The organism is Thermomonas aquatica (assembly GCF_006337105.1).
GTDB lineage: Bacteria > Pseudomonadota > Gammaproteobacteria > Xanthomonadales > Xanthomonadaceae > Thermomonas > Thermomonas aquatica.
This window is the reverse complement of record NZ_CP040871.1, coordinates 2017501-2130361: the sequence shown is the minus strand read 5'-3', so window position 1 is coordinate 2130361 and position 112861 is coordinate 2017501. Positions and strand designations below refer to the sequence as shown.

The 112861-nt window shown below is 68.5% G+C and carries 97 protein-coding genes, 2 rRNA genes and 2 pseudogenes (2 of these 101 running past the window's edge); 49 read left to right on the top strand and 52 right to left on the bottom strand.

What is annotated here, in order from left to right:
• Together FHQ07_RS10050 and FHQ07_RS10045 are read left to right on the top strand one after the other, a co-directional pair.
• On the top strand, nucleotides 1–247 hold the 3' portion of the coding sequence (locus FHQ07_RS10050; RefSeq protein WP_139716674.1) for a DUF3297 family protein. The gene continues 26 nt to the left of window position 1, outside the view; only the last 247 of its 273 coding nucleotides appear in the window; its start codon lies beyond the left edge, outside the window; it ends in the stop codon at nucleotides 245–247.
• Between the two features lie 73 nt (nucleotides 248–320).
• Entirely contained in the window at nucleotides 321–878 is a 558-nt protein-coding gene (locus FHQ07_RS10045; protein WP_139716673.1) for a DUF3016 domain-containing protein, read from the top strand.
• A gap of 49 nt (nucleotides 879–927) precedes the next feature.
• On the opposite strand, the gene FHQ07_RS10040 is transcribed toward FHQ07_RS10045, so the two are convergent.
• The 4 genes from FHQ07_RS10040 to FHQ07_RS10025 all read right to left on the bottom strand — a co-directional run bounded on the left by FHQ07_RS10040 (nucleotide 928) and on the right by FHQ07_RS10025 (nucleotide 3652).
• A complete protein-coding gene (locus tag FHQ07_RS10040) occupies nucleotides 928–2196 on the bottom strand; it encodes an RNA polymerase sigma factor (protein ID WP_139716672.1) in 1269 nt (422 codons plus the stop codon).
• 48 nt (nucleotides 2197–2244) lie between these two features.
• Nucleotides 2245–2652 carry a VOC family protein gene (locus tag FHQ07_RS10035; protein ID WP_139716671.1) on the bottom strand — a complete coding sequence of 136 codons (408 nt, stop codon included), beginning with the start codon at nucleotides 2650–2652 and terminating at the stop codon, nucleotides 2245–2247.
• A 114-nt stretch (nucleotides 2653–2766) separates the two neighbouring features.
• Nucleotides 2767–3207 (bottom strand): VOC family protein, encoded by a 441-nt coding sequence (locus tag FHQ07_RS10030; protein ID WP_139716670.1) that lies wholly within the window; start codon nucleotides 3205–3207, stop codon nucleotides 2767–2769.
• Nucleotides 3208–3232: 25 nt separating this feature from the next.
• Nucleotides 3233–3652, bottom strand: a complete 420-nt coding sequence (locus tag FHQ07_RS10025; protein WP_139716669.1) for a YciI family protein — start codon at nucleotides 3650–3652, stop codon at nucleotides 3233–3235.
• A 174-nt stretch (nucleotides 3653–3826) separates the two neighbouring features.
• Here FHQ07_RS10025 and FHQ07_RS10020 point away from each other — a divergent pair, with 174 nt between their 5' ends.
• Both FHQ07_RS10020 and FHQ07_RS10015 read left to right on the top strand, forming a co-directional pair.
• Nucleotides 3827–4204, top strand: coding sequence for a YciI family protein (locus FHQ07_RS10020; RefSeq protein WP_139716668.1), 378 nt, complete (start codon nucleotides 3827–3829; stop codon nucleotides 4202–4204).
• Between the two features lie 101 nt (nucleotides 4205–4305).
• A complete protein-coding gene (locus tag FHQ07_RS10015) occupies nucleotides 4306–5163 on the top strand; it encodes a DNA ligase (RefSeq protein ID WP_139716667.1) in 858 nt (285 codons plus the stop codon).
• 41 nt (nucleotides 5164–5204) lie between these two features.
• Here FHQ07_RS10015 and FHQ07_RS10010 read toward each other — a convergent pair whose 3' ends face one another.
• The 3 genes from FHQ07_RS10010 to FHQ07_RS10000 form a co-directional block, all read right to left on the bottom strand.
• Entirely contained in the window at nucleotides 5205–6167 is a 963-nt protein-coding gene (locus FHQ07_RS10010; protein WP_139716666.1) for a polysaccharide deacetylase family protein, read from the bottom strand.
• A 17-nt stretch (nucleotides 6168–6184) separates the two neighbouring features.
• Nucleotides 6185–6946: a class I SAM-dependent methyltransferase gene (locus FHQ07_RS10005; protein ID WP_139716665.1), complete on the bottom strand. Its 762-nt coding sequence runs from the start codon at nucleotides 6944–6946 to the stop codon at nucleotides 6185–6187.
• A 68-nt stretch (nucleotides 6947–7014) separates the two neighbouring features.
• Nucleotides 7015–8127, bottom strand: coding sequence for a sensor domain-containing diguanylate cyclase (locus FHQ07_RS10000; RefSeq protein ID WP_139716664.1), 1113 nt, complete (start codon nucleotides 8125–8127; stop codon nucleotides 7015–7017).
• Between the two features lie 147 nt (nucleotides 8128–8274).
• Between FHQ07_RS10000 and FHQ07_RS09995 the strand changes: the two genes are divergently transcribed.
• The 5 genes from FHQ07_RS09995 to FHQ07_RS09975 all read left to right on the top strand — a co-directional run bounded on the left by FHQ07_RS09995 (nucleotide 8275) and on the right by FHQ07_RS09975 (nucleotide 13451).
• The gene (locus tag FHQ07_RS09995) at nucleotides 8275–9543 is read left to right on the top strand and encodes a sensor histidine kinase (protein ID WP_139716663.1); all 1269 of its coding nucleotides are present in this window, start codon (nucleotides 8275–8277) and stop codon (nucleotides 9541–9543) included.
• A complete protein-coding gene (locus tag FHQ07_RS09990; RefSeq protein ID WP_139716662.1) occupies nucleotides 9536–10309 on the top strand; it encodes a LytR/AlgR family response regulator transcription factor in 774 nt (257 codons plus the stop codon). The genes FHQ07_RS09995 and FHQ07_RS09990 overlap by 8 nt, the downstream gene beginning before the upstream one ends.
• A 70-nt stretch (nucleotides 10310–10379) precedes the next feature.
• Entirely contained in the window at nucleotides 10380–10763 is a 384-nt protein-coding gene (locus tag FHQ07_RS09985) for a hypothetical protein (RefSeq protein WP_139716661.1), read from the top strand.
• Between the two features lie 85 nt (nucleotides 10764–10848).
• Nucleotides 10849–11436 (top strand): acyl carrier protein phosphodiesterase, encoded by a 588-nt coding sequence (locus FHQ07_RS09980; RefSeq protein ID WP_139716660.1) that lies wholly within the window; start codon nucleotides 10849–10851, stop codon nucleotides 11434–11436.
• 35 nt (nucleotides 11437–11471) lie between these two features.
• The gene (locus FHQ07_RS09975) at nucleotides 11472–13451 is read left to right on the top strand and encodes an alpha/beta hydrolase family protein (RefSeq protein WP_139716659.1); all 1980 of its coding nucleotides are present in this window, start codon (nucleotides 11472–11474) and stop codon (nucleotides 13449–13451) included.
• Nucleotides 13452–13507: 56 nt separating this feature from the next.
• Here FHQ07_RS09975 and FHQ07_RS09970 read toward each other — a convergent pair whose 3' ends face one another.
• Together FHQ07_RS09970 and FHQ07_RS09965 are read right to left on the bottom strand one after the other, a co-directional pair.
• The gene (locus FHQ07_RS09970) at nucleotides 13508–14731 is read right to left on the bottom strand and encodes an MFS transporter (RefSeq protein ID WP_139716658.1); all 1224 of its coding nucleotides are present in this window, start codon (nucleotides 14729–14731) and stop codon (nucleotides 13508–13510) included.
• A 268-nt stretch (nucleotides 14732–14999) separates the two neighbouring features.
• On the bottom strand, nucleotides 15000–15194 hold the full coding sequence (locus FHQ07_RS09965) for a hypothetical protein (RefSeq protein ID WP_139716657.1): 195 nt from the start codon (nucleotides 15192–15194) through the stop codon (nucleotides 15000–15002).
• 131 nt (nucleotides 15195–15325) lie between these two features.
• Between FHQ07_RS09965 and FHQ07_RS09960 the strand changes: the two genes are divergently transcribed.
• The 3 genes from FHQ07_RS09960 to FHQ07_RS09950 all read left to right on the top strand — a co-directional run bounded on the left by FHQ07_RS09960 (nucleotide 15326) and on the right by FHQ07_RS09950 (nucleotide 18067).
• Nucleotides 15326–15940 (top strand): DNA-3-methyladenine glycosylase I, encoded by a 615-nt coding sequence (locus FHQ07_RS09960; RefSeq protein ID WP_139716656.1) that lies wholly within the window; start codon nucleotides 15326–15328, stop codon nucleotides 15938–15940.
• Between the two features lie 63 nt (nucleotides 15941–16003).
• Nucleotides 16004–16780 carry a hypothetical protein gene (locus tag FHQ07_RS09955; RefSeq protein WP_139716655.1) on the top strand — a complete coding sequence of 259 codons (777 nt, stop codon included), beginning with the start codon at nucleotides 16004–16006 and terminating at the stop codon, nucleotides 16778–16780.
• 72 nt (nucleotides 16781–16852) lie between these two features.
• Nucleotides 16853–18067: a serine hydrolase domain-containing protein gene (locus FHQ07_RS09950; RefSeq protein WP_139716654.1), complete on the top strand. Its 1215-nt coding sequence runs from the start codon at nucleotides 16853–16855 to the stop codon at nucleotides 18065–18067.
• On the opposite strand, the gene FHQ07_RS09945 is transcribed toward FHQ07_RS09950, so the two are convergent.
• Complete coding sequence (locus FHQ07_RS09945; protein ID WP_139716653.1) at nucleotides 18030–18440, bottom strand: hypothetical protein; 411 nt, start codon at nucleotides 18438–18440, stop codon at nucleotides 18030–18032. The two genes, FHQ07_RS09950 and FHQ07_RS09945, sit on opposite strands and share 38 nt — an antisense overlap.
• A gap of 153 nt (nucleotides 18441–18593) precedes the next feature.
• Between FHQ07_RS09945 and FHQ07_RS09940 the strand changes: the two genes are divergently transcribed.
• On the top strand, nucleotides 18594–20609 hold the full coding sequence (locus tag FHQ07_RS09940; RefSeq protein WP_139716652.1) for a DUF2075 domain-containing protein: 2016 nt from the start codon (nucleotides 18594–18596) through the stop codon (nucleotides 20607–20609).
• Nucleotides 20610–20656: 47 nt separating this feature from the next.
• On the opposite strand, the gene aceE is transcribed toward FHQ07_RS09940, so the two are convergent.
• Nucleotides 20657–23347, bottom strand: a complete 2691-nt coding sequence (aceE, locus tag FHQ07_RS09935) for a pyruvate dehydrogenase (acetyl-transferring), homodimeric type (protein WP_139716651.1) — start codon at nucleotides 23345–23347, stop codon at nucleotides 20657–20659.
• Between the two features lie 90 nt (nucleotides 23348–23437).
• Nucleotides 23438–25747, bottom strand: coding sequence for an NADP-dependent malic enzyme (locus tag FHQ07_RS09930; RefSeq protein ID WP_139716650.1), 2310 nt, complete (start codon nucleotides 25745–25747; stop codon nucleotides 23438–23440).
• Nucleotides 25748–25830: 83 nt separating this feature from the next.
• On the opposite strand from FHQ07_RS09930, the gene gltS reads away from it, so the two are divergent.
• Entirely contained in the window at nucleotides 25831–27024 is a 1194-nt protein-coding gene (gltS, locus tag FHQ07_RS09925) for a sodium/glutamate symporter (protein WP_139716649.1), read from the top strand.
• Nucleotides 27025–27039: 15 nt separating this feature from the next.
• On the opposite strand, the gene FHQ07_RS09920 is transcribed toward gltS, so the two are convergent.
• The 3 genes from FHQ07_RS09920 to rsgA are packed head-to-tail and all read right to left on the bottom strand — an operon-like array spanning nucleotide 27040 to nucleotide 30763.
• On the bottom strand, nucleotides 27040–28389 hold the full coding sequence (locus FHQ07_RS09920; RefSeq protein ID WP_139716648.1) for a dicarboxylate/amino acid:cation symporter: 1350 nt from the start codon (nucleotides 28387–28389) through the stop codon (nucleotides 27040–27042).
• A 15-nt stretch (nucleotides 28390–28404) separates the two neighbouring features.
• On the bottom strand, nucleotides 28405–29670 hold the full coding sequence (locus tag FHQ07_RS09915) for a flavohemoglobin expression-modulating QEGLA motif protein (RefSeq protein ID WP_139716647.1): 1266 nt from the start codon (nucleotides 29668–29670) through the stop codon (nucleotides 28405–28407).
• A gap of 1 nt (nucleotide 29671) precedes the next feature.
• Nucleotides 29672–30763 (bottom strand): ribosome small subunit-dependent GTPase A, encoded by a 1092-nt coding sequence (gene rsgA / locus FHQ07_RS09910; protein ID WP_139716646.1) that lies wholly within the window; start codon nucleotides 30761–30763, stop codon nucleotides 29672–29674.
• Between the two features lie 238 nt (nucleotides 30764–31001).
• On the opposite strand from rsgA, the gene FHQ07_RS09905 reads away from it, so the two are divergent.
• From FHQ07_RS09905 to grxD, 3 genes are read left to right on the top strand one after another with little or no spacing between them, the layout of a single operon-like run.
• Entirely contained in the window at nucleotides 31002–32258 is a 1257-nt protein-coding gene (locus FHQ07_RS09905; protein ID WP_139716645.1) for an aminotransferase class I/II-fold pyridoxal phosphate-dependent enzyme, read from the top strand.
• Nucleotides 32255–32890: an SGNH/GDSL hydrolase family protein gene (locus tag FHQ07_RS09900; protein WP_139716644.1), complete on the top strand. Its 636-nt coding sequence runs from the start codon at nucleotides 32255–32257 to the stop codon at nucleotides 32888–32890. Before FHQ07_RS09905 ends, FHQ07_RS09900 begins: the two co-directional genes overlap by 4 nt.
• A 29-nt stretch (nucleotides 32891–32919) precedes the next feature.
• The gene (grxD, locus tag FHQ07_RS09895; RefSeq protein ID WP_139716643.1) at nucleotides 32920–33843 is read left to right on the top strand and encodes a Grx4 family monothiol glutaredoxin; all 924 of its coding nucleotides are present in this window, start codon (nucleotides 32920–32922) and stop codon (nucleotides 33841–33843) included.
• Here grxD and FHQ07_RS09890 read toward each other — a convergent pair whose 3' ends face one another.
• Together FHQ07_RS09890 and FHQ07_RS09885 are read right to left on the bottom strand one after the other, a co-directional pair.
• On the bottom strand, nucleotides 33844–34383 hold the full coding sequence (locus FHQ07_RS09890) for a DUF924 family protein (protein ID WP_139716642.1): 540 nt from the start codon (nucleotides 34381–34383) through the stop codon (nucleotides 33844–33846).
• The gene (locus FHQ07_RS09885; protein WP_139716641.1) at nucleotides 34380–35156 is read right to left on the bottom strand and encodes an AMP nucleosidase; all 777 of its coding nucleotides are present in this window, start codon (nucleotides 35154–35156) and stop codon (nucleotides 34380–34382) included. Before FHQ07_RS09885 ends, FHQ07_RS09890 begins: the two co-directional genes overlap by 4 nt.
• Nucleotides 35157–35279: 123 nt before the next feature.
• Here FHQ07_RS09885 and FHQ07_RS09880 point away from each other — a divergent pair, with 123 nt between their 5' ends.
• From FHQ07_RS09880 to FHQ07_RS09855, 6 genes are all read left to right on the top strand, one after another.
• Nucleotides 35280–36692, top strand: coding sequence for an amidohydrolase (locus tag FHQ07_RS09880; protein WP_139716640.1), 1413 nt, complete (start codon nucleotides 35280–35282; stop codon nucleotides 36690–36692).
• A complete protein-coding gene (locus tag FHQ07_RS09875; protein ID WP_139716639.1) occupies nucleotides 36689–37966 on the top strand; it encodes an amidohydrolase family protein in 1278 nt (425 codons plus the stop codon). Before FHQ07_RS09880 ends, FHQ07_RS09875 begins: the two co-directional genes overlap by 4 nt.
• 12 nt (nucleotides 37967–37978) lie before the next feature.
• Complete coding sequence (locus FHQ07_RS09870; RefSeq protein ID WP_139716638.1) at nucleotides 37979–38386, top strand: DUF1761 domain-containing protein; 408 nt, start codon at nucleotides 37979–37981, stop codon at nucleotides 38384–38386.
• A 143-nt stretch (nucleotides 38387–38529) separates the two neighbouring features.
• Nucleotides 38530–39471, top strand: coding sequence for a DegV family protein (locus FHQ07_RS09865; RefSeq protein WP_139716637.1), 942 nt, complete (start codon nucleotides 38530–38532; stop codon nucleotides 39469–39471).
• Between the two features lie 67 nt (nucleotides 39472–39538).
• Nucleotides 39539–39883 carry a hypothetical protein gene (locus FHQ07_RS09860; protein ID WP_139716636.1) on the top strand — a complete coding sequence of 115 codons (345 nt, stop codon included), beginning with the start codon at nucleotides 39539–39541 and terminating at the stop codon, nucleotides 39881–39883.
• A 14-nt stretch (nucleotides 39884–39897) separates the two neighbouring features.
• A complete protein-coding gene (locus tag FHQ07_RS09855) occupies nucleotides 39898–40575 on the top strand; it encodes an adenine nucleotide alpha hydrolase (protein WP_139716635.1) in 678 nt (225 codons plus the stop codon).
• A 4-nt stretch (nucleotides 40576–40579) separates the two neighbouring features.
• On the opposite strand, the gene fghA is transcribed toward FHQ07_RS09855, so the two are convergent.
• Genes fghA through ppc form a run of 4 tightly spaced genes read right to left on the bottom strand, consistent with a single transcriptional unit; the run spans nucleotide 40580 to nucleotide 45618 of the window.
• Nucleotides 40580–41413 (bottom strand): S-formylglutathione hydrolase, encoded by an 834-nt coding sequence (gene fghA / locus FHQ07_RS09850; protein WP_139716634.1) that lies wholly within the window; start codon nucleotides 41411–41413, stop codon nucleotides 40580–40582.
• Entirely contained in the window at nucleotides 41413–42522 is a 1110-nt protein-coding gene (locus FHQ07_RS09845) for an S-(hydroxymethyl)glutathione dehydrogenase/class III alcohol dehydrogenase (protein ID WP_139716633.1), read from the bottom strand. The genes fghA and FHQ07_RS09845 overlap by 1 nt, the downstream gene beginning before the upstream one ends.
• Before the next feature lie 34 nt (nucleotides 42523–42556).
• Nucleotides 42557–42841, bottom strand: a complete 285-nt coding sequence (frmR, locus tag FHQ07_RS09840) for a formaldehyde-responsive transcriptional repressor FrmR (RefSeq protein WP_139716632.1) — start codon at nucleotides 42839–42841, stop codon at nucleotides 42557–42559.
• Nucleotides 42842–42900: 59 nt separating this feature from the next.
• On the bottom strand, nucleotides 42901–45618 hold the full coding sequence (gene ppc / locus FHQ07_RS09835) for a phosphoenolpyruvate carboxylase (RefSeq protein ID WP_139716631.1): 2718 nt from the start codon (nucleotides 45616–45618) through the stop codon (nucleotides 42901–42903).
• A gap of 305 nt (nucleotides 45619–45923) precedes the next feature.
• Between ppc and FHQ07_RS09830 the strand changes: the two genes are divergently transcribed.
• Nucleotides 45924–46313 (top strand): nuclear transport factor 2 family protein, encoded by a 390-nt coding sequence (locus tag FHQ07_RS09830; RefSeq protein WP_139716630.1) that lies wholly within the window; start codon nucleotides 45924–45926, stop codon nucleotides 46311–46313.
• Nucleotides 46314–46328: 15 nt separating this feature from the next.
• On the opposite strand, the gene FHQ07_RS09825 is transcribed toward FHQ07_RS09830, so the two are convergent.
• Nucleotides 46329–47708: a glutamate--cysteine ligase gene (locus FHQ07_RS09825; protein ID WP_139716629.1), complete on the bottom strand. Its 1380-nt coding sequence runs from the start codon at nucleotides 47706–47708 to the stop codon at nucleotides 46329–46331.
• Nucleotides 47709–47875: 167 nt separating this feature from the next.
• Here FHQ07_RS09825 and FHQ07_RS09820 point away from each other — a divergent pair, with 167 nt between their 5' ends.
• A complete protein-coding gene (locus tag FHQ07_RS09820) occupies nucleotides 47876–49729 on the top strand; it encodes a glycoside hydrolase family 13 protein (RefSeq protein WP_139716628.1) in 1854 nt (617 codons plus the stop codon).
• Nucleotides 49730–49732: 3 nt separating this feature from the next.
• On the opposite strand, the gene yihA is transcribed toward FHQ07_RS09820, so the two are convergent.
• On the bottom strand, nucleotides 49733–50344 hold the full coding sequence (gene yihA, locus FHQ07_RS09815) for a ribosome biogenesis GTP-binding protein YihA/YsxC (RefSeq protein WP_425476905.1): 612 nt from the start codon (nucleotides 50342–50344) through the stop codon (nucleotides 49733–49735).
• A 125-nt stretch (nucleotides 50345–50469) separates the two neighbouring features.
• Here yihA and FHQ07_RS09810 point away from each other — a divergent pair, with 125 nt between their 5' ends.
• From FHQ07_RS09810 to FHQ07_RS09795, 4 genes and pseudogenes are all read left to right on the top strand, one after another.
• Entirely contained in the window at nucleotides 50470–51240 is a 771-nt protein-coding gene (locus FHQ07_RS09810) for a c-type cytochrome (RefSeq protein ID WP_139716626.1), read from the top strand.
• A 78-nt stretch (nucleotides 51241–51318) separates the two neighbouring features.
• On the top strand, nucleotides 51319–52020 hold the full coding sequence (locus FHQ07_RS09805; RefSeq protein WP_168191535.1) for a thiol:disulfide interchange protein DsbA/DsbL: 702 nt from the start codon (nucleotides 51319–51321) through the stop codon (nucleotides 52018–52020).
• A 24-nt stretch (nucleotides 52021–52044) separates the two neighbouring features.
• A pseudogene (locus FHQ07_RS09800) lies at nucleotides 52045–52821 on the top strand (thiol:disulfide interchange protein DsbA/DsbL); the annotation flags it as partial.
• Between the two features lie 103 nt (nucleotides 52822–52924).
• Nucleotides 52925–53683, top strand: a complete 759-nt coding sequence (locus tag FHQ07_RS09795) for an endonuclease/exonuclease/phosphatase family protein (RefSeq protein WP_139716623.1) — start codon at nucleotides 52925–52927, stop codon at nucleotides 53681–53683.
• A gap of 18 nt (nucleotides 53684–53701) precedes the next feature.
• Here FHQ07_RS09795 and FHQ07_RS09790 read toward each other — a convergent pair whose 3' ends face one another.
• Complete coding sequence (locus FHQ07_RS09790; RefSeq protein ID WP_240703463.1) at nucleotides 53702–54508, bottom strand: sulfite exporter TauE/SafE family protein; 807 nt, start codon at nucleotides 54506–54508, stop codon at nucleotides 53702–53704.
• Between the two features lie 50 nt (nucleotides 54509–54558).
• Between FHQ07_RS09790 and FHQ07_RS09785 the strand changes: the two genes are divergently transcribed.
• The 3 genes from FHQ07_RS09785 (at nucleotide 54559) to FHQ07_RS09775 (ending at nucleotide 61009) form a co-directional block, all read left to right on the top strand.
• Nucleotides 54559–56613, top strand: a complete 2055-nt coding sequence (locus FHQ07_RS09785; protein ID WP_139716622.1) for a lytic transglycosylase domain-containing protein — start codon at nucleotides 54559–54561, stop codon at nucleotides 56611–56613.
• Nucleotides 56614–56674: 61 nt separating this feature from the next.
• Complete coding sequence (locus FHQ07_RS09780) at nucleotides 56675–59599, top strand: bifunctional diguanylate cyclase/phosphodiesterase (protein ID WP_206202316.1); 2925 nt, start codon at nucleotides 56675–56677, stop codon at nucleotides 59597–59599.
• 78 nt (nucleotides 59600–59677) lie between these two features.
• Nucleotides 59678–61009 (top strand): multifunctional CCA addition/repair protein, encoded by a 1332-nt coding sequence (locus tag FHQ07_RS09775; RefSeq protein WP_139716620.1) that lies wholly within the window; start codon nucleotides 59678–59680, stop codon nucleotides 61007–61009.
• Here FHQ07_RS09775 and FHQ07_RS09770 read toward each other — a convergent pair.
• From FHQ07_RS09770 to FHQ07_RS09750, 5 genes are read right to left on the bottom strand one after another with little or no spacing between them, the layout of a single operon-like run.
• The gene (locus FHQ07_RS09770) at nucleotides 60923–61999 is read right to left on the bottom strand and encodes an acyltransferase family protein (RefSeq protein ID WP_139716619.1); all 1077 of its coding nucleotides are present in this window, start codon (nucleotides 61997–61999) and stop codon (nucleotides 60923–60925) included. The two genes, FHQ07_RS09775 and FHQ07_RS09770, sit on opposite strands and share 87 nt — an antisense overlap.
• Nucleotides 61996–63144 (bottom strand): N-acetylglucosamine-6-phosphate deacetylase, encoded by a 1149-nt coding sequence (nagA, locus tag FHQ07_RS09765; protein WP_139716618.1) that lies wholly within the window; start codon nucleotides 63142–63144, stop codon nucleotides 61996–61998. Before nagA ends, FHQ07_RS09770 begins: the two co-directional genes overlap by 4 nt.
• Nucleotides 63144–64193, bottom strand: coding sequence for an SIS domain-containing protein (locus tag FHQ07_RS09760; RefSeq protein WP_240703604.1), 1050 nt, complete (start codon nucleotides 64191–64193; stop codon nucleotides 63144–63146). The genes nagA and FHQ07_RS09760 overlap by 1 nt, the downstream gene beginning before the upstream one ends.
• 8 nt (nucleotides 64194–64201) lie before the next feature.
• Complete coding sequence (locus tag FHQ07_RS09755; protein ID WP_139716617.1) at nucleotides 64202–65275, bottom strand: LacI family DNA-binding transcriptional regulator; 1074 nt, start codon at nucleotides 65273–65275, stop codon at nucleotides 64202–64204.
• Nucleotides 65276–65294: 19 nt separating this feature from the next.
• Nucleotides 65295–66578, bottom strand: coding sequence for a sugar MFS transporter (locus FHQ07_RS09750; RefSeq protein ID WP_139716616.1), 1284 nt, complete (start codon nucleotides 66576–66578; stop codon nucleotides 65295–65297).
• Between the two features lie 393 nt (nucleotides 66579–66971).
• Here FHQ07_RS09750 and FHQ07_RS09745 point away from each other — a divergent pair, with 393 nt between their 5' ends.
• The 3 genes from FHQ07_RS09745 (at nucleotide 66972) to FHQ07_RS09735 (ending at nucleotide 73349) form a co-directional block, all read left to right on the top strand.
• Nucleotides 66972–68000, top strand: a complete 1029-nt coding sequence (locus tag FHQ07_RS09745) for a glucokinase (protein WP_240703603.1) — start codon at nucleotides 66972–66974, stop codon at nucleotides 67998–68000.
• 112 nt (nucleotides 68001–68112) lie between these two features.
• Nucleotides 68113–70890, top strand: a complete 2778-nt coding sequence (locus tag FHQ07_RS09740) for a TonB-dependent receptor (RefSeq protein ID WP_139716614.1) — start codon at nucleotides 68113–68115, stop codon at nucleotides 70888–70890.
• A 158-nt stretch (nucleotides 70891–71048) separates the two neighbouring features.
• A complete protein-coding gene (locus tag FHQ07_RS09735; RefSeq protein WP_139716613.1) occupies nucleotides 71049–73349 on the top strand; it encodes a beta-N-acetylhexosaminidase in 2301 nt (766 codons plus the stop codon).
• A 15-nt stretch (nucleotides 73350–73364) separates the two neighbouring features.
• On the opposite strand, the gene FHQ07_RS09730 is transcribed toward FHQ07_RS09735, so the two are convergent.
• Both FHQ07_RS09730 and FHQ07_RS09725 read right to left on the bottom strand, forming a co-directional pair.
• Entirely contained in the window at nucleotides 73365–73775 is a 411-nt protein-coding gene (locus FHQ07_RS09730) for a VanZ family protein (RefSeq protein ID WP_139716612.1), read from the bottom strand.
• Nucleotides 73772–74956: a class I SAM-dependent methyltransferase gene (locus FHQ07_RS09725; RefSeq protein WP_139716611.1), complete on the bottom strand. Its 1185-nt coding sequence runs from the start codon at nucleotides 74954–74956 to the stop codon at nucleotides 73772–73774. The genes FHQ07_RS09730 and FHQ07_RS09725 overlap by 4 nt, the downstream gene beginning before the upstream one ends.
• A gap of 38 nt (nucleotides 74957–74994) precedes the next feature.
• Between FHQ07_RS09725 and FHQ07_RS09720 the strand changes: the two genes are divergently transcribed.
• The gene (locus FHQ07_RS09720) at nucleotides 74995–75753 is read left to right on the top strand and encodes a pteridine reductase (RefSeq protein WP_139716610.1); all 759 of its coding nucleotides are present in this window, start codon (nucleotides 74995–74997) and stop codon (nucleotides 75751–75753) included.
• Nucleotides 75754–75756: 3 nt separating this feature from the next.
• Here the strand turns inward: FHQ07_RS09720 and folK are convergent, their stop codons facing one another.
• Genes folK through tsaD form a run of 3 tightly spaced genes read right to left on the bottom strand, consistent with a single transcriptional unit; the run spans nucleotide 75757 to nucleotide 77649 of the window.
• Nucleotides 75757–76242 carry a 2-amino-4-hydroxy-6-hydroxymethyldihydropteridine diphosphokinase gene (gene folK / locus FHQ07_RS09715; protein ID WP_139716609.1) on the bottom strand — a complete coding sequence of 162 codons (486 nt, stop codon included), beginning with the start codon at nucleotides 76240–76242 and terminating at the stop codon, nucleotides 75757–75759.
• The gene (folB, locus tag FHQ07_RS09710; RefSeq protein ID WP_139716608.1) at nucleotides 76242–76598 is read right to left on the bottom strand and encodes a dihydroneopterin aldolase; all 357 of its coding nucleotides are present in this window, start codon (nucleotides 76596–76598) and stop codon (nucleotides 76242–76244) included. Before folB ends, folK begins: the two co-directional genes overlap by 1 nt.
• A gap of 25 nt (nucleotides 76599–76623) precedes the next feature.
• Nucleotides 76624–77649 carry a tRNA (adenosine(37)-N6)-threonylcarbamoyltransferase complex transferase subunit TsaD gene (gene tsaD / locus FHQ07_RS09705; RefSeq protein ID WP_139716607.1) on the bottom strand — a complete coding sequence of 342 codons (1026 nt, stop codon included), beginning with the start codon at nucleotides 77647–77649 and terminating at the stop codon, nucleotides 76624–76626.
• A gap of 89 nt (nucleotides 77650–77738) precedes the next feature.
• Here tsaD and rpsU point away from each other — a divergent pair, with 89 nt between their 5' ends.
• From rpsU to FHQ07_RS09680, 5 genes are all read left to right on the top strand, one after another.
• Nucleotides 77739–77954 carry a 30S ribosomal protein S21 gene (rpsU, locus tag FHQ07_RS09700; RefSeq protein WP_139716606.1) on the top strand — a complete coding sequence of 72 codons (216 nt, stop codon included), beginning with the start codon at nucleotides 77739–77741 and terminating at the stop codon, nucleotides 77952–77954.
• A gap of 91 nt (nucleotides 77955–78045) precedes the next feature.
• The gene (locus FHQ07_RS09695; protein WP_139716605.1) at nucleotides 78046–78489 is read left to right on the top strand and encodes a GatB/YqeY domain-containing protein; all 444 of its coding nucleotides are present in this window, start codon (nucleotides 78046–78048) and stop codon (nucleotides 78487–78489) included.
• 3 nt (nucleotides 78490–78492) lie between these two features.
• Nucleotides 78493–78993 carry a GNAT family N-acetyltransferase gene (locus FHQ07_RS09690; RefSeq protein ID WP_206202315.1) on the top strand — a complete coding sequence of 167 codons (501 nt, stop codon included), beginning with the start codon at nucleotides 78493–78495 and terminating at the stop codon, nucleotides 78991–78993.
• A 36-nt stretch (nucleotides 78994–79029) separates the two neighbouring features.
• Nucleotides 79030–80742, top strand: coding sequence for a DNA primase (dnaG, locus tag FHQ07_RS09685; RefSeq protein ID WP_139716604.1), 1713 nt, complete (start codon nucleotides 79030–79032; stop codon nucleotides 80740–80742).
• A gap of 76 nt (nucleotides 80743–80818) precedes the next feature.
• Nucleotides 80819–82813, top strand: coding sequence for a S9 family peptidase (locus FHQ07_RS09680; protein ID WP_139716603.1), 1995 nt, complete (start codon nucleotides 80819–80821; stop codon nucleotides 82811–82813).
• 15 nt (nucleotides 82814–82828) lie between these two features.
• On the opposite strand, the gene FHQ07_RS09675 is transcribed toward FHQ07_RS09680, so the two are convergent.
• From FHQ07_RS09675 to FHQ07_RS09645, 7 genes are all read right to left on the bottom strand, one after another.
• A complete protein-coding gene (locus FHQ07_RS09675; protein WP_139716602.1) occupies nucleotides 82829–84703 on the bottom strand; it encodes a chloride channel protein in 1875 nt (624 codons plus the stop codon).
• Between the two features lie 70 nt (nucleotides 84704–84773).
• On the bottom strand, nucleotides 84774–85643 hold the full coding sequence (gene ada / locus FHQ07_RS09670; protein WP_206202314.1) for a bifunctional DNA-binding transcriptional regulator/O6-methylguanine-DNA methyltransferase Ada: 870 nt from the start codon (nucleotides 85641–85643) through the stop codon (nucleotides 84774–84776).
• An 86-nt stretch (nucleotides 85644–85729) separates the two neighbouring features.
• A complete protein-coding gene (alkB, locus tag FHQ07_RS09665) occupies nucleotides 85730–86389 on the bottom strand; it encodes a DNA oxidative demethylase AlkB (protein WP_240703462.1) in 660 nt (219 codons plus the stop codon).
• Nucleotides 86386–87324, bottom strand: coding sequence for a heme o synthase (cyoE, locus tag FHQ07_RS09660; protein ID WP_139716600.1), 939 nt, complete (start codon nucleotides 87322–87324; stop codon nucleotides 86386–86388). The genes alkB and cyoE overlap by 4 nt, the downstream gene beginning before the upstream one ends.
• Nucleotides 87321–88469, bottom strand: coding sequence for a COX15/CtaA family protein (locus FHQ07_RS09655; RefSeq protein WP_139716599.1), 1149 nt, complete (start codon nucleotides 88467–88469; stop codon nucleotides 87321–87323). The genes cyoE and FHQ07_RS09655 overlap by 4 nt, the downstream gene beginning before the upstream one ends.
• A 4-nt stretch (nucleotides 88470–88473) precedes the next feature.
• The gene (locus FHQ07_RS09650; protein ID WP_139716598.1) at nucleotides 88474–89055 is read right to left on the bottom strand and encodes a hypothetical protein; all 582 of its coding nucleotides are present in this window, start codon (nucleotides 89053–89055) and stop codon (nucleotides 88474–88476) included.
• On the bottom strand, nucleotides 89052–89828 hold the full coding sequence (locus FHQ07_RS09645) for an SURF1 family cytochrome oxidase biogenesis protein (protein WP_139716597.1): 777 nt from the start codon (nucleotides 89826–89828) through the stop codon (nucleotides 89052–89054). Before FHQ07_RS09645 ends, FHQ07_RS09650 begins: the two co-directional genes overlap by 4 nt.
• 51 nt (nucleotides 89829–89879) lie before the next feature.
• On the opposite strand from FHQ07_RS09645, the gene FHQ07_RS09640 reads away from it, so the two are divergent.
• Nucleotides 89880–90107 (top strand): twin transmembrane helix small protein, encoded by a 228-nt coding sequence (locus FHQ07_RS09640; RefSeq protein WP_139716596.1) that lies wholly within the window; start codon nucleotides 89880–89882, stop codon nucleotides 90105–90107.
• Between the two features lie 81 nt (nucleotides 90108–90188).
• Here FHQ07_RS09640 and FHQ07_RS09635 read toward each other — a convergent pair whose 3' ends face one another.
• From FHQ07_RS09635 to coxB, 5 genes are read right to left on the bottom strand one after another with little or no spacing between them, the layout of a single operon-like run.
• A complete protein-coding gene (locus FHQ07_RS09635) occupies nucleotides 90189–91085 on the bottom strand; it encodes a cytochrome c oxidase subunit 3 (RefSeq protein ID WP_139716595.1) in 897 nt (298 codons plus the stop codon).
• A gap of 29 nt (nucleotides 91086–91114) precedes the next feature.
• Nucleotides 91115–91693, bottom strand: a complete 579-nt coding sequence (locus FHQ07_RS09630) for a cytochrome c oxidase assembly protein (RefSeq protein WP_277871789.1) — start codon at nucleotides 91691–91693, stop codon at nucleotides 91115–91117.
• Nucleotides 91690–91830, bottom strand: a complete 141-nt coding sequence (locus FHQ07_RS14395; protein WP_168191405.1) for a hypothetical protein — start codon at nucleotides 91828–91830, stop codon at nucleotides 91690–91692. Before FHQ07_RS14395 ends, FHQ07_RS09630 begins: the two co-directional genes overlap by 4 nt.
• 8 nt (nucleotides 91831–91838) lie before the next feature.
• On the bottom strand, nucleotides 91839–93437 hold the full coding sequence (gene ctaD, locus FHQ07_RS09625) for a cytochrome c oxidase subunit I (RefSeq protein ID WP_139716594.1): 1599 nt from the start codon (nucleotides 93435–93437) through the stop codon (nucleotides 91839–91841).
• 33 nt (nucleotides 93438–93470) lie between these two features.
• Nucleotides 93471–94427 (bottom strand): cytochrome c oxidase subunit II, encoded by a 957-nt coding sequence (gene coxB / locus FHQ07_RS09620; RefSeq protein WP_240703461.1) that lies wholly within the window; start codon nucleotides 94425–94427, stop codon nucleotides 93471–93473.
• Nucleotides 94428–94686: 259 nt separating this feature from the next.
• Here coxB and putA point away from each other — a divergent pair, with 259 nt between their 5' ends.
• Nucleotides 94687–97887, top strand: coding sequence for a bifunctional proline dehydrogenase/L-glutamate gamma-semialdehyde dehydrogenase PutA (gene putA / locus FHQ07_RS09615; RefSeq protein WP_139716592.1), 3201 nt, complete (start codon nucleotides 94687–94689; stop codon nucleotides 97885–97887).
• 95 nt (nucleotides 97888–97982) lie between these two features.
• On the opposite strand, the gene FHQ07_RS09610 is transcribed toward putA, so the two are convergent.
• Nucleotides 97983–99377: an OmpP1/FadL family transporter gene (locus FHQ07_RS09610; RefSeq protein ID WP_139716591.1), complete on the bottom strand. Its 1395-nt coding sequence runs from the start codon at nucleotides 99375–99377 to the stop codon at nucleotides 97983–97985.
• Between the two features lie 200 nt (nucleotides 99378–99577).
• On the opposite strand from FHQ07_RS09610, the gene FHQ07_RS09605 reads away from it, so the two are divergent.
• Complete coding sequence (locus tag FHQ07_RS09605) at nucleotides 99578–100270, top strand: rhomboid family intramembrane serine protease (protein ID WP_139716590.1); 693 nt, start codon at nucleotides 99578–99580, stop codon at nucleotides 100268–100270.
• On the opposite strand, the pseudogene FHQ07_RS09600 reads toward FHQ07_RS09605, so the two are convergent.
• The 3 genes and pseudogenes from FHQ07_RS09600 to gpmI all read right to left on the bottom strand — a co-directional run.
• A pseudogene (locus FHQ07_RS09600) lies at nucleotides 100267–101622 on the bottom strand (S41 family peptidase); the annotation flags it as partial. The gene FHQ07_RS09605 and the pseudogene FHQ07_RS09600 sit on opposite strands and share 4 nt — an antisense overlap.
• 96 nt (nucleotides 101623–101718) lie before the next feature.
• Nucleotides 101719–102924, bottom strand: a complete 1206-nt coding sequence (locus FHQ07_RS09595; RefSeq protein ID WP_139716588.1) for a murein hydrolase activator EnvC family protein — start codon at nucleotides 102922–102924, stop codon at nucleotides 101719–101721.
• Nucleotides 102924–104504, bottom strand: a complete 1581-nt coding sequence (gpmI, locus tag FHQ07_RS09590) for a 2,3-bisphosphoglycerate-independent phosphoglycerate mutase (protein WP_168191533.1) — start codon at nucleotides 104502–104504, stop codon at nucleotides 102924–102926. Before gpmI ends, FHQ07_RS09595 begins: the two co-directional genes overlap by 1 nt.
• 75 nt (nucleotides 104505–104579) lie before the next feature.
• Here gpmI and FHQ07_RS09585 point away from each other — a divergent pair, with 75 nt between their 5' ends.
• The 5 genes from FHQ07_RS09585 (at nucleotide 104580) to FHQ07_RS09565 (ending at nucleotide 109661) form a co-directional block, all read left to right on the top strand.
• Nucleotides 104580–105266, top strand: a complete 687-nt coding sequence (locus FHQ07_RS09585; RefSeq protein ID WP_139716587.1) for a DUF4097 family beta strand repeat-containing protein — start codon at nucleotides 104580–104582, stop codon at nucleotides 105264–105266.
• Between the two features lie 73 nt (nucleotides 105267–105339).
• Nucleotides 105340–107052, top strand: a complete 1713-nt coding sequence (locus tag FHQ07_RS09580) for a M28 family metallopeptidase (protein ID WP_139716586.1) — start codon at nucleotides 105340–105342, stop codon at nucleotides 107050–107052.
• A gap of 96 nt (nucleotides 107053–107148) precedes the next feature.
• Nucleotides 107149–107535 (top strand): MAPEG family protein, encoded by a 387-nt coding sequence (locus tag FHQ07_RS09575; protein WP_139716585.1) that lies wholly within the window; start codon nucleotides 107149–107151, stop codon nucleotides 107533–107535.
• A gap of 78 nt (nucleotides 107536–107613) precedes the next feature.
• Nucleotides 107614–107985, top strand: coding sequence for an HU family DNA-binding protein (locus FHQ07_RS09570; RefSeq protein WP_139716584.1), 372 nt, complete (start codon nucleotides 107614–107616; stop codon nucleotides 107983–107985).
• A gap of 131 nt (nucleotides 107986–108116) precedes the next feature.
• A complete protein-coding gene (locus tag FHQ07_RS09565; RefSeq protein WP_139716583.1) occupies nucleotides 108117–109661 on the top strand; it encodes a M28 family peptidase in 1545 nt (514 codons plus the stop codon).
• A gap of 192 nt (nucleotides 109662–109853) precedes the next feature.
• Here FHQ07_RS09565 and rrf read toward each other — a convergent pair.
• Both rrf and FHQ07_RS09555 read right to left on the bottom strand, forming a co-directional pair.
• Nucleotides 109854–109968, bottom strand: a 5S ribosomal RNA gene (rrf, locus tag FHQ07_RS09560).
• A 142-nt stretch (nucleotides 109969–110110) separates the two neighbouring features.
• A 23S ribosomal RNA gene (locus tag FHQ07_RS09555) occupies nucleotides 110111–112861 on the bottom strand (it continues 113 nt past the right edge of the window).

Below are 112861 nucleotides of genomic sequence, written 5' to 3'. Positions count from 1 at the left end.
CCACCTGTCCAACGACCCGCGCAGCAAGTTCCACGACCCGGCCATGCTGGAACGTGGCATCGGCATCCGCTTCAATGGCGTGGAACGCCACAACGTCGACGAGTACTGCATCAGCGAAGGCTGGGTGCGCCTGCCGGTCGGCAAGTCGCTGGACCGCCGCGGCCAGCCGATGACGATGAAGGTCAAGGGCACGGTCGAGGCCTGGTTCCTCGATGCCGCCGGCCAAGACGAAACGCCTGCTGACTGAGTTTCCCCGCCCCACTCCCGCGGACGCAGGCGCAGGCGCACACTGGCCCCACGCCCATCGCTGGAGCAGTGCCATGAACCTCAAGACCCTCGCGCTTCCGCTCGCACTGGCGCTGGCCGTGGCCGGCTGCGCGTCCGGCAGCGGCAAGGACATGCTGGCCGCCGACGCGCCGCGCGCCCTGCCCGCATCCGGGCCGGTCAGCGTGCAATGGAACGACCCGGCCACCTTCGCCGAGCTGCGCTACAGCCGCAACCGCTGGGATGCCGAACGCGGCAGCTGGCTGACCGATCTCGCCCAGTACCTGCGCAAGCGCGCCGAAACCCAACTGCCCGCAGGCGAGCGCCTGGAGCTGACCATCACCGACGTCGACCGCGCCGGCGATTACGAGCCCTGGCACGGCGTGCAGCACCAGGACGTCCGCATCATCCGCGACATCTATCCGCCGCGCATGACCCTGCAGGTGCGCCATTTCGACGCCAGCGGCGCTCTGGTCTCCGAGGGCGAGCGCAAGCTCAGCGACATGGCGTTCCTGATCGGCCCGACGCCGCTGAACGATTCCGATCCGCTGCGCTACGAGAAGCGGATGATCGACAGCTGGCTGCGCCGCGAGCTGGATACCGCCGCGCGCTGAATCCGGCGACCCGCGTCCGGCGAAGCCGCCCACGGGCGGCTTCGTCGTTTCAGGCCGGGCTGCAGGCCGCCGCGCGAGCCGCCAACACTTCGCGTTCGCGCGCATTGCCAGTCAGCTCCGCGGCACGGGAAAACTCGGCGCGCGCCTCGTCGTTCCGTCCGAGTTGCTGCAGCAGGTCGCCGCGCACCGCATGCAGGGGTGCGTAACCCCGCAAGGACGGCACATCGCGCAACGCATCGGCGATCGCCAGGCCGGCCTCGGCGCCGAACGCCTTGCCGACCGCGACCGCGCGGTTGAGCTCCACCACCGGCGACGGCATCGCACGCGCCAGCAGCGCATACAAGCCGGCGATGCGGGTCCAATCGGTGTCTTCGGCACGCAAGGCGCGCGCATGGCAGGCGGCGATCGCGGCCTGCAGCGCGTACGGCCCTTGCGCACCTCCAAGCCGCTGCGCGCGCTCCAGCGCATTGAACCCGCGCCGGATCTGCAGCCGGTCCCAGCGCGCGCGGTTCTGCTCCGGCAGCAGGATCGGCGTGCCGTCCGCCTGCGTGCGCGCCGGCATGCGCGACGCCTGCAGTTCCATCAACGCGAGCAGGCCGAGCGCCTCGGGCTCGTTCGGCAACAGGCCGACTAGTACGCGCGTCAACCGCAACGCTTCCTCGCACAACGCCGGCCGCATCCAGTCCTCGCCGCTGGTCGCGGCATAGCCTTCGTTGAACACCAGGTAGAGGACTTCCAGCACCGCATCCACGCGCTCCGGCAAATCCGCCTTGCGCGGCACCTCGAACGGCACCTGCTTCTCGGCCAGGGTGCGCTTGGCGCGGACGATGCGCTGCGCCACCGTCGTTTCCTGCTGCAGGAAGGCGCGGGCGATCTCCGGCGTGCTCAGGCCGCCGAGCATGCGCAAGGTCAGCGCCACCCGCGACTCCATCGGCAACACCGGGTGGCAGCTGACGAACAGCAGCCGCAGCAGGTCGTCGCCGATGTCGTCGTCCGCCAACCGTTGCGCATCGTCGCCCTGCATGTCGGCCCCGTGCAATTCCAGTTCGATGCCGTATTCGCCTTGCTTGCGCGCGTGCAGCTGGCGCTGGCGGACGTGGTCGATGGCGCGGTGCTTGGCCGCGGTCATCAGCCACGCCGCCGGGTTGTCCGGCACGCCCTCGCGCGGCCAGCGTTCCAGCGCGCCGACCAGCACGTCCTGCGCCAGTTCCTCGGCGGTGTCGATGTTGCCGGTGATGCGGGTGAGCCGCGCCAGCAACTTCGGCGATTCCATCCGCCACAAGGCGTCGAGGCGGCGATGGACGGCGGCATCATTCATGCCGCCGATCACACCATCGCCCGCCGCCACGACGCAAGCCTCGAACGTCTACTGCGACGGGAACTGCGCTTCGTCCATGTAGAACACTTCCCACTGGTGTCCGTCCAGGTCGGCGATGCCGCGCTGGTACATGAAGCCGAAGTCCCTGGGCTCCGCGTATTCGACCGCGCCCTTGGCCAGCGCCTTGCCGACGAAGTCGTCGACCTCCGCACGGCTGTCCACCGAGATCGCCAACAGGGTTTCGGTGACGGCCTTCGCGTCGGACACCGGCTTCTTGGTGAACGTGGCGAAGTAGGGTTCGACCAGCAGCATCACGCTGGTGCTGTCGTTGACGATCATGCAGGTGGCGTTTTCGTCGGTGAACTTGGGGTTGAACGCGAAACCGAGCGCGGCGAAGAAATCGACGGTGCGCTCGAGGTCTTTCACCGGCAGGTTGACGTAGAGGTTGCGGGGCATGACGAAGTCTCCGTCGAAAAGGATTCGTGTGATGGCGCCTGTCGCCGGGTGTTCGCGCAGCGGCATTCCGCGCCGTGCAGCGAATGCCCGGCGGCAGATGCCCTCATGCCGGGATCACGGCATCGGCTTGTTGCAATTGACCATCCACGGCTTGCCGTAGCGGTCCTCGAACATGCCGAAGCGATGCGACCAGAAGGTTTCGGTCAGCGGCATCTGCACGTTGCCGCCGGCCGACAGCGCGGCGAACACACGCTCGGCCTCCTCGATGGTCTCCACCTCGATGTTGACCGTGGTGTCGTTGCGGCCGTCGATCTTCTCGCTGCCGTTGCAGCCCATGATCGAATCGCCGCCCATGATCGAGGCGCCGCCGGCCACCAGGTTCACGTGCGCGATCTGCGACTTGGCCTCCTCCGGCAGCGGCGGCTGGTCCGGCGACGACGGCATGTCGCCGTAGGTGATCGATGCGACGATCTCGCCGCCCAATGCCCCGGCGTAGAAATCGAACGCGGCGCGGCAGTCGCCGTTGAAGAACATCAGGTACGGGATCAGCTTCATGGTGTCGCTCCTGGTGGTCGTGGTTTCAGTTGCCGAGGCGTTCGCGCAGGGCTTCTTCCTGCGCGCGCAGCTCGGGGGTGAATTCGGCGCCGAAGTCCTCGGCCTCGAAGATCGGGCGGATTTCCAGTTCGGACGGGCCCGGCATCGGGTTCGGGCAACGCTTGGCCCATTCGATCGCCTCGTCCATCGAGCGTACCTGCCACAGCCAGAAGCCGGCGACCAACTCGCGGGTTTCGGCGAACGGGCCGTCGATCACCCGCCGTTGCGGGCCGTCGAAGGCGACGCGCGCGCCGCGCGCGCTCGGGTGCAGGCCCTCGCCGGCCAGCATCACCCCCGCATTGACCAGCTCTTCGTTGAACTTGCCCATCGCTTCCAGCAGTTCGGTGCTCGGCATCGCGCCGGCTTCGGAATCGGCCGTGGCCTTGACCATCACCATCACTTTCATGTCGTGCTCCTTGGTGGCATCGGGTCGGCGTGTCCGCCCTTCAAGCAGTACGACGGACGACAACGGCACGGATCGACACGCCATCGAAAAATCTTTTCGCATTCAGGTTGTAGCCCGCTGCCGAGGCCGGCATGATCCGCGCTCGACCCGCCGTGCCACGATCCGGAGCCTGCGATGCAATTCCTGACCCTGATCCATACCGACCCGGAACGCCTGGCCGAGTTGCCCGCGGGGGAATTCGACCGCCTGATGCGCGGCTGCTTCGAGAAGGCCGATGCATTGCGCGAAGCCGGCTGCCTGCTCGGCTCGCAGCAGCTTGAAAGCCACGAAACCGCGCGCACCCTGCGCGTCCGCGATGGCGTGGCGCGGATCACCGACGGTCCGTTCGCCGAGACCCGCGAGTTCCTGGCCGGCTTCAACCTGATCGAGGCCGCCGACATCGACGAGGCGATGCGGATCGCGCAGCAGTTCCCGTGGGCGCGCTTCGGCAGCATCGAGGTGCGCCCGGTGCGCGACATGGGCGCGGTGCGCGAACGGGTCGGCGCCGCCTAGGCGAACGACGCGGGAAACCCCGACGCCGGAAACCGGCACTCACTGAATGCCGCACGGGCCTGCCGTGGCGATGCTGGATGCATCGCCCACGGAGAACCGCGATGGACCTGCGCACCGCCCTGCTGCTCGCCCTGTTGTTGCCCGCCATCGGCATGCCGCTGCCGGCCGCCAGCGCGGGCCCGCAGGTACCGGCGCCGATGCTGGCGACCCGCTTCGGCACCGGCATCGGCGACCTTGCCGGCTACCTGGTCAGCGAGAAACTGGATGGCGTGCGCGCCCGCTGGGACGGCAAGCGCCTGCTGACCCGCAATGGCGATGCCATCGACGCGCCCGCCTGGTTCACCGCGGACTGGCCGGCGCAACCGATGGATGGCGAGTTGTGGTGCGGTCGCGGCGAGTTCCAGCGCATCAGCGACCTGGTGCGCGCACTGCAGCGCGACGATGCGCAGTGGCGGCGGGTGCGCTTCATGGCCTTCGACCTGCCGGCCGACGGCGGCGGCTTCGGCCGGCGCAGCGCGCGCCTGCGTTCGCTGGTGTTGGCCGCCGATGCGCCGACGCTGGCCGTGATCGCGCAGACGCCGATCCGCGGTCGTGCGGCGCTGGATGCGCGGCTGCAGGCGGTGGTCGCCGGCGGCGGCGAAGGCCTGGTGCTGCATCGCGCCGATGCGCGTTACCGCGCCGGGCGCAGCGACGACCTGCTCAAGTTCAAGCCGTCCGACGATGCCGAAGCGCGGGTGGTCGGCTATCGCCCGGGCAAGGGCAAGTACGCCGGCCTGGTCGGCGCGCTGCTGGTGCAGGATGCGCACGGCCGCCGTTTCGCGCTGGGCAGCGGCTTGCGCGATGCCGACCGCGCCCATCCGCCGCGGATCGGCGCGCAGGTCACGTTCCGCTACAACGGCCTCACCGCGAAAGGCACGCCGCGCTTCGCCCGCTACCTGCGGGTGCGCCCCGATCGCTGATCGCCGGACCAGGCCGGGCGCCGCGATGCAGCGCCCGCGCGCTATTCGGCGTCCACCCCGGCCAGGTCCAGCACCCACTGCGGCACCGCCGGCTCGCCGGCATAGAAGTCTTTCGCCTTCTTTTCGGCCATCGCCCAGCGATGCAGCCAACTCGGGCCGTAGCGGCCCTCATAGCCGTCGGCGCGGGTATACGCCGGATCGCGCAGCGCCTGGTCGAGGCCGATCGTGGTGTAGCCGCGGCGGCGCACGCCCGCGACCAGTTCCGCATAGGTCGCCGCGTTCAGTGCATTGGCATGCATCAGCCACACCTGCGGCAAGGCGTAGCCGAGCAGCGCCTGCGATTGCCGCTCGTAGTAGTCGACCTTGTTCAGCATGTACGGGACGTAGCCTTCGCGCAGGCGGCGCAAGGTGTCGGCGCGCAGCGGCGTGTCCGGCTGGCCGTCGAGCACGTTCTCGTAGGCGAAGGCCCAGACCCACTCGCCGTTGTCGACCGTCACCGGCGCGATCCGGTAGCCGTGCCGCGCCAGGAAATCGCGCACCGCGGCCTTGTCCGCCTGGGTCCTGCCGGCGCGCAGGTAGGGATGGCGGAACCAGCGCGGCCGCATGCCGCGCTCGGCCAGCAGCGGACGCAACCGGCGCTCGCCTTCCAGGATCGCCTTCTCGTAGGCGGGGATGCCGACCTCGTGCAGGTCGACGTGCCCGTAGGTGTGGTTGCCGAGTTCGGCGCCGGCCTCCAGCCCGTCGCGCAGCATCGCCACCCGCGCCGGCTGCACCACGCCATCGACTTCCAGCTTGTCCTCGTTTACGAAGCCGACCACCGGCGCCTTCGCCTGCTTCAACTGCGCGATCAGCTGGGCGTGGCGCGAACGCAGGTCGGCCTCGGCGGTCTTGCCGATGCGCTGCCACGGCAGGTCGTCGATGGTGATGGCGATGCGCCGGTCGGGCGCCTGCGCCGCCGCCAGCGAACAGCACAACGCGAGCAGCGCGGCCAGCGTGCCGCGCATCGCCGATCCGGCGGGCGTCACGGCTTGCGATAGAGGTGCACGAAGCGGTCGGTCTTGCCGCGGATCGCCGGATCGAACACGTTCTTGCTGCGGTCGTCGTCCGCATTGCGCAGCACCGGGATCGCCGCTTCCCATTGCAGGCCGTGCCTGCGGAAATCGGCGATGGCGAACTGCTCGTCGATGCGGTGCAGGTCCTGCGCGGCGGCGCTGCCGGTGCCTTGCTTCGCGCTGTGGTCGACCACCAGCAGCACGCCGCCCGGCTTCAGCGCGCGCACGACCTGGTCGAGGAACCGGCCGGCATCGACCTTCGGCCAGCCCATCTTGTCGTCGACCCAGTACAGGTCGTGGTAGGACATCACGATCACCGCGCCGTCGAGCACGCCTTCGCCGATGCCCAGCGCATCGCTGGGGCCGACCACATGGGTCACGTTCGGCAGGCGGTTGTTGGCCAGGCGCTCGGTATAGCCCTTCTTGCCGAAGGCGTCGTAGCCGGGGTTGTTGACCAGCAGCACCTTGCCGTCCGGGCCGACGATGCCGGACAGGATCTCGCTGTAGTAACCGCCGCCGGCAAGGATGTCGGCCACGGTGTCGCCGCGCTTGAACTTCGCCAGCGCCAGCACTTCGGCCGGCTTGTCGCGGGCGTCGCGCTGCCTGTCGTCCGCCGAACGCGACGGACTGGCCAGCACCGCAGCGATGTCGGAAGAGGAGGCGCCGCCCATGCTGGCGCAACCGGAAAGCGAGGCGAGGGCGATGCAGGAAGCGAGCAACAGGCGACGCATGGCGGGCTCCGGTCGGCGGGCGATCCGCGCATGATGCGCCTTCCGTCCGCGCGCACGCGGGCCGGAGGTCATGGATTGGCAAGCTCGGCACACACCCGGTTGCGGCCGCGCCGCTTGGCCGCGTACATGGCGCGGTCGGCGGTGGCGATCAGCCGTTCCGGCGGCCATGGCACCGCGGGAAGGGCGGTGGCCACGCCCACGCTCACGGTGACGTGCGCCGCCACCGGCGAGGCCGGATGCGGCATCGCCTTGGTTTCCACCGCGACGCGCAGGGCCTCGGCGATCGCGGTCGCGGCCGCCAGGTCGCGGCCCGGCAGCAGCAGCACCAGTTCCTCGCCGCCGAAGCGGGCGACCAGGTCGCCTTCGCCCTGCACGAACTCGCCGCAGATGCGCGCGAGCTCGCGCAGGCATTCGTCGCCATGCAGGTGCCCGCAGGCGTCGTTGAGCGGCTTGAACGCATCGGCATCGACCATCAGCAGCGACAGCGGCCGGCCCTCGGCGGCCATCCGCCGCCAGCCCATGTCCAGCTCGCGGTCGAAGCAGCGCCGGTTGGCGATGCCGGTCAGGCCGTCGATCATCGACAGCTGTTCCAGCCTGTGGTTCACCTGCTGCAGTTCGTTGGCCATGCGCGCGAAATGGATCGCGCCGGCGACCAGGTCGGCGACCGCATCGAACACCGCGCAGGCCTCCGCATCGAAAAAATCGGTGCGCGTGCTCTCGATGTTGAGCACGCCGTGCATGCGCTGGCGATGGCGGATCGGCACCAGGTATTCGCTGCGCACCAGGTCGTTGCCGGCCACGTAGTCGGGATCGACCCTCACGTCGGCGATCAGCTGCGGCGTGCCCAGCCGCGCGCAACGGCCGGCGCAGCCGCGGCTGACCGGCCAGTCGCCGGTGGCCTCCAGCGGCGACAGCGTCCACTCGCCGGCCCAGACCTCGTGCACGAAGTACGCGTGGGCCTCGTCGAGCAGGATCACGCTGGCGATCGCCACCGGCAGCTCCGCCACCAGGCAGGCGCAGGTGCCCTGCATCATGGCCTCGAGGTCGGCGCCCTGCAGGGCCTCGCGCGCGATCCGCACCAGGATCCGGGTCAGGGTGGCATTGCGCGCGGGCGCGTCGCGCCCGTCCCAGGGCGCAGCCGGGAGTTCCGCGGTCGAGTTGTCGGCGGCGTCGTTGGCCATGTGCTCCCCCCGTCGCCGGCAGTCTACGCCTGCGCGGGCGCTGTTCGTCGGCCGATCCCGGGCTTCGTCGCGCGCAGCCTTCCGCCGGCGGTCGGCCTCGCTATGCTCCGTGCTCGTCTCCAGACACGCACCGGCCAGGCCGCCCGCATGCTCAAGTCCCTGTTCAAGCAGTTGTTCTTCGTCCTGCGCATCGCCATCGCCTGGGGCCTGGCGGTGATGCTGGTCGTCAGCCTGTACTCCAGCATCCCGTTGATCGGCCGATTCGATCTGCCGGCGGTGCTGTTCTCGATGGCGACGATGGCGCTGGTGGTGACCGGCGCGTTCTCGCACCTGCACCGGGTGCGCCTGATCGCCGGCCGCACCGATGCCGACGCGCTCAGCAACCGCCAGAAGCGGCTGGTCGAGATACCGCTGGAACCCGGCGAGGCCTTCGACCTGCTGGACGCCGCGATCCGCGAACTGCCCGGCATCGAACAGGTGCAGAGCGCCCGCGACAGCCTGCAGCTCAAGGCCAAGGTGGCGCGCCCGCGCACCTACGGCGAGCACCCGCTGCGGCGCTGGAACCCGCTGCTGTGGTTCGGCCTGCCGCGCAACCAGCTGCAGGCCACGGTCACCCCGGGCGAGGACAGCGGCCGCGTCACCCTGATCTGCGAGCCGGAAAACCCGGCATGGAGCGACTGGTTCCTGGTCGACGACGGCACCAACTACGAGAACGCCGAGGCGATCGTGCGCGCGATCACCCGCCGCATCGGCGCGCTGCGCCGCGGCGAACAGGCCAGCGCCGCGCAGACCGCAACCCAGAAGGAACTGACCGAGGCCAAGCTGCACCTGCTGCACGCGCAGGTCGAGCCGCACTTCCTCTACAACACCCTGGCCAGCGCGCAGCTGCTGACCCGCAGCGACCCGGCCCGCGCCGAATCCATGCTCGGCCACCTCATCCAGTACCTGCGCCGTTCGCTGCCGAACGCCGAGGACGAGATGTCGACGCTGGGCGCGGAACTGGAACGCGCGCTGGCCTACCTCGAGATCCTCAAGATCCGCATGGGCGACCGCCTCGACGTGCAGGTCGACGTCCCCGAAGCGCTGCGCGCCACCCCGCTGCCGGCGATGATGCTGCAGACCCTGGTCGAGAACGCGATCAAGCACGGCCTGGAGCCGCGCACCGGCGGCGGCACCGTGTGGCTGCGCGCGCGCCGCGACGAAGGCGGCGTGGCGGTCACCGTGGCCGACAACGGCGAAGGCTTCAACACCAAGACCAGCGGTACCGGGATCGGCCTGAAGAACGTGCGCGAACGCCTGCGCCTGCGCTACAACGGCGACGCCAACCTGAGCGTGATCGCCAATTTCCCGGCCGGCGTGGCGGCGACGATCACCGTCCCCGCGACCGCGCCGCAGCGGAGCAGCCGCCATGACTGACGCGCGCACCTGCATCGTCGCCGAGGACGAAGCGATCCTGCGCCATTCGCTGGTCGCCGAGCTCAGGCGCGCATGGCCGGCATTGCAGGTCGTCGCCGAATGCGAGGACGGCGCCAGCGCGGTGGAAGCGCTGGCCGAGCACACCCCGGACGTCGCCTTCCTCGACATCCGCATGCCCGGCCTGACCGGCCTGGAAGTCGCCGCCCTCGCCGCCGAAGCCAGCCCGCGCACGAAGATCGTGTTCGTCACCGCATACGACCAGTACGCGATCGACGCCTTCGAGCGCGGCGCGATCGACTACCTGCTGAAGCCGGTGAAGCCGGAACGGCTGGACGCCAGCGTCGCCCGCCTGCAGGCGCAGGACGCGTTGCCGGATGCGGCGATGCTGGCGACGCTGCTGGACAAGCTCGGCGCATTGCCGAACTCGGCCGGCGCGGTGGAACCGCTGACCTGGCTGACCGCCAGCGCGGGCCGCGAGACGCGGCTGATCCTGGTCGACGACGTGGCCTATTTCCAGGCCGACCACAAGTACACCACCGTGGTCACCGCCGAGGGCGAGGCGCTGCTGCGCACGCCGCTGCGCGAGTTGCTGCCGCGGCTGGACGCCAATAGCTTCAAGCAGATCCACCGCTCCACCATCGTCAACCTGAGGGCGATCGCCGGCATCGTCCGCGACGACAGCGGCCGCGGCACCGTGCGCCTGCGGCATCGCCCGGAAACGCTCACCGTCAGCCAGCCGTTCATGGCCCTGTTCAAGCACATGTAGCGCCGGCGGCATGCCGTGCCGGCATGCGCCTGACGCCACTCCCCCGCGCCGCCCCACCACGAGGTGCAACATGCCCAGGTTCATCGTCCTCGCTCGATTCCTGCTTTCGCCGCTGCTGGTGATCCTCTCCGCCTGCGGGATCGGCGGCACCAGCTACAGCAACCGCATCGGCGACAACGGCCACGACACCCTGTACAGCAAGGCGCGCGTGGAAGACGGCGTAGCGCGCTTCCATTGCCTGGAAAGCGACAGCGGCAGCTGCCATTACACGCTCTACCCGGCGGCCTGCGCCGGCAAGGCGGACTGCGCGCTCGCCCCGCTGCAGCGCTTCACGGTGGCGCGTGGCGAGGACCGCCAGATCGCCGGCCTGCACGACTTCCGCGTGTGCGTCGCCATCGACGACAAGGCGCTCGGCGCGGATTGCGAACCCGCGGCGGCCAGCAAGCCGTTCTGAGCTTGCTGCGCCGCTGCACGGCCAGATGCCGGTGCCCGCCATCGACGCGACGCAACGCCGAAGCGCGTGCGGCTACCATCGGGCGATGAACTACCTCGCCCACGCATGGCTGGCCCGGCATGCGGACGACGCGATCCTCGGCGCGCTGCTCGGCGACTTCGTGTTCGGCCAATCCGCGCTGCAGGACTGGCCGCCGCCGATCCGCGCCGAGATCGTCCGCCATCGCCGCATCGACCGTTACACCGACGAGCATCCGGCGGTGGTCGAAGCACGCGGCCTGTTCGATGCCGCCGGCCTGCGCCGCTATGCCGGCATCGTGCTCGACGTGTATTTCGACCATTGCCTGGCGCGCGATTGGATGCGCTGGAACGACATGCCGCTCGAGGCGTTCACCGCGCGCGTCTACCGCGTGCTGCGCGAACATGGCGAGGAACTGCCGCCGCGCCTGCACGCCATCGCCCCGCGGATGGCCGCGCACGACTGGCTGGGTTCCTACGCGCGCCGCGGCAACGTCGACCATGCCGTGCACGGCATCGCCACCCGGCTGTCGCACAATGGCGATCGCCTGGTCGAATGCCTCGACGTGCTGCGTGCGAACGAAGCGGCGGCGGATGCCGCGTTCGAGGGGTTCTTCCCGGACCTGATCGACGCGGCGGCACGGATGCGCCTATAAACTCCGACGCGATGCGACGCGCCAGGAGGGCGCCCATGCGAACCTGGTTGATCGCCGCGCTTGCCGCGCTGCTGCTGACATTCCTTCCCGCGCAGGCGCAGGTACGGCTGGATCGCTACCTCAAGCAGGACAGCTACGGCCGCATCAAGATCTCGCCCGACGGCCAGTACTACGCGGCGACCGTGCAACTGGAGGATCGCGTCGGCCTGGCCATCCTGCGGCGTTCCGACAAGAAACTGGTGACCGGCGCTTCCGGGGCGAAGGATTCGGTGATCGACGATTTCTGGTGGGCCAGCGACGACCGGGTGGTGATCGCCATGGCCGAGCGCCTCGGCAGCCGCGACCAGCCCTTCAGCACCGGACAGCTCTACGGCCTCGGCCTGGACGGCAAGCGGATCAAGGTGCTGGTCGGGCGCGAGGACAACCCCGGGCTGGTGGCCACCATCTCGATCAACCCGCAATGGGAGATGGCCACGCTGATCGACCCATTGCCCGACGACCCGCGCAACGTGCTGATCTCGGCATGGAAGCTCGGGCCCGAGCCGTTGACCGTGGTCGACAAGCTGGACGTGTACAGCGGCCGCCGCGCGCGGGTGGCGACCGCGCCGGTCAACCGGGCGGTCTTCCTCAGCGACGCCAACGGCCGGGTCCGCTTCGCGCGCGGCGCGAAGAACGACAACTACAGCAAGCTGTACTACCGCAATGGCGACGGCGACGACTGGCGGCTGGTCAACGACCAAGCCGAGAGCGGGCGCGTCGAATCGGCGCTCGGGTTCTCCGCGGACGGCCACATCGCCTACCTCGAGGTCACCCAGGACACCGGCCCGGACGCCATCGTCGCCTGGGACACGCGGACCGGCGAGCGCAAGCAGGCGCTGCGCGACCCGTCCGTCGATCCATACGCGGTGATCCTGGACCGCGACGGCCATACCCTGCTCGGCGTGCAGTACATGGACGGCCGCGTGCATGCCCGCCTGCTCGAAGGCGGCGGCGAAGGCGCGCGCCTGTACCGTGCGCTGGAGCAGGCATTCCCCGATGCCGCGGTCAACGTCACCTCCTACACCCGCGACGGCCTCGCGCTGGTGCAGGTCTGGAACGACCGCACGCCGGGCGACACCTACCTGTTCGACCCGGCCACCATGAACGTCAACGGCGTGTTCGTGGCACGCGAATGGTTCGACCCGGCCAAGCTGCCGAAGATGCGGCCGGTTTCCGTCCGCGCGCGCGACGGCCTCGCGCTGCAGGGCTACCTGACCCTGCCGGCCGGTGCCGCGGAAGCTGCGCCCTTGCCGATGGTGGTGATGCCGCATGGCGGGCCCTACGGCATCTTCGACGAGTGGGCCTTCGACGACGACACCCAGATGCTGGCCGAAGCCGGCTATGCGGTGCTGCGCATCAATTTCCGCGGCTCCGGCAACTACGGCCAGCGCTTCCGGCAGGCGGGCGCGCGCCAATGGGGCGGCGCCATGCAGGACGATCTCACCGATGCCACCCGCTGGGCGATCGAACAGCGCATCGCCGATCCCGCGCGGATCTGCATCTACGGCGCCAGCTACGGCGGTTATGCCGCGTTGATGGGCGCGGCCAGGGAACCCGACCTCTACCGTTGCGCGGTGGGTTATGTGGGCGTGTACGACCTCGAGGAAATGCACCGCCGGGATTCCGCCGCCAGCCGCTCGATGCGCAACTGGGTCGACGATTGGGTCGGCGAGCGCGACGGCCTCGCGTTGCGCTCGCCCGTCGGCATGGCCGCGCGGATCAAGGCGCAGGTCCTGCTGGTCGCGGGCGGCGCCGACCAGATCGCGCCGATCGTGCACAGCAAGCGGATGGCGAATGCACTGGCCAAGGCCGGCAACCCGGCGCAAACCTTGTTCTTCGATACCGAAGGACACGGCTTCTACACCACCGCCCACCGCCGCGAGTTCTACCAGACGCTGCTGGACTTCCTCGCGCGCAACCTGGGCGGCGCGCAGGCCGCGAAGGGCGAAGCGGAGGGTGCGGCGGGCGGCGGCTGAGCGTAGCGGCGCCGGCCGCGGCGGGACCGGCGACACCGCCGCCGCATCGAGATCGATCAGCCTGCCGCAGCCTCGGCCGCGGCGTCGCGCCCGCGCAGGTCGCGCCGCGCCAGCGCGTACACCAGCAAGCCGCCGATCGCGGTGGCGGCACCGACATACCCGGTCGAAGTCCAGCCGTAGCCGGCGGTGATCGCCATCCCGCCCAGCCACGGGCCCAGCGCATTGGCGGCGTTGAACGCCGCGTGGTGGGAGGCGGCGGCCAGCGTCTGCGCATCGCGGGCCACGTCCATCAGGTGCGATTGCAGCACCGGCCCCAGCGCGCCCATCGTCGCCACCGCCAGCACCAGTGGCAGCACCGCCCAGGCCGACTGCGCGGCCAGCGGGAACAGCAGGAGGATGAGCATCGACCAGACCAGCACGATGGCGGCGGCGCGGAAGCCGAAGCGGTCGAACAGCCAGCCGCCGGCCAGGGTGCCGAGGATGCTGCCGATGCCGAATGCCATCAGCGCGAACGGGATGAAGCCCTCGCCGACGCCGGTGACCTGCAACAAGGTCGGCGTGAGGTAGCTGAACACCGCGAACATGCCGGCGAAGCCGATCGCGCCGACGCCCAGCGTCAGCCATACCGGCGCGCGGTTGAAGTCGCGCAGTTCGCGCAGCGCATCGGTGCGCGGCGCGCCCATGCCGGCGGGCAGGCGCCAGGCGGTCATCGCCATCGTCGCCAGCGCGATCAGGCTGACCAGCGCGAACGCGTAACGCCAGCCCATCACTTGCCCCAGCCAGGTCGCCAACGGATTGCCAACCAACAGCGCCACCGACAGACCCAGCATCACCCGCCCGACTGCGGTGCCGCGCTGTTCCGGCGGACTGATATGCGCGGCGACCAGCGCGGCCACGCCGAAGTAGGCGCCATGCGGCAGGCCGGCGATGAAGCGCGCCAGCATCAGCGTGTGGTAATCCGGTGCCAGCGCGCAGGCCAGGTTGCCGACCGCGTAGAAGCCCATGAAACCCAGCAGCAGGCTGCGGCGTCGGCGCCTGGCGCCGAAGATCGCCAGCAGCGGCGCGCCGACCACCACGCCCAATGCGTAGGCGCTGATCACATGGCCGACCTGCGGCTCGGTGACGCCGAGGTCGCGCGCCATCTCGCTGATCAGGCCCATGATCACGAACTCGCTGGTGCCGATGGCGAAGCCGCCCATCGACAGCGCGAACAAGACCCATGCGACCTGCCGCGACGACAGCGCGGCATGCAGCGGGATCGCGGATTCCGTATTCGCCATTGGCTTATTGTGCACCGCAGCATCAGCTGCCGACGGTGAATACGTTGGCAAGCAGCGACTGGGGCAGGCGCAACGCGGCGCGAAGGCTGCTCGCGATTCCGCCGCGGGCGCAAAAAAGAACCCGCCAGCGGCGGGTCGATCGGGGGAAAGGTGCCGGGCGGATGCAGGCCGGAGACGGCCGGCCCACATCCGCTCGACGGGGAAGCGGGAACCTCGGCCTACCGGCCGGGCCGCGCGGGGAGGTCGCGGCCCAACCGGCAGCCTCGGTTCAACGGCAACGGAAGATGGTGGCCGACGAGCTCGCGTAGTGGCGGTTGCTGCCATAGCCGCTGCTGCTGCCGTAGCCAACGCCGAAATCGCGTTCGCGGTGGATGCGGGCCGGTGCCGCGACACCGTCCCCACGGCGTGGGGTCAGGCGGCGCTCGACGAAGGCCATCGGACGGGGGGACTCGGTGCGAAACATGAACGGCTCCTGTATTGGTGTGCTGGTAATGTAAAACACTAAGACGACAGTCCGCATGGGCTGGAAGTCATGGCGGTCGCGGTCGATGGGATTCGTTCAGCTAACCTGCATCCCATCCACTGGAGAAAGAGATGCCGAAACCGGCCGCCGGGTTGCAACGCTGTTTCTGGAGCGACGGCTCCGAGCTCTACGACGGCTACCACGACCGCGAATGGGGCCGCCCGGTCACCGACGACATCCGCCTGTTCGAGAAGATCAGCCTGGAAGGCTTCCAGGCCGGGCTGAGCTGGATCACCATCCTGAAGAAGCGCGAGGCGTTCCGCGCCGGCTTCGACGGCTTCGATTTCCGCAAGGTCGCGAAGTATTCGGAAGCCGACGTGCAACGCCTGCTGGCCGATGCCGGCATCGTCCGCCATCGCGGCAAGATCGAAGCGGTCATCAACAACGCCGGCCGCGCGATCGAACTGCAGCGCGAGTTCGGTACGCTGGCCCGCTACTTCTGGCGATACGAAGTCGACGTCTCCAAGCGTCCGAACAAGCTCACCGTCGAGGTGCTGCGCGGCTTCACCACCGCGCCGGAAGCGATCGCCCTGTCGAAGGACCTGAAGAAGCGCGGCTGGAAGTTCGTCGGCCCGACCACGATGTACGCCTTCATGCAGGCGATGGGCCTGGTCAACGACCACCAGCACGACTGTTTCGCGCGCACCGAGGTCGACGCCCTGCGCAAGGCCCTGCCCCGGCCCTGACGTTCACCCCGGCATCGCGCGCGGTTGGCGACAGTCGCATATCGCGCCACCGAGGATCCCGCCATGCGCCTGCTCGTCCTGTTGTTCGCCATCGCCATGCCGGTGGTGGCCTGGCTCTCCAATACCGGCACCTTCGGCCCCGACAACGGGACGATGTCGGATCGCTACCCCACCCTGCTGGTCGCCGCCGGCTACGCCTTCGCGATCTGGGGCCTGATCTTCCTGCTCGACCTGGTCTACGCCGTCTGGCAAACCACCGGCATGCGCAAGACCGACGACACCGCGGCGCGCATCGCACCATGGGCCGCGGCGGGCTTCGCGCTGACCACGCTGTGGATGCCGCTGTTCTCGATGGGCCAGTTCTGGCTGTGCCTGCTGGTGATCTTCGCCGCGACCTTCTGCCTGATCCGTTGCGCGATGATCCTGTCGCACGACCGCACCCCGCAGGAAGGCCAGTGGCTGTGGGCGTGGCTGCCGCTGTCGCTGCACGCCGGCTGGCTGTCGCTGGCGGCGTTCCTCAATCTGGCGCAGGTGGTCGTGGCCTACCAGCTGGCCTCCACCACCCACCAGCTGCCGTGGAGCCTGGTGCTGTTCGCGCTGGCCGCGTTGCTGCTGCTGATGGTCAACCTGCGCATGCGCGGCAACATCGACTACGTAATGGCCGCGCTGTGGGCGCTGGTCGCGGTGTACGTGAAGCAGTCCGACAGCGGCCTGCCCGGCGCACAGACCGCGGCATGGGTCGCCATTGCCATCGCCGTGGTGCTGTTGCTGCAGACGGTACTGTTGCGCCGCAAGTATCCGGGCGGCCTGCTGCCGAACCCGGCGCGCGCGCCCGACTGACGTCCTGCACATTGCGCGATGCGCGTGGCGATGGCACAACGTCATCGCCACCGCCGCCGTGAGTCCAAGCCAATGCGTCGATTCGCCGTCCTGCTCGCCCTGCTGTCCTGCCTCGGCATCGCCCACGCCGCCGAAGCGCAGGCGGCTTCGCCCACGGCCCGCGTGCGCGTGACCTTCGACCGCGACGGCATCACCAGCACGCAAACCTCCGGCTATGCCAATCCCGCGAGCAAGCGCGCGATCGGCATCGACGATCCGGTGCGGATCGCCTCGATCAGCAAGCTGGTGCTGGCGATCGGGGTGATGCGGCTGGTCGAACAAGGCAAGCTCGACCTCGATGCCGATGTCTCGAAGACGCTGGGCTGGACGCTGCGCAATCCGAACTTTCCGAACAAGAAGATCACCCTGCGCCTGCTGCTCTCGCACACCGCCAGCCTGACCGATGGCGCCGGCTACTGGCAGGTGCCGCTGGACGGCGAATTCCGCAAGCTGCTCGACGACCCGAAGGCCTGGGACGCGCAGCACGCGCCCGGCACCTACTGGCGCTACGCGAATGTCGGCTTCCCGCTGATCGGCGCGGTGATGGAGCGCAGCACCGGCGAACGCCTCGACCTGCTGATGCAGCGGCTGGTGATCAAGCCGCTGGGCCTGCACGCCTGCTACGGCTGGCCGACCTGCGACGATGCCACCGCCGCGCGCGCGGTGGTGCTGTACGGCGAAGGCAAGCCGCAAGTCGACGACAACCAGGGCAAGAAGCCGGCCTGCGGCATCACCAAGGCCAGCGACGGCAGTTGCGACCTGAGCAAATGGCGCGCCGGCGCCGCGCCCAACGTGTTCGGCCCGCAAGGCGGCCTGCGCATTTCCGCCAGCGACCTGTCGAAGATCGGCCGCCTGTTGCTGGGCGATGGCGAAGTCGATGGCGTGCGTCTGCTCACGCCGGCATCGGTACGCGCGATGATCGGCCCGCAATGGAGCTGGAAGGACGGCAACGGCCTGACCCTCGAGGAAGACGATCCGATCCGCACCAAGGGCGGCTTCACCTGCCGCTACGGCCTGGCCGTGCACACCCTGGCCACCGGCCTGCCCGACTGCGGCGACGATCCCTTCGGCGACGGCGTGCAGCGCATCGGCCACAGCGGCAATGCGTATGGGTTGCTGGCGGGGTTGTGGGTGGATCGGAAGGCCGGCACCGGGGTGGTGTATTTCAGCACCGGCAACGACAAGCCGGAGGCGGGGGAGCGGTCGGCGTTTAGTCGGGTTGAGGAGCAGAGCGCGGCGGGTTGGTGATCAAAAACAATAATTCGGCGAAAGCCTGACATCCCAATGACCTGCCGCCTTTTGCATTCCAGCGATTAGATCGTCTAAAGAACCAACCACCTTCAAAAGAACCAACCACCTTCAAAACCACCAAATCAGCCTCCGTAGCCTCTCGCAGGTCAACAAATTCGTGATATGCGTGGTCGAGATCAGACGGTCCATCATCACATTCGATCAGATGCGTCTCATAGAGTGAAGGAACACCCACCTGTTCCGCGACAAACAAATCCGCCCACTCAAGGCATCCACGAAGCGTTTCTCGAAAACCATGCGGACCGCCAACCAACAGCAATGCCCCGTATGTCTTCCAATTACCTGCATCGCGGTACATGTATTCGAACACGCAGTGACGGTTATCCACGATTTTCCCGATGACCAATTGCCCACTTCAGAGACTAGGCTAGGTATTTCGCAGCACACGAGACTGGCTTAAGCAGGTCCGGAGAAGTGCTGCTACCCTGGGATAGCGCCCGGGGACGCAATGGACAGTTAAGAAATGCAAAGCGATAAAGCGGAATCAATCGTATGTCGCTGGCTTTATGGTGCGCGATTCGAGGAGTTTGTCCGGCAGAGCAGCGACGAGATTCTTGGTGAGATGGCTCGCCGAGCAGGCGGAGATCTCGAACTCACGCAGAACAACGCTTGGCAAGAACAAATTGAAATTCTTAAGGCACTCAAACTTGCGGATTTAGAACAATCTTCCGCCAAAATCTACTTCGAATACACGATTCCTCGTCTGGGTCGACGGGTAGATGTGATTCTTATCGTCGGGCACGTTCTCTTCGTTGTTGAATTCAAAGCCGGCGAGTCCCAGTTCAATGTTTCCGCACTTGACCAAGTTTGGGACTACGCGCTTGACCTTAAAAATTTCCACGACGCGAGCCATAGCATCTGCATCGCGCCTGTGCTGGTGGCCACCAAGGCCAAATCTCAAACGATTGAACTGCATTACACATTGCACGACGATGATCTTGTTCGTCCGATTCGAGCCAATGCGGATGACTTGCAGGAAGTCGTCGCGCAGACTCTAACTTTCCTGAAAGCACCACGCATTGACATTTCCAACTGGGAAAGCGGTCGCTACTTGCCAACACCAACAATCGTTGAAGCAGCCCGCGCTTTGTACGCCGGCCATTCGGTTGAAGCGATCTCTCGAAGTGATGCCGGCGCGCAGAACCTATCTGCCACATCGAAAGCCATTGATCAGATTATTGAGGACGCACGCAGCTCGGGGAAGAAGGCCATCTGCTTCGTGACAGGCGTACCGGGGGCCGGCAAGACGCTTGTAGGGCTCGACGTGGCTAACCGACACCTCGACAAAGACAGCGCAACCTACAGCGTCTTCTTATCTGGCAACGGCCCGCTAGTTGCCGTACTGCGAGAAGCCTTGGCACGAGACACCGTTGCACGAGCCTCTATCCAAGGCATGACTATCAGAAAAGGTGAAGCACGCCAGAAGATCGCGACCTTCATCCAGAACGTTCACCACTTTCGCGATGACTGCCTTGCAGATGAAGGAGCTCCACCAGAGCACGTTGTCCTATTCGATGAAGCACAGCGCGCATGGACGCTGGAGCAAACGACCAACTTCATGGCGCGAAAGAAGAACCGACCGGGCTTCAATCAATCCGAACCGGAGTTCCTGATTTCCTGCGTCAATCGCCACCAAGATTGGGCCGTTGTTGTTTGCCTCGTTGGCGGCGGACAGGAGATCAATACCGGCGAGGCCGGTATCAGCGAATGGCTGGATGCAGTTCTCAAACGATTCAGAGACTGGGAGGTGCATTTATCGCCTAGCCTCACGGAATCCGAGTATCGAAGCGACGATTCACTCAAGAAAGTGCTCGCACTGCCCACAACCAAGCGCAACCACGACCTACACCTTGCGACATCGATGCGCTCCTTCCGCGCCGAATCGCTCAGCAAATTTGTCCGTGAAGTCTTGGATATTGAGCAAGAAGCTGCAAAACGAACTCTTGCACAAGTCGTCGCACGTTATCCAATCAAGATCACCCGTAACCTCGGCATTGCGAAGCAATGGCTACGCGACCAAGCGCGTGGCTCTGAACGCTACGGCATCGTGGTGTCTTCGCAAGCACAACGACTCAAGCCACACGCGATTGATGTTCGCGTCAAGACCGACCCGGTCAAATGGTTTCTGGATGGCAAGGAAGACACCCGATCCTCCTACTACCTCGAAGACGTTGCCACCGAATTCCAAGTGCAAGGACTTGAGCTGGACTGGGCTTGCGTGGTGTGGGACGGCGATCTTCGCTTCAACGGAACTAGCTGGTCCCACCACGAGTTCAAAGGCACTCGCTGGAATCGAATCAAAAAACTCGAACGTCAGATCTATCTGAAAAATGCCTACCGGGTTCTGTTGACGCGTGCGCGCCAAGGCATGGTTCTCGTTGTGCCAAATGGCAGCGATGAAGATCCAACTCGCGCTGCGAGTTTCTACGACCCAACATTCGAATACTTCAAATCAATTGGACTGCAGGAACTGCCATGAAAAAAGCGGCCATCGGCCGCCTTTTTCACTTCTAACGGCAGACCCGATCAAGCCAACAGCGGGTTCTGCTTCTCCGCATCCAGCTTGTATAGCTTGATCGCCCGCGCCACGTCCTTGGCGGTCAGCTTGCCATCCGCCGCCAGCGCCGCCACCGCCGCATGCGCGACATGGAAGCGATCCACCTCGAAATGCCGGCGCAGGTTCGCGCGGGTATCGCTGCGGCCGTAGCCGTCGGTGCCGAGCACGCTGTAGCGCATCGGCACGTATTCGCGGATCTGGTTGGCGAAGGTGCGGACGTAGTCGGTGGCGGCGATGGCCGGGCCGCTGCGGCCTTCCAGTTGCTGGGTGACCCATGCCTTGCGCGGGGCCTTGGCTTCCGGGTGGAACCTGTTCCAGCGTTCGGCATCGACGCCGTCGCGGGCCAGTTCGGTGAAGCTGGGGCAGGACCAGAGGTCGGCCTTGATGCCGAAGTCGGCATCCAGCAGGTCGGCGGCGGCGATCACCTCGCGCAGGATGGTGCCGCTGCCCAGCAGCTGCACGCGCAGCTCGCCCTTCCTGGCCTTGCCGGCGTCCTTCAGCAGGTACATGCCCTTGATGATCCCCTCCGCGCTGCCTTCCGGCATCTCCGGATGGCTGTAGTTCTCGTTCATCAGGGTGATGTAGAAGTACTCGTCCTGCTGCTCGGCCAGCATCCGCTGCATGCCGTGCTGGACCACGGTGACCACTTCGTAGGCGAAGGTCGGGTCGTAGCTGCGCACGTTCGGGATGAAGCTGCTCTGGATGTGCGACTGGCCGTCCTCGTGCTGCAGGCCTTCGCCGTTGAGGGTGGTGCGGCCGGCGGTGCCGCCGAGCATGAAGCCGCGCGCGCGCATGTCGCCGGCCTGCCAGGCCGAATCGCCGACGCGCTGGAAGCCGAACATCGAGTAGTAGATGTAGAACGGCAGCATCGGCAGGTCGTTGGTGCTGTAGCTGGTCGCCAGCGCCAGCCAGCTGGAGAACGCGCCGGCCTCGGTGATGCCTTCCTCCAGCACCTGCCCGGCCGCGTCCTCGCGGTAGAACATCAGCTGGTCGGCGTCCACCGGCTTGTACTTCTGGCCCTGCGGGGCGTAGATGCCGAGCTGGCGGAACAGGCCTTCCATGCCGAAGGTGCGCGCCTCGTCGGCGACGATCGGCACGCAGCGCGGGCCGACCTGCTTGTCGCGCAGGATGATGTTGAACATCTGCACGAAGGCCATGGTGGTGCTGATCTCGCGCTCGCCGGTGGACTTCAGCAGGCGCTCGAAGGTGGCCAGCGGCGGCACTTCCAGCGATTGCGTGGCCTTGCGCCGGCGCTGCGGCAGGTAGCCGCCCTTCTGCGCGCGGCGTTCGCGCATGTATTCCATTTCCGGCGACTTCTCGTCCGGGCGGAAGAACGGCACGTTGCCGTCCTTGAACTGGGCGTCGTCGATCGGCAGCTTGAAGCGGTCGCGGAACGCGCGCACCGCGTCGTCGTCCAGTTTCTTGGTCTGGTGGGTGGGGTTCAAGGCCTCGCCGGCGGTGCCCATGCCGTAGCCCTTCACCGTCTTGGCGAGGATCACGGTCGGCTGGCCGACGGTCTTCACCGCCGCGTCGTAGGCCGCGTACACCTTGTGCGGGTCGTGGCCGCCGCGGTTGAGGCGCCAGATGTCGTCGTCGCTCATGTTGGCGACCATCGCCAGCGTTTCCGGGGTCTTGCCGAAGAAATGCTCGCGGGTGTACGCGCCGCCGAAGGCCTTGCAGTTCTGGTATTCGCCGTCGACGGTTTCCATCATGACCTTGCGCAGGATGCCCTGCGTGTCCTTGGCCAGCAGCGGATCCCAGTAGCCGCCCCAGATGGTCTTGATCACGTTCCAGCCGTGGCCGCGGAACGCGCCTTCCAGTTCCTGGATGATCTTGCCGTTGCCGCGCACCGGGCCGTCCAGGCGCTGCAGGTTGCAGTTGATGACGAACACCAGGTTGTCCAGGCCCTCGCGGCCGGCCACGCCGATCGCGCCCAGCGATTCGGGTTCGTCGGTCTCGCCATCGCCGAGGAAGCACCACACCTTGCGGTCGGTCTTCGGCATCAGCCCGCGCGCCTCCAGGTACTTCCAGCTGCGCGCCTGGTAGATCGCGGCCAGCGGGCCCAGGCCCATCGACACCGTCGGGGTCTGCCAGAAATCCGGCATCAGCCACGGGTGCGGGTAGGAGGAAATGCCGCGGCCGTCGACTTCCATGCGGAAGTTGTCGAGCTGCGATTCGCTGATCCGGCCCTCAAGGAAGGCGCGCGCGTAGATGCCCGGCGAGCTGTGGCCCTGGATGTACAGCAAATCACCCGGGTGATCGGCACTGGGGGCGCGCCAGAAGTGGTTGAAGCCAACGTCGTACAGGGTCGCCGAGGAGGCGAAGCTGGCGATGTGCCCGCCCAGGTCGCCGGGCTTGCGGTTGGCGCGCACCACCATCGCCATCGCGTTCCAGCGGATCATCGAGCGGATCCGCCATTCCATGGTGGGATCGCCCGGGAACGCCGGTTCCAGGTGGGTGGGGATGGTGTTGATGTATTCGGTGGTGGGCGCGAACGGCAGGTGCGCGCCGGCGCGGCGGGTCAGCTCGACCATGCCTTCCAGCAGCTGGTGCGCGCGGCCGGCGCCGTCGTGGTCGATGACCGCCTTCAGCGATTCGATCCATTCCCGCGATTCCTGCGGGTCGGGATCGTTCTGCAGCATTTCGTTGAGCCAGTTCATCGCGTGCTCCATCGCCAAAAGATCGGTCGGAGGGCGAGTCTAGCAAGCGATCCGCGGCGCGTGATGCTGCGCCGCAGCCTAAATCTGGTTTTACCCGGATGTTTTCTTTTCGCCGCGCATTTCCGCGCGGATCTGCGCTTCCACCGCCACGATCGCGCTCATGTTGACGATCCGCCGCGACGAGGACGACGGGGTCAGGATGTGCGCCGGCTGGTCCAGGCCCATCAGGATCGGGCCGATGGCGACGCCGCCGGTGGCCACGCGGATCAGGTTGTAGCCGATGTTGGCGGCGTCCAGGTTCGGCATCACCAGCAGGTTGGCGCGGCCCTTGAGCCGGGTGTTGGGGAAGATGCGCTGGCGCAGCGCCTCGTCCCAGGCGGTGTCCGCCATCATCTCGCCGTCGACCTCCAGCTTCGGCTGGCGCTGGCGGATGATCTCGTAGGCGCGGCGCATCTTCAGCGCGCTGGCGTCCTGGTGACTGCCGTAGTTGGAATGCGAGAGCAGCGCCACCTTCGGCTCGATGCCGAACAGCTTGAGCCGGTAGCTGGCCATCAGGGTGGCCTCGGCGATCTGCTCCGCGCTCGGGTCGAGCTGCACATGGGTGTCGAGGAAGAACCAGGCGCCGGCATCGTTGATCACGCCGGTCATCGCCGCGGTGCCGGTGACGCCCTGCTCGAAGTCGAACACGCTGCGCATGTAGCCCAGCTTCTTGTGGAAGCGCCCGACGATCCCGGTGATCATCGCGTCCGCCTCGCCGCGCTCCACCATCAGCGCGGCGATCAGGGTCGGCCGCGAGCGCATCAGGTTGCGCGCCGCGCTCGGGGTGACGCCGCGGCGCTCGGTCAGCGCGTGGTACTGGCGCCAGTAGTCCTCGAAGCGCGGATCGTCGCCGATGTCGGTCAGTTCGAAATCGACGCCCTCGCGCATGCGCAGGCCGAGCTTGCCGATGCGCTTGTTGATCACGTCCGGCCGGCCGATCAGGATCGGGAAGGCCAGGCCTTCGTCGATCACCGTCTGCACCGCCTGCAGCACCACGTATTCCTCGCCCTCGGCGTAAACCACGCGCTTGCGGTCGCTGCGCGCGCGCTCGTACACCGGCTTCATCATCAGGCTGGTGCGATAGATGAACTGGCCGAGTTTTTCCTTGTAGGCCGCGAGGTCGGCGACCGGGCGCTCGGCGATGCCGGACTCCGCCGCCGCCTTCGCCACCGCCGGCGCCAGCATGGTCAACAGGCGCGGGTCGAACGGGCGCGGGATCAGGTACTCCGGGCCGAACTTCGGCACTTCGCCGCCGTAGGCGCTGCCGAGGTCGGAGGCTTCCTTGCGCGCGAGTTCGGCGATGGCGCGCACGCAGGCCAGCTTCATCGCTTCGTTGATTTCCGTCGCACCGGCATCCAGCGCGCCGCGGAAGATGTAGGGGAAGCACAGCGCGTTGTTGACCTGGTTCGGGTAGTCCGAACGGCCGGTGGCGATGATGCAGTCCGGGCGCACCTGCTTCGCGTCTTCCGGCAGGATTTCGGGATACGGATTGGCCAGGGCGAGGATGATGGGTTTCTCCGCCATTGTCGCCACCATCTCCGGCTTCAGCACGCCGCCGGCGGACAGGCCCAGGAAGATGTCGGCGCCGGCGACGATGTCGGCCAGCGTGCGCTTGTCGGTGTCGCGCGCGTAGCGCTGCTTGTCCGGGTCCATGTGGCCGCGGCCGGTGTACAGCACGCCGTCGCGGTCCACCGCCAGGATGTTCTCCGGCTTCATGCCCAGCGCCACCAGCATGTCGAGGCAGGCGATGCCGGCCGCGCCCGCGCCGGAGGTGGCCAGCTTGACCGTGGCGATGTCCTTGCCGGTGATCTCCAGCGCGTTGAGCACCGCGGCGCCGACGATGATCGCGGTGCCGTGCTGGTCGTCGTGGAACACCGGGATGTTCATCCGCTCGCGCAGCTTGCGCTCGACGATGAAGCATTCCGGCGCCTTGATGTCTTCCAGGTTGATGCCGCCGAAGGTCGGTTCCAGCGAGGCGATGATGTCGACCAGCTTGTCGGGGTCGCGCTCGTTGATCTCGATGTCGAACACGTCGATGCCGGCGAACTTCTGGAACAGCACGCCCTTGCCTTCCATCACCGGTTTGCCGGCCAGCGGGCCGATGTCGCCCAGCCCGAGCACGGCGGTGCCGTTGGTGACCACCGCGACCAGGTTGCCGCGCGCGGTGTATTCGCTGGCCAGCTTGGGATCGGCGGCGATTTCCTCGCAGGCGTAGGCCACGCCCGGCGAATAGGCCAGCGCCAGGTCGCGCTGGGTCACCATCGGCTTGGTCGCGCTGACCTTGATCTTGCCCTTCGGCTCCAGCGAGTGATAGTCGAGGGCGGCCTGTTTCAGGTCGTCGTTGCCGGGGGTATCGGACATCTGCGCTAACCCATTCTGCGGATGGGAGATGATACCGCTTCGCCCATCCATGGCCCGCCCGGCGGCACGCGCAGGAGACCCGCATGATGCAACTCGACGCCGTGCAGAGCCTGGCCCTGGCCGGCATCGCCCTGTTCCTGGGCTATGCCCTGTGCCGCGCGATCCCGCTGCTGGGGCGCTACAACCTGCCGCCGCCGGTGATCGGCGGTCTGCTATTCGCGCTGGCGGCATGGCTTGCGCACGCGCGCGGCACCGCGCTGTTCGTGCTGGATACCAGCCTGCAGACGCCGCTGATGATCGCCTTCTTCACCACCATCGGCTTCAACGCCAGTTTCTGGCTGCTCAAGATCAGCGGGCGCCAGGTGCTGGTGTTCCTGTTGCTGGCCAGCGGCTACGCGGTGGTGCAGAACCTGCTGGGGATCGCGGTGGCGATGGGATTCGGCCTGCACCCGCTGTTCGGCGTGCTGGCCGGTGCGACCACCCTGGCCGGCGGGCCGGCGACCGGGCTCGCGTTCGCGCCGCTGTTCGAGCAGGCCGGGGTGGCCGGCGCCGAATCGATCGCGGTGGCCGCGGCGATGGCCGGCATCGTCTGCGGCGGCCTGATCGGCGGGCCGGTGGCGACGCTGCTGATCCATCGCTACGGGCTGGTGTCGTCGCGGCCGTCGGACCATAGCGCGCCCACCGGGATGGGCACGCTGGAAATCGCCACCGAGGACCAGCGCGAGCACGCCGCGCTGAAGAGCATCGTCGCGATCCTGGTCGCGATGTGGCTGGGCGCATCGGTGAGCCAATGGATCTCCGCGACCGGCGCGACCCTGCCGGCCTACGTCGGCGCGATGCTGGTCGGCGCGCTGATCCGCAACCTCGACGACCGCACCCATCTCATCGGCCTGTCGGTGCCCACCACCGACGTGATCGGCAACGTCTGCCTGGCCCTGTTCCTGTCGCTGGCGCTGATGAACCTCAAGCTGTGGGAACTGGCCGGGCTGGCGATGCCGCTGCTGGTCAACCTCGGCCTGCAGGCGCTGCTGGTCTCGCTGTTCTGCCTGGTGGTGTTGCGCGCGATGGGCCGCGACTACGACGCGGCGGTGATGGGCGGCGGCTTCATCGGCTTCATGCTCGGCACCACCGCCAACGCGATGGCGGTGATGCGTACCCTGGTCGAACGCTACGGCGCGGCGCCGCGCGCGTTCCTGGTGGCGCCGCTGGTCGGCGCGTTCTTCATCGACTTCAGCAATGCGCTGATCATCACCGGCTTCATCAACCTCTGGAAATGAGCCGGCGGGCGCGGCTCAGCGCGGATCCGCACCGGGCACCCGCGGCGATGCCGGATCGGTCGCCAGGTCCGGCAGCCTGCCGTCCAGCGCACGCTGCAGCTGCATGCGATCCAGCGCGCCGTCCCAGCGCGCCACCACCACGGTGGCCACCGCATTGCCGATGAAATTGGTCAGCGAGCGGCATTCGCTCATGAAGCGGTCGACGCCGAGGATCAGCACCATCCCGGCCACCGGCACGTCCGGCACCACCGACAGCGTGGCCGCCAGGGTGACGAAACCGGCCCCGGTCACCCCCGCCGCGCCCTTGGAGCTCAGCATCGCCACCAGCAGCAGGGTGAGTTGCTGGCCCCATGACAGTTCCGTGTTGGTGGCCTGGGCGATGAACAACGCGGCCAGCGTCATGTAGATGTTGGTGCCGTCGAGGTTGAACGAATAGCCGGTGGGCACCACCAGCCCGACCACCGACTTCTTGCACCCCGCTTCCTCCATCTTCTCCATCAGCGACGGCAATGCCGATTCCGACGACGAGGTACCCAACACCAGCAGCAATTCCGCCTTCATGTAGCGGATCAGCTTGAAGATCGAGAAGCCGCACAGCCGGCACACAGTGCCGAGGATGACCAGCACGAACAGCAGCGAAGTCAGGTAGAAACTGCCCACCAGCAAGGCCAGGTTGCCGAGCACGTGCAGGCCGTGCTTGCCGATGGTGTAGGCGATCGCGCCGAACGCGCCGATCGGCGCCGCGCGCATCAGCAGGTGCACCAGCTGGAACACCGGCACGGTCAGCGCCTCCAGGAACTGCTGCACCGGCTTGCCGCGTTCGCCGACCATCGCCAGCGCGATCCCGAACAGGATCGCCACGAACAAGGCCTGCAGGATGTTGCCGTCGACGAAGGCGCTGACCAGGGTGGTCGGGATGATGTCGAGCAGGAAGCCGGTCAGGCTCAGCTCGTGCGATTTCTCGACATAGCCGGTGATCGCCGCCGCATCCAGCGTGGCCGGATCCACGTTCAGGCCCGCGCCCGGCTGCACCACGTGCGCCACCAGCAGCCCGACCACCAGCGCCAGCGTCGAGAAGCACAGGAAATACGCCATCGCCTTGACGAACACGCGCCCCACCGCGCGCAACTCGTTCATGCCGGCGATGCCGGTGACGATGGTCAGGAATACCACCGGCGCGATCACCATCTTCACCAGCTTGATGAAGGCATCGCCCAGCGGCTTCAGGCTTTCGCCCAGCGCCGGCTGGAAATGGCCGAGCAGCGCACCCAGTGCGATCGCGGCCAGCACCTGCAGGTACAGGTGGCGATACCAGGGCAGGCGACCGATGGCGCCGGCGGGCATGGAAGCGTTCGGCTGCGGCATCGATGCGATTCCCGTCTACAGGTCGGCGACGCTTTCCGCATCGACGATCTGTTCCAGCCGGATGCGGTTGGCGAACAGCGAGAACGCCAGCATCCCGGCCAGCCCGTTCGCGCGTTCCACCCACTCCGGCAACCAGCGCGGCGGCGACAAGTCGCCGCTGTCGAACAGCGGCTCGAAGCGCTGCACGTCGGCCAGGGTCATCTTGCCGGCGAACAGCAGTCGGCACAGGCGCAACTTGCCGTGCTTGAGCGCCCAGCGGAAGAAGGTGTGCACGCCGATCAGCCCGCGCAGGTAGACCGTGTCCTTGGTGAACGCCGCGCCGCCGCTGGTGGGCACGCCGCGGAACACCCGCTGCGCGGAGGTGAAGCTTTCGGTTTCGTTCTGGCCGGCATCGAGGAAATAGCGGAACACCGCCATGAAATCCGCGCCGTCCAGCGCCATCGCCACCGCCTCGATGCGCAGGCTGACCCGCTTCATCCGCTCGATGTCGATGCTGCCGGTGATCTGCTCGGCGAAGGTCGCAAGCCCTTCCTGGGTTGCGGTGGTGCGCGGCGAGGACAGCGCCATGCTCGGCAACACCGCCTGGCGTTGGCCGTTGAGCGCGGTCAGCGAATGCACGAAGGCTTCATGCTGCAGCAGCTGGTGGCGGTCGTAATCGGAAAACGCGGCGCCCGCGCGCAGGCGGATGCGGGTGGCGCCGGCCGCGGCCTTGGCGATCAGGTCGGGGTCCAGCTCGACGGTGATCACCCGTCCATCGAAATAATCGTCCAGCGCCGCCTGCAACTGCAGGCTCAACGAGGTCGCCGAGATCGCGACCTGTTCCGACGGCGCCAGCAGCTCGCGGTCGAGTTCGTCGGCGATCGCGATGAAGTGGTTGGCCGCCTCGCGCGTGGTCGCCCCGCCCGGCAGGATGTGCTCCGGCTTGCCGAACAGCGCCACCGACAATTCGCTGACCCGCGGAGTGCCCAGCTGCTCCAGCAACTCGGCGGCCAGCGACCAGCTGCGCGCCGACTCGACCAGGTAGATGCCGAGCGGGTGCGCCGGATCGGCGGCGGCGATGATCGCCTCGAATTCGCGGCGCGCGTCGGAGAAATCGTGCTTCGGATACTCGTGCGCCGGCAGCTTCGCCCGGCCCTGCGCGTAGTCGGCGAGGAAAGTCTGCTGCTCGCTGGCCGGCCAGCTGACCAGGCTGAGCAGGCGGATCGACTTCGCCGCCTTCGCCATCCGCGCGTCGAGCGCGGCGTGGTGGGCGATGTCGGCGGAAAGCGTGCTGTCGGCCATCTCAATGACGCCCGTATTTTTCGTCGATGCGCTTGTACATGGCCTTGTTCTGCACCTTGGCATCGGCCTGCTGCGCCAGGCGCGTGGCCAGCTTGTTGGCGGCGCCGGCGACCTCGTCGCTGAGCTTGAGGAAGTTGGCGACGCGCTGCGCATCCACTTCGCCGCGCTCGATCGCCGCGCGCACCGCGCAGCCGGGTTCCTTCTGGTGCCGGCAGTCGTTGAACCTGCATTGCGCGGCCAGTGCCTCGATGTCGGCGAAGCTTTCGGCGACGACTTCCTCGCCGGTCGGCTTGAGCTCGCGCATGCCGGGCGTATCGATCAGGCAGGCGCCGGACGGCAGCGCGATCAGCGCGCGATGGGTGGTGGTATGACGCCCGCGATCGTCGCCTTCGCGCACCGCGCCGGTCTTCATCCTGTCGATGCCGAGCAGGGTATTCGTCAGCGTCGACTTGCCGGCGCCGGAACTGCCGACCAGCACGATGCTCTGGCCATCGCCCAGCCACGGTTCCAGCGCGGCCACGCTGGCGCGGTCCTTGGCATTCACCGCCAGCACCGGCACGTCGAGCGCGCGCAATTCGTGCAGCGCGGCCTCGACATCGGCGCCGTCCTTGTCGGACTTGGTCAGCACGATCACCGGCTGCACGCCGCTGCCGCCGACCAGCAGCAGGTAACGTTCGATCCGGCGCGGGTTGAAGTCGGCATCGAGGCCGCAGACCACGAACACGGTGTCGATGTTGGCGGCGATCACCTGCTGCTTGTAATGCTCGCCGGCGGCGCCGCGCTTGATCGCGGAAAACCGCGGCAGCAGGGCGACGATGCGCAACGCATTCGGCGCCTCGCCTTCGACCAGCACCCAATCGCCGACCGCGGGCCGTGATTCGGGGGTGACCTCGCCCTTGCGGTAGCTGCCGGCGCGCTGCCATTCCGGCAGCGATTCGGCGCGATGCGAGGCGTCGACGGTTTCCGCGACGAGGTAGCCGCTGCGGTGCTGTTCGCTGATCCGCGCCGGGCGTGCCTGCGGATGCGCGGCGATCAATCCGGCCCAGGCCGGGTCGAGGGTCGGCGGCGTCCAGCGCCAGCCGATGGCCTGCAGGGGGTCATGCGTCGCGGAAGGCCGTCATGGCGCGATTCTAGCCTCCACGCGAAGCGATATTGCAGTGGCTTTGCCCTGCCCGCGGCAGGGTTCGAGCAGGCCATGGATGGCCTGCGGCCGCGCATCGGAGCCGGATGCGAGGCCCAAGCGGCGAACCTTGCCCCGGGCAGGGCCATGCCACGGCGAGGGGCCATTTCCGCTAGGCTTGCAGTCCGTTTGCCGCCCCCGCCCCCGCCCGATGTCGTCGTTCAACCCGCGCAACAAGATCGCCACCCGTACCCGCCTGACCGAGGTCCGCTACGAAATCCGCGGCGAACTCGCCCGCCGCGCCCGCGAGCTGGAAGGCCAGGGCCGCAGCCTGATCAAGCTCAACATCGGCAATCCCGGCGCCTTCGGCTTCCGTGCGCCGGAGCACCTGCAGCAGGCGATCGCCGGCCGCATCGCGCGCACCGACCCCTACACCCACCAGCAGGGCCTGCCGGAAGCGCGCGAAGCCATCGCCGCCTTCCACAAGGCGCGCGGCACGCCGAATGCGTCGCCGGAGCGGGTGTTCGTCGGCAACGGCGTCAGCGAACTGATCGACATTTCCCTGCGCGCCCTGCTCAACCCGGGCGAGGAAGTGCTGGTGCCCTCGCCCGACTACCCGTTGTGGAGCGCGGCCACCATCCTCAACGACGGCCGCCCGGTCTACTACAAGTGCGACCGCGACAACGGCTTCCTGCCGGACCCGGAGCAGATCGAATCGCTGGTGTCCTCGCGCACCCGCGCCATCGTGCTGATCAACCCGAACAACCCGACCGGCGCCAACTACCCGCGCGAAATCCTCGAGCGCATCGTCGCCATCGCCCAGCGCTACCGCCTGCTGCTGCTGGTCGACGAGATCTACGACCACATCCTGTACGACGGCAACACCTTCCAGCCGGTTGCGCCGCTGGCCGGCGACCTGCCCTGCCTGAGCTTCGGCGGCCTGTCCAAGGTCCATCGCGCCTGCGGCTGGCGCGTGGGCTGGGCGGTGCTGAGCGGCGACCCGCTGGCCAGCGGCGATTTCCACCACGCGATGGACCTGCTCGGTGCGCTGCGCCTGTGCGCCAACGTGCCGGGCCAGTTCGCGATCGAGCAGGCGTTGCACGGCGCCGACACCATCACCCCGCTGTGCGAACCGGGCGGCCGCCTGTACGAAACCCGCAAGGCGCTGATCGAGGCCTGCGAAGCCAGCCCGCACCTGTCGCTGGTCGCCCCGGCCGGCGCGCTGTACGGCTTCCCGCAGGTGGTGGGCGATGCCGCGCGCGGCTTCGACGACCACGAGTTCGCCCTGCAGATGCTGGAAGAGGAGGACGTGCTGATCGTCCCCGGCACCAGCTTCAACGTGCCCTACCGCAACCACTTCCGCGTGACCCTGCTGCCGGAAGCGCCGGTGCTGCGCGAGGTGTTCGCGCGCATCGACCGCGTGCTGTCGCGGCGCGCGGACGCGCCCAGCCGCAGCGCGGTCGCATGACCGACGCGCTGCCGCAGGCGCAGCTTTCCTATCTCGCCCTCGGCGATTCCTACAGCATCGGCGAGGGCGTCGCTGAAGCGGGCCGCTGGCCGATGCAACTGGCACGCGCGTTGCGCGAAGCCGGCATCGCCATCGCCGACCCCCGCATCATCGCCACCACCGGCTGGACCACCGACGAATTGTCGGCGGCGATGGACGATGCCGAACCGCTGGGCGAATGGGATTTCGTCTCGCTGCTGATCGGCGTCAACAACCAGTACCGCGGGCGCGAGGTCGACGACTACCTTGGCGAGTTCGCGAGCCTCTTGCAGCGCGCGATCGCGCTGGCGGACGCGCGCGCGGAGCGGGTGCTGGTGCTGTCGATCCCGGATTGGGGGGTGACCCCGTTCGCGCGCAGGGAATTGCGCAGCCCGCGCCGGATCGCCCGCGAACTGGATGCCTACAACGCCGTTGCCCGCGATGCGTGCGAAGCGCAGGGCGTGGCCTTCGTGGACATCACCGGGATCAGCCGCGACGGCGGCGATGCGGCGGCGATGCTGGCCGAGGACGGGTTGCATCCGTCGGCCGCGATGTATGCGCGCTGGACCGCCGAAGCGCTGCCGGTCGCGCGGGGTTTGCTCGCCGAAGCGTAAAATCGAGTCCCCGCCTCCGGAATACCCCCATGTCCCTCGACCCCGCCCTGCGCGCCCGCATCGACTCGCTGCTGGCCGCCAACCCCGTCGTCCTGTTCATGAAGGGCAATCCGCGCGCGCCGGCCTGCGGCTTCTCGTCGAAGGCGGTGGGCGCACTGGACGCGGCCGGCGCGACCTATGCGCACGTCGACGTGCTGCAGGATCCGGAGATCCGCGAAGGCATCAAGGCCTACGGCGACTGGCCGACCATCCCGCAGCTGTACATCGGCGGCGAGCTGGTCGGCGGTTCCGACATCATCCTGCAGATGGCCGGCAGCGGCGAACTGCATGCCGCGCTGGGCCTGCCGGCGCCGGACCGCACGCCGCCGCAGATCACCATCACCCCGGCCGCCGCCGCGATGCTGCAGCAGGCCATCGCCGATGCCGGCGACGGCTTCGTGCTGCAGATCGACATCGACAACGCCTACAACGCGCGCCTGCAACTGGCGCAGCGCGACGATGCCGCCATCGCCAGCGAATCGGCGGGCATCCGCGCGCAGTTCGACCTGGCCAGCGCGCAGCGCGCGCGCGGCATGTCGATCGACTGGGCCGACGACGAACGCGGCAAGGGCCTGGTGATCGACAACCCCAACGCGCCGCCGAAGGTGCGCAACCTCAGCCCTGCCGACGCCAGCGCGCGCGCGCAGGCCGGCAGCCTGACCATCGTCGACGTGCGTCCCGCCGACGAACGCGCGCAAGCGTCGATCCCGCTCGACCACGCCACCTTCGACGACGGCGTCGAAGAAATCGAAGCCTTGCCGAAAGACAGGCCGCTGGCGTTCCTGTGCCACAGCGGCGGCCGCAGCGCGCAGGCCGCGGAGCATTTCCGCGCGCTCGGGTTCCGCGAGGTCTACAACATCGCCGGCGGCATCAGCGCCTGGGCGGAGATCGACCCGTCCGTGCCGCGCTACTGATCAGAACCCGCCGCCCGCATCCAGCCAAGCCTGCTCTTCGGGTGTGTTGCTGCGCCCGAGCGCGGCGTTGCGGTGCGGGAAGCGGCCGAAACGCACGATCGCGTCGCGATGCGCGGTGGCGTATGCCAGCAGGTTGGCATCGCCGAGCGCGGTGAACAGCGCGAGCGCGCGGTCCTGGTCGGCCATGTCCTCGGCGTGCTCGAACGGCAGGTAGAAGAACAGGCGCAGCGTGGGGTCGACGTTCGCGTCGAAGCCGGCGTCGAGCGCGCGCACCGCGTAGTGCCGCGCCAGCGGGTCGGTGGCGAAGGCGTGGCCGCTGTCGCGGAACACGTTGCGCGGGATCTGGTCGAGCAGGACCAGCAAGGCCAGCGCACCGTCGGCCGTGTCCATCCAGCCTTCGTACTCGCGGCGCGCAGCGGCGTGGTGCGCATCGAGGAACCGTGCGCGGCATTCGGCATCGAACGCGTCGCCGCCACGGAACCACTTGCCGTAGCCGGCCTCGCGCCAGAACGCGACGACCTCGTCGGGCGCGATGCTCATTCGTCGAACCGCAGGTGCCGCACCGACTTGCCGTGGCGGCGGATCAGCTTCAGCGATTCGATGCCGACCTTGATGTGGTTGCGCACGTAGTCGGCGGAGACCTTGGCGTCGCTGGCTTCGGTCTTCACGCCTTCCGGGATCATCGGCTGGTCGCTGACCAGCAGCAGCGCGCCGCAGGGGATGCGGTTGGCGAAGCCGGCGGCGAAGATGGTGGCGGTCTCCATGTCGATCGCCATGCAGCGCATCGCGCGCAATTTTTCCTTGAAGTCCTCGTCGTGTTCCCAGACCCGGCGGTTGGTGGTGTAGACGGTGCCGGTCCAGTAGTCCAGCTCCATGTCGCGGATGCTGGTGGAGATCACCCGCTGCATGGCGAACGCCGGCAGCGCCGGCACCTGCGGCGGCAGGTAGTCGTTGCTGGTGCCCTCGCCGCGGATCGCGGCGATCGGCAGCACCAGGTCGCCGAGCTGGTTCTTCTTCTTCAGGCCGCCGCACTTGCCGAGGAACAGCACCGCCTTGGGCATGATCGCCGACAGCAGGTCCATCATGGTCGCCGCGTTCGGGCTGCCCATGCCGAAGTTGATCATGGTGATGCCGTCGGCGGTGGCGCTGGGCATCGGCCGGTCCAGGCCGACCACCGGCGCGCCGGTCATCTCCGAGAAATGCGAGAGGTAGCCGCCGAAATTGGTGAGCAGGATGTGCTCGCCGAAGCCGTCCAGCGGCACCCCGGTGTAGCGCGGCAGCCAGTTGTCGACGATCTCGTGCTTGTCCTTCATTGCCGCCTCCGGTTCTTGTTGTTGTCCGCGCATTTTCCCATACCCATGACCACGGTCATGTGGCGCGCGCCGGCGGCCCGGGTTACGGTGCTCCCTCGCACGCCGTGTGCCGGGGAAAATCGCATGTCGAAACCGTTGACCGCCGCGCTCGCGGTGGCCCTGCTGGCCGGTTGCGCCAGCGCGCCGCCGCCGAAGACCGCCAGCGCCGATGCCAAGCCGGACCTGGGCTTCGCCGCCGACCCGTACCCCAGCACCTACAAGCGGATCATGGGGCCGCCGGTGCTGCTGCAGCACGCCACGGTGCTCATCGGCAACGGCCAGCGGCTGGACGACGCCGACGTGCTGATGCGCGACGGCAGGATCGTCGCGGTCGGCAACGGGCTTGAAACCACCGCCGATGCGCTGCGCGTGGACGCCACCGGCAAGTGGGTCACGCCCGGCATCATCGACATCCACTCGCACCTGGGCGTGTACGCCAGCCCCGGCGTGAGCGCGCACAGCGACGGCAACGAAGCCACCGCGCCGGTCACCGCCAACGTGTGGGCGGAGCACTCGATCTGGCCGCAGGACCCCGGCTTCCACACCGCATTGGCCGGCGGCGTGACCAGCCTGCAGATCCTGCCCGGTTCCGCCAACCTGATCGGCGGGCGCGGGGTGACGGTGAAGAACGTCTCCTCGATCACCTACCAGGGCATGAAATTCCCCGGCGCGCCGTGGGGCCTGAAGATGGCCTGCGGCGAGAACCCCAAGCGCGTGTACGGGCAGAAGGGCGGGCCGTCGACGCGGATGGGCAACATCGCCGGCTATCGCGCCGCGTTCGCCGATGCCGCCGAGTACATGAAGAAGCGCAAGGATGCCATGGCCAAGCCCGATTCCGACAAGGACTCCGGCGGCAAGCGCGACCTGAAACTCGACACCCTAGCCGGCGCGATCAACGGCGACATCCGGGTCAACATCCACTGCTACCGCGCCGACGAGATGGCGATCATGCTCGACCTGGCCAAGGAATACGGCTTCAGGATCAGCGCCTTCCACCACGGCGTGGAGGCCTACAAGATCGCCGACCGGCTGGCCGCCGAAGGCGTGTGCGCCGCGCTGTGGGCGGACTGGTGGGGCTTCAAGATGGAGAGCTTCGACGGCATCCAGGAGAACATCGCGCTGGTCGACCGCGTGCCCGGCAGCTGCGCGATCGTGCATTCGGATTCCGAGGAAGGCATCCAGCGCCTCAACCAGGAAGCGGCGAAGGTGATGGCGAACGCGAAGCGGATCGGCATCGACATCGCGCCCGAACACGCGATCCAGTGGATCACGCAGAACCCGGCGAAGTCGATGGGCATCCTCGCCCAGACCGGCACGCTGGAGCGCGGCAAGATGGCCGACGTGGTGCTGTGGAACGGCAACCCGTTCAGCAGTTACGCGCAGGCCGAACAGGTCTACATCGATGGCGCGCGCCTCTATGACCGCCACGACCCATCGCGACAACCGAAGTCGGACTTCCTGCTCGGGCAGGACCTGGTGCGCGGAGGTGTGCGATGAAGCGCCTGGCCTTGGTCGCGGCCTTGTTCGCCGCATGCGGCGTCGCCTCCGCGCAGGACCTGCTGATCCGCAACGCCACCGTGCATACCGCCGGCGCGCGCGGCACCCTGCAGCACGCCGACGTGCTGGTGAAGGGCGGCCGCATCGCCGCGGTCGGCAACGGCCTGTCAGCGGGCAATGCACAGGTGGTCGATGCCCAGGGCCGGCCGCTGACGCCGACCCTGTTCGGCGGCATCACCGACATCGGCGTGGAAGAGGTTTCCGGCGAATCGGCCACCGTGGACGAAACCCTGGCGCTCGGCAGCGGCGCCAGCGACATGCAGGTGCGGCCGGAATTCGACGTGACCCTGGCCTACAACCCGGACTCGGTGCTGGTGCCGGTGGCGCGGGTGGAAGGCATCGGCTGGACCACGCTCGCCGCCGGCAGCAAGGCGGGCGGCTCGTTCATCGGCGGCCAGGGGGGCACGGTGCGGCTGGACGGCAGCCTCGACGCGATCGGCCCGCGGGTATTGTTCGTCACCCTCGGCGGCGACGGTGCCTCGCTCAGCGGCAGTTCGCGCGCGGCGCAGTGGATGCTGCTCGACCAGCTGATCGACGAAGTGCGCGGGCGCATCCCGCAGGATTCGCGGTTCGCCCTGCTCACCCCCGCGGGCCGCACGACGCTGGCGAAGTACTTCGGCGGCGGCGGACGCGTGGTGGTGCGCATCCAGCGCGCGGCCGACATCCTGCGCCTGCTGCGCTGGTCGAAGCAGCGCGGGGTCAGCATCGCCCTGCTCGGCGCCACCGAGGGCTGGAAGGTGGCACCGCAGATCGCCGCCGCCGGGGTGCCGGTGTTCGTCGATGCGCTGGCCGACCTGCCGGCGGATTTCGACGAGCTCGGCGCCACTCTGGAGAACGCCGCGCGCCTTGACGCCGCCGGCGTGCGGGTGTCGTTCTCGCAGTCCGGCGACGCCTCGCACAACGCGCGCAAGATCCGCCAGCTGGCGGGCAACGCGGTGGCCAACGGGCTGCCGTGGGAAGCGGCGCTGGCGGGGCTGACCGCGGTGCCGGCGAACGCATTCGGCATCGGCGGCGAACTGGGCACGATCGCGGTCGGCCAGCGCGCCGACCTGGTGCTGTGGAGCGGCGATCCGCTCGATGTCGCCAACGTCGCCCAGCAGGTGTGGATGGACGGCCGCGCGATCCCGATGCGCTCGCGCCAGACCGAATTGCGCGACCGCTACCTGCATCCCGACAATGGCCTGCCCCGCGCTTATCCGAACGACGCACGCTGAAGGAGCGACGCCATGGGACCGAACTTCGTCGACATCAACTGGCTGGCGGTGCTGGCCGCCGCCGTCTCCGCCTTCCTGCTCGGCGGCATCTGGTACGGGCCGCTGTTCAAGCACGCCTGGTGCCGCGAGGCCGGGATCGATCCCGAGGCCAAGCCGAAGTCGCACCCGGCGACGGTGTTCGGCACCGCCTTCGCCGCCGCGCTGGTCGCCGCCGCCGCGTTCGCGGTGATCCTGCGCCCGGATCCGCCGCTGTTCATCGCCCTGCACGCCGGCTTCCTGACCGGCCTGGCCTACGTGGCGATGAGCTTCGGCATCAACTACGCCTTCGCCGGCCGCAGCCTCAAGCTGTGGCTGATCGACGGCGGCTACCACACCCTGCAGTTCACCCTGTACGGACTGATCCTGGGGCTCTGGCACTGACCGGGGCGGCCGGCGGCCGGCGCCGGAACTGCGACCGGCGTCGAGCATTGCCGCCGCGCGCCCGCGGCCATGCCGCTTTGCCACATGCATATGGCCGGCAGTTGCGGTAGGTTCGGCGCAACTGGACAGGGGCGGGGGGCGACATGCGTATCGGGATCGTGGTGGATTCGGCTTGCGACGTACCGTCCGACTTCATCGGACAGGAAGAGATCACGATCCTCCCGGTGACCGTGCAGATCGGCAACGCGGTGCTCGCCGACATGCGCAACGAGGAAGCGACGCTCAACTTCCTCACCGGCGACACCGCGGCGCAGGCGTACAACGCCGAGACCACGCCCTACACCGTGCAGCAGGTGCACGACCTGTTCCTGTCCAAGCTGGTGCTGGACTACGACTACGTGTTCTGCATCTGCACCACCCGCTCGCGCAGCGGCATCTTCGACAATGCGCAGCAGGCCAGCTTCACCATCCTCAACGACTACAAGCCGGTGCGCGCGGCGGCCGGCAACAACACCCCGTTCTCGCTGCGGGTGATCGACAGCCAGAACGTGTTCGCCGCGGTCGGCGTGCTGGCGATCGAGGCCGCGCGCCTGCGCGCGGCCGGCGAAGGCGCGCCCAAGATCCGCGCGCGGCTGGAGAACCTGGCCCTGTTCACCCAGGGCTACATGGTGCCGCCCGACCTGATCTACCTGCGCAACCGGATCAAGAAGCGCGGCGACAAGAGCGTCAGCTTCTTCAGCGCCGCATTGGGCTCCGCGCTCGACATCAAGCCGATCCTGCACTGCAACCGCGGCGATACCGGCCCGGTGGCCAAGGTGAAGGGCTTCAACACCGCGGCCGAGAAGCTGTTCGACTTCGCCGGCAGCCGCGTGCGCGCCGGCTTGATGACGCCGACGATGAGCCTGAGCTTCGGCGGCGAACTGGCCAGCATGCGCGCCCTGCCCGGCTACGAACGCCTGCGCGAAACCTGCGCCGAGCACAACGTCGAGGTGTTCGAGAGCGTGATGAGCCTGTCCGGCATGGTCAACGTCGGCCAGGGCGGGCTGGTGGTGGGCTTCGCCGCGGAGCCGGCCAAGTTCGAATGACCCGCGACCACGCCGCGCTAACGCGGCGCGCTTAGGCTATGCGCTTCGCCACGACGATGGAGCGCACATGCCCACGCGTTACTACATCAGCCTGCCGGACCCGGCCCGCGCACGCGGGGCCGATGCCGGCCTGGCCTTCCGCGCGCAGGGGGCGGAAGCCTTCGCCGCCGAATTGCAGGAGGCATTGCGCAGCGACGGGCTGTTCGAACGCTGGCGCGCGCAGCAGGACGATCCGGACGCCGTGGATCCCGCGCTCGGCGCGACCGATGCCGATGCGACCGTCAGCGGCAAGCAGGACGACCTGCACGTCGACCTGGTGGTGACCACCGCGCTGCCTTCGGCGGTGATGCGGCAACGCCTGGGCCTGCTCGCCGGCAATGGCTGGCAACTGCGCGACGTGACCTCCGCCTGAGCACGGCGGCTGCCGTGGCGCGCACCCCGGTCCTGCTGTCGTGGAGCGGCGGCAAGGATGCCGCCTGGGCTTTGCACGCCTTGCGCCAGCGCGACGATGTCGAGGTCGTCGGCCTGGTCACCACCATCACCGAGGAGTACCGGCGGATCGCGATGCAGGGCATCCGCGTCGAGGTGCTGCACGCGCAGGCGCGCGCGGCCGGCCTGCCGGTGATCGAGGCGCCGATGCCGCGGCAGGCCGACAACGCGCGCTACCAGGCGGCATTCGCCGAGGCGCTGCGCGACGCGGCGGCGTACTGGCCGGGCCTGCGCGACATCGCCTTCGGCGACCTGTTCCTGGCGGACATCAAGGCCTACCGCGATGCGCAGTGCGCGCGGCTGGGCTGGACCCCGCACTATCCGCTGTTCGGCAGCGACACCGCGCGCCTGGCGCGCGAGATGCTCGCCGGCGGGCTGCGCGCGCACCTGTGCTGCGTGGACACGACGCAACTCGACCCCGCGTTCGCCGGCCGCGCCTACGATCGGCACCTGCTCGGCGAGCTGCCGGCGGGCATCGATCCCTGCGGCGAGAACGGCGAATTCCATACCTGCGTGCATGCCGGCCCGATGTTCGCCGCGCCGATCGCGGTGGAGCGCGGCAAGACCGTGCTGCGCGACGGCCGCTTCGCCTATACCGATTTCGCGATGGCCTGAACCGTCACCGGTGCAGGGCCGCCGCATGGTGGGCGACGTGTTCGCCGATGAAGCTGGCGATGAAGTAGTAGCTGTGGTCGTGGCCGGGCTGCATGCGCAGCGTCAGCGGATGGCCGTGGGTCTCGCAGGCCACGTGCAGCAGTTCCGGCCGCAACTGCTGGGACAGGAATTCGTCGGCGGTGCCCTGGTCGACCAGCAGCGGCAGCCGCTCGCGCAGCTCGCCCGACACCAGCGCGGTGGCGTCGTAGCGCGCCCATGCCTCGCGCTCGTCGCCCAGGTAGGCGGCGAACGCCTTCTCGCCCCACGGCACCTGCGACGGCGCCACGATCGGCGCGAACGCCGACACGCTGCGATAGCGCCCCGGGTTGCGCAACGCCGCCACCAGCGCGCCGTGACCGCCCATCGAGTGGCCGCTGATCGCGCGCGCATCGGTGACCGGGAAGTTCGCCTCGACCAGCGCCGGCAATTCGCGCACCACGTAGTCGTGCATGCGGTAATGCGCGGCCCACGGCGCCTGCGTGGCGTCCACGTAGAACCCCGCGCCCTTGCCGAGGTCGTAACCGTCCGCATCGGCCACGCCGTCGCCGCGCGGACTGGTGTCCGGACAGACGATGGCGATGCCGTGTTCCGCCGCGTAGCGCTGCGCGCCGGCCTTGGTGATGAAGTTCTGCTCGCTGCAGGTCAGCCCGGACAGCCAGTACAGCACCGGCACCGGCCCGTGCCCGGCCTGCGGCGGCAGGTAGATCGCGAAGGTCATGTCGCAATCGAGCGCCGACGAGTGGTGCCGATAGACCTCCTGCCAGCCGCCGAAGCAGGCGCGTTGTTCGATGCGCTCCATCAGAAGTGCACGACGCTGCGGATCGACTTGCCTTCGTGCATCAGGTCGAAGGCCTCGTTGATCGCATCCAGCGGCATGGTGTGGGTCACGAACGGCGCCAGCTGGATCTCGCCCTTCATCGCGTCCTCGACCATGCCGGGCAGCTGCGTGCGGCCCTTCACCCCGCCGAACGCGGTCCCCATCCACTTGCGTCCGGTCACCAGCTGGAACGGCCGCGTGGAAATTTCCTGCCCGGCGCCGGCCACGCCGATGATCACCGACTGGCCCCAGCCGCGGTGCGCGCATTCCAGCGCCGCGCGCATCACGTTGACGTTGCCGATGCACTCGAAGGAATGATCAACGCCCCAGCCGGTCATCTCGACCACCACCTGCTGGACCGGCTTGTCGTGGTCCTTCGGGTTGACGCAGTCGGTGGCGCCGAATTCGCGGGCCATCTCGAACTTCGACGGATTGGTGTCGATGGCGATGATCCGGCCGGCCTTGGCCTGGCGCGCGCCCTGGATCACCGCCAGCCCGATCCCGCCCAGGCCGAACACCGCGACGCTGTCGCCTTCCTGCACCTTGGCGGTGTTGTGCACCGCGCCGATGCCGGTGGTCACGCCGCAGCCGAGCAGGCAGACGTGTTCCGGGTTCGCGTCGGGATTGATCTTCGCCAGCGAGACCTCGGCGACGACCGTGTATTCGCTGAAGGTCGAGCAGCCCATGTAGTGGTACAGCGGCTGGCCGTTGTAAGAGAAACGCGAAGTGCCGTCCGGCATCACGCCCTTGCCCTGGGTCGCGCGCACCGCCGTGCACAGGTTGGTCTTGCCGCTCTTGCAGAACAGGCACTGCCCGCATTCGGCGGTGTACAGCGGGATGACGTGGTCGCCCGGCTTCACCGAGGTCACGCCCTCGCCCACTTCGACCACGATGCCGGCGCCCTCGTGGCCCAGCACGACCGGGAACAGGCCTTCCGGATCGTCGCCGGACAGGGTGAACGCATCGGTGTGGCAGACGCCGGTATGGGTGATCTTCACCAGCACCTCGCCGGCTTGCGGCGGGGCGACGTCGATCTCGACGATCTGCAGTGGTTCGCCTGCGGCGAAGGCGACGGCGGCGCGGGATTTCATGGGCGTGGCTCCAGGGCGGAAAACGGATGAGGGGTCATTTCAGGTAGGAACGCACCAGCGCGATCACTTCGTCGATGCTCTGCTGGTGCTGCCTGCGGATCTTCGGGTCGGTGGCGACCTGGGTGAATTCCTCGCGCAGGTGGCCGTCCAGGATCTCGGCCATCAGGCCGTTGACCGCGCCGCGCAGGGCCGCCAGCTGCTGCAGGATCGGCGCGCACTCGGTGCCGGCTTCGACCGCGCGCTCCAGCGCATCCACCTGCCCGCGGATGCGGCGCAGGCGGGTGGTGGCGCGCTTCTTGTCTTCCGCCGAATGCGGCATGGCGATTCTCGCGACCGATACTGGTGGGGAGTATACCATGCCCGCCGGGACGCCGCCCGCTAGCCGGTGTTCTGGATCCCCGCCGCGATGCCGTTGACCGTGGTCACCAGCGCCTCCAGCAACGCTTCGTCCTCGCGCCCGCCGTCGCGCCAACGCCGCAGCAGGTCGACCTGCAGCAGGCTGATCGGATCCACGTAGGGATTGCGCAGGCGGATCGACAGGCGCAGGCGGTAATCGGCATCCAGCATCTGCGGCGCGTCCTTGATCGCCAGGATCGCGTCGCGGGCGCGCAGGAACTCGCCGGCGATGCCCGGGTACATCGCGGCATGCAGCCCGCCCGCCAATTGCGAATAGCGCTCGAAGATGCCGAGGTCGGACTTGGCCAGCAGCATTTCGACGTCGTCGATCATCGCCGCGAAGAACGGCCAGTCGCGCGCCATCTCGCGCATCGCCGCAAGGCCGTACTCGCGGATGCCGAGTTCGAGCGCGTGGCCGATGCCGTACCAGCCGGTCAACCCGGAACGGTTCTGCGACCACGCGAACACCCACGGGATCGCGCGCAGGTTGCCGATGCCGCCGTCGCGCCGGCGCGACGGGCGCGAGCCGATCTGCAGGCGCTCGATCACGTCGATCGGCGTGGCCGCGCGGAAATACGCGGGGAAATCCGGGTGTTCGTGGACCAGCCCGCGGTAATGCGCGCGCGAGGCCTCGGCCAGCGCCTTCGCGATCTCGCGCCAGCGCTCCTCGCGCGGATCGCGCGGGCGCGGGCGCAGGGTCGCGCGCAGCACCGCGCCGGTGGTCTGCTCCAGGTTGCGCAGCGCCAGCGCGCGGATCCCGTACTTGCGGTGGATCACCTCGCCCTGCTCGGTGACGCGCAAGCTGCCGTCCACCGAGCCGCGCGGCGCGGCGATGATCGCGCGCTCGGTCTTGCCGCCGCCGCGGCTGACCGAACCGCCGCGGCCATGGAAGAACATCAGGCGCACGCCGCAGCGGTTGGCGAGCCCGGTCAGTTCCACCTGGGTGCGTTGCAGCGCCCAGCGCGAGGCGAACAGGCCGCCGTCCTTGGCGCTGTCCGAATACCCCAGCATCACCGTCTGCTCATCGCGACGCGAGGCCAGGTGCGCGCGATAGGCGGGATCCTCGAACAGCGCGCGCATCACCGCCGGCGCGGCCTGCAGGTCGTCCACCGTCTCGAACAGCGGGGCGATGTCGAGCGGCACCTGGCCGCCTTCGACGCAGCCGGCGACACGCGCCAGCGCCAACGGCGCCAAAGCATCCGCCGCGCTGCGGCTCATGCTGATGATGTACAGGCCGATCGCATCGGCGCCGTGCGTGCGGCGCAGGTCGAGCACGGTGCGGAACACGTCGAGGGTCGATGCCGCGGCCGCGGCGGCGGGGTCGATCGCCGCACCGTCGCCGCCGAGCAGCGGCTGCAGGCGCGCAAGGCGGTCCTCCACGCTGCGTTCGGCCCAGCCGTCGTCGGCGAACAGCGCCGCCAGCGCGGCATCGTGCGCCGCCGAATCCTGGCGCAGGTCGAGCGCGGCCAGGTGGAAGCCGAAAGTGCGCACCCGCCACAGCAGGCGCTGCAGGGCGAAGCGGCCGGCATGTTCGCCGCGATGCGCCTGCAGGCTGGCATCGATCAGGGCGAGATCGTCGATGAAGCCGCGTGGCGACGGATAACCGCGCGCATCGCCCTTCGCCACCAGCATCAGGCGCGCCTGCATCAATTCGAGCAGGCGCCGGTACGGCATGTCGGCCAGGCGCGGGCTGAGCGCCGCCGCGGCATCCGGCAGGCGCGCGGCGTAGTCGTCGGCGCGCGACAGGATCGCGGCATCGACCTCGACCCGGCCCAGCGACTGGGTCAGCGCATCGCCCAGCGCGCGCAGGTCGCCGCGGTAGCGCGCGATCGCCTGCGCGCGTTGCGCATCCAGCGCGGCGCGCACGGTGCCGGCGTTGACGTTCGGGTTGCCGTCCATGTCGCCGCCGACCCAGGTGCCGAAGCGCAGGACCTGCGGGATCTCGAGGCGCCGGCCGTAGACCTTTTCCACGGCGTCGGCGAAGGCCTCGTAGTACACCGGCGCGACCCGGTACAGCACGTTGGCGAGGTAGTAGCCGACATGCTCGACCTCGTCGGCCACGGTCGGCTTGTGCGCGGGCGCGTCCGAGGTCTGCCAGCCCGAGGTCAGCGCCAGGCGGATGCGCTCGAGGTCGGCGCGGCGCTCCACCGGCGTGCGGCTGCGGTCGATGTCGGCGACCAGGCGCTCGACGATGTCGCGCTCCTTCTCCAGCATCGCGCGGCGCACCGCTTCGGTCGGATGCGCGGTGAACACCGGCTCCACCCACAAGCGCGGCAGCGTCGCCGCCAGTTCGCCGAAGCTGACGCCGTCGTCGCGCAGGTCGTGCAACACGGCTTCGAAGCCGCCCGGCTGCGGCTGGTCGCTATGCCGCTCGTAGTCGCGGCGGCGGCGGATGCGGTGCACGCGCTCGGCCAGGTTGATCGCGCCGAAGTAGGCGGCGAACGCGCGCACCAGCTGCACCGCCTGCGCCTGCGGCGCCGCGGCCAGGCGGTCGGCCAGGGCCGCGACCGGCTCGCCCTGCTCGCGGCGACGGATCGCCAGCCGGCGGATGTCCTCGACCTGCGCCAGGAACGCCGGCCCGCATTGCTCGGCCAGCAATTCGCCGACCAGCGCGCCCAGCGTGCGCACGTCGTCGCGCAGCAGCGCGTCGGTCTCGGCGAACTCGAGCTTTTCGCGCAGCGGGTTCTTGGCAGGGGTCATCGCCGCAGGCTAACGCGGTTTGGTGCGGCGCAGCAATCGAAGTTGCAGGCGTAACCAATGCGTTCGGCCGCGCGCATGACCGGCACGCGGGCCCAGCCGCGTTTTCGCCGATGGCGATCCGCGGAATCCGCCATGCCTCATTGCCTGCCCGGCAGCCGCAAGACGCCATCGACGCCGTCCGATGCCGCGGGGGCGAAAGGTGTCGTCGCGGCATGGCATCGGGTGGACGCAGCGTCGACCGCCTCGCGCCACTGCGCCGGCGCGGCGGCGGGCCGCCCCATCATCAACCGACACGGAGATCCGGCATGAGCGCGCATTCGGACACGATCACCAGGCTCTATGCCGCGTTCGCGCGCGGCGATATACCGGCGGTACTCGCCGCGCTGGCGCCGGACGTGCGCTGGACGGAGGCGGAGGGGTTCCCCTACGGGGGCACCCATGTCGGCCCCGAGGCCGTGCTCCGCGACGTGTTCATGAAGCTCGGCTCCGAATGGGACGGCTACGCCGCCGTGCCGCAGGAACTGGTCGCCGACGGCAATACCGTGGTTGCGCTGGGTCAATACAGCGGGACGTACAAGGCTACCGGCAAGTCCTTCAGCGCACCGTTCGTGCACGTCTGGAAGTTCGACGGCGAGCGCGTGGCCACCTTCACCCAGCACACCGACACGGCCGTGGTGCAGCGCGCGCTCGCCTAGTCCGCGCGGGCGCGCTCAGTACGCGAATTCGCGGAACACCGGATCCACGCTGCCGTTCCACTCGCCATGGAACAGCGCCAGCTTGCGCTCGGCCGGGGTTTCGCCCGCCTCGGCGATTTCCAGCAGCGGTTCGATGAAGCCGGATTCGTCGACGCCGCAGGCATCCGCCCTGGCGCGACGCCGCAGCCCGGCATGGGCGATCTTCAGCGCCTCGACGGCGATGTCGCGCAGCGTGCCGTCGCGGAACGGCGTCTTCAGCGCATGCTTCGGCACGCCGTCGCGCAGGGCGTTGCGCTCGGCCATGCTGAAATCCTTGACCAGGTCCCAGGCCGCATCCAGCGCGGCATCGTCGTACAGCAGGCCGACCCAGAACGCCGGCAGCGCGCACAGCCGGTTCCACGGCCCGCCGTCGGCGCCGCGCATCTCCAGGAATTTCTTCAGCCGCACTTCCGGGAAGGCGGTGGTCATGTGGTCGTTCCAGTCGCGCAGGGTCGGCAGCGCGCCGGGCAGCACGTCGAGTTCGCCCTTGAGGAACTTGCGGAACGACTTGCCGCTGGCGTCGATGTAATCCTTTTTACCGTCCGCGCCGTCGCGATAGGAGAAATACATCGGCACGTCGAGCAGGTAGTCGACGTAGCGCTCGTAGCCGAAGCCGTCCTCGAACACGAAGTCGAGCATGCCGGTGCGGTCGCGGTCGGTATCGGTCCAGATGTGCGAGCGGTAGCTGAGGTAGCCGTTCGGCTTGCCGTCGGTGAACGGCGAATCGGCGAACAGCGCGGTGGCGATCGGTTGCAGCGCCAGCGAGACGCGGAACTTCTTCGCCATGTCCGCTTCGCTCGCGTAGTCGAGATTCACCTGCACCGTGCAGGTGCGGGTCATCATGTCCAGGCCGAGGGTGCCGACCTTGGGCATGTACTCGCGCATGATCTTGTAGCGGCCCTTCGGCATCCACGGCATCTGGTCGCGGCGCCACTTCGGCTGGAAGCCCATGCCGAGGAAGCCGAGCTGCAGTTCGTCGGCGACCGCGCGCACCTCGCGCAGGTGGCTGCCGACTTCCTTGCAGGTGTCGTGGATGGTCTCGACCGGCGCGCCCGACAGTTCCAGTTGCCCGGCCGGTTCCAGCGTCACCGAGGCCATGCCCTTGGTCAGCGCGATCAGCTTGCCGTGTTCCTCGTAAGGCGCCCAGCCGAAACGGGTCAGCCCTTTCAACAAGGCCTCGATGCCGCGCTCGCCCTCGAACGTGGGCGGCCGCAAGTCGTCGAGGCGGAAGCCGAACTTCTCGTGCTCGGTGCCGATCCGCCACGCAGCGCTCGGCTTCTCGCCGGACGCAAGCACCTCGACCAGTTGCCGATGGTCGGTGATCGGGGTGTCGCTGGCGTTGCTGGGTCCGGACATGCATGGCATCCGCGAAGGGTCCCGCAGCATAGCCCGCGCCGATGACCGCCGGCAGTGTGGCGCCCGGCCTTCAGTGTTCCGGCTGCATACGTATTCCCGGCCCGGCGTGTTGTCCCCTCGCAGCGCCGCTTGTAGCCTCGATCCGCATCCACTCCGGCGTTGATCCCATGCGCGTCCTGCTTGCCTGCTGCCTGTGGCTGTCCGTCTTCGCGCCACCCGCGCATGCCGCGCAGGTCGAACGCATCGAGCCGGCCAACTGGTGGGTCGGCATGCGCCACGACCGGGTCGAACTGCTGGTGCACGGCAAGGGCATCGCGGCGGCGACGCCACGCCTGTCGCATGCCGGCGTGGCCATCGTCGACGTGCAGAAGACCGACAACCCGAACTACCTGTTCGTCACGCTGGAGATCGCGGGCGATGCGAAGCCGGGCGGGTTCGAGATCGCCTTCGCCGAAGCCGGCAAGGTCGTGGCCACGCATCCGTGGCGGCTGGATGCGCGCGAGCCCGGCTCCGCGCAACGCCATGGCTTCGATGCCGGCGACGCGATCTACCTGGTCACCCCTGACCGCTTCGCCGATGGCGATCCATCCAACGACAGCGTGCCCGGCATGCGCGAAGCCGCGAACCGCGCCAATCCGAATGGCCGCCACGGCGGCGACCTCGCCGGCATCCGCCGGCACCTGGACTACATCGCCGGGATGGGCTTCACCCAGCTGTGGCCCACGCCGTTCCTGGAAAACGACCAGCCCGGATATTCCTACCACGGCTATGCGATCACCGACCTGTACCGCACCGATCCGCGGATGGGCAGCAACCAAGACGTGCGCGCGCTCGCGCGCGCGGCGAAGGCGAAGGGCATCGGCCTGATCATGGACGTGGTGCTCAACCACATCGGTTCGCAGCATTGGTGGATGCGCGACCCGCCGGCGCGGGACTGGATCAACCACGGCGGCAGGTTCGCGCCGACCAACCATCGCCGCACCGCCATCCAGGATCCGCATGCGGCGCCGGCCGATCGCCAGGCCTTCGTCGAAGGCTGGTTCGTCGACGCGATGCCCGACCTCAACCAGCGCAACCCGCACCTCGCCCGCTACCTGATCCAGAACACCCTGTGGTGGATCGAATACGCCGGGCTGTCCGGGATCCGCGAGGACACCTTCGGCTATGCCGACACGCAATTCCTCAGCGACTGGGCGAAGGCGGTGCTGGACGAATACCCGGACTTCGCCATGGTCGGCGAGGAATGGAGCATCAACCCGGCGGTGGTCGCGCACTGGCAGCGCGGCAAGGCCAACCCGGACGGGCACGTGCCGCACATGCCCAGCATGATGGACTTCCCGTTGAACCTGTCGCTGCGCACCGCGCTGGCGCAGGCGGACGGCTGGAACGGCGGCGTCGAAGGCGGCTGGATGCCGCTGTACGAGATGCTGGCCAACGACTTCCTGTACCCGGATCCGGGCCGGCTGGTGGTGTTCGCCGAGAACCACGATTCCTCGCGCCTGCTCGCCGACCTCGACGGCGACCTCGGGCTATGGAAGGTCGGCATGGCCTACATCGCGACGATCCGCGGAACGCCGCAGTTCTACTACGGTTCGGAAGTGCTGCTGCGCGGACCGAAACAGCGCGACGACGGCCTGCTGCGCGCGGACATGCCCGGCGGCTGGGCCGGCGACCGGGCCGATGCCTTCACCGGCGCCGGCCTCGACGCCCGGCAACGCGACGCCCAGGACTACATCCGCGCGCTCTACCAGTGGCGCAAGCGCACGCCGCTGCTGCACGCCGGCAAGCTGATGCACTTCGCCCCGGCGGACGACGTGTACGTGTATTTCCGCTACGACGAGCGGCGCTCGGTGATGGTCGCGCTCAACAAGCATGCGCAAGCCAGGACGCTGGCGCTGGATCGCTTCGACCGATTCCTGCGCGGCCGCAGCGCGCGCGATGCGCTGACCGGCAAGCCGGTGGCGCTGGGCGAATCGCTGCGCCTGCCGGGCAAATCGGCAACGCTGCTCGAGATCGAGTAAGCCTCAGATCTCCAGCCAGCCCGCCACCACCGCCCGCAGCTCGTCCACGCCCTGCTTGGTCTCGCCGGAAAAGGCCTGCACGCTGACGCTGTCGCCGTAGGTCGCGGACAGGTCCTTGCGCACCGCCTGCACGGTGTTCATCGCCGCCCCGCGCGAGAGCTTGTCGGCCTTGGTCAGCAGGGCGTGCGCGGGCAGGCCGCGGCGCATCGCGTAACCGATCATCGAGCGGTCGTAGTCCTTCAGCGGGTGGCGGATGTCCATCACCACCACCAGCCCGGCCAGCGCCAGGCGGCTGCCGAAATACCCGTCCAGGAATGCCTGCCAGTGCGCCTGCAGGTCCTGCGGCACCTTGGCATAGCCGTAGCCCGGCAGGTCGACCAGGTACTTGCCCTCGTGCGGCGGCAGGCCGAAGTAGACCAGCTGCTGGGTCCGCCCCGGGGTCTTGGACACCCGCGCCAGCGCGTTGCGCCCGCACAGCGCGTTCAGCGCCGAGGACTTGCCGGCATTGGAACGGCCGGCGAAGGCGACCTCACGGCCGCCGTCGGGCGGCAACTGGCGGTGGGTATGCGCGGCCAGCAGGTAGTCGGCGCGGTTGAACGGATTGGGGATGGCCATGGCCATAGGATGACACGTCGCCCGCCGCACCCGCCCCGGCTCGGTTTGACCGGTTCCGGCACCGCGACGATAATTCCCCGGTTCAGCAGCCACCCGGCTGCCTTCTTCAAAGCGTGGAGTTCCGCATGCGTCTTGTCCGCCATGGTCTCGTCGGTGTTGCCTGCCTCGCGCTGGCCGCTGTCGCCTATGCCCAGAGCACCGCCGTCGCCGTGCCCGACAATGCGCCGGTGCAGGCCGCGCCGCTGGACGACAAGCCGGCGACCTGGGGCGATGCCAAGGCCGGCCAGGCCAAGGCCGGCGCCTGTGCCGCCTGCCACGGGCTGGACGGCAACGCCATGCAGCAGAACGCGCCGCGCATCGCCGGCATGCCGGAGCGCTACATCGCCCAGCAGCTGGGCATGTTCAAGCACGGCGAGCGCACCACCGGGCTCGCCGCGATCATGGCACCCTACGCCGCCCCGCTGTCCAACCAGGACATGCGCGATGTCGGCGCCTGGTTCGCCTCGCAGCAGGCCGGTTCCGGCGTTGCCGACGACACCCTGATCGCGAGCGGCCCGAACAAGGGCATGAAGTTCTACCAGGTCGGCGAGAAGCTGTACCGCGCCGGCGACACCGCCCGCGGCATCCCCGCCTGCATGGCCTGCCACGGCCCCTCCGGCGCCGGCAATCCGGGCCCGGCCTATCCGGCCGTGCATGGCCAAGCCTCCGCCTACGTGGCGCGCCGGCTCGAGGAATACCGCGCCGGCACCACCACCGCCAAGGACGTCGCCCATTTCAACCTGATGGCGAGCGTGGCGAAGACCCTGACCGACGAGGAAATCCAGTCGCTGGGCAGCTACGTGCAGGGCCTGCACGCGCGCAGCGCCGGAACTTCCAAGCCCGCATCGGGTCACTGATCCGCGGCGCCCGCTTCATCGGAAATTGAGGCGGGCGCGTCCATGCCCGTCCGCCACCCTGCCGAGAGGTCCGATCCGATGCGCGCGATCCTGCTGTCCCTGTTCCTGCTGGCTGCCGCCGCACTCGCGCCCGCGCATGCCCAGCAAGCCGCGCTGCCCGGCCTGACCGAAGGCGTCGACTACACCCTGATCGCGGACGGCAAGCCGTATCGCCCCGTGCCGGGCAAGATCGAGGTCGCCGAGGTGTTCGGTTACTGGTGCCCGCATTGCGCGCATTTCGCGCCGCTGCTGGAGAAGTGGAAGGCCGGCATGCCGGCCAATGCCCAGCTGGTGCTGGTGCCGGCGATGTTCGACCCGAACGATGCCTTCGCGCGCCTGTTCTTCATCGCCGAAGGGGCCAAGGCGGTCGACCTGACCCACGCCGGCGTCTTCCGCGCGGTGCACGAGACCAACGAATTGCCGCGCAACGCCAGCATCGCCCAGCTCACCGCCTACTATTCGCGCCAGCCGGGCGTGAACGCCAAGGCCTTCGCCGCCGCGCAGAACGACGAGCGCACCCTGCAGGCCAAGGCCGCCAACGCACGCGAATTCCAGATGCGCAGCAAGATCCCCGGCACGCCCTCGCTGGTGATCGCCGGCAAGTACCTGGTGCTGGGCAACAGCTACGACAGCCTGCTCGCCAACGCCAGCCGCATCCTCAAGGCCATCGGCCCGGCCGCGAAGGCGCCCGCCGCGAAGAAGCCCGCGGCCCGCAAGCCCGCCGCCAAGCCCCGTACCTGACCCGCAAGCACAACGGATATCGCCATGACTTCACGCCTTGCCCTGCTGCTCCTCGTCCTGCTGCCGCTCGCCGCCTGCAAGAAGGACGCGCCGGCCCCGGTCGATCCGGCCCAGCCGCCCGCAGCGGACGCCCCGGCCGCGCAGCAGGCCAGCGCCGAGGACCCGGCCCGCAAGGCCGCCGGCGAAGCCGCGGTCAAGGCCGCCGAGGAAGCCGCCGCCAAGGCACCGCCGCCGGTGGCCGGCACCGATTACGTGGAAATCGCGAACGGCCAGCCCTTCGATACCACCGATGGCCGCATCGAGATCGCCGAGATCTTCGGTTACGTCTGCCCGTTCTGCGCCGCGGTGCAGCCGATCGTCAGCGCCATGCACGCCAAGCTGCCGCCGGACGTGCACATGGTCTTCGTGCCGGCCGCGTTCGGCGGGCCGTGGGACAACTACGCCAAGGCCTATTACACCGCCGAGGCGATGGGCCTGGTCGACAAGACCCATGACGCGATGTTCCGCGCCATCCACCTCGACAAGACCCTGAAGGGCGAGCGCGGCATGGACACCCCGGAAGACATCGCCGCGTTCTATGCCGCCTACGGCGCCGATCCGAAGCAGTTCACCAGCAGCATGGCCAGCTTCGCGGTGGCGGCCAAGGTCAACCGCGGCAAGCAGTACATCCTCGGTGCGTTCACCAATGGCGACAGCCCGAGCACGCCGACCTTCGTGGTCAACGGCAAGTACCGGGTGAAGGGCAAGTCGATGGACGACATGTTCCGCATCCTCAACCAGCTGGTGGTCGCCGAACGCGCCAAGAAGGGTGCGGCCGCTCCGGCTCCGGCGCCCGCCTCGGCGGCGACCGCCGAAGCGCCTGCCGCCGCCCCGGCCCGGCAATGATCCACGGCGCGCAGCCGGCATGAGCACACGCCGGCTGCGCCTGCTCAGCGCCAACATCCAGGCCGGTTCCAGCACGCGCGGCTACCACGACTACGTCGCCCGCAGCTGGTCGCACGTGCTGCCCGCCGGCAACAAGCGCGGCGCGCTCGACGCCATCGCCGAACTCGCGGGCCGCCACGACATCGTCGGCCTGCAGGAAGCCGATCCCGGCAGCCTGCGCTCCGGCTTCACCAACCAGACCCATTACCTGGCCGAACGCGGCGGCTTCGCCTACTGGAGCCACCAGCCGAACCGGCGGATGGGCGGCGTGGCCTCCAGCGCCAACGGCCTGCTCAGCAAGTTCGAGCCGCGCGAGGTGGCCAACCACGCCCTGCCCGGCCGCGTGCGCGGGCGCGGCGTGCTGCTGGCGAGCTTCGGCAACGGCGAAGCCGCGCTGACGGTGGCGGTGGCGCACCTCTCGCTGGGCGCGCAATCGCGGCGCGCGCAGCTCGAGTTCATCGCCGAGCTGCTCGGCGACCATCCGCACGCCGTGTTGATGGGCGATTTCAACTGCGATCCCGACCGCCCGGAAATGCAGCCGTTGTACCGCCACACGCGGCTGCAGCCGCCGGCGGATTGCGTGCCCACCTTCCCCTCGTGGAAGCCGCAGCGCGCGATCGACCACGTGCTGGTCACGCCCGCGCTGGCGATCGCGACGATGCAGGCGCTGCCGGCGGCGCAATCGGACCACCTCGCGCTCTCGGTCGAACTCGACGTGCCGGAACGCGCGTTCGAGTGAGCGCGGCCGCCGGGGACGCTAGCGCAGCGCGCTCCACGCGAAGCTGCTGCCGACCAGCAGCATGAACAGCGCGAACACCCGCTTCAGCGCGAGGCCGCTGATCGCATGCGCCAGGCGGGTGCCGTACGGCGCCGCCAGCACCGAAGCCGCGGCGACGCCGAGCGCCGCCGGCAGGTAGACGTAGCCCGCGCTGAAGGCCAGCGGCAATGCCCCTGCCGGCGCCTGCAACGCATAGCCGAGCGCACTGCCGATGCCGATGAAGATCCCGCAGGCGGACGAGGTGCCGACCGCGCGTACCGGCGTCACCCCGCGCCAGACCAGCAGCGGCACGGTCATGCTGCCGCCGCCGATGCCGACCAGCGCGGACAGCGCACCGATCAGCGCGCCCGCGATGCTGTAGCCCGGCCCGCGCGGCACCAGCCGCGCATCGCCGCCGGCCTGCGCGCGCGACAGCAGCATCTGCGCGGCGACGATGAAGCAGTAGCTCGCCACGCACCAGCGCAACACGTCGCCATCAAGGCCGATCGCGACCCGACTGCCCAGCCAGCCGCCGAGCAGCACGCCCGGCACCATCCACGCCACCGTCGGCCAGAGCACGCTGCCGCGCCGATGGTGCGCGCGCGCCGACGAGGCCGCGGTGAGCACGATGCTCGCCATCGAACTGGCCAGCGCCACGTGCATCGCCACGTCCGCGGGCACGCCCTGCTTCGGCAGCAACCACGCCAGCGCCGCGACCAGCACCAGCCCGCCGCCGATGCCCAGCAAACCGGCCAGCACGCCCGCGCATGCGCCCAGCAGCAGGTACAGCAACAGCCATCCGGTCATCGGCGATCCACGGAAAAATGCGTTCAGAAATGCTCGGCTATAGTCGGGTGATGCACAAGCCAAAGCCCCTGCTGCTCGCCTTGCTGCTGGCCAATCTCTGCTTCGCCGGCAACGCCTGCGCGCAGGCGCCGGTGCCGCCGCCACGCGCGGCCAATCCGCCGGCACGCATCGCGATGCCCGATGCCGCGCTGCGCGCCGCGTTCGAAGCCGCCGCGCGCGGCACGCTGGATGCGGCGACCTTGTCGTCCTACGCCGAGCAGCCCCTCGCCGGCTGGCTGGAATACGCGGCACTGCGCCGCGATTTCGCCAGCTTGCCGGTGGAACGCGGCAGCGCGTTCGTCGCGAAGTATCGCCGGCGCGACCCGGCGCTGGCCGAAGCCTTCCGCGCCGACTGGCTGGCCGCACTGGCGCGGCGCAAGGAATGGCCGGCCTTCCTCGCGCTGTGGGACAACGACATCGACGACGATGCGATGCGCTGCGCGCGACTCAACGCGACGCTGTCGCTGGGCCGCACCGATGCGCGATGGAGCAACGATGCGCAGGCGCTGTGGCGCGGCAGCGGCAAGTCGCTGCCCGACGATTGCGATGCGCCGTTCGCGCAACTGGCGGCGCAGGGCAAGCTCACCGACGCGCTGCGCTGGGAGCGCATCGACAAGGCGATCGCCGAGACCCAGCCCGGGGTGATCCGTTCGATCGCCCGCGGCCTTGGCGGCAACGACGCGACATTGGCGAACGCGTACGCGGCCTATCTCGACGACGCGAACGGCAGCATCGACGCCTGGCCGAAGGACGCGCGCAGCCGCCAGGTGGCGTCGCGCGCGCTGGCGAAATTGGCGAAGGCCGCGCCGGACCGCGCCGAAGCGCTGCTGCCCGGCATCGCCCAGGCGCTGGGCATGAACGAGGACGAGCGCGGCCGCGTGCTGTACCAGGTCGCGCTGTGGACGGTGGCGTCGTACGGGCCGGAGTCCGCGCGCCGCCTCGCCGCGGTGCCGGACAGCGCCTACGACGCCAACCTGCACGAGTGGCAGGCGCGCGAGGCGATGGCGCGCAGCGACTGGCGCGCGGCGCTGGCCGCGATCCGGCGGATGGATGCGGCGCAACGCAGCGATTCGCGCTGGACCTGGTTCGCCGCGCGCACCAGCGAGCTCACCGGCGACGCCGCCGGCGCCAAGGCGCTGTACGCGCAAGCCGCGCAGAAGGCCGACTTCCACGGTTTCCTCGCCGCCGACAAGCTCGACCAGCCGTATGCGCTGTGCCCGTGGCAACCGACGGCGGCACCGGCCGCGAAGCAGGCCATCGCCCGCGATCCGGCCATCGTCCGCGCGCTGCAGCTGTTCGCGCTGGACCGCAAGGGCTGGGCGCAGCGCGAATGGGACGAGGCGCTGTCGCGCTATTCCGACGAGCAGCGGCGGATCGCGGTGGAGGTGGCGCAGGACAACGGCTGGTTCGACCGCGGCGTGTTCGCCCTGGTCAATGTCGGCGGCAAGCGCTATCCGGAGGAAACCCGGCTGTACCGGTTGCGCTTCCCGCTGCACCACCAGGACACGCTCCGCCGCGAGGCCGCGCGCAACCGCCTCGACCCGGCGTGGATCGCCGCCGAGATCCGCGCCGAATCGGTGTTCGATCCGAATGCGCGTTCCGCCGCCGACGCACGCGGCCTGATGCAGATCCTGCCCGGCACCGGCGCCGACGTCGCGCGCAAGCTCGGGCTGGCCTGGGGCGGCGGGCAGAGCCTGTACGACGCCGACACCAACATCACCCTCGGCAGCGCCTACCTGCGCCAGCTGATGGACAAGTACGGCGGCAAGCCCTACCAGGTGATCGCCGGCTACAACGCCGGGCCGGTGCCGCTGGGGCGCTGGATGTCGCAACGCCCGGCGATGGACGCGGATTTCTGGATCGAGACCATCAGCTACAAGGAAACCCGCGAATACGTGGCGCGCGTGCTGAGCTTCAGCACGGTCTACGACTGGCGGCTCAACGGCGATGCGCTGCGCCTGAGCGAACGCCTGCTCGGCCGCGGCGATGGACCGCGCAAGGCGTTCGCATGCGCCGAGGCGCAAACCGCACCGCCGAGGAGCGTCCCCGCGCCGCGCCGGCGTTGAGCCGGAAAAAGCCGGCCTGCCCCTTGCCGAGCATGCGGCGGCGGGCGTACCTTGGCGGCGCATGGCTACGCGCGTCCATTACGGGGGGCCGCGCGATGCGGGCGGACCCGGCTCAGGGACCGGACCGGGCAACGACTTCGTGTCGGCGCTGTTCGCCACCAGTTCACTCGAGGACATCGAGGACATCGCCGCGCGCGAGGCGACGGCGCGCTTCGGCCTGTGCAAGCTGCGCCTGCACCTCAATCCCACCGCGCCGGTCCGCACCGATGCCGCCGATGCGTCGGTGGTGCGGGTGCCGCCGCGCGCACGGCGCACCACCCGCGGCCGCCAACGCCGCCAGTTCGAACTGTCGGGCGGCGCCATGCTGTCGGTGGAATGGCCGCCCGAAGGCGGCCCCGACCTGGCGTCGGCGGCATGGCGGCAGTTCCTGGCGCTGGTCGCGGCGCGCGTCGGCAGCGCGCTGGAACTCCGCGACCAGCGGCTGGCCGCCGAGCGGCTGGAGAAGACCGCGCGCCTGCAGACCGCGCTGTACGCGATCGCCAACCTCGCCTCGGCCGGGCTGGAGATGGCGGACATGCTGCGCCGCATCCACGACGTGGTGGGCGAACTGATGTATGCCCGCAACCTCCTCATCGCGCTGTACGACCACGAGCGCGGCAGCATGCGCTTCGTCTACTTCGCCGACGAACAGGACGGCCGCAAGGTCGATCCGGGGCAGGAGTACCCGGCGGAGCGGCTGGGCAACAGCCTGACCCTGAGCGTCATCCGCGCCGGCCGCCCCGCGCTGGGCCCCTCGCGCGAGCTGTGCAAGGCGTTCGGCTTCGACGAGAACAACCGCGAGTACGGGCCGGGCGCCGCAGACTGGCTGGGCGTGCCGATGGTCGCCGACGGCGCGGTCCGCGGCGCGATCGTGGTGCAGAGCTACGACCAGCCCAACCGCTACACCCAGGACGACCTGGCGCTGCTGGAATTCGTCGCCCAGCACATCCTGATCGCGCTGATGCGGCGCCAGGCCCACGACGAACTGGAGCGCCGGGTCGAGGAGCGCACCCGCGCGCTGACCGCCGAAGTGCAGGAGCGCCAGCGCGGCGAAAGGCTGCAGGCGGCGCTGTACGGCATCGCCGAACTGGCCAGCAGCGACCTGGGGATGGAGCAGATGCTGCGGCGCATCCACCTGGTGGTGGGCGAGCTGATGTACGCGCGCAATTTCTACATCGCGCTCTACGACGGCGAACGCGACAGCGTGCGCTTCATCTACTTCGCCGACGCCAAGGACACCAACATCTACGAGACCGACCGCGAGGTGCCGGCGGAGAAGCTGCGCGACAGCCTGACCCTGGGCCTGATCCGCCAGGGCGAGCCGGTGCGCGGCCCGGCGCACGAGGTCGCGCGGGCGTTGCGGATCGGCAGCGGCATCGGCCTGGGCACGCCGGCGCTGGATTTCCTCGGCGTGCCGATCGTCGGCGAAAGCGGCGCGCGCGGCGCGGTGGTGGTGCAGACCTACGAGCCCGGCGTGCACTACACGGCGGAGGACAGCACCCTGCTGGGCTATGTGGCGCAGCACATCATGACCGCGCTGGAGCGCAAGAAGCTGCAGGCCGAGCTGGAACGCCGCGTGGAGGACCGCACCCGCGAGCTGGCGGCCGCGGTCGGCGAACTGCGCGAGCAGGTCAGGGTGCGCGAACAGGCCGAGCAGCGGCTGATGCACGAGGCCCTGCACGATGCGCTGACCGGCCTGCCCAACCGCACCTGCTTCTACGTGGCGCTGGAACACGCGCTGGCGCGCCTGCACCGCGACGAGAGCCAGCGTTTCGCCGTGCTGTTCCTCGACCTGGACCGCTTCAAGGTGATCAACGACAGCGTGGGCCACCTGTTCGGCGACATGATGCTGAAGGAGGCCGGCATCCGCCTGGCCGGCTGCGTGCGCGCCAACGACATGGTGGCGCGGCTGGGCGGCGACGAATTCGCCATCCTGATGGAAGGCATCGCCGCGCCGGAAGACGCCTGCCACACCGCCCAGCGCACGATCCAGGCCCTGGCCGAACCGATGCTGATCGGCGGCAAGGAATTGTTCACCTCGGCCAGCATCGGCATCACCATCGGCGAGCGCCGCTACCGCAAGGCCGAGGAACTGCTGCGCGACGCCGACGTCGCCATGTACCGCGCCAAGGCGCACGGCCGGCAACGCTTCGAGATCTTCGACGAAGGCCTGCACCAGGAGGCGCTGCACCTGCTGGAGCTGGAAAGCGACCTGCGCCATGCGATCCAGCGCCGCGAGTTCGAATCGCACTTCCAGCCGATCGTCGACCTGCGCGACTGCCGCGTACTCGGCTACGAATCGCTGCTGCGCTGGAACCACCCGCGCCGCGGCATGGTGCTGCCGGGCGAATTCCTGAAGGTGGCCGAGGACAACGGCAGCATCGAGCAGATCGACTGGCAGATGCTGGCCAATACCTGCCGCGACATCCCGGCGCTGCGACTGGACGACCGCTACGTGACCCTCAACGTCTCGCCGCGGCGCTTCCGCTCCCCGCAGCTGGCGCAGCGCCTGCTGGAGGAACTGGCCGCGCACGGCATCCCCGCGCGCAACGTGCGGATCGAGGTCACCGAGGACGCGCTGCTCGACAACCCCGACCAGGTCTTCACCACCCTGGACACGCTGCGCCGCGCCGGCGTGCTGGCGGCGCTCGACGACTTCGGCACCGGCTATTCCTCGCTCAGCTACCTGCACCGCTTCCCGCTGCACGCGTTGAAGATCGACCGCTCCTTCGTCCGCGAGCTGAGCTCCGCGCACGAAGGCGGCAGCGCCGCGGTGGTCCGCGCGGTGCTGGCGCTGGCCAACACGCTGGGGCTGGAAGTGGTCGCCGAGGGCATCGAAACCGAAGCCCAGCGCGCGATCCTGCTCGAACTCGGCTGCGAGCGCGGGCAGGGCTTCCTGTTCTCGCGGGCGCGCAGCGCGCAGGAATGGCAGGCGGCGCACGCCTAGCCGCGCAGCGGCATCGCCGGCGGCGGGGAACATGGCAGCCCGCAACGGCGAACCGGCGGAATCGGGCATCATCGCGGCATGGCGAACGCCCTCCCCGACAACGCGCGCGTCTACCTGGTCGGCGGTGCGGTGCGCGACGCGCTGCTCGGGCTGGTCCCGGGCGACCGCGATCACGTCGTGGTCGGCGCCTCCGTGCAGGACATGCTGGATGCCGGCTACAGGCAGGTCGGCCGCGATTTCCCGGTATTCCTGCACCCGCTGAGCGGCGAGGAATACGCGCTGGCCCGCACCGAACGCAAATCGGCGCGCGGCCACGCCGGCTTCCTGGTGCACGCCGATCCCTCGGTGACGCTGGAGCAGGACCTGCGCCGGCGCGACTTCACCGTCAATGCGATCGCGCGCGACGCGGGCGGCGGCCTGGTCGATCCGTTCGGCGGCGCGCGCGACATCGAGCGCCGCGTGTTGCGCCATGTCGGCGAGGCCTTCGCCGAGGATCCGCTGCGGGTGCTGCGCGCGGCGCGCTTCATGGCGCGTTTCGCGGCGCTGGGGTTCAGCGTCGCGCCGGACACGCTGGCGCTGATGCGGGCGATGGCCGCCGATGGCGAACTGGCCGAACTCACCCCGGAACGGGTCTGGCAGGAACTGGCGAAGGCGCTGCGCAGCGCGCGCCCATCGGTATTCCTGCGCACCCTGCGCGAGGCCGGCGCCCTGCGCATGGTGCTGCCGGAAGTGGATGCGCTGTACGGCGTGCCGCAGCGCGCGGAATTCCATCCCGAGGTCGATACCGGCGCGCATGTCGAACTGGTCTGCGACATGGCGGCGGCGCTCGCGCCCGGCGACGACCTGATCGGCTTCGCCGCGCTGGTCCACGACCTCGGCAAGGCGTTGACCCCGGCCGACGAACTGCCCAAGCACGTGATGCACGAACTGCGCGGCATCGCCCCGGTCGTCGCCCTGTGCGAACGGCTCAAGCTGCCGGCCGAACACCGCGACCTCGCCGTGCTGTGCAGCCGCGAACACCTCAACGTGCACCGCATCGACGAACTCAAGGCCGCGACCGTGCACGAATTGATCGCCCGCTGCGACGGTTTCCGCAAGCCGCGGCGCATCGACCAGCTGGCCACCGTCTGCGAAGCCGACAAGCGCGGCCGCGCCGGCCTTGCCGACGCGCCGTATCCGCAGGCCGGGACGCTGCGCCGGTTGCACGCGGCGGCGATGGCGGTACGCGGCGCGGACGTCGCGCAGGGACTGAGCGGGACCGCGGTCGGCGAAGCCTTGCGCAAGGCGCGGATCGAGGCGATCGGGCTGGCGCAGCGCGCGGCTTCAGATGACCACGCGCCAGCCGCGCCGCGCCATGCCCCAGGCCAGCACCCACCAGAAGCCGACGAAGCAGATCGCGAAGGCGAGTGATGCGGCCTCGTCGCCGCAGATCGGCGCAAGCAGCGGCTGCAACAGGCCGCGATACGCCGCGGCGAACAGGCCGGACCGTTCGAGCACGCAGGCCATCGCCCAGGATCCGGCATAGGCGACGATCGCGTTGATGCCCATGCTGCGGCCGAACGGGCGCCAGCCGCGGCGATCGAACAAGGCATGGCAGGCCGCCAGCAGCAAGCTCGCCCAGCCCGCGGACCACACTGCGTAGGACGGCGTCCACAGGTTCTTGTTCCATGGCAGCAGCAGCGCCCACGCCGCGCCGATGGCGAGCGCGGCCAGGCCCGCGGGCAACAGGCCGCGGCCATCGCGCTCGCGCAGCAGCATGCCGGCACGCATGCCCAGCAGCGTGCTGGCGATCGCCGGCAAGGTGCTCAACAGGCCTTCCGGATCGTGGCCGCGGCCGCTCGCGGCGTCGAACTCGTAGACGCGCGGCCCCAGCATCCATGCGTCGACGCGGCTGACCACGTTGTCCAGCGGCAGGGTGCCGCCGGTCGTGGCGAGCAAGGCCCAATAGCCCAGCAGCAACACGGCGATCGCCAGCCATTGCCCGCGCGGCCGCAAGTACAACTGCGCGCTTGCGGCCGCGCCGAAGCACAGCCCGATCCGCTGCAGTACGCCCCACGGGCGGAAATGCGGCTTGTCGTAGGCCCACATCGCCAGCGCGTGCAGGGCCAGGCCCAGCAGCGCCAGCCGCGATGCGCGCAGCCACGCTTTCGCCAGCGCCTGCCGGCGCAGCGCCGGATCGTCGGCGAGGCCATGCATCGCCAATGCGGTCGAAACGCCGACCAGGAACAGGAACAGCGGGAAGACCAGGTCGGTCGGCGTGCACCCGTTCCACTGCGAATGCCGCAGCGGCGCGTAGACATGGCTCCAGTCGCCGGGGTAGTTGACCAGCAGCATCGCCGCCACCGCCCAGCCGCGCAGTGCGTCGACCGAGGCGAAGCGCGGCGCGCGCGCGGCGCTCACCGTTGCCGCCACTCCGGCTCGCCGCCGATCCAGGTCGCGCGCACTTGCAGCGCAGCGTCGAGCAGGACCAGGTCGGCGCGATGGCCGGCGGCGATCCGCCCGCGCGCATCGTCGATGCCGAGGAATTCGGCGGGATAGGTCGAGGCCATGCGCACCGCCTCGTCCAGCGGCAGGCCCAGCATCGCCACGCTGTTGCGCACCGCGCTGGCCATGTCCAGCGCCGAACCCGCCAACGCGCCCGCCGCATTGCGCACCACCCCGTCGACCGCGGCGATGGTTTCGCCGTACAGGACGAAATCGGGCGTGTCCGCGCCGACCATCGGCATCGCGTCGGTGACCAGCAGGAGTTTCCCGCGCGGCTTCGCCGCCAGCGCCACCCGCAGGCTGGCCGGATGCACGTGCACGCCATCGACGATCACGCCGCACCATGCGTCGCGGTCTTCCAGCGCGGCGCCGACCGCGCCGGGCTCGCGTCCCTGCAGCGGCGACATCGCGTTGTACAGATGGGTGAAGCCGGTGATGCCGGCCTCGATGCCGGCGCGCGCCTGTTCGTAGCTCGCCGCGGTATGCCCTGCGTTGACGATCGCGCCGCGCGCGACCAGCGCGCGGATCGCCCGTTCCGGCACCCGCTCCGGCGCCAGCGTGACCAGGGTCAGGCCGTTGTCGAGCGAAGTCGCCAGCGCGATGTCGTCGGCATCCGGCACGCGGAACTTGCCGGCATCGTGCGTGCCCTTGCGCGAGGGCGCGAGGTACGGGCCTTCCAGGTGGATGCCGAGCACGCCGGGCACGCCCTGCGCGATCGCGTCGCGCACGGCGTCGATGGCGACGCGCATGGTGTCGCGGTCGTCGCTGATCAGCGTGGGCAGCAGCCCGGTGGTGCCGAACCTGCGGTGCGCGCGCGCGATGGTGCGCACGGCATCCACCGTCGGCGTGTTGTTGAGCAGCGCGCCGCCGCCGCCGTTGACCTGCACGTCGATGAAGCCGGGGACCAGCCAGCCGCCGTCGAGGTCGACGACTTCGGCATCGGCCACCGCCGCGTCGCCGGGCAGCACGGCCGCGATGCGCCCGCCATCGACCAGCACCACGCTGTCGTCGTCGAAGCCGTCCGCCAGCAGGACGCGCGCATTGCGCAACGCGGTGGCCATCAGACCGTTTCCGTGACCTTGTTGAGGTGCGGCGGGCGGTCCGGATCGTAGCCGCGCGCCAGCGAGAGGGCGTTCGCCATGCGGTAGAAACTCTGCGCCAGCAGCAGCGGCGCGCAGGCCGGATGCGGCGCGTCGGCGACCGGCAAGGCGATGCCGGCATCGGCCGGCGCCTGCCGCGCGGCCAGCCAGACCTGCGCGCCGCACGCGCGGAACTCGCGCGCCAGCGCCACGGTGCCGGCTTCGGTTTCGTCCGGCTGGGCCAGGATCAGCACCGGGAAGCCGGGGCCGACCAGCGCCATCGGCCCGTGCTTCACCTCCGCCGAACTGTAGGCCTCGGCATGCAGGCCGCAGGTCTCCTTGAACTTCAGCGCGGCCTCCTGCGCCACGCCCAGGCCCATGCCGCGGCCGAGCACGAACAGGTTGCGCGCAGCGACCAGGCCGTCGCAGGCCGCGGACCAGTCGCAGTGCCAGGCCTCGCGCAGCGCATCCGGCAGGCGCGCGAGCGCATCCACTAGATCCGGCCGCTGCGACCAGCTCGCGCCCAGCTGCAGCACCGCCGCCAGCGAAGCCAGGTAACTCTTGGTGGCGGCCACGCTGCGCTCGGGGCCCGCATGCAACGGCAGCACCCAGTCCGCCAGCGCGGCCAGCGGCGAATCCTCGACGTTGACCAGCGCCACCACCCGCGCGCCGGCCGCGCGCGCGGCCTCGGCGTTGCGCAGCAGGTCGGGGCTCTTGCCGGACTGCGAGATCGCCAGGAACAGCGCGCCCTCGAGCCGCAGCGGCGCCTCGTACACCGAACCGACCGAGGGCGAAGCCGAGGCGGTGACGATCCCCAGCTGGGTCTCGAACAGGTACTTCGCATAGGTGGCGGCATGGTCGGAACTGCCGCGCGCGCAGGTCACCACGAACGGCGGCGGCGCGGCGCGCAGCGATGCCGCCAGCGCCTCGACCACCTCGCGGTTGCGGGCGAATTGCCCGGCCACCACCTCGGCGGCTTGCGCGGCTTCGCGCGACATCCAGGTGGACGCGGGATCGATCGGGCCGGGCATTGCGGACATCAGGATTCTTGGCGGGGATTGGGGCGCAGGCGCACCGGGCCGGTGGAGCCGCGCACCACCAGTTGCGGCGCGAAGCCGTGGTTCTGCTGGGCGATCGCGTTCTCGCCGTCGTTGCGCAGGCTGGCGATCAGCATCCGCGCCGCATAGCGTGCGATGTCGCCGGTCGCCTGCTTGGCGGTGGTCAGCGCCGGCCACGACTGGCGCGAGAACGGGCTGTCCTCGAAACCGGCGATCGACAGTTCGTACGGCACGTCCATGCCCACCGAACGCGCCGCGGCCAGCACGCCGGCGGCGATCTCGTCGTTGCAGCCGAAGATCGCGGTGGGCGGTTCGCGCAGCGCCAGCAAGCGGCGTGCGCCGCGGAAGCCGTCGTCGAAGGTGTAGTCGCCCTTCACCACCAGGTGGCGGTCTAGGGTGATGCCGTAATCCTTCAACGCCTGCTCGTAGCCGAGGTAGCGTTCCGAGCTGGAGCGGTGTTCCTCGCTGCCCCACAGGAAGCCGATCCGCTGGTGGCCGAGCTGGATCAGGTGCTCGGTGATCTCGTAGGCGGCGTCGCGGTCGTCCACGTACACGCAGGGATGGCCGTCCTGCGGATCCTGCGCCGCGGCGATGATCCGCGCGATGCGGATGCCGCGCGCTTCCAGCGCCTCGACCAGGTCCATGCGCTCGGACATCGGCGCGGTCAGCACCAGCCCGGCCAGGCGCGAGCGCTGAACGAATTCGGCGAGTTCTTCCGCCAGCAGCGGCGAGGTCGAATCGCAGGGATAGATCTGCAGGCCGAAGCCGGTCTCGCGGCAGGCCGACAGCACGCCGTTCTGCAGGCCGATGATGTGGTACGAGTTGGGGTTGTCGTACACCAGCCCGATCACGAACGCGCTGGAGCTGCGCAGGTTGCGCGCGGACGGATCCGGCTCGTAGTCGAGTTCGGCGATCGCCTGCAGCACCCGCGCGCGGGTCGCGGGCAGCACCGATGGCTCGTTGTTGATCACCCGCGAGACCGTCTTCAACGACACCTTCGCCAGTTCGGCGACGGTGCGGATGGTCGGCTTGCGCCCGCTGCTTTCCTCTTCCATGCCCTGGCTCCCGTCGCGCTCAGCCGCCCGCGGCCAAGCCCGCGCGGTGCCCGCGCATCGCATAGAACAGGATATACAGGTAGCAGGGCACCACCAGCGCGGCGAACACCGCCTGGAAGTCGTGGTGCTGCTTAAACAGCGCGAACAGCTGCGGGACCACCGCGCCGCCGGAGATGCCCATGACCAGCAGCGCCGAGCCCATTTCGGTGAAGCGGCCCAGTCCGCGGATCGCCAGCGGGAAGATCGCCGGCCACATCATCGCGTTGGCGAAGCCCAGCGCGGCGACGAAGCCGACCGAGGCATAGCCCTTGGTCAGCAGCGCGCCGATCGCCAGCAGCATGCCGAACACCGCCGACAGCGCGAGGTAGCGTTCCTGCGACAGCACGCGCGGGATCAGCACCAGCCCGGCCAGGTAGCCCAGCAGCATCGCGGCCAGGGTGAACGAAGTGAAGAACTTGGTGCTGTCCAGCGGCAGGCCGAAGCCCTGGCCGTAGATGACGATGGCATCGCCGGCCATCACCTCCACGCCGACGTAGACGAAGATGCACAGCGCGCCGAGCAGCGCATGCGGGTAGCGCAGGATGCTGGCGCGGCCGCCCGTGGCGCCCGCGGCTTCGGCGTTGGCTTCCTCCGCGCGCAGCTCCGGCAGCGGCGAATACAGGATGCCGACCGCGAGCAGGGCGAGCAGCCCGGCCATCGCCAGGTAGGGCGTGTGCACCCGCGCGGCGAATTCGGACAGCAATGCGTCCTTGCCGGCGGCGTCGGTGGCGGCCACCTGCGCGGCCAGGTCGCCCATGCCGTGCAGCACGAAGGCGCCGATCAGCAGCGGTGCGAGGATCCCCGCCACCTTGTTGCAGATGCCCATCACCGCGATCCGCTGCGCCGCGCTGTCGATCGGGCCGAGGATGCTGATGTAGGGATTCACCGCGGTCTGCAGGATCGCCAGGCCCGCGCCGATCACGAAGATCCCGGCCACCGCGCCCGGATACACGCGCATGGTGGTGAATTCGCCGAACACCGCCGCGCCCACCGCCATCACGAACAGGCCCAGCGCCATGCCCTTCTTCATCCCGGTCGCACGCAGGATCGCCGACGACGGCAGGGCCAGGCAGAAGTAGGAGATGTAGAAGGCGCTCGGGATCAGGAAGGCCAGGCTTTCGCTCACGTCGAACGCCAGCTTGGCGAACGAGATCAGCGGCCCGTTGAGCCAGGTCACGAATCCGAAGATGAAGAACAGTGCGCCGACGATCGCGATCGAGGTCAGCGGGTTGGAACGTTCGATCGTGGCGGCAGGTGCGGACATCACGGGCTCCAGGACATTCGTTGGCACGGCGTGCGGATGCGGATGCGAGACGATTCGATGTCCGCATGGACTCTGACAGACCAACGTTGTCATAGATTCCGTGCAAATTCCACATGCAGTCCGTTCGGCGCCGATCGTTTCGCGCATTTTTTCTGCTGCAGCGCAGTATCAATGCCTGTCCTGACGGACGGAATCGATGTCCTGGTCGCGTCATCATTGTCAAATTTGCGCACAATTCGATCTCAAAAATAGATGAATGCGCGAAAATATCGTGATTCCGCTGCGGCGTAACGAAAGAATGACGGGATATCTTGACAACGTTGTCATGGCGTCGACAGACTCGATTCCACCCGGATCCGCATGCGGATCCGTCGTCCGGAGTCGAAGTTGGGAATCCAGCACCATCCACTGCCGCTTGGCGAAGACATCCGCACCGCGCCGGTCCTGCTGGCCGCGGACGTGGGCGGCACACATGTCCGCATCGGACTGATCCGCACCGGCACGGACGCCTCGGGGCCGGTCGAGGTCCTGCATTACCGCAAGTTCGCCTGCGCCGACTATCCCGGCCTGGCCGAAGTGCTGGCGACCTACATCCTCGAAGCCGGCGATGTCGCGGTGCGGGTCAAGGCCGGCGCGATCGCCTGCGCCGGCCACGTGATGCCCGACGGCCGCTTCATCTCGGCCAACCTGCCGTGGCCGATCGCGCCGGCCGAGATCCTGGCCCGGCTGGGCTGGAACGACCTGCAGGTGGTCAACGATTTCGAGGCGGTCGCGCATGCGGCGACGCGCGCCGACGCCAGCGCGTTGATGCTGCTGTGCGGCCCGGCCGCGCCGATGCCGGGCCCGACCCTGGTGCTCGGCCCCGGCACCGGCCTGGGCGCCGCCCTGCGCATCCCGACCGAGGGCCGGCCGCTGGTGCTGGCCACCGAGGCCGGCCATGCCGCGCTGACCGCCGGCACCGAACTGGAAATGGCCGTGCTCCGCGAATTCCAGAAGGAACGCGGGCACGTGCCGATCGAACACGCGTTGTCCGGCCCCGGCCTGATGCGCCTGCATGCGGCGCTGCGCAAGCTGCACGGCGATCGCGGCGGCTACGACACGCCGGAACAGATCACCACCGCGGCGCTGGCGGGCGATCCGCGCGCCAGCGAAACCCTGGGCGTGTTCTGCGGCCTGCTCGGCAGCACCGTCGGCGACATGGCCCTGCTCTACGGCGCGCATGGCGGGATCCTGCTCGCCGGCGGTTTCCTGCCCAAGATCCGCGAATTCCTGGCGCACAGCAGCTTCGCCGCGCGCTACCTCAACAAGGGCGCCATGCGCACGGCGCTCGAACGCATTCCGGTACGGCTGGTCGAGCACGGGCAGCTCGGCGTGATCGGCGCGGCCCGCTGGTACCTGGACCATCAAGGCAGGAACCCGTGATGGACACCGGATAGCCACGGACGCGCACCACGCCACGCCCGCGCGTGGCCGACATCAACGGACGCCGCCCACCACGGACGACCGCAACGCAATCCAAACGAGGGGAACACACATGAAGCTCCGCAAATCCGTACTCTCCGCCGCGATCGTGCTCGGCCTCGGCGCCGCCCAGGCGCATGCGCAGGACGCGGCCAATGGCCAATCCGCCGATACCCCGAAGGACCTGGACAAGGTCGTGGTCACCGGCATCCGCGGCAGCGTCGAAAAATCCCTCGACGTGAAGCGCGATGCCAAGGCGCACGTGGAAGTGGTGAGCGCCGAGGACATCGGCAAGATGCCCGACAAGAACGTCGCCGACTCGCTGCAGCGCCTGCCCGGCGTGACCATCAGCTCGGCCGGCGCCAGCGAGGGCGGCTTCGACGAGAACGACCGCGTGTCGATGCGCGGCACCAATCCCAGCCTGACCCTGACCCAGATCAACGGCCATCCGGTGAGCTCCGGCGACTGGTTCGTGCTCAACCAGAGCGACAACGCCGGCCGCAGCGTCAGCTACACCCTGCTGCCGTCGTCGCTGGTCAGCCAGGTGGTGGTGCACAAGACCTCGCAGGCCAAGCTGGCCGAGGGCGGCGTCACCGGCAGCGTCGACATCATCACCCGCAAGCCGCTGGACTTCGCCAAGACCTTCACCGGCAACGTGTCGATCGGCGGCGTGTATTCCGACCTGCCCGGCAAGACCGACTCGCAGTTCAGCGCGCTGCTGAACTTCCGCAACGAAGCCTCCACCGCCGGCGTGATGCTGCAGCTGTTCGACGAGAACCGCAGCCTGCGCCGCGATGGCGTGGAAGTGCTGGGTTACGACCGGATCTCCAACGCGGCGGGCTCGCCGACCAAGCCGGTCGCCGACGCGCATCCCGACCTCAACGGCGTGTGGTACCCGCGCATGATCGGCGCGGCGCTGTTCGAGCAGAAGCGCGAGCGCCGCGGCGGCCTGCTGGAAGCGCAGTTCAAGCCCAGCGACGACTTCACCATCGACTTGTCGGGCTTCGTCTCCAAGCTCGACGCTTCCAACTACAACCGCAACTACCTGCTGTACAACCCGCGCACGATCGGCGCCGGCGTCTCGCCCGCGCCCGGCTACGTGGTGCGCAACAACACCTTGGTGTCGGCGGTCATCCCGGGCGCGGCGGGCACCCAGTACGGCCTGTACGACATGATCGCCCGGCCGGACGAGAAGGCCAGCACCACCTACCTCTCGCTGGACGCCGCCTGGCGCGTCAGCGACAGCTTCAACCTGGACTTCAAGCTGGGCACCTCCACCGGCCATGGCGAGACCCCGACCCAGAACGTCGCCGAATGGCGGGTCGGCGGCACCGGCGCTTCGTGGGGCCTGAACGGCATCGACGAAGCCGCCTCGTTCTCGCTCAACGAGAACACCTCCGCACCGCAGCCCAACCTCGCGCTGGACTGGATCTTCGGCCTGCAGAACCTCGACATCGAGGACAAGGACAAGTGGGGCCAGGTCGACGCCGAATACTTCTTCGACAAGGGCGCGCTGAGCTCGCTGGAATTCGGCGTGCGCTTCGCCAACCACGACCGCGAATCGAGCAACGTGATCGCGCAGGGCCCGGGCTGCATCAACTCCAGTGGCGCGGTGGTGCCGTTCGACTGGTCGCAGGCGTACTGGTGCCCGGCGGGGACGCGTTCGCCGGCGGATCCGGCCAACTGGCCCGGCTCGCATTCCAACTATCCGGGCGACTTCGGCAGCGGCTTCGGCGGCAGCTTCCCGCGCAACGTCTGGTATTTCAGCGCGGACGACATGGCCGCGTACAACGCCCTCACCACCCGCGACCCGGTCGGCCGCCGCTACCCGGTGTACGAGTTCGGCCTGAAGGAAAAGACCAGCGCCGCCTACGCGCAGTTCAACCTGGAAGGCGACCGCTGGAACGGCAACGTCGGCGTGCGCGTGGTCAAGACCAGCCAGGACGTCCTGCAATACCTGGCCGGCGGCACCACCGGCACGCCGGGCGCGATCCAGGGTTCGGCGTTCGGCATCTATACCCCGCAGGTCGTCGGCAACGACTACACCGACGTGCTGCCCAGCGCGAACTTCAAGTTCGACATCACCGACGACCTGGTGGCGCGGCTTGCGGTGACCAAGACCCTGGCCCGCCCCGACTATTCGGCGCTGGCCGGCGGCCTCAGCCTGTCGCCGCCCAACGGTCCCAACGACGTCGGCGGCGGCTCGTCCAGCAACCCGAACCTGAAGCCGATCCGCTCGACCAACTTCGATGCCGCGCTGGAGTGGTACTACGCGCCGCGCGCGCTGCTGTCGGCCAGCGTGTACTACATGGACCTGTCCAGCTACATCGGCCGCGGCCAGAGCACCCAGCAATTCCTGACCTTCGACCAGGCGCATCCGGACGGCTACCTCGGCAACTACCTGGTGACCTCGCCGATCAACACCAAGGGTTCGGTCAAGGGACTGGAACTGGCGGTCGAACAGCCGATCGGCGACAACTTCGGCATCAGCGCCAACTACTCCTACACCAACGCCAAGGAAGACAACGGCCATCCGCTGCTGGGCGCGTCCAGGAACGTGTTCAACCTGATCGGCTACTTCGAGAACGACCACCTCAACGCGCGCATCGCCTACAACTACCGCTCGCATTTCTACAACGGCATCGACCGCCTGTCGGCGTTCAACCAGGACGACACCCGCAACGTCTCCGCCTCGATCGGCTGGAAGTTCAACGACATGGTCAGCATTTCGCTGGACGGCATGAACCTGACCAACGAGAAGCTGAAGTACTACGCGGAGAACACCGACCAGCCGCGCGGCATCTACACCAACGGCCGCCAGTACTACTTCAACGTCCGCTTCAGCTTCTGAGGCGGCGCAAGCACGGTTTCACCCAGGTACCCCCTCGGGGCCCGCACTCCGGGCCCCTCTTTTTTCGGCGGACGTCGTTCGCACCGGGGCCATGCGCCGTCGAGCAACGCGCCAGGCGTTTTTTTGGCGACAATCGCCACGATCACCAAGGGTCAGACATGACGCAGCGCATCGCCCTCCGCTTCCCTGCCTTCCTGTTGTGCGCCTGCCTGGCGACGCTGTGCGCGCCGTCGTCGGCCGGCGAGGCCGCGGTGACGCCGCGGCTGCTGCCGCAACCGGCCAGCATGGTCCTGGGCAAGGGCGGCTTCGTGGTGGACGCGCGCACGCGCGTGGTCGCCAGCGACGAGGCGGCGCGCACCGCCGCGGTGCAATTCACCGGCATGCTGGCCGGTTCCGGCCCGCTTCGCCTGCATGTCGGCGCCGGGCGCGATGCCGGCGCGATCCGATTTTCGCTGGATCCGTCGGCCGCGTGGACATCGCCCGAGGCCTATGCGATCGACATCGGCCCCAACGGCATCCGCGTGCGCGCGCCGGACGCGAAGGGCCTGTACTACGGTGCGGTCACGCTCTGGCAATTGCTGACCTCCGGCGATCCCGCCGCAACGCGGGTGCGCCTGCCGGCGTTGCGCATCGACGACGCCCCGCGCTTCGCCTGGCGCGGCCTGATGCTGGATTCGGCGCGGCACTTCCAGTCGGTCGAGGAGATCAAGCGCCTGCTCGACGCGATGGCGCAGCTCAAGCTCGACACCTTCCACTGGCACCTCACCGACGACCAGGGCTGGCGCCTGCCGGTGCCGGGCTGGCCGAAACTGGTCGAGGTGGGCGGCTGCCGGATCCCGGCCGGCGACGGCGGCCTCGATGCCGCCACCGGCAAGCCGGTGCCGTATTGCGGCTACTACAGCGAAGCGCAGATCCGCGACGTGGTCGCGCATGCGGCGGCCCTGCACATCGAGGTGGTGCCGGAAGTCGACATCCCCGGCCACGCCACCGCCGCCATCGCCGCCTATCCGCAGCTTGGCGTCAGCGGCAAGCCGGTCGCGGTCTCCAACGAATGGGGCGTGAACACCAACCTGTTCAACGCCGACGAAGCCACCATGCGCTTCCTCGAGGACGTGCTCGGGCAGATGGCGAAGCTGTTCCCCGGCCGCTACGTGCACGTCGGCGGCGACGAAGCGGTCAAGGACCAGTGGAAGGCATCCGCCAGGATGCAGGCGCGCATCCGCGCGCTGGGCGCCAAGGACGAGGCCGGCCTGCAGGCATGGATGGTGGCGCGGCTGGAGCGCTACCTGTCCGCGCACGGCAAGCGCCTGCTCGGCTGGGACGAGATCCTCGAGGGCGCATTGCCGCCATCGGCGACGGTGATGTCGTGGCGCGGCACCGAGGGCGGCATCGACGCCGCGCGCAAGGGCCACGACGTGGTGATGAGCCCGTCGGGCGACCTCTACCTCGATTACCTGCAGACCGCCTCGCCGGGAGAGCCGCCGGGCCGTCCGGCGATGATCCCGCTCAAGCAGGTGTACGCCTTCGAGCCGGTTCCCGCCGCGCTGGATGCGCGGCAGGCGCGGCACATCCTCGGCGTGCAGGCGAACAACTGGACCGAGCACATGCGCAGCTTCGCGCGCGTGCAGCACGCGATTTTCCCGCGCATCGCCGCGTTGGCGGAAACCGCATGGTCGCCGAAGGCGGCGCGCGACTACGACGATTTCCTGCAGCGCCTGCCGGCGATGCTGCCGCGCTGGCAGGCCGCCGGCATCGTCCCCGCGCAGACGCCGTTCCAGCCGCTATTCGATGCCGTCGCGCAGGCCGACGGCAGCGCGCGCATCACCCTGGCGCAGCCGCTCGGCTATCCGCTCCGCTACACCACCGACGGCAGCGCGCCGACCGCGTCATCGCCGCTGTACGTCGCGCCGCTGGACCTGCCGCTGCCGGCCACCCTGCAGGCACGGGCCTTCTTCGGCGGGCAGGCGCTGGCCGCGCCGCTCGCGCGCACGTTCAGCGCCAGCTCGCTGCGCAGCCGCAGCGACGAGGAACTGGCGATGTGCACCGGCCAGCTGATGCTGCGGCTGGAGGACGACGGCCCGCGCGAGGGCGAACGCGCGATCTTCAACGTCGACATCTTCAATCCGTGCTGGACATGGAAGCAGGCGCCGCTGGCGGGCATCGAGGCGGTCGAGGTGCGCGCCGGGCGCATCCCCTACTTCTTCCAGCTGGCCGGCGACGAACCGCATCGCGGCTTCAAGCCCGCCAAGACCCCGCATGGCGAACTCGAACTGCACGCCGGCTGCGATGGCCCGCTGCTGGCGGCGCTGCCGATGCCGGCGCAACCCGCTGCCGACGGCTTCGTCACCCTGCGCGCGGCGCTGCAATCGCCGCCGCCCGGCACCGATCTTTGCGTGTGGTTCACCGGCGATACGCGGCCGGCGATGTGGGTGCTGGATCGGTTGACCCTGCTGCCGTAACCGCCTTCGACCGGCTCAGAAGCGCCGGTCGAAGCGCAGCAAGGCATCGCGCCACGGGGTGAACGCCGTGGCCAGCCCGATCAGCACGCCGATGGCGTTGGCCAGCGCATCGTTGCGGTCGAGCATGCGCCCCAGCGCCATCTGCGCCTGCAGGACTTCCAGGCCGATCCCCATCAGCACCAGCAGCACGCAGACGAAGCCCCAGGACAACCGCCGCGCGAACAACTGCACCGCGCCCGCGGACAAGGCCGCGTAGGCGATGAAATGCTCGAACTTGTCGCTGACCTTGAGGTCGGGCAAGCCGGACGCAGGCACCAGCGAGGCGACCACCACCACCGCCACCGCCAGCATCCACAAGCCGCTCCACAGCAGCGGCCGCCTGAACGGCTTGAGCGAGCGCCCGACGCGACGCCGTGCGGCGTTCATAGGCGATGGCTCAGGTCGCCGGCCAGGAAGGCCGCGCCGAATTCCACCCCGCGCTGGAAGCCCATCGCCTGGAAGCGTTCGCCCATCTCGCTGGGCAGGGTCAGCAGCTTGGCTTGCTGGCGCAGGTTGTGCCGCGCGACGTCGTCCTTCGCCCGCGATTCGGCCCGTTCCAGGTTCTCCTGCAGGCGGTTGCCGAGCAGGAAGCTGGCCTGCGAGCAGTAACCGGTGAAGTCGAAGCCCGCGCCCGTGCCGGCCTCCGCCAGCGCGGTGAAATCGACCGATGCGGTGATGTCCTGCAGCCCCGGATCGGCGAACACGTCCGATACCAGGTGGTGCTGGCGGAACGCGCGCAAGGTGCCGTCGCGGCGTTGCGGCTGGTAGTACTCGCCGCGCGCGTAACCGTAATCCACGAACAGCATCGCGCCGTCGCCCATGCCGCCGACCACCGCCTGCAGCCAGTACGGCAATTGCGCCAGCAGTTCGCTGCGATAGCCCTCGGCGAAGGGTTCCGGCAACTGCCGCTCCACATGGCGTACGGCAGCGGCCAGCATCGGATCGGCCGGCCGGTCGCTGCGCAGGAAGCGGCCTTCGCCGTCCAGCGCCACGTGTTCCTCGAAGACTTCTTCGTCGCGAAGGGTGAAGCGCGGCGTCGGCAATGCGTCGATCACCTCGTTGGCGAACAGCACGCCGTGCCACGCCTCCTGGATCGGCCCGTCCAGCCATTCGACCAGCTCGAACAACAATGGCGGCAAACGCGCCTGCAAGCGTTCGCGCTGGCGTTCGCGCAGGTCGGCGCTGGGTTCGAGGATCGCGTAGCGCGCGGGCAGCGCATCGTTCGCCAGCAGTTTCGCCAGCGCGGTTTCCGCGAACGCGCCGCTGCCGCCGCCGATTTCCACGAACTGCGCGTCGGGCCCGAGCTGTTGCAGCACCGGGGTCAGCGCATCGGCCACGCAGGCGGCGTACAGCGGCGAGATTTCCGGTGCGGTCACGAAATCGCCGGCATCGCCGAACTTGGTCGCGCCGGCGCTGTAGTAGCCGAGCCCGGGCGCATACAGCGCCAGCTCCATGAACTTCCAGAACGGGATGCTGCCGCCGGCGGCGATGATCTGTTCCTGGATGATTTCGCGCAGGTGCGCGCTGTGCGCCAGCGCGTCGGCATCGGGAAGGGGCAAGGTCTGCATCCACACAGGATACGCAAGCCGGGCGCTATCCTGCGCGGATGAGCACATCGCCCGACGGCAGCACGCCGCGCAAGGTCGCCCTGGTCACCGGCGCCGCCCGCCGCATCGGCGCGGCGATCGCGCGCCGCCTGCATGCCGGCGGCTACGACCTCGCCCTGCATTACCGCAGCTCGCAGGCGGAGATGGACGCGCTGCTGGCGGAGCTCGACAGCGCGCGCGCCGGCAGCGCCATCGCCTTGCAGGCGGACCTGGCCGAATTCGACCGCCTGCCCGAATTGATCGCGCAGACCGTGGGCCGTTTCGGCCGGCTCGATGCGCTGGTCAACAATGCCTCGGCGTTCTACCCGACGCCGATCGGCGGCACCACGCCCGCGCAATGGGACGAGCTGTTCGCCAGCAATGCGCGCGCGCCGTTCTTCCTGGCGCAGGCGGCCGCGCCGCACCTCAAGGCCGCGCGCGGCGGCATCGTCAACCTGGTCGACATCCACGCCGAGCAGCCGCTGGCCGGCCACGCCGTGTACGGCATGGCCAAGGCCGCGTTGCGCATGCTGACCAAAGCGCTGGCCGTCGACCTGGCGCCCGCGGTGCGGGTGAATGCCATCGCGCCCGGCGCGATCCTGTGGCCGGAGCACGGCAAGGATGCGGCGTCGCAGGAGGCTCTGATCGCGCGCACGCCGCTGGGCCGCATCGGCAACCCGGAGGACATCGCCGGCTGCGTGGCCTGGTTGCTCGGCGATGCCTCCGGCTACGTCACCGGGCAAACCCTGCGGGTGGATGGCGGCCGCGGGATCGGCTGAAGTTCAGTCGATGGCGACGCGTTCGCGGGCGACGCCATGCTCGCGATGCGCGCGCCACAGGACCTGCAGCGGCTGGCCACTGCGCGGATCGATGAAGTCCGGCGCGATCTCCGCCAGCGGCTGCAGCACGAAGGCGTGCCTGAGCTCGTCGCGCGGCAGCTGCAGGTGACCGGGGCCGTCCAGCACCAGGTCGTCGTAGAACACGATGTCGATGTCCAGCGTACGGTCGCCGTAGCGCGGCCCGCTGCGGTCGCGGCCATGCGCGTCCTCCAGCGCATGCAGCCAGTCGTTCAGGGCGAACGGGTCGAGGTCGCTGTCGACGACGGCGGCGGCATTGAGGAAATCGCCGCCCTCGAAACCGACCGCGGGGAACACGTAGGCATCGGACAGCGCGATCTCGCCGAAGCGCGCGCGCAGGGCCGCCACCGCCTTGCGCAGGTGCGCTTGCGCATCGACATTGCTGCCGAGGCTGAGGTACGCGTAGCCCATCAGGTCCGGCTGCGTTCGATGATCACGCCCACCGCGCGCGCGCCGCGCACCGCGCCGGGCTTGCTCAGCTTCAGCCGCACGTGGGAGACGTTGAATTCGCCGAGGATGATCTCGGCGCAGCGCTCGGCCAGCGTTTCCACCAGGCCGAAACTCGATTGGCCGACGTAGTCGATCAGCCGCTTGCTGACGTCCTTGTAGTTCAGGGTCAGCGCGATGTCGTCGCTGGCGGCGGGGATGCGGTTGTCGAACGCCATCTCGATGTCGAAGACGAGGGTCTGGCGGATCCGCCGTTCCCAGTCGTAGATGCCGATCAGGGTCTCGATCTCGAGCCCTTCGATGAAGACCTTGTCGCTCATGCCGTCAGGATAACGTGCCGACCGATCACACCGCCGGCAGCGTGGCCATGTCCCAGCGCGGGGTGACGTGCACCGCGGCATCGTCGTGCTGGCCGGCCTGCAGCCGCAGCGCGCCGGCGAAGGCGATCATCGCGCCGTTGTCGGTGCACAGCGCCGGGCGCGGGAAGCAGACCCGGCCGCCGCGCTGCTCCGTCATCGCCTGCAGCTTGGCGCGCAGGCGCTTGTTGGCACCGACGCCACCGGCGACCACCAGCACCTTGCAGCCGGCCGCCTCCAGCGCGCGTTCGCACTTGATCGCCAGCGTGTCCACCACCGCGTCTTCGAAACCGCGGGCGATGTTTGCCTTGGTCGCATCGGTTTGATCGCTGTCGCGCCAGGCCAGCAGCACCTGGGTCTTCAGGCCGCTGAAACTGAAATCCAACCCGGGGCGGTCGGTCATCGGGCGGGAGAACTTGAACACGCCCGGCGTGCCGGTTTCGGCCAGCTTGGCCAGCTGCGGGCCGCCCGGATACGGCAGGCCCATCAGTTTCGCGGTCTTGTCGAAGGCCTCGCCGGCGGCATCGTCCAGGGTCTCGCCCAGCAGGCGGTAGCTGCCGATGCGATCCACCGCCACCAGCTGGGTATGCCCGCCGGAGACCAGCAGGGCCACGAACGGGGCCTCGGGCGGGTCGTCCTCCATCAACGGCGCCAGCAGGTGGCCTTCCATGTGGTGGACGCCGATCGCCGGCAGATCCAGCGCCCAGGCCAGCGAGCGCGCCACCCCGGCACCGACCAGCAGCGCCCCGACCAGCCCCGGCCCGGCCGTGTAGGCCACGCCGTCGAGGTCCGACACCGACAGGCCGGCCTCGCCCAGGGTCTGCCGGACCAGCGGCAGCAGCTTGCGCACGTGGTCGCGGCTGGCCAGCTCCGGCACCACCCCGCCGTATTCGGCGTGCAGGGCGATCTGGCTGTACACCGCGTGGGCGCGCAGGCCGGCCGCGCCGGACAGGGCGGTGTCGTACACGGCCACGCCGGTTTCGTCGCAGGAGGATTCGATGCCGAGGACTTTCATGGCGCTATGTTGCGCCAGATCGGTCGGCGCTGCTATCATGCGCGGCTCGCCCGAACGGATCGGGCAGTTCCCTGAACCGAGATTCCACGATGCCCAGCGTCAAAGTCCGCGAAAACGAACCCTTCGAGTTTGCCCTGCGTCGCTTCAAGCGCACCTGCGAAAAGGCCGGCGTGCTGGCCGAAACCCGCAAGCGCGAGTTCTACGAGAAGCCGACCCAGGAGCGCAAGCGCAAGGCCGCGGCTGCCGTGAAGCGCCAGGCGCGTCGCGCCGGCCGCGACGTCACCAAGCGCCAGCGCCTGTACTGAGCGCGCGCTTGTTGCGCCTGAAGCCGGCCGCGCACCCGCGCCGCCGGCTTTTCGCGTTTCTGTGATTCCGAATTTTTGCGAGGAGAAGGCCATGAGCCTGAAAGCCCGACTTACCGACGACATGAAGACCGCGATGAAGGCCGGTGAGAAGGATCGCCTGGCCGTGATCCGCCTGATCAACGCCGCGATCAAGCAGAAGGAAGTCGACGAGCGCGTCGAGATGACCGACGCGCTGGTGCTGGCGGTGCTGGAGAAGATGGTCAAGCAGCGCAAGGACTCGATCACCCAGTACGAAGCCGCCGCGCGCGAGGACCTGGCCGCGGTCGAGCGCTACGAGCTCGGCGTGATCGACGCCTACCTGCCGGCCAAGCTGGACGAGGCCGCGATCCTGGCCGAAATCGACAAGGCCATGGCCGCCACCGGCGCCGCCTCCGCCGCCGATATCGGCAAGCTGATGGGCGTGCTCAAGCCGGCGCTGGCCGGTCAAGCCGACATGGGCCTGGTCAGCAAGCTGGTGAAGCAGAAACTGGGCTGAGCCGTGGCCGCGCATCCGCTGCTGTCGATCCGCCCCGCCACCGTCGACGACGTGCCGCTGATCCGGCAGTTGATCGCCGAGCTGGCCGAGTACGAGCGACTGGCGGATGCCGCGGCGGCCACCGACGACGACCTGCGCGCGCAACTGTTCGGCGCGCAACCGGCGGCGGAAGTGCTGATCGGCGAGGTCGATGGGCAGGCCGCCGGCTTCGCCCTGTTCTTCCACAACTTCAGCACCTTCCTCGGCAAGCGCGGGTTGTACCTCGAGGACCTGTTCGTGCGCCCGGCCTTCCGCGGCTCCGGCCTCGGCAAGCATTTGATGGCGGCGCTGGCGCGGATCGCCGTGCAGCGCGATTGCGGCCGCTTCGAATGGAGCGTGCTCGACTGGAACGCGCCCGCCATCGGCTTCTACCGCAGCTTGGGTGCGGTCGGCATGGACGAATGGACGGTGCAGCGGCTGGAAGGCGACGCCCTGCGCGCGCTGGCATCGCACGACGCGCTGTGACCTGCGTGGCGACTAGGCGCGCTCTACACTAACAACATGGCCCGCATCCCCGACGCGTTCATCGACGATTTGCTGGCGCGGACCGATATCGTCGAGGTCGTCCAGGCACGCGTGCCGCTGAAGCGGCAGGGCAAGGAATACGCCTCGCGTTGTCCGTTCCACGACGAGCGTTCGGCGTCATTCACCGTCTCGCCGACCAAGCAGTTCTACCACTGCTTCGGCTGCGGCGCGCACGGCACTGCGATCAGCTTCCTGATGAATTACGACCGCCTCGAATTCCTCGATGCGGTCGACGAACTCGCCAAGCGCGTCGGGATGGAAATTCCGCGCGATACCCAGCAGCGCAACGCCAATCCGGAAACCCGCGACCTGTACGGCGCGATGGAAGCGGCATCCAGCTTTTTCCGCGGCCAGTTGGCGAACAGCGGGAAAGCGCGTGCATATATCGAAAAACGCGGCATCGCGGCGGAGATCGTGGAGCGCTACGCGATCGGCTACGCGCCGGATGGATTCTCCGCATTGCGCGATACGCTCGGCACCGACCCGCGGCGGATGCAATTGCTGGAACGCGGCGGCCTGTTCTCGAAGAACGACAAGGGCCATGTCTACGACAAGTTCCGCGACCGCCTGATGTTCCCGATCCACGACCGCCGCGGCCGCACCATCGCCTTCGGCGGCCGGGTGATCGATCCCGAGGATTCCCCGAAATACCTCAACTCGCCGGAAACCGCGCTGTTCCACAAGGGCCGCGAGTTGTACGGCCTGTGGCAGGCCAAGCAGGCGAACGCCAAGCTCGACCGCCTGATCGTGGTCGAGGGCTACATGGACGTGGTCGCGCTGGCGCAGTACGGCGTCTCGCAAGCCGTCGCCACGCTGGGCACCGCGACCACGCCGGACCACGCCGAGCTGTTGTTCCGCAATGCGCCGGACGTGTACTTCTGCTTCGACGGCGACCGCGCCGGCCGCAGCGCGGCGTGGAAGGCGCTGGAATCGGTGTTGCCGCGAATGAAGGACGGGCGCCAAGCGTTCTTCCTGTTCCTGCCGGATGGCGAGGATCCGGATTCGATCGTGCGCCAGGAAGGCATGGACGGTTTCGATGCGCGCCTGCGCGATGCCACCCCGCTGTCGGAGTTCTATCTCACTGAACAAGTCAAAGGAATTAGCCTTACCAGCTTCAGCGGCAAGGCAGCACTCGCGGATCGTTGCAGATCGCATGTTCGCTCAATTCCCGACGGCGGATTCCTCGATGCCATCGCTTCTCGAATTATCGAACTAACAGGTGTCGATGTTCGAGTTCAAGACGCACCGGCGCAAGTCAAAGGTCCGGATACTTCATCTGCTAAACGCAGCATTGTTCGGACTGCGATCACGCTAGTGACTCAGAACCCTTCCTTGGCATCGGAGCTGCAGCCGCCTTACCGCTTCGCCGCCTTGCGCCAGCCCGGCATCGAGCTGCTGTCGGAACTTGTGCTGCTGGTGCGCGAGCGCCCGGAAATCAGCACCGGCGCCCTGCTCGAGCATTTCGCCGAACGCGACGAAGCCGGCTCGCTGCAGAAACTCGCCGCGCTGAACCTGCCCGGCGAAGAGGACGCCTTGCGCGCCGAATTCCTCGATGCGATGGCGCAGCTGGACAGGCAGGTGCTGCAGCAGCGCCTCGACGAACTGCAACGGCAGCAGCGCGACGGCGGCCTCAACGATGCCGACAAGCAGGAACTGCGCGAACTGCTGCAGGCCCGACTAGCCCGCTAGCCGCGCATGACTTCCGGCGCAGGCGGCGCCATCCCATCGCGATAAGCTGCGGCTTCCATCCGGTCGGGGAAGCCCGATGTCCCGCTTCGATTCCAGTGCCCGCACCGTCCTGTTCGCCGCCCTGCTCGCGGCCCTGCCCGCCTTCGCGCAGAACGCCGATGTGAAGCGCGAAGTCGTCGGTAACCGCACCAGCGAGAACATCCCGGCGATCCCCGCCGACCTGATCGAGCAACTCAACCGCTACCAGAACACCCGCGGCGCCGGCCTTGCGGGCTGGACCAGGGACGGCTGCCTGCTGATCAGCACCCGCTTCGCCGAGACCGCGCAGGCGCACCGCGTCTGCCAGCCGCTGGGCATGCGCGAGCAACTGACGTTCTATCCGGAACCGGTGGGCGGCATCACGCCCTCGCCGGCGAAGGCGTGGCGCGACGGCTTCGTGTTCGCCAAGGACAAGGGCGGCGACGAGTTCAGCCAGCTGTACTGGTTCGACAACGCCACCCGTTCGATCACCCTGCTCACCGACGGCGGACGCAGCCAGAACGGCGGCACCACGCTCAGCCGCGACGGCGGGCTGATGGCCTACAGCAGCACCGCGCGCAACGGCACCGACCGCGACGTGTGGCTGCGCAACACCCGCACCGGCGAGACCAAGCTGTTGGTCGATGCCGGCGGCAACTGGTCGCCGATGGATTTCTCGCCGGACGGCACCCAGCTGCTGGTGATGAAGTATGTGTCCGCCGCGGAGTCGTATCCGGGCGAAGTGGACGTGGCGACCGGCAAGCTCACCCTGTTCCCGGTCGATGGCGGCAAGGCCAGCTTCGGCGGTTTCGCGTTCGCCCCCGATGGCAAGTCGGTCTACTTCATCTCCGACGAACCGCTGCAGGGCAAGCCGCAGGAGTTCAAGACCCTGCGTTACCACAATCCCGACAGCGGCAAGTTCGAGGTACTGACCGCGAACATCCCGTGGGATGTCGAAGGCTTCACCCTCTCCGACGACGGCAGGCACCTCGCCTACACCACCAACGAGGACGGCATCGACAGGTTGCACCTGCTGTCGCTGCCCGATCACAAGGAAATCCGACTGCCCGCGCTGCCGGTCGGCGTGATGGGCGGCATGGCGTTCTCGCCGGACGGCGGACGGCTGGCGTTGAGCATGAACAGCGCGACCTCGCCCAGCGATGTGTACGTGATCGATCTTGCGGCAGCGATGGTGACGCGCTGGACGCAAAGCGAAGTCGGCGGGCTGGATGCAGCGAAATTCATCGCGCCAACCCTGGTGCGCTACCCCACCTTCGACAAGGTCGACGGCAAGCAACGCACGATCCCGGCGTTCTACTACAAGCCGACCAAGCCCTCGAAAACCGGCAAGTACCCGGTGGTGATCAACATCCACGGCGGGCCCGAGGGCCAGTCGCTGCCGAGCTTCAGCGCCACCGCGCAATACCTGGCCAACGAGCTCGGGGTGGCGATGCTGGTGCCGAACGTGCGCGGCTCGACCGGCTACGGCAAGACCTACCTGTCGCTGGACAACGCGGAGAAGCGCGAGGATTCGGTCAAGGACATCGGTGCGCTGCTGGACTGGATCGCCAAACAACCGGAACTCGATGCGTCGCGTGTCGGCGTGATGGGCGGCAGCTACGGCGGTTACATGGTGCTGGCCGCGCTCACCCATTACAGCGACCGCATCCGCGCCGGCGTCGACGTGGTCGGCATCTCCCACTTCGGCACCTTCCTCAAGAACACCGAGAGCTACCGCCGCGACCTGCGCCGCGCCGAGTACGGCGACGAACGCGACCCGGCGATGAACGCGGTGTTCGAGCGCATCTCGCCGCTCAACAACGCCGCGAAGATCAAGGTGCCGCTGTTCGTGGCGCAGGGCCGCAACGATCCGCGCGTGCCCTACACCGAAGCCGAGCAGATCGTGAAGGCGGTGCGCGGCAACGGCGTGCCGGTGTGGTACCTGCTCTACGCCGACGAAGGCCACGGTTTCGCCAAGAAGGCGAACAACGACTGGTTCGGCGCGGCGACCATGCTGTTCTGGCAGCAGTACCTGCTGGGCGGTGCGCACTAGCGCACCGCGCATGCGTCACGGCGCGGCCTGGTCGCGCCCGAAACGCAGGTGGCGCGCGGCCTGGTGCGCTTCCTTCAGGCGTCGCCCGTGCGCGGCCAGCAGATCGCCGCGGGTGAGGATGCCGAGCAAGGGATGCGGCGCATCGGCGCCGACCACGATCAGCCGGCCGATGTCCTCGGCGACCATGTGGTCGGCGGCTTCGCGCAGCGAATGGTGTTCGTGCACCACCACCGGCGGGCGCAAGCCGAGTTCGCCGATCCGGCGCAGGCCGGGGTGCGCTGGATCGAGCAGCACGCGGCGGGTGACCACGCCGCGCACGCGGCCGCTGTCGTCGACCACCGGGAAGCCCTGGTGGCGGTATTCGGCGCGACCGGAATTGATCAGGGCCCGCACGTCGCCGAGCGCGTCCGAGGTGCGCAGCGAGACCACGTCGCGGCTGCAGGCCTCGCCCACCGCCACCTGCTCGAGGTAGTCGGCGGCGTATTCGGTGGGTACGCGCACGCCGCGGCGCGCGATCTTCTCGCTCATGATGGTGTTGCGCATGGTCAGCGCGGACACCAGGTACGCGGCGGTGCAGCCACCCAGCAAGGGCAGCAAGCCGTGCGCCTGCCGGGTGGTCTCGAACGCGAACACCACCGAAGTCAGCAGCGCGCGCGAAGCGCCGGCGAAGATGGCGGCCATGCCGACCAAACCGGCGATGCGCGGATCCACGCCGAGCTGCGGCGCCACCGCCACCAGCCCGAAACCGGCCAGCGCGCCGAGGGCGCCGCCGATGGTGAACAGCGGCGCCAGGGTGCCGCCCGAGGTGCCGCTGCCCAGCGCGATCGACCAGGACAGGAACTTCATCGCGCACAGGAAGGCGAGCGCGCCCACCGCCAGGCGACCGGACACGATGTCCTCGATATTCGTGTAGCCCACGCCCAGGGTCAGCGGCGCGAACCAGCCGACCACGCCGACCGCGATGCCGCCGATCGCCGGCCACCACATCCAGTGGATCGGCAGTTTCTCGAATGCGTCCTCGATGCCGTAGACGATGCGCGTGGCACCCACGCTGGCCAAGCCGATCAGCGCGCCAAGCACGACATACGCCACCAGCGCCGCCATGCCCGGCTCGACCAGCGGCGGCATCGCGAATACCGGCCCGCCGCCGACCAGGGCATCGCGAATGCCGGCTGCGGCCACCGTGGCCAGCGCCACCGGGATCAGCGAGCGCGGCCGCAACTCGAACAGCAGCAGTTCCACCGCCAGCACCACCGCCGCCAGCGGCGCACCGAAGATCGCGGTCATCCCGCCGGCCGCACCCGCCGCCAACAGCACCTTGCGCTCCTGCCCGGTGACATGCAGCACCTGACCGAGGAAGGAGCCGAGCGCACCGCCGGTGGCGATGATCGGTCCCTCCGCGCCGAACGGCCCGCCGGTGCCGATCGCCACCGCCGACGACAGCGGCTTGAGGAAGGTGATCCGCGGCAGGATTTTCGATTCATTGAGCAGCACCTGCTCCATCGCCTCCGGGATGCCGTGTCCGCGAATCGCGCGCGAACCCCAACGCGCCATCAGGCCGACGACCAGGCCACCGAGCACCGGCACCAGCACCACCCACGGGCCAAGCTGGTGGTCGGCCGGCGATACCTCGTGCAGCGACCAGCGTCCGTAGAACGCCAGGTTGGTCACCAGCGCGATCAGCATCACCAGCACCCGCGCGATCAGCGCGGCCGCAACCCCCAGCAACATCGCCAGCCCGCAGATCCACAGCACGCGCGGCTCGACCAGGGTCGAGCGCCGCGGCATGCGCGCGGCGTCCAGGCTGGAGCCGAGCGAAGGCGATACCGGCAGCCCGGGCGTGGTGGACTCGTCGCGCAGGTGCGCGTGTTGCGTCGAATCGGTCGTCATCGCGCGTCTGTTGCAATGCAGCAGACGCCATCCTACTCCTGCACCCGGCGCATTTCAGGTCGCATCGCCTTCACAGGCCTGCGTCGCGATCGATCGCCGCCTCGCGCGCCAGCAGTTCGCGCTTGCGCGCCACGCCCCAGCGATAGCCCGACAACGCGCCATCGCTGCGCACCACGCGATGGCAGGGAATCGCCAGCGCCAGCGTGTTGCTCGCACAGGCCTGCGCCACCGCGCGCACCGACTTCGGCGAGCCGATGCGCTGCGCGATCTGCGCATAGCTCGCGGTTTCGCCGGCGGGGATCTTGCGTAGCGCGTCCCAGACGCGCTGCTGGAACGCGGTGCCGCGCACATCCAGCGGCAGGTCGATGCCGAGGTTGGGTTGCTCGATCATACCCACCACCTGCGCGACGAGCTGCTCGAAGCCGGCATCGCCGCCGATCAGTTCCGCGCGCGGGAAACGATCCTGCAGTTCGCGCAGCAGCGCGTCGGGATCGTCGCCGAGCGAGATCGCGCACACCCCGCGCTGGCTGCGCGCGACCAGGATCGCGCCCAGCGAGGACTGGCCGATGGCGAATGCGATCCGCGCATCCACGCCGCCGGCGCGGTACTGGCTCGGCTTCATGCCCAGCACCGCATCGGCCTGTTCGTAGAAACGGCTGTTGGCGTTGTAGCCGGCATCGAAGATCGCCTCGGTGACGCTGGTAGTGCCGCGCGCCAGCGTCGTCCGCACCGCCCGCGCGCGCTGCGCATCGGCATAGGCCTTCGGCGTCAGCCCGGTGGCAGCCTTGAACACGCGATGGAAATGGAACGGACTCAACCCCGCCTGCGCCGCCAAGTCGTTCAGCGAAGGGGGTGATTCCGCGGCCTCGATGCGGCGGCAGGCCTGCGCCACCAGTGCGGCGTGCCTGCTCGGGATCGACGGTGCGGCGGGTTTGTTCATGGCGTGCATGGCGATGTTGCCTGATGGCCTGTCGCCACTCTAGTGACGCCGCCCGCGGCAGGCACTCCGGTTCTTGCGGCGCAGGCTTACCTGACCTTGCGGAAAGTCAGGTTGATGCGTCGCTCGCCGAGCAGCTCGTGCACGCCGGGCTTGACCGGCAGCACGCCATGGAAACGCATGCGGTCGACGCCGCCCCAGACCACCACGTCGCCATGCTGCAGCGGCACGCGCACGCTCTTGTCGCCGCGGGCGAAGCCGCCGAACAGGAAGGTCGCCGGCAGGCCCAGCGAGACCGACACGATCGGCGCGATGCGGTCGTCTTCGTCGCGGTCCTGGTGCAGCGACAGCTGCGTGCCGGGCGCATAGCGATTGATCAGGCAGGCATCGGGAACATAGCCGTCGAAACCGGCTTCGCCTGCGGCATCGGCGGCGAGTCGCAGGAATGCCGGCGGCATCGATGGCCACGGCATTCCGCTCTGCGGGTCGAGGCGGTCGTAGCGATAGCCGCGGCGGTCGCTGCACCAGCCGAACGTGCCACAGTTGGTCATCGCCACCTGCATCACGTGGCCGCCGGGCGTGACCAGGTGGCGGAACGGCGATGCCGCTTCGATCGCACGCACATCGGCCAGCATTTCATCGACGAACGGCAACGCGAACCCATGCAGCACGCAGGCCTGCGCCGCCAGCGGCGTGCGGGTGTCGCGTTGCTGCGCGGCAAATAAATCGTTCAAAGCAGGGTCGCTCACGCCTGCGGCACGAACTCCACGCCAGCCACGGGCTGCAGGAACGGCAGCAGCCAGTGGTCCAGCAGCAGGAAGGCGAACAGCGCCATCAGGTACACGATGGAGTACTTGAACGCGCGCATCGCGAAGAATTCGTCCGGCGGATCCAGCAGCTTCCATGCGTACCACAGGAACACCGCGCCCAGCACCAGCGCGCCGCCGAGGTAGAACAGCCCGCTCATGTGGGTCGCCCACGGCAGCACGGTGGCGATCACCAGCAGCACGGTGTACAGCAGGATCTGCCGGCGGGTGTATGCCACGCCGTGGGTCACCGGCAGCATCGGCACCAGCGCGCGCGCGTAGTCCTCGCGGCGGAAGATCGCCAGCGCCCAGAAATGCGGCGGCGTCCACACGAAGATGATCAGCACCAGCAGCAGCGCGTATTCCCAGTCGTGCGCGCCCTGCATGCCGGTCACCGCGGCCCAGCCCAGCAGCGGCGGCGCGGCGCCGGCGATCCCGCCGATCACGATGTTCTGCGGCGTGGCGCGCTTGAGGAAGCCGGTATAGACGAAGGCGTAGCCGATCAGCGAGGCGAAGGTCAGCAACGCGGTGATCGGGTTCACCCACAGCAGCAGGATCGCCATCGAGGCCACGCCCAGCACGATCGCGAATGCCAGCACCTGCGCGGGCCGCAGCGTGCCGGTCGCCAGCGGGCGGTCGGCGGTGCGCACCATCACCTTGTCGATGCGCTGGTCGAGCAGGTGGTTGATCGCCGCCGCGCTGGCCGCGGCCAGCCACACGCCGATGCCGCCGGCGACAAGCCGCAGCCATGGCCAGGCATCGCCGGGCTGGATCGCCAGCAGCATGCCGATGATCGCGGTGAACACGATCAACGCGACCACCCGCGGCTTGGTCAGCGCCCAGTATTGCGATGCCAGCGAGGGCGCGGCCTTGCTCATGCGTCGGGTGCGCGTACCCGCGCCAGCAGCGAGACCAGCACGAACAACAGCGCGGTCGCGCCGGCGTTGTGCAATACCGCGATGCGCAGCGGCAGCGACAGCACCACGTTGGCGATGCCGAGCCCGACCTGCGCGCACAGCAGCAGGCCGAGCAGGCTGCCCCAGCCGCGCAGGCCGGGGCTGCGCAGCAGGCGGATCGCCAGCGCGAGCAAATGACCGAACACCAGCAACGCCACTACCCGGTGCGCCAGCTGGATCGCGATGCGCGCCTGGTTGTCGAGGATGCCGCCTTCGTAATCCACGCCGATCCCGCGCCACAGCACGAAGCCTTCGCGGAAATCGTGCGGCGGCCACCACTGGCCGGCGCACTTCGGGAAATCGGTGCCGCAGGCCAGCGCCGCGTAATTCGCGCTGGTCCAGCCGCCGAGCGCGATCTGCACGCCGAGCAGGACCAGGCCGATGATCAACAGGCGGCGCAGCTTCGCCGCATTGGCGATGCGGATCGGGATGTCGGTGGCGCGCCACGCCATCCAGGTCAGCAGCGAGAAGGTCAGCAGCCCGCCGAGCAGATGGCCCATCACCACGACCGGCTTGAGCAACCAGGTCACCGTCCACATGCCGAGCAGGGCCTGGAAGATGATCACCGCCAGGGTCAGCGTGCTGGTACGGGCGAGGTCGACGTTCGACCAGCGCAACGCGCCGAACAGCAGCAATCCCTCGCCGACGATGGCGAGCGCCGATGCCGCGACATGCATGCCGCGCATGTACAACGGGATGGCGACGGCGACGGCCACGGCTGCGCCGATCACGTGCAGCCAGCCTTGCGGCCGCTTGCGCGTGGCCAGCAAGGCCAGCGCCAGCACCAGCACCCCCAGGCTGCCGGCGATCATGCGGTGGAACTGCTCGCGCCAGGCCTTGCTGGGATCGACCGGGCGGATCGCGGTGGCGGCGTGGTCGACGATCTGGTCGGCATGGGTCGGCCATGCGGCCTTGCCGTAGCAGGTCGGCCAGTCGGGGCAGCTCAGGCCGGCGTTGGACAGGCGCACGAACGCGCCGAACACGATCACGCAGGCGGCCAGCGCCACCGCCAGCCAGGCGATGCGGTGGAAGTGCCGGTACAGGAGGGTCGAGTTGGTCGTGGTCATCGCGTCAGTTGATCTTCAGCAGGCGCGCCAGGTCGGTGCGCAGGTCGCCGGGATCGAAGCCGGGAGCGTAGCGCAGGACGACGAAGCCGTTCGGGTCGACCAGCCACACGGCATCGCCGGCCGCATCGTCCGGGCGCGCCAGGCCTGCGCGCAGGCCACCGTCGACGCGCAGCGGACGCACTTCCGCGGGCAGCGCGCTGCCGGTCGGCGCGGCCCCCGCCCACAGCACGTGCACGCGGTCGGCATCCTTGTTCATCAGCCGCCAGACCTTGTCGAGATCGGCCAGCAGGCGCGCACATTCGGCCGCGCGTGCGCCATCGCAATCGCGCGGCATCGCCACGATCCGCCAGGTCCGCGGCGCGTCCTTCCAGCGATAGGCGCGGCCATCGGCCAGGCTCGGCGCGTAGCCGCGCAGGTCGCCGTAAGGCTGCAGCAGCTCGCCCTTGTTCTTGGAGCCTTGCGGCCGCCAGCCGGAGAAACGCAGCAGGCCGGCCACCAGCATGCCGCCGAAGAACAGCAGGAACAGCGCGACCAGCATGCCGCGGTTGCGGCGGCGGATGGCGTCGGTATCGTGTTGCGCGTTCATTGCGATGGTCGTTTCCGGGCACGCAGGGTGAGGACGATGGCGGCGACGAGCACCGTCAACGCCAGCCCGAACCACTGCACGGCATAGCCGAGGTGGCGTTCGGGGGTGATCGTGTTGGGCAGGATCTCGAGGTCGCGCTCGCCGGGGGCCAGCATCACGCCGGCGTCGCCCTTGTCGCGCGCCGGATCCAGGCGCAGCACGCGCGGGGCGATGCCGGTCGACAGTTTCAACTCGCGGGCGATCGCCTGCAGGTCCAGGCGCGTCGCCAGCCAGCGTTGCGGACCGGACGCCGCCAGCGCATCGCCATGCGCCAGGCCGCTGGACGGCGGCGGCGCCAGCAGGCCGCGCACCGCCACGCCCCGCCCCAACGGGCAGCCGAAGATCGGCAGGTCGCGCTTGCCATCCAGCGGCCACCAGCCCGCATCGACCAGCACCGCCTGTACGCCGTCGTCCGGCAACAGCACGCAGTACATGCGCACGCCCGGCCTGCCGCTGCGCATCTGGTTGTCCAGCCAGACCGTCTCGCCGGCGATGCTGCCGCTGCCCGCGGCCCAGTCGTAGGCGCTGGCGCGCTTGGGATCGGAGGCCAGCAGCAGCGGCTGCGGGGCATGCTTGTCCAGCGCGTGCGCGGCGGCATCCAGCCTGGCCTGCTTCTCGTGCATCCGCGCGAGTTGCCAGCGGCCGAGCGAGGCGAACAGGACGATCGCGGCCAGCGCGAGCAGCCAGCCCAGCGCGAGGTTGCGGCGGTTCGCGCTCACGCCAGTCCTCCGCATCGCTGCGATAATGCGCGCATCCCCGCGCCATGCCGCGGCAACGAGGCCGTCATGAACGATTCGCTGAAGACCCTGCTCATCGTCGGTGTGCTGATCCTCATCCTGTGGAACCTCGGCGCCGGCCTGTACTACATGCTGGTGGACAAGGGCCAGACCAAGCGCAGCGTGAATTCGCTGACCAAGCGCATCGGCCTGAGCGTGGCCTTGATCCTGTTCGTCGTGCTGGCCATCTACATGGGCTGGATCACGCCGCACGGCGTAGGCAGCAACCCGGGCTGATCCAGCCGCACCACCACCATCGCTGCAGACGCAAAGGCCGGCAATGCCGGCCTTTGTCGTTGCGATCGCTGACGCGCCGGCTTACAGCACGTACACGAACAGGAACAGGCCCAGCCAGACCACGTCGACGAAGTGCCAGTACCAGGCCACCGCCTCGAACGCGAAATGGTTGTCCTTGGTGAAGTGGCCGCGCGCGCAGCGCAGCCACATGATCGCCAGCATGAGCGTGCCCAGGGTCACGTGCGCGCCGTGGAAGCCGGTCAGCATGAAGAAGGTCGAACCGTAGATGCCGGAGCCCAGGGTCAGGTTGAGCTCGTGGTAGGCATGCGCGTACTCGGTGGCCTGGTAATAGAGGAACAGGCAGCCGAGGGCGACGGTCAGGCCGAGGAACAGCAGCAGGATGCCGCGCTTGCCTTCCTTCAGTGCGTGGTGGGCGATGGTGACGGTCACGCCCGAGCTCAGCAGGATCAGGGTATTGAGCAGCGGCAGGCCCCAGGCCGGCACGGTCTGGTAGGTGCCGCCGACGCCGCCCGGGCCGTTGCTCGGCCAGCCGCCGGCGAAGTTCGACCACAGCAGGCTGTGGGTGGCCTGGCCGTCGCCTTCGCCGTTGAGCCACGGCAGCGCGAACTGGCGGGCGTAGAACAGCGCGCCGAAGAAGGCGGCGAAGAACATCACCTCGGAGAAGATGAACCAGACCATGCCCATGCGGAAGCTGGTGTCGACCTGCTTATTGTAGTGGCCGGCCAGCGACTCGCGGATCACGTCGCCGAACCACTTGAACAGGATCGCCATCAGGCCGGCCAGCCCGACGAAGAACACGGTCTTGCCCCAACTCACTTCGTTCAACCAGCTGGCGAAGCCGATCATGGTGACGAACAGCGCAACCGAGGCGAACACCGGCCAGCGGCTGCCGTGCGGCACGTAGTAGACGTTCTGGTCGTGGCTGCCGTGATGAGTGTCAGCGTGGGCGTTGGACATGGCGGTTCCGGATGATTCGATGCAAAGAGTTACGGCGCGGCGCGGGCCACGTCGGCTTGGCCCTTGCCCGCGCCCTCGTCGAGGGCGGAGGTCAGGACGTCATTCTTGTAGAACGTGTACGACAGGGTGATGGTCTTCACCCCGGCCGGCAACGCCGGGTCGACGATGAAGCGCACCGGCATGTCGCGCGCCTCGCCGGCGGCCAACGTCTGCGCCGTGAAGCAGAAGCATTCGGTCTTGTTGAAGAAGCCCGAGGCGCGCGCCGGCGCGACCGAAGGCACGGCACTGCCGACGATGGCGCGATCCGCGCTGTTGCGCGCGAAGTACTTCGCCTCGTACTGCCGGCCGACCTGCACGCGCATGGATTCCTGCTCCGGCGCGAACGCCCACGGCAGCTTGGAATTCACTCCGCCGTCGAACTGCACGGTGACCCAACGTTCCTGCTTCGCATCGTGCTGGACCACCTGCGCCGGCCCCTGCTCCAGGCGCACGCCGAACACCTTCTCGCAGGCGATCCGGTACAGCGGCACCAGCGCGAAGGCGAAGCCGAACGCGGCCAGCGCCACGCCGACCATCTTCGCCACGCCGAAGCTGCGGCTGCGGCTCACCGGCCCAGCACTCCCATCAGGATGAAGCCGACATACACCGCCACCGCGATGCCGCCGAGCAGCAAGGCGGTACGGCGCGCGGCCGCGCGCTTCGGCGCGGCCTGGGCATCATGCATGGTGGCGGGGTTTTCGCGCATGCGCAGGATCAGTGGGTGATGTCGCCGTGGGCGAGGTCGCCCGGCTTGATCACCGGCGGGGTGGTGAAGGTGTGGTGCGGGGCCGGGCTCGGCACCGTCCACTCCAGGCCATGCGCACCTTCCCAGGCACGGGCCTCGGCCTTCTTGCCGTGCTTCAGCGAGTGCCACAGCACGAAGGCCATGATGAACGGCGTGGCGAACATGCCGAACGCACCGATCGAGCTGACCAGGTTCCAGTCCGCGAACACCACGTTGTAGTCCGGGATGCGGCGCGGCATGCCGGCCAGGCCCAGGAAGTGCTGCGGGAAGAACAGCAGGTTGACGAAGATCACCGACCACCAGAAGTGGATCTTGGCGAAGGTCTCGTTGTACATGCGGCCGGTCCACTTCGGCCACCAGTAGTAGACGGCGGCGATGATCGAGAACAGCGCGCCGGTCACCAGCACGTAATGGAAGTGCGCGACCACGAAGTAGGTGTCGTGGTACTGGAAGTCCGCGGGCACGATCGCCAGCATCAGGCCGGAGAAACCGCCGATGGTGAACAGGATCACGAACGCGACCGCCCACAGCATCGGCGCCTCGAAGGTCATCGAGCCGCGCCACATGGTGGTGACCCAGTTGAACACCTTCACGCCGGTCGGGATCGCGATCAGCATCGTCGCGAACATGAAGTAGATCTCGCCGCCCAGCGGCATGCCCACCGTGAACATGTGGTGCGCCCACACGATGAACGACAGGAACGCGATCGACGCGGTCGCGTACACCATCGCCTGGTAGCCGAACAGCGGCTTGCGGGCGAAGGTCGGGATGATCTCGGAGGCCACGCCGAAGGCGGGCAGGATCATGATGTAGACCTCGGGATGGCCGAAGAACCAGAAGATGTGCTGGAACATCACCGGGTCGCCGCCGCCGGCAGCGTTGAAGAAGCTGGTGGCGAAGAACTTGTCGGTGAGCAGCATGGTCACCGCGCCCGCCAGCACCGGCATCACCGCAATCAGCAGGAAGGCGGTGATCAGCCAGGTCCAGCAGAAGATCGGCATCTTCAGCAGGTCGACGCCCGGGGCGCGCATGTTGAGGATGGTGGCGATGATGTTGATCGCGCCCATGATCGAGCTGATGCCCATCATGTGGATGGCGAAGATCACGAAGGCGACGTTGTTGCCGCCCTGCAGCGACAGCGGCGGATACAGCGTCCAGCCACCCGCCGGCGCACCGCCCGGCAGGAACAGCGTCATCAGCAGCAGGCTGAAGGCGAACGGCATGATCCAGAACGACCAGTTGTTCATGCGCGGCAGCGCCATGTCCGGCGCGCCGATCTGCAACGGCACCATCCAGTTGGCCAGGCCGACGAAGGCCGGCATCACCCCGCCGAAGATCATGACCAGCGCGTGCAGCGTGGTCATCTGGTTGAAGAACTCGGGGCTGACGTGCTGCAGGCCCGGCGTGGCCAGCTCGGTGCGGATCACCACCGAGAACGCCGCACCGATGATGAACATGATGAAGCTGAAGACCAGGTAGAGCGTACCGATGTCCTTGTGGTTCGTGGAGAAGAACCAGCGGTCGATGAAGCTCTGCTTGTGGTCGTCGTGGTGGTCGGCGTGGGCCATGGCCTGACTCTCAGTAATCAATCGATGCGTGGATCAACCGGCAGCCGCGGCATTCGCCGGGGCCTGCTCGGTTTGCGGGGCAGTCGCGGCCGCGGCCGGCGCTGCATCGGTTTGCTCGGTGGCGGCCGGCGCTTCGCCCGCGGCGGGGGCGGTCGCCTCGGCGGCGGCGGGGGCCGGCGCGCGCTTGGCCTTCTCCGCCGCAAGCCAGGACGCGAACTCGTCCTTGCTCACGGCCTTGACCACGATCGGCATGAAGCCATGGTCCTTGCCGCACAGCTCGGCGCACTGGCCGCGGTAGACCCCGGGCTTCTCGATGTCCGCCCAGGCTTCGTTGACGATGCCGGGGATCGCGTCCTGCTTCCAGCCCAGCGCCGGCACCCACCAGGCGTGGATGACGTCGTCGGCGGTCAGCACGAAGCGGATCTTGGTGCCGACCGGCAGCACCAGCTGGTTGTCGACCTCCAGCAGGTAGTGCGGCAGGTTGGCGGTGCGCGCGTCGACGCCGCTCTGGCGCACTTCGTCGCTCTTGCGGTCGAGGCGGCTGGTGAATTCCACGTCCTCGCCCAGGTATTCGTACTTCCACATCCACTGGTAGCCGGTGACCTTGACGGTCATCGCGGCGTCGCGGGTGTCGTACTGGCGCATCAGGCCGTGGGTCGCCGGGAAGGCCAGGCCGATCAGGATCGCCACCGGCAGCGCGGTCCAGATGATCTCGAGCTTGGTGCTGTGGGTGAAATCCTTGTCCGGCACCGCGCCCTTGGACTTGCGGAACTTGAACATCGCATAGGCCATCGCGCCGAACACGATCACGCCGATGACCACGCACAGCCACAGCACGATCATGTGCGCGTCGTAGGCGGCATGCGAGGTCGGGGTCACGCCGGGCGCCATGTTGAGCTGCCAGCGGTGCGGATCCGCGTGGTTTGCGGCTTCCTGCGCCTGCGCCAACATCGGCAACGCCAACGCCGCGGCCAATGCCAAATATTTCATACGACCGGGTGTCATCACATCGAGCCCCACTGATATGCCTGGAGATGCCGGGCCGACGGCCTGCTTTGCCGCGGACCGCGCCTTGGTCTGGGTTTTCACGCGCCCCTGCCCCGGCCACGAACGGCAAAGGGCCGGGAACAACCGGGAAATGGTACCGGCGGGGCCCAGATGCGGCAACCCGCAGCGATGCCTTCGGATGCCGGCGACGCCCCGCGGCACTACACTAGGCGCCCCCGAATGCAGGCAGCCTGCGGGCGCGATGAGCACCGAACCCAGCCCCGTTTCCCCGATTGCGCCGATCCTCGCGCCCGAACTGAACCCGCTTCCACCGTCCGCGCGCGCCGCGATCACCGCGGGCTGGATCCGCGACGAAGCCAGCCATGTGCGCGAACTGCTCGCGCAGGCCGCCCTGCCGGAGGCCGAGCGCACCGCCGCCCAGGCCACCGCGGCCGACCTGGTGCGCCGCGTGCGCGCCCGCGCCCGCGACCAGGGCGCGGTCGAGGCCTTCATGCGCCAGTACGACCTCGGCAGCGAGGAAGGCGTGCTGCTGATGTGCGTGGCCGAGGCCCTGCTGCGCATCCCCGACCAGGGCACCGCCGACGCCCTGATCCGCGACAAGCTCGGCGACGCCAACTGGAAGCGCCACCTCGGCCAGTCCGACTCGGTGCTGGTCAACGCCTCGACCTGGGGCCTGATGCTGACCGGCAAGCTGGTCGACCTGGCCGACGACACCAAGCGTGACGTGCACGGCGCCTTCCAGCGCCTGATCGGTCGCGCCGGCGAGCCGGTGATCCGCCTGGCCGTGCGCCAGGCGATGAAGATCATGGGCCACCAGTTCGTGCTCGGCCGCACGATCGACGAAGCGCTGTCGCGCAGCCGCAAGGGCGACAACGCCAACTATCGCTATTCGTTCGACATGCTCGGCGAAGGCGCACTGACCACCGCCGACGCGCGTCGCTACCTCGAAGCGTATCGACAGGCGATCCACGCCATCGGCAGCACCGGCCCGTTCGCCGACGTGTTCGCCGCGCCCAGCATCTCGGTCAAGTTGTCGGCGCTGCATCCGCGCTACGAGCACGCCAAGCGCGCCCGCGTGCTGGCCGAGCTCGGCGCCGGCCTGCTGGAACTCTCGCAGCTGGCCAGGTCCTACGGCATCGGCCTGACCATCGACGCCGAGGAAACCGACCGCCTCGAACTATCGCTCGACCTGATCTTCCAGGTACTGGGCGACGATTCGCTGCGCGACTGGAACGGCTTCGGCATCGTGGTGCAGGCCTACCAGAAGCGCGCACCGTTCGTGATCGACTATATCGCGCACATGGCTGGGCAATTGGGTCGGCGCATCCCGGTGCGGCTGGTCAAGGGCGCGTACTGGGATGCCGAAATCAAGCGCGCGCAAATGGATGGCCAGGCCGGCTATCCGCTGTTCACCCGCAAGCAGAACACCGACGTGTCCTACATCGCGAACGCGCGCCGCCTGCTCGACGCCGGCGATGCGGTCTACCCGATGTTCGCCACCCACAACGCGCAGACCATCGCCACCGTGCACCGCATGGCGCGCGCGATGCGCAACCGCCGCGACTTCGAGTTCCAGAAACTGCACGGCATGGGCGATGACCTGTACGCCGAGGTCATCCCGGCCGATCGCCTGGACGTGGCCTGCCGCGTGTATGCACCGGTCGGTTCGCACGAAGACCTGTTGCCCTACCTGGTGCGTCGCCTGCTCGAGAACGGCGCCAACTCCAGCTTCGTCAACCGCATCACCGACGAGTCGATCTCGATCGACGAACTGATCCGCGACCCGGTCGAGGCCGTCCGCAACTTCGATCCGATCCCGCATCCACGCATCCCGCTGCCGGTCGACCTGTACCGCAGCCAGCACCAAGACCGAGACAATTCCATGGGCCTGAACCTCGCCAATGACGACCAGCTGCGCGAACTCGCCGCCGCCATCAACAACGCCGGCGCCGGTAGCTGGTCCGCAAGCCCGCTTGTGCCCGGCGCCAACGCCACTGGCGAAAAAATCGCCGTGACCAATCCGGCGGATCGGCGCGAAGTGGTCGGCCACTGGCAGGCGGCAGACAGCGCCACCGTCGAACGCGCGCTGCTGAATGCGGTGGCGGCACATGCCGGGTGGGACGCAACGCCCGCCGCTTCGCGCGCGGCGATCCTGGAGCATGCCGCCACCTTGCTGGAAGCGCGCATGCCGGCCTACATGGCGATGTGCACCAAGGAAGCCGGCAAGACCCTGCCCGACGGCATCGCCGAAGTGCGCGAGGCGGTGGATTTCCTGCGCTATTACGCCCTGCAGGCACGCGAGCATTTCGCGCCGATGGCGCTGCCCGGCCCGACCGGCGAATCCAACCAGTTGCAGCTGGGCGGACGCGGCGTGTTCGTGTGCATCTCGCCGTGGAATTTCCCGCTGGCGATCTTCATCGGCCAGATCGCCGCGGCGCTGGCCGCCGGCAACACGGTGATCGCCAAGCCGGCGGAACAGACCAACCTGATCGGCCATGCCGCGGTGCAACTGCTGCACGAAGCCGGCATCCCGCAGGACGTGTTGCAGTACCTGCCGGGCGACGGCGCCACCGTCGGCGCCGCGCTGACCCGCGATGCGCGCGTGGCCGGCGTCTGCTTCACCGGCTCCACCGAAACCGCGCGCCTGATCAACCGCGCACTGGCCGGCCGCGACAGCGGCGCGATCGCCACCCTGATCGCCGAGACCGGCGGACAGAACGCGATGATCGCGGACAGTTCCTCGCTGCCGGAACAGGTGGTCAAGGATGCATTGGGCTCCGCCTTCACCTCCGCCGGCCAGCGCTGCTCGGCGGCACGCGTGCTGCTGGTGCAAGAGGACATCGCCGACAAGGTCATCCACATGCTCGCCGGCGCAATGGCGGAACTCACCGTCGGCGATCCCGGCCTGCCCTCCACCGACGTTGGCCCGGTAATCGACGAGGACGCCAAGGGCATCCTGGTGGCGCATGCCGCGCGAATGAAGTCGGAGGCGAAGTTCATCGCCGAGGCAAAGCTCGGTGAAGCCACGCAGCACGGCACCTTCTTCGCGCCAACCGCGTGGGAACTGAAGTCGATCAATGAACTCGACCGCGAGAAGTTCGGCCCGGCGTTGCACGTTGTGCGCTGGAAGGCGGACGAACTCGATGCCGTGGTCGATGCCATCAACGCCACCGGCTACGGGCTGACGCTGGGTATCCATTCGCGCATCGACGCCACCATCGACCGCATCGTGCAGCGCGCGAAGGTCGGCAACATCTACGTCAACCGCAACCAGATCGGCGCGGTGGTCGGCGTGCAGCCGTTCGGTGGCCAGGGCCTGTCCGGCACCGGCCCCAAGGCCGGCGGCCCGCACTACCTGCCGCGCTTCGCCACCGAGAAAACCGTCACCATCAACACCACTGCCGCCGGCGGCAATGCGAGCCTGCTGACATTGGGGGATTGAGCCGGCCATCGCGCGCCAAGCTCGCGGCGTCCGCCGCCGCAACGAAAAAGCCCCGCCGAAGCGGGGCTTTTTCTTGCTCGATGATCCGCGAAGGATCAGAAGCGGTACTGCATCGACACGCCGTACAGGTTGGCGTGGCCCGAGAACTCGCCGACCAGGGTCGAGGTGTTGCCGGCAGCGGCGTCCACCGGCAGGTTGATCGTCGGGTTGTCGATGGTGATGCGCTGGAACGCCGCATCGATCGACAGGTGCTCGCTCACGTTCCAGCTGGCGCCGATCGAGTACAGCATGCGGTCGTTGTCGGGCAGGCGCGGGGTGCGGGCCGCGTTGTTGGTCGGCGATTCGTCCGAGCCAACGCCGGCGCGCAAGGTGAAGGCATCGCTGATGTCGTATTCGGCGCCCACGCTGTAGAACTTAGTGTTCTTCCACAGGAAGGGCTCGGCGCCGACGACGGTGCCGCTGGCGCGGGTGATGGTGATGTCATGCAGCGAGGTCCAGTTGGTCTGCTGGAAATCGGCCAGCACGCGGAACTGGTCGGTGAAGCCGTAGCGCATGCTGATCGTCCACACCGCGGGCGTGGTCAGCTTGGCGCCGCCATCGCCATCCACGAAGCGCGGATCCGCGCCCAGCAGGGCCGGAACGCCCTGGAAGTCGAGCGTGCCCTCGAGGGCGTGCTCGATCTCCGAGCGGTAGCTCATGCCGAAGGCGAACTTCTCGTTCGGGGTGAACTGCATGCCGAGCACCCAGCCGGTGCTGGTGTCGTCGCCTTCGACCGTGAAAGTGCCATCCGCGGACTGCGGGTGGTACAGCGGGTACAGCGCCCAGTTCGGGTTGAAGCAGGTGTTGGCCGGGCTGGTCGGAACCGAGGCGGCGGCCTGGGCGCAGATCGCGGTACCGAAATCGATGGCCTTGCTCAAGGTCGCTTCGGCGCGCTCGTAGATGAAGCCGGCGCCAATCGACAGGCTGTCGGTCGGCTGCACGGCGATCGACAGGGTCAGGTCAACGGTCTTGAGATCCGAGGTCAGGGCGCGGTAGCGGCCCACCCAACCCGACTCGTATTCGGTCTTCAGGCCGAACGGAGCGCCGACGCTGGCGCCGAGGGTGACCTTGTCGAAGGTGCCCGACAGCGGGAACACGATGGCCATGTTCGGCACAACCGTCGGATCACCCGGATCACCGCCATTGCCGCCAGACAGCGGGGCCGCGGGCGAGCCGAGGACATTGCCACCGCCGGCGAAATCGGCCGTCAGGTCGATGACGGTGATGTCGGACTGGATGGTGGTCTTGTCGAAGTTGCTCATCGCCGCCGGGTTCAGCGACACGTTCGACGCGTCCTTGCCGACGATGCTGCCGGCATTGGACTTGCCGAGGTTCTTCACGCTCTGCTCGCGCAGCTGGAAGCCGGAGGCACTGGCCTGGCCGGCGGCCAAGGTGCCGAGCACGGCCAACGCGAGCGCGGTGGCGCGGAAGCTGCGGGTGGTGGTCTTCATTCGAATCGTCTCCGTGACTCTTGTGCAGGGATAGTTGTTCTCGGGCGGCGATGCAGGTGCATCGAAGCGCGGATCAGCGCTGCGCGAGCCGGGACTCTGCCTGCGGCAGCCCTCCCCCGACGTACGACGCCGTATGCAGTATAGCGCGTAATTTAACCCGAAGCTAACAATCCCGGCGGCAGCCAGTACAGTTGCAGGTCATGTTCGTCGGCATCTCCACCCGCAAGAAGACCCTGTTCCGCTGGGCCACGCCCCTGCTGTTCGTGGCGCTGTGGCTGGCCTACGTCTGGGGGGCGATGCGTGCGCCGGCATTGCGGCATGGTGCCGAACTGGACTGGGGGGTCCTGTCGGGTGGACTGGACAGCCTCGAGGCTTGGCAGCGGGCCTTCGCCGACGGCAGCGTGCTGCGCCTGTTCTCCGCGCTGTTCCTGCACGCGGACTGGATCCACCTGCTCGGCAACCTGGTATTCCTGCTGATCTTCGGGTTGCCGGCGGAGCGTGTGATGGGCGGCTGGCGCTTCCTGGCCCTGTTCCTGATCGGCGGCGCGGTGGCGAACCTGGCCGCGGTGCTCGCCATCGGCGCACCGGATCGGGTCATCATCGGGGCCAGCGGCGCGGTGTCGGCGGTGATCGGCGCCTACCTGGCCCTGTTCCCGACTGCCCGCCTCGGCGTGGTGTTGCCGCTTGGGTTGTTCCTGGAGTTCGTGCGCGTCCCGGCTTCTCTGCTGATCGGCCTGTGGGCATTGCTGCAAGTGGTGTTCGCCTACAGCGGCCCGACCTTCGGCGCGGTCGCGTGGCCGGCGCATATCGCCGGCTTCCTGTTCGGGGTGGTGTTCGCCCTGCTCACCCGCGCGGCGATCGCACGCCGCCTGCGCCACAGCCGCGGCTACTGAGCCTTCGCCTTCGGCCTTGCACTCGCCGGTGCCGCGGTCGCGACCGCAACCACGCCGGCCATCTTCTTCAATTCCGCCAGCGCGGCATCGACCGGCTTCTGGCCCGGCAACACATCGCCGGCATTGTCGCCTTCGAGTGCTTCCTCGCCTTGCAGGTGCCGCGGCAACGCCGCTTCGCTGATCATCGCCCGCGCGCCACCGCCTTCGGGTTTCAGCACCACGTCCGGCACGATGCCCAGCGCCTGGATCGAATGCCCGCTGGGGGTGTAATAGCGCGCGGTGGTGAGCTTGACCGAATCGCCGTTGTCCAGCGGCAGCAGGGTCTGCACCGAGCCCTTGCCGAAGGTGCGGCTGCCGACCACCCGCGCGCGCTTGTTGTCGTGCAGCGCGCCGGCCAGCACTTCGGCGGCGCTGGCGGAACCGGCATCGACCAGCAGGACCACCGGCGCGCCCTGCAGCCTGTCGCCGGGGGTCGCATCGAAGCGGCTGTCGCCGATCATCGCGCGGCCCTTGGTGCTGACGATGCCGCCCTTGTCCAGCAGCTCGTCGGCGATCTGCACCGCGCCCACCAACAGCCCGCCAGGATTGCTGCGCAGGTCGATCAGCAGGCCGCGCAGCGGCCCGCCCGCGGACTTCTGCAGGCCGTCCACCGCCTTGACGAAATCCGCCGCGGTCGCGGCCTGGAAACTGCCGACGCGCACATAGCCGAAGCCCGGCTCCAGCATGCGCGAACGCACGCTGCTGGTGCGGATGGTTTCGCGCACCAGGGTCACGTCGAACGGCTTGGGCGTGCCTTCGCGCAGCACCCGCAACACGACCTTGCTGCCGGCCACCCCGCGCAACGGGGCGGAAGCGTCCGCATCAGCCGGCCCGAGCACCTTGCCGTCGATGGCGATGATCCGGTCGCGGCTGCGCAGGCCGGCGCGCTCGGCGGGGCCGTCGTCCAGCGGGGCGACGATGCGCAAGCCGCCTTCCGGCAACTGCTGCAGCTCCAGGCCGACGCCGTCGTAGGCGCCACGGGTCTGTTCGTTGAAATCGTCCGCGTCCGCCTTCTGCAGGTAGGCGCTGTGCGGGTCGAGGTCGAGCAGCAGGCCGCGCACCGCGGACTGCATCAGCGCATGGTCGTCGACCGGATCCACATAGGCCTGCTTGACCGCGTTGTAGACCATCACGTAGCGGCGGATCTCGTCCAGCGGCACCTTGGCGTCGTCGGTGCTGGCCGCATCCGGATCGTCGCTGGCGGCCACGGCATCGGACTTCTCCGTCGCTTGCGGCGCTTCCTGCGCATGCGCGCATGCAGGCGCGAGGCCCAGCACCGCGGCGACCGACAGGGATAGGGAGAGTGCCCGCATGGTGTGCTCCGCTCGGTTCATGGCTGCTTCGACCCGCCGCTTCCGCGCCGGTTCCGCCATGATGCCGCGAACCGCGCCGCGATGGCGCCAGCCCGGTTACTGCCGGGTCAGCCATCCCGCCGGATTCACCGGCGAACCGTTGCGGCGCAACTCGAAATACAGCGCCGGCCGCTCCTGGCCGCCGGAAATGCCGACGCTGGCCACCGCCTCGCCGCGCTTCACCGCATCGCCGGCATCGCGCAGCAGGCCGTCGTTGTGCGCATACAGGCTCATGTAGCCGTTGCCGTGGTCGATGATCAGGATGTTGCCGTAGCCGGTCATCCAGTCGGCGAACACCACGGTGCCGTCGGCCACCGCCTTGACCGGGCTTCCGGCCGGCGCGGCGATCAGCACGCCATCGCTGCGGCGGCCATCCGGCAAGGCACCGCCGTACGAGGCCAGCAGGCTGCCGGATACCGGCCAGCCAAGGCCGCCCACTTTCATCGCCGGCGCCGTCGCCACCAGCGGGCGCTTCTGCACCGGCTTGCCCGCTGCCTTCGCCGTGCGTTCCGCCGCCGCCTTCGCCCGCGCGGCCTCGCGCGCCGCCTTCGCCGCCGCGATCCGCAATTGCGCCAACAGATCCTGCAAAGCCTTGGCATCGCGACCCAGCGCCTTCTCGCGACCGGCCTTGTCCTGGTATTGCTGGTCGATGCCGGCCAGCACGCCGGCGCGCTGCTTGCGCGCGACCTCGAGTTGCGTGACCTGCGCCGCCTGCCGCTTGCGATCGTCGATGAGCGCCGCCTGGCGCTGGCCGATCTCCCGCTCCAGCGCATCGATGCGGCGCAGTTCCGCGCTGAGTTCGCGGATGCGCTGCACGCGACCGCGCTGCAGGTAGCCCTGGTAGGTCAATGCGCGCTCCGCTTCGGCGATGCGGTCCTGGGCCAGCATCGCCTTCAGCGGCGCATCGCCGCCGGCCAGCTGCGCCGCGCGCAGCAAGCGCGCCAGTTCCGCCTTCTTCGCATCCAGGTCGCCAGCATGCCGCGCGCGTTCCGCCTGCAACTGGGTGAGCGATGCGCTGTCGCGTTGCAGGGTGGACTCGATGCCGCGCAGGCTGCGTTGCGCGCTGCCTACCTGTTCATCCGCCTGCCGCAACTGGCGGGTCGCATCGCCACGCGCGCCCTCCAGCTTGCGTCGCTCGATCGCCACCGCCTTCAGTTCGCTGCGCACCTTCCGCAGGCGCTGTTCGGCTTCGCGCTGGTCCTGCGCCGGCGCGGCCCCAGCCATGGCCAGCGCCAGCAGCGCGATGGCGGACGCCTTGCGCATCAGGCCGGCAGCAGCAGGCTCTGCCCGCTCATGTCGGCGGGCTTGGGCAGGCCCAGCAGGTCGAGCAGGGTCGGCGCGATGTCGCGCAACGCACCACCGCTGCGCAGCGCGGCCGCGCGTTCGCCCACGTACACCAGCGGCACCGGGCCGACCGTGTGCGCGGTATGCGGCTGGCCGGTGTCGGGATCGCGCATCATTTCCAGGTTGCCGTGGTCGGCGGTGACCAGCAGCGCGCCGTGGACGCGCTGCACCGCGTCGCTGACCTTGCCGATGGCGATGTCCACCGCTTCGGCCGCCTTGATCGCCGCCTCCAGGATGCCGCTGTGGCCGACCATGTCCGGGTTGGCGATGTTGCAGACGATGGCGTCAAAGGCCTGCGATTCGATCGCCGCGACCAGTTTCTCGGTCAGCTCCGGGCAGCTCATTTCCGGCTGCAGGTCGTAGGTGGCGACCTGCGGGCTGGGGATCAGGGTGCGCGATTCGCCGGGGAACAGCGCTTCGCGGCCGCCGCTGAAGAAGAAAGTGACGTGCGCGTATTTCTCGGTCTCGGCGATGCGCAGCTGGGTCAGGCCGTTGTCCGCCAGCACTTCGCCGAAAGTGTGGCGCAGGTCGTCCGGCGCGAACGCCAGCGCCGCCGGCAGTTTCGCGTCGTACTCGCTCAGGCAGACGAAGCGCGACAGCGCCGGACGACGCGCGGCGAACCCGTCGAACGCGGGATCGACGAACGCCGCGGTGAGCTGGCGCGCGCGATCCGCGCGGAAATTCATGAACACGACGGCATCGCCATCGCGCATCGGTTGCGCGCCGTCGAGCACGGTGGGCGCGACGAACTCGTCGTTCTCGCCGCGCGCATACGCCGCCTGCAGGGCCGACAGCGCGTCGGGTTCGCGGAACTCGCTTTCGGCCTCGACGATCGCATCCCACGCCCGGCGCACGCGATCCCAGCGCTTGTCGCGGTCCATCGCGTAGTAGCGGCCACCGACCGTGGCGATGCGCGCGTTGCCGAGCCGGTCGCACAACGCCTGCAAGGCGCGCAGGCTGGGTTCGGCGGATTGCGGCGGGGTATCGCGGCCGTCGAGGAAGGCATGCACGGCGACCCGCGGCACGCCCGCGCGATGCGCGAGTTCGAGCATCGCGAAGATGTGGTTCTCGTGGCTGTGCACGCCGCCCGGCGACAGCAGGCCCATCACGTGCAAGGTGCCACCGTCCGCCTTGGCGGCCGCGCAGGCCGCCAGCAATTCGGCATTGGCGAAGAAGCTGCCGTCCTCGATCGCGGCATCGACCCGGGTCAGGTCCTGGTAGACGATGCGGCCGGCGCCGAGGTTCATGTGGCCGACTTCGGAATTGCCCATCTGTCCGTCCGGCAGCCCGACGTGGCGGCCCTCGGTATGCACCAGCGTGTGCGGACGGGTGGCGAGCAAGTGCCGCCAGTTCGGCAGATCGGCCAGCGCCAACGCGTTGTCCTCGACCGCCTCGCGATGGCCCCAGCCGTCCAGGATCAGCAGCACGACGGGTTTCGGGCGGGACGACGGGGATGCGGACACGATGGCTTCCTGGTGGGGGTTGCCGCGGTGCGGCATGCGCTGATTGTAGCGGCTGTAAACCTTCCGCCTCCCCGCTGCATCACTCCCTGCAACCACCCCGGGAGTCACCGCATGAACCGCACCCTGCTCTTCACCGTCCTCCTCGCCGCGTCCGCCGGTGCCGTCGCGCACGACCATGACGACCACGGCCCGGGCCACAGCATCGACAAGGTCAACGGCAGCATCACCGCCCAGGCCGGCCAGAGCTACGGCGACCTGAGCACGGTCAATGGCGGCATCGACCTGCAGCGCGGCGCCAGGGTCGAGGACGTGGAAACCGTGAACGGCGGGATCGAGGCCGAGGACGAGGTGAGCGCGCGTTCGGTGTCCACGGTCAACGGCGGGATCCGGCTTGGCCAACGCACCCGGGTCGACGGCGACGTGGAAACCGTCAACGGCGGCATCTTCCTCGACCGCGGCAGCAACGTGCGCCGCGGCGTGTCGACCGTGAACGGCGGCATCGGCCTGGTCGACACCGACCTCGGCGGCGGCATCGAAACCGTGAACGGCGACATCAGCGTCGGCGTGGGTTCGCACGTGAAGGGCGGCATCCACGTCGAGAAGCCGAACGGCAACTGGGGCTTGCGGATGGGCAAGCAGAAGGTGCCGAAGATCGTGATCGGCCCGGACGCGGTGGTCGAAGGCAACCTGGTGTTCGAACGCGAGGTGAAGCTGTACGTGCACCAGAGCGCCCGCATCGGCAACGTCAGCGGCGCCACCGTGCAGCGCTACAGCACCGCCACGCCGCCCAAGGACTGAAGCGCCGCCGGCGGCTTGCGCCGGATCCGCGGCGCAGTGGCTAGAATCGCGGGACGTCCCCCGGAGTCCCGCAATGCGCCACGCCCTGCTCCCGCTCGCCCTGCTCGCCCTGTGCGCCTGCACTCCGCGCGGCAGCGACCAGCCCGCCGCCGATACCGACGCCGAAACTCCCGCCGCGAACGCGGCCACCGCCAGCACCCACGAATTCCATGACGGAATCGATGCCGGCGATTTCGCCGAGCACGTGCAACAGCTGTCGTCGGATGCGTTCGGCGGCCGCGGCCCCGGCACGCCGGGCGAAGAGAAGTCGGTCGAGTACATCAAGGCGCAGTTCGCGCGGATCGGCCTGCAACCGGGCAACGGCGGCGACTGGTTCCAGACCGTACCGATGGTGGAAACCACCGCCGACGAATCGGCCACGCTGAACCTGAGCGTGGCGGGCGCGCCGCAGGTACTGAAGTTCGGCAGCGACATGGTGGTCGGCACCCGCACCGGGCAGGCCCAGGTCAGCATCAAGGACAGCCCGCTGGTGTTCGTCGGCTACGGCGTGGACGCGCCGGAGCAGCAGTGGAACGACTACGCCGGCATCGACGTCAAGGGCAAGACCGTGGTGATGCTGGTCAACGACCCCGGCTTCCACGCCGGCGACGCCAAGCTGTTCGACGGCAAGCGCATGACCTACTACGGGCGCTGGACCTACAAGTTCGAGGAAGCCGCGCGCAAGGGCGCCGCCGCCGCGCTGATCATCCACGACACCGAAGGCGCGTCCTACGGCTGGGACGTGGTGAAGAATTCCTGGTCCGGCCCGCAGTACGACCTGCCGGCCAAGGACGATCCGGCGCCGCGCGTGCCGGCGCAGGGCTGGATCACCGGCGATGCCGCGACAGCGCTGTTCAAGGCAGCCGGGCAGGACCTGGCCAAGCTGCGCGCCGCCGCCAACAAGCGCGGCTTCAAGCCGGTGCCGCTGGACGCCAAGCTCTCGCTGGACCTCAAGAGCAGCAGTGTCGAGAAGAACTCGCGCAACGTGATCGGCCTGCTGCCCGGCAGCGAAGCGCCGGACGAGGCGATCGTCTACATGGCGCACTGGGACCATCTCGGCACCCACGAGGGCGAGAGCGGCGACAACATCTACAACGGCGCCGTCGACAACGCGACCGGCGTGGCGGCGATCCTCGAGCTGGCCGAAGCCTTCCGCAAGGCGAAGACGCCGCCGAAGCGTTCGATCCTGTTCCTCGCGGTGACCCTGGAGGAATCCGGCCTGCTCGGCTCCAAGTACTACGTCGCCCATCCGGTGGTGCCGCTGGACAAGACCGTGGCGGTGGTGAACCTCGACGCACTGGCGCCGATCGGCAAGGCCCGTGACATCACCGTGGTCGGCAAGGGCAGCTCGCAGCTGGAGGACGTGCTGAAGGTCGTGCTGGACAAGCAGCAGCGCAAGGCGGTCGGCGAAGAGAACACCGCGGCCGGTTACTACTTCCGTTCCGACCACTTCAACTTCGCCAAGGCGGGCGTGCCGGCGCTGTACATCGACAGCGGCACCGACCTGGTCGAAGGCGGCAAGGCGGCGGGCGAGGCGGCCGGCAAGGACTACACCGACAACCGCTACCACAAGCCCGGCGACCAGTTCGACGCGGCCACCTGGAAGCTGGACGGCATCGTGCAGGACGTGGAGACCGCCTACTCGGTCGGCGAAGCCCTGGCCAACGGCGGCCAGTGGCCGAACTGGAACGCCGGCAACCCGTTCAAGGCGGCCCGCGACAAGATGCGCCCGGCGGCAGCGAAATAAGCCGGAAAAAAGCGGCTCCGTGACGAACGGAGCCGCGCAAACGGCACGGAATCCGCTACGCTCCGCAACTACGGCAATGCCCTGGGGAGGGCCCTGATGTCCATCGCGTACTGGTGCATCGTGATCGCCGCTGCGCTTCCCTATCTCTGGGTCTCGTTCGCGAAGAGCGGCGCGCCGGGCTACAACAACAAGGATCCGCGCGGCTGGGTCGCCAGGCAGGACAGTTACCGGATCCGCAATGCGAATGGCGCCCACCTCAATGCCTTCGAGGCGTTCGCGCCCTTCGCCGCCAGCGTGCTGATGGCGCAGTTCGCCGGTGTCGACGCCGGTCGCATCTCCATCCTCGCGATGGCGTTCATCGCCTTCCGCATCCTGCATGGCATTTTCTATCTCACCGCGATCCATCGACTCCGCAGCCTGAGCTGGCTGGGCGGCTTCGCCTGCGTGGCCGCGCTCATGGTCATGGCCGCGTTGAAGATCTAGCGCAATCGAACACACCGCCCCGGACGGTGCATCCACTCCGGTCCACCGCAACACAACCACATCGTCAGGAGACAACAGATGGCAAAGAAGAAAGCTGCTCCCGCCAAGAAGGCCCCCGCCAAGGCCGCCGCGCCGAAGCCGATCAAGGAAGCCCTCAACAAGTCCGGCCTGGTCGCGCACATCGCCGAGGCGAGCGCGGTCGCCGCCAAGGACGTGCGTGCCGTGCTCGCCGCCCTTGAAGGCGCCATCCATGGTTCGATCAGCAAGAAGGGCGCCGGCCAGTTCGTGCTGCCGGGCGTGCTGAAGATCACCGCCGTGAACGTTCCGGCCAAGCCGAAGCGCAAGGGCATCAACCCGTTCACCAAGGAAGAGACCGTGTTCGCCGCCAAGCCGGCCTCGACCAAGATCAAGGTGCGCCCGCTGAAGAAGCTGAAGGACGCCGCGGCCTGATCCGGCCCGCTTCCGGTTCGACAAAAACCCCCGGTTTTCCGGGGGTTTTCTTTTGGAATCGATGCATGCCGCGAAGTTGACGTCGTGCGCGTCGCAGGACGATCATCGACCATCGATGGCGGACGGAGCGCATGGACATGCCACGAAGCTTCGCGATCGCATCCGCGGTTCTCATGCTGTCCGCATGCGCGAGCGGCGGCCACGCCATCGATGCGCGGACTGCCGCATGGTGGGCGACGACCGCGGCGCTCTCCGGCGATGACATGGAGGGACGCGACACCGGCTCGCCCGGCTACGACCGCGCCGCCGCCTACGTCGCCGAGCGCTTCCGGCGCGCGGGGCTTCGCCCCGCCGGCGATGCCGGCACGTATTTCCAGCGCATCCGCTTCGACGAAATCGAAGTGGCGAATGAAGGCACATCGTTCTCGGTGCAGCGAGCCACCGGCGACAGGCGGCCACTGCGGTTCCTGCACGAGATCTCGGTAACGCCCACCTGGGGCATGCCCGCACGCATCGACGCGCCGTTGGTGTTCCGCGGCTTTTGCGCGCCATCGGACATGACGGGCGTGCGCGGCGCCGTGGTGGCGTGTTTCGGCACGCGGCGGACCGGGCAGCCACTGTTCGCGGCGCAGATGGAAGCGGCGACTGCTGCGGGCGCGGTCGCGATGGTGCGCGTGGACGACACCGGTTTCACGATCGAGCCGCCGCGCTGGCCCTTGGCGTATGCGCGCAACGTGGTGCTGGCGGATGGTTCGCCGCGGCCACGAACCATTCCTTCGCTGCGGCTGGCGGCAACCACGTTCGCCGAAATCGCCAACGCAAGCGGACACGACGGGGGCGATATCCTCGCGCGCGGCGCGCGTGGCGAGGCGATGGCGCCATTCGACTTCCCGGCCCGCTTCGAGGCGAGCATCGTCACGCGCGAACGAAGTTCCACGTCGGACAACGTGCTGGCCGTGTTGCCGGGCACGGACCCGGCGCTCGCCAACGAACCGGTCCTGCTGATCGCGCACCTCGACGGCTACGGCCGCGGCACGCCGGTGAACGGCGACGGCCTCTACAACGGCGCACTGGACGATGCGGCGTACGTCGCGACGCTGATCGCGTTCGCCGAGACGCGTGCCGGCCGAGGCTTCCGCCGCCCGGTGATCTTCGCGGCGGTGACGGCGGAGGAAAAAGGCTTGCTGGGTTCGCGCTGGCTTGCGGCCCATCCCACCCCGGCGGCATCGACCCCCGTGGCGGTACTGAACCTGGATCAGCTGCGACCGCTGTATCCATTGAAGATCCTGACGACACTGGCGCTGGAGGATTCAACGCTGGGACAGACGGTGCGCGACGTCGCCGGGCCGATGGGCATCACGGTGCGCGCCGATCTCGAGCCGGAACGCGGCCTGCTGCGACGGACCGATCACTGGCCCTTCATGCGGATCGGCGTGCCGGCCGTGAGTTTCCTGTTCGGGTTCGATGCGGCGGATGCGGATGCGGCGGCGGCCTATCGCGCCTGGTACGAAAACCGCTACCACGCGCCGCAGGACGACGTGTCGACGCCTATCGATTTCCAGGCGCAGGCGGATTTCCACCGTTTCTATTTCGCGCTGATCGAGGCCGTGGCCGATGCGGACGCGAAACCTTCGTGGGCCGCGGATAGTCCGCATCGTCCGGGGGCGAACGAATAGGTGCCGCGCAAGCCGGGTTTTCTTCTACACACAGATCGAGTTAGTCCTGCAATCTGGCATTCGCTTACTTCGTCGCGTCGTGCAAAGCCCCGCAGTGACAACCTGCAAGGATCAAATCCCGCCGCTTGCCGGTCATACGAACGCCCAAAGACAAACCCCCAGCTCTTCGAGCTGGGGGTTTGCGGGATAAGGCCCTGGCGATGACCTACTCTTGCATGGCTTGAGCCACACTACCATCGGCGCAGCTGTGTTTCACTTCCGAGTTCGGGATGGGATCGGGTGGTACCACAGCGCTGTTGTCACCAGGGAGAGGGTGGAGGGTCGCCGGCTTCGGTGAAGCAGCGCCACGCTCTCAGAGGGAGGGAAGAAGAGTTTACGAGCGTTCGTGCAAGCCATCAACGTGTTGAGGCCAAGGGTTTCGTCGCCTTCGCGAAGAAACTTGAGGTGATATGGTCAAGCCACACGGATCATTAGTACAGGTAAGCTCAACGCATTACTGCGCTTACACACCCTGCCTATCAACGACCTAGTCTTGATCGTTCCTTCAGGGGGCTTGTGCCCCGGGAGATCTCATCTTGAGGCGCGCTTCCCGCTTAGATGCTTTCAGCGGTTATCGCTTCCGAACATAGCTACCCGGCAATGCCACTGGCGTGACAACCGGAACACCAGGGGTTCGTCCACTCCGGTCCTCTCGTACTAGGAGCAGCCCCTCTCAAATCTCCAACGCCCACGACAGATAGGGACCGAACTGTCTCACGACGTTCTGAACCCAGCTCGCGTACCACTTTAAATGGCGAACAGCCATACCCTTGGGACCGACTACAGCCCCAGGATGTGATGAGCCGACATCGAGGTGCCAAACACCGCCGTCGATATGAACTCTTGGGCGGTATCAGCCTGTTATCCCCGGAGTACCTTTTATCCGTTGAGCGATGGCCCTTCCATACAGAACCACCGGATCACTAAGTCCTAGTTTCCTACCTGCTTGATCCGTCGATCTTGCAGTCAAGCACGCTTATGCCTTTGCACACAGTGCGCGATGTCCGACCGCGCTGAGCGTACCTTCGAGCTCCTCCGTTACACTTTGGGAGGAGACCGCCCCAGTCAAACTACCCACCATACACGGTCCCCGACCCGGATTACGGGCCCAGGTTAGAACGTCAAGCACATCAGGGTGGTATTTCAAGGATGGCTCCATGCCAGCTAGCGCCGACACTTCACAGCCTCCCACCTATCCTACACAGACGAACTCAACGTTCAGTGTAAAGCTATAGTAAAGGTTCACGGGGTCTTTCCGTCTTGCCGCGGGAACGCTGCATCTTCACAGCGATTTCAATTTCACTGAGTCTCGGGTGGAGACAGCGCCGCTGTCGTTACGCCATTCGTGCAGGTCGGAACTTACCCGACAAGGAATTTCGCTACCTTAGGACCGTTATAGTTACGGCCGCCGTTTACCGGGGCTTCGATCAAGAGCTTCGCCTTGCGGCTGACCCCATCAATTAACCTTCCGGCACCGGGCAGGCGTCACACCCTATACGTCCACTTTCGTGTTTGCAGAGTGCTGTGTTTTTGATAAACAGTCGCAGCGGCCTGGTCACTTCGGCCAACCTCAGCTATTCACCATGGTTGGCGCACCTTCTCCCGAAGTTACGGTGCTATTTTGCCTAGTTCCTTCACCCGAGTTCTCTCAAGCGCCTGAGAATTCTCATCCTGCCCACCTGTGTCGGTTTACGGTACGGTCTGCGTAAGCTGAAGCTTAGGGACTTTTCCTGGAAGCGTGATATCGGTGACTTTGTCCCATTGGACTCGTCCTTGACCTCAATGTTGCGCCCCCGGATTTGCCTAAGGGCACCACCTCAGTCCTCTCACCGGGACAACCAACGCCCGGCTCACCTAACCTTCTCCGTCCTCCCATCGCACTTACGCGAGGTGCTGGAATATTAACCAGCTTCCCATCGACTACGCATTTCTGCCTCGCCTTAGGGGCCGACTCACCCTGCGTCGATTAACGTTGCGCAAGGAAACCTTGGGCTTTCGGCGTGCGGGCTTTTCACCCGCATTATCGTTACTCATGTCAGCATTCGCACTTCCGATACCTCCAGCAGACTTCTCAATCCACCTTCGCAGGCCTACGGAACGCTCCTCTACCGCGCACAACAAAGTTGTGCACCCCAAGCTTCGGTTTACTGCTTAGCCCCGTTAAATCTTCCCCGCAGACCGACTCGACCAGTGAGCTATTACGCTTTCTTTAAAGGGTGGCTGCTTCTAAGCCAACCTCCTGGCTGTCTGTGCCTTTCCACATGGTTTTCCACTCAGCAGTAATTTGGGACCTTAGCTGTGGGTCTGGGTTGTTTCCCTTTTCACGACGGACGTTAGCACCCGCCGTGTGTCTCCCGTACAGTCCGTCTCGGTATTCGGAGTTTGCAATGGTTTGGTAAGTCGCAATGACCCCCTAGCCATAACAGTGCTCTACCCCCGAGAGGATACATACGAGGCGCTACCTAAATAGCTTTCGAGGAGAACCAGCTATCTCCGGGTTCGATTAGCTTTTCACTCCTAATCACACCTCATCCCCTACCTTTGCAACGGGAGTGGGTTCGGGCCTCCAGTACCTGTTACGGTACCTTCACCCTGGGCATGACTAGATCACCCGGTTTCGGGTCTACTGCCCGCGACTATGCGCCCTTATCAGACTCGGTTTCCCTTCGCCTCCCCTATACGGTTAAGCTCGCCACGAACAGTAAGTCGCTGACCCATTATACAAAAGGTACGCCGTCACTCCTTGCGGAGCTCCGACTGCTTGTACGCACACGGTTTCAGGTTCTATTTCACTCCCTTCACCAGGGTTCTTTTCGCCTTTCCCTCACGGTACTGGTTCACTATCGGTCGGTCAGGAGTATTTAGCCTTGGAGGATGGTCCCCCCATGTTCAGACAGGGTTTCACGTGCCCCGCCCTACTCAATTTCATCGATCAGGCCCTTTCGCATACGGGGCTGTCACCCGCTATGGCCACACTTTCCAGAGTGTTTTGCTAAAACAAGATCGACTTTTGGGCTAGTCCGCGTTCGCTCGTCGCTACTGACGGAATCTCGGTTGATTTCTTTTCCTCCGGTTACTTAGATATTTCAGTTCACCGGGTTCGCTTCGTGCAGCTATGTATTCACTGCACGATACCCTTGCGGGTGGGTTTCCCCATTCGG

Coding starts and splice junctions, on each gene's coding strand:
- FHQ07_RS10045 (WP_139716673.1), top strand. CDS start 321: ATGAACCTCAAGACCCTCGCGCTTCCGCTCGCACTGGCGCTGGCCGTG.
- FHQ07_RS10040 (WP_139716672.1), bottom strand. CDS start 2,196: ATGAATGATGCCGCCGTCCATCGCCGCCTCGACGCCTTGTGGCGGATG.
- FHQ07_RS10035 (WP_139716671.1), bottom strand. CDS start 2,652: ATGCCCCGCAACCTCTACGTCAACCTGCCGGTGAAAGACCTCGAGCGC.
- FHQ07_RS10030 (WP_139716670.1), bottom strand. CDS start 3,207: ATGAAGCTGATCCCGTACCTGATGTTCTTCAACGGCGACTGCCGCGCC.
- FHQ07_RS10025 (WP_139716669.1), bottom strand. CDS start 3,652: ATGAAAGTGATGGTGATGGTCAAGGCCACGGCCGATTCCGAAGCCGGC.
- FHQ07_RS10020 (WP_139716668.1), top strand. CDS start 3,827: ATGCAATTCCTGACCCTGATCCATACCGACCCGGAACGCCTGGCCGAG.
- FHQ07_RS10015 (WP_139716667.1), top strand. CDS start 4,306: ATGGACCTGCGCACCGCCCTGCTGCTCGCCCTGTTGTTGCCCGCCATC.
- FHQ07_RS10010 (WP_139716666.1), bottom strand. CDS start 6,167: ATGCGCGGCACGCTGGCCGCGCTGCTCGCGTTGTGCTGTTCGCTGGCG.
- FHQ07_RS10005 (WP_139716665.1), bottom strand. CDS start 6,946: ATGCGTCGCCTGTTGCTCGCTTCCTGCATCGCCCTCGCCTCGCTTTCC.
- FHQ07_RS10000 (WP_139716664.1), bottom strand. CDS start 8,127: ATGGCCAACGACGCCGCCGACAACTCGACCGCGGAACTCCCGGCTGCG.
- FHQ07_RS09995 (WP_139716663.1), top strand. CDS start 8,275: ATGCTCAAGTCCCTGTTCAAGCAGTTGTTCTTCGTCCTGCGCATCGCC.
- FHQ07_RS09990 (WP_139716662.1), top strand. CDS start 9,536: ATGACTGACGCGCGCACCTGCATCGTCGCCGAGGACGAAGCGATCCTG.
- FHQ07_RS09985 (WP_139716661.1), top strand. CDS start 10,380: ATGCCCAGGTTCATCGTCCTCGCTCGATTCCTGCTTTCGCCGCTGCTG.
- FHQ07_RS09980 (WP_139716660.1), top strand. CDS start 10,849: ATGAACTACCTCGCCCACGCATGGCTGGCCCGGCATGCGGACGACGCG.
- FHQ07_RS09975 (WP_139716659.1), top strand. CDS start 11,472: ATGCGAACCTGGTTGATCGCCGCGCTTGCCGCGCTGCTGCTGACATTC.
- FHQ07_RS09970 (WP_139716658.1), bottom strand. CDS start 14,731: ATGGCGAATACGGAATCCGCGATCCCGCTGCATGCCGCGCTGTCGTCG.
- FHQ07_RS09965 (WP_139716657.1), bottom strand. CDS start 15,194: ATGTTTCGCACCGAGTCCCCCCGTCCGATGGCCTTCGTCGAGCGCCGC.
- FHQ07_RS09960 (WP_139716656.1), top strand. CDS start 15,326: ATGCCGAAACCGGCCGCCGGGTTGCAACGCTGTTTCTGGAGCGACGGC.
- FHQ07_RS09955 (WP_139716655.1), top strand. CDS start 16,004: ATGCGCCTGCTCGTCCTGTTGTTCGCCATCGCCATGCCGGTGGTGGCC.
- FHQ07_RS09950 (WP_139716654.1), top strand. CDS start 16,853: ATGCGTCGATTCGCCGTCCTGCTCGCCCTGCTGTCCTGCCTCGGCATC.
- FHQ07_RS09940 (WP_139716652.1), top strand. CDS start 18,594: ATGCAAAGCGATAAAGCGGAATCAATCGTATGTCGCTGGCTTTATGGT.
- aceE (WP_139716651.1), bottom strand. CDS start 23,347: ATGAACTGGCTCAACGAAATGCTGCAGAACGATCCCGACCCGCAGGAA.
- FHQ07_RS09930 (WP_139716650.1), bottom strand. CDS start 25,747: ATGTCCGATACCCCCGGCAACGACGACCTGAAACAGGCCGCCCTCGAC.
- gltS (WP_139716649.1), top strand. CDS start 25,831: ATGATGCAACTCGACGCCGTGCAGAGCCTGGCCCTGGCCGGCATCGCC.
- FHQ07_RS09920 (WP_139716648.1), bottom strand. CDS start 28,389: ATGCCGCAGCCGAACGCTTCCATGCCCGCCGGCGCCATCGGTCGCCTG.
- FHQ07_RS09915 (WP_139716647.1), bottom strand. CDS start 29,670: ATGGCCGACAGCACGCTTTCCGCCGACATCGCCCACCACGCCGCGCTC.
- FHQ07_RS09905 (WP_139716645.1), top strand. CDS start 31,002: ATGTCGTCGTTCAACCCGCGCAACAAGATCGCCACCCGTACCCGCCTG.
- FHQ07_RS09900 (WP_139716644.1), top strand. CDS start 32,255: ATGACCGACGCGCTGCCGCAGGCGCAGCTTTCCTATCTCGCCCTCGGC.
- grxD (WP_139716643.1), top strand. CDS start 32,920: ATGTCCCTCGACCCCGCCCTGCGCGCCCGCATCGACTCGCTGCTGGCC.
- FHQ07_RS09890 (WP_139716642.1), bottom strand. CDS start 34,383: ATGAGCATCGCGCCCGACGAGGTCGTCGCGTTCTGGCGCGAGGCCGGC.
- FHQ07_RS09885 (WP_139716641.1), bottom strand. CDS start 35,156: ATGAAGGACAAGCACGAGATCGTCGACAACTGGCTGCCGCGCTACACC.
- FHQ07_RS09880 (WP_139716640.1), top strand. CDS start 35,280: ATGTCGAAACCGTTGACCGCCGCGCTCGCGGTGGCCCTGCTGGCCGGT.
- FHQ07_RS09875 (WP_139716639.1), top strand. CDS start 36,689: ATGAAGCGCCTGGCCTTGGTCGCGGCCTTGTTCGCCGCATGCGGCGTC.
- FHQ07_RS09870 (WP_139716638.1), top strand. CDS start 37,979: ATGGGACCGAACTTCGTCGACATCAACTGGCTGGCGGTGCTGGCCGCC.
- FHQ07_RS09865 (WP_139716637.1), top strand. CDS start 38,530: ATGCGTATCGGGATCGTGGTGGATTCGGCTTGCGACGTACCGTCCGAC.
- FHQ07_RS09860 (WP_139716636.1), top strand. CDS start 39,539: ATGCCCACGCGTTACTACATCAGCCTGCCGGACCCGGCCCGCGCACGC.
- fghA (WP_139716634.1), bottom strand. CDS start 41,413: ATGGAGCGCATCGAACAACGCGCCTGCTTCGGCGGCTGGCAGGAGGTC.
- FHQ07_RS09845 (WP_139716633.1), bottom strand. CDS start 42,522: ATGAAATCCCGCGCCGCCGTCGCCTTCGCCGCAGGCGAACCACTGCAG.
- frmR (WP_139716632.1), bottom strand. CDS start 42,841: ATGCCGCATTCGGCGGAAGACAAGAAGCGCGCCACCACCCGCCTGCGC.
- ppc (WP_139716631.1), bottom strand. CDS start 45,618: ATGACCCCTGCCAAGAACCCGCTGCGCGAAAAGCTCGAGTTCGCCGAG.
- FHQ07_RS09830 (WP_139716630.1), top strand. CDS start 45,924: ATGAGCGCGCATTCGGACACGATCACCAGGCTCTATGCCGCGTTCGCG.
- FHQ07_RS09825 (WP_139716629.1), bottom strand. CDS start 47,708: ATGTCCGGACCCAGCAACGCCAGCGACACCCCGATCACCGACCATCGG.
- FHQ07_RS09820 (WP_139716628.1), top strand. CDS start 47,876: ATGCGCGTCCTGCTTGCCTGCTGCCTGTGGCTGTCCGTCTTCGCGCCA.
- yihA (WP_425476905.1), bottom strand. CDS start 50,344: ATGGCCATCCCCAATCCGTTCAACCGCGCCGACTACCTGCTGGCCGCG.
- FHQ07_RS09810 (WP_139716626.1), top strand. CDS start 50,470: ATGCGTCTTGTCCGCCATGGTCTCGTCGGTGTTGCCTGCCTCGCGCTG.
- FHQ07_RS09805 (WP_168191535.1), top strand. CDS start 51,319: ATGCGCGCGATCCTGCTGTCCCTGTTCCTGCTGGCTGCCGCCGCACTC.
- FHQ07_RS09795 (WP_139716623.1), top strand. CDS start 52,925: ATGAGCACACGCCGGCTGCGCCTGCTCAGCGCCAACATCCAGGCCGGT.
- FHQ07_RS09790 (WP_240703463.1), bottom strand. CDS start 54,508: ATGACCGGATGGCTGTTGCTGTACCTGCTGCTGGGCGCATGCGCGGGC.
- FHQ07_RS09785 (WP_139716622.1), top strand. CDS start 54,559: ATGCACAAGCCAAAGCCCCTGCTGCTCGCCTTGCTGCTGGCCAATCTC.
- FHQ07_RS09780 (WP_206202316.1), top strand. CDS start 56,675: ATGGCTACGCGCGTCCATTACGGGGGGCCGCGCGATGCGGGCGGACCC.
- FHQ07_RS09775 (WP_139716620.1), top strand. CDS start 59,678: ATGGCGAACGCCCTCCCCGACAACGCGCGCGTCTACCTGGTCGGCGGT.
- nagA (WP_139716618.1), bottom strand. CDS start 63,144: ATGGCCACCGCGTTGCGCAATGCGCGCGTCCTGCTGGCGGACGGCTTC.
- FHQ07_RS09760 (WP_240703604.1), bottom strand. CDS start 64,193: ATGCCCGGCCCGATCGATCCCGCGTCCACCTGGATGTCGCGCGAAGCC.
- FHQ07_RS09755 (WP_139716617.1), bottom strand. CDS start 65,275: ATGGAAGAGGAAAGCAGCGGGCGCAAGCCGACCATCCGCACCGTCGCC.
- FHQ07_RS09750 (WP_139716616.1), bottom strand. CDS start 66,578: ATGTCCGCACCTGCCGCCACGATCGAACGTTCCAACCCGCTGACCTCG.
- FHQ07_RS09740 (WP_139716614.1), top strand. CDS start 68,113: ATGAAGCTCCGCAAATCCGTACTCTCCGCCGCGATCGTGCTCGGCCTC.
- FHQ07_RS09735 (WP_139716613.1), top strand. CDS start 71,049: ATGACGCAGCGCATCGCCCTCCGCTTCCCTGCCTTCCTGTTGTGCGCC.
- FHQ07_RS09730 (WP_139716612.1), bottom strand. CDS start 73,775: ATGAACGCCGCACGGCGTCGCGTCGGGCGCTCGCTCAAGCCGTTCAGG.
- FHQ07_RS09725 (WP_139716611.1), bottom strand. CDS start 74,956: ATGCAGACCTTGCCCCTTCCCGATGCCGACGCGCTGGCGCACAGCGCG.
- FHQ07_RS09720 (WP_139716610.1), top strand. CDS start 74,995: ATGAGCACATCGCCCGACGGCAGCACGCCGCGCAAGGTCGCCCTGGTC.
- folK (WP_139716609.1), bottom strand. CDS start 76,242: ATGGGCTACGCGTACCTCAGCCTCGGCAGCAATGTCGATGCGCAAGCG.
- folB (WP_139716608.1), bottom strand. CDS start 76,598: ATGAGCGACAAGGTCTTCATCGAAGGGCTCGAGATCGAGACCCTGATC.
- tsaD (WP_139716607.1), bottom strand. CDS start 77,649: ATGAAAGTCCTCGGCATCGAATCCTCCTGCGACGAAACCGGCGTGGCC.
- rpsU (WP_139716606.1), top strand. CDS start 77,739: ATGCCCAGCGTCAAAGTCCGCGAAAACGAACCCTTCGAGTTTGCCCTG.
- FHQ07_RS09695 (WP_139716605.1), top strand. CDS start 78,046: ATGAGCCTGAAAGCCCGACTTACCGACGACATGAAGACCGCGATGAAG.
- dnaG (WP_139716604.1), top strand. CDS start 79,030: ATGGCCCGCATCCCCGACGCGTTCATCGACGATTTGCTGGCGCGGACC.
- FHQ07_RS09680 (WP_139716603.1), top strand. CDS start 80,819: ATGTCCCGCTTCGATTCCAGTGCCCGCACCGTCCTGTTCGCCGCCCTG.
- FHQ07_RS09675 (WP_139716602.1), bottom strand. CDS start 84,703: ATGACGACCGATTCGACGCAACACGCGCACCTGCGCGACGAGTCCACC.
- ada (WP_206202314.1), bottom strand. CDS start 85,643: ATGAACAAACCCGCCGCACCGTCGATCCCGAGCAGGCACGCCGCACTG.
- cyoE (WP_139716600.1), bottom strand. CDS start 87,324: ATGAGCAAGGCCGCGCCCTCGCTGGCATCGCAATACTGGGCGCTGACC.
- FHQ07_RS09655 (WP_139716599.1), bottom strand. CDS start 88,469: ATGACCACGACCAACTCGACCCTCCTGTACCGGCACTTCCACCGCATC.
- FHQ07_RS09650 (WP_139716598.1), bottom strand. CDS start 89,055: ATGAACGCGCAACACGATACCGACGCCATCCGCCGCCGCAACCGCGGC.
- FHQ07_RS09645 (WP_139716597.1), bottom strand. CDS start 89,828: ATGCGGAGGACTGGCGTGAGCGCGAACCGCCGCAACCTCGCGCTGGGC.
- FHQ07_RS09640 (WP_139716596.1), top strand. CDS start 89,880: ATGAACGATTCGCTGAAGACCCTGCTCATCGTCGGTGTGCTGATCCTC.
- FHQ07_RS09635 (WP_139716595.1), bottom strand. CDS start 91,085: ATGTCCAACGCCCACGCTGACACTCATCACGGCAGCCACGACCAGAAC.
- FHQ07_RS14395 (WP_168191405.1), bottom strand. CDS start 91,830: ATGCGCGAAAACCCCGCCACCATGCATGATGCCCAGGCCGCGCCGAAG.
- ctaD (WP_139716594.1), bottom strand. CDS start 93,437: ATGGCCCACGCCGACCACCACGACGACCACAAGCAGAGCTTCATCGAC.
- coxB (WP_240703461.1), bottom strand. CDS start 94,427: ATGAAATATTTGGCATTGGCCGCGGCGTTGGCGTTGCCGATGTTGGCG.
- putA (WP_139716592.1), top strand. CDS start 94,687: ATGAGCACCGAACCCAGCCCCGTTTCCCCGATTGCGCCGATCCTCGCG.
- FHQ07_RS09610 (WP_139716591.1), bottom strand. CDS start 99,377: ATGAAGACCACCACCCGCAGCTTCCGCGCCACCGCGCTCGCGTTGGCC.
- FHQ07_RS09605 (WP_139716590.1), top strand. CDS start 99,578: ATGTTCGTCGGCATCTCCACCCGCAAGAAGACCCTGTTCCGCTGGGCC.
- FHQ07_RS09595 (WP_139716588.1), bottom strand. CDS start 102,924: ATGCGCAAGGCGTCCGCCATCGCGCTGCTGGCGCTGGCCATGGCTGGG.
- gpmI (WP_168191533.1), bottom strand. CDS start 104,504: ATGCCGCACCGCGGCAACCCCCACCAGGAAGCCATCGTGTCCGCATCC.
- FHQ07_RS09585 (WP_139716587.1), top strand. CDS start 104,580: ATGAACCGCACCCTGCTCTTCACCGTCCTCCTCGCCGCGTCCGCCGGT.
- FHQ07_RS09580 (WP_139716586.1), top strand. CDS start 105,340: ATGCGCCACGCCCTGCTCCCGCTCGCCCTGCTCGCCCTGTGCGCCTGC.
- FHQ07_RS09575 (WP_139716585.1), top strand. CDS start 107,149: ATGTCCATCGCGTACTGGTGCATCGTGATCGCCGCTGCGCTTCCCTAT.
- FHQ07_RS09570 (WP_139716584.1), top strand. CDS start 107,614: ATGGCAAAGAAGAAAGCTGCTCCCGCCAAGAAGGCCCCCGCCAAGGCC.
- FHQ07_RS09565 (WP_139716583.1), top strand. CDS start 108,117: ATGGACATGCCACGAAGCTTCGCGATCGCATCCGCGGTTCTCATGCTG.